At 70.2% G+C, this 113,220-nt stretch carries 115 protein-coding genes, 1 tRNA gene, 2 rRNA genes, 6 pseudogenes and 4 CRISPR repeat arrays (2 of these 128 only partly in view); of the genes and pseudogenes, 77 read left to right on the plus strand and 47 right to left on the minus strand.

Annotation, left to right across the window (positions count from 1 at the left end; genetic code table 11):
- From Actkin_RS10310 to Actkin_RS10370, 13 genes are all read left to right on the plus strand, one after another.
- A 23S ribosomal RNA gene (locus Actkin_RS10310) occupies positions 1–2,436 on the plus strand; it begins 678 nt to the left of the window's first position.
- Between the two features lie 105 nt (positions 2,437–2,541).
- Positions 2,542–2,658, plus strand: a 5S ribosomal RNA gene (rrf, locus tag Actkin_RS10315).
- A 142-nt stretch (positions 2,659–2,800) separates the two neighbouring features.
- Entirely contained in the window at positions 2,801–5,827 is a 3,027-nt protein-coding gene (locus Actkin_RS10320; protein WP_258906862.1) for a hypothetical protein, read from the plus strand.
- A gap of 4 nt (positions 5,828–5,831) precedes the next feature.
- Positions 5,832–6,821 carry an HAD-IIA family hydrolase gene (locus Actkin_RS10325; protein ID WP_258906863.1) on the plus strand — a complete coding sequence of 330 codons (990 nt, stop codon included), beginning with the start codon at positions 5,832–5,834 and terminating at the stop codon, positions 6,819–6,821.
- Between the two features lie 4 nt (positions 6,822–6,825).
- Positions 6,826–7,005, plus strand: coding sequence for a hypothetical protein (locus tag Actkin_RS10330; protein WP_189214315.1), 180 nt, complete (start codon positions 6,826–6,828; stop codon positions 7,003–7,005).
- Positions 7,006–7,007: 2 nt separating this feature from the next.
- Entirely contained in the window at positions 7,008–7,805 is a 798-nt protein-coding gene (locus tag Actkin_RS10335; protein ID WP_258906865.1) for a TlyA family RNA methyltransferase, read from the plus strand.
- Positions 7,802–8,698 carry an NAD kinase gene (locus Actkin_RS10340; RefSeq protein WP_189214218.1) on the plus strand — a complete coding sequence of 299 codons (897 nt, stop codon included), beginning with the start codon at positions 7,802–7,804 and terminating at the stop codon, positions 8,696–8,698. The genes Actkin_RS10335 and Actkin_RS10340 overlap by 4 nt, the downstream gene beginning before the upstream one ends.
- A gap of 42 nt (positions 8,699–8,740) precedes the next feature.
- Complete coding sequence (gene recN, locus Actkin_RS10345) at positions 8,741–10,540, plus strand: DNA repair protein RecN (protein ID WP_258906866.1); 1,800 nt, start codon at positions 8,741–8,743, stop codon at positions 10,538–10,540.
- A gap of 81 nt (positions 10,541–10,621) precedes the next feature.
- The gene (gene steA / locus Actkin_RS10350; RefSeq protein WP_189214219.1) at positions 10,622–11,806 is read left to right on the plus strand and encodes a putative cytokinetic ring protein SteA; all 1,185 of its coding nucleotides are present in this window, start codon (positions 10,622–10,624) and stop codon (positions 11,804–11,806) included.
- Entirely contained in the window at positions 11,803–12,744 is a 942-nt protein-coding gene (locus Actkin_RS10355) for a copper transporter (protein ID WP_258906867.1), read from the plus strand. Before steA ends, Actkin_RS10355 begins: the two co-directional genes overlap by 4 nt.
- Before the next feature lie 122 nt (positions 12,745–12,866).
- The gene (locus tag Actkin_RS10360; RefSeq protein WP_258906868.1) at positions 12,867–13,508 is read left to right on the plus strand and encodes a hypothetical protein; all 642 of its coding nucleotides are present in this window, start codon (positions 12,867–12,869) and stop codon (positions 13,506–13,508) included.
- A gap of 108 nt (positions 13,509–13,616) precedes the next feature.
- Complete coding sequence (locus Actkin_RS10365) at positions 13,617–15,320, plus strand: CTP synthase (protein ID WP_189214222.1); 1,704 nt, start codon at positions 13,617–13,619, stop codon at positions 15,318–15,320.
- The gene (locus tag Actkin_RS10370) at positions 15,317–15,946 is read left to right on the plus strand and encodes an NUDIX domain-containing protein (protein WP_258906869.1); all 630 of its coding nucleotides are present in this window, start codon (positions 15,317–15,319) and stop codon (positions 15,944–15,946) included. The genes Actkin_RS10365 and Actkin_RS10370 overlap by 4 nt, the downstream gene beginning before the upstream one ends.
- On the opposite strand, the gene Actkin_RS10375 is transcribed toward Actkin_RS10370, so the two are convergent.
- The gene (locus Actkin_RS10375) at positions 15,943–16,440 is read right to left on the minus strand and encodes a DUF1707 domain-containing protein (protein ID WP_189214223.1); all 498 of its coding nucleotides are present in this window, start codon (positions 16,438–16,440) and stop codon (positions 15,943–15,945) included. The two genes, Actkin_RS10370 and Actkin_RS10375, sit on opposite strands and share 4 nt — an antisense overlap.
- Before the next feature lie 82 nt (positions 16,441–16,522).
- On the opposite strand from Actkin_RS10375, the gene xerD reads away from it, so the two are divergent.
- The 9 genes and pseudogenes from xerD (at position 16,523) to Actkin_RS10420 (ending at position 23,725) form a co-directional block, all read left to right on the plus strand.
- A complete protein-coding gene (gene xerD / locus Actkin_RS10380; protein ID WP_258907900.1) occupies positions 16,523–17,425 on the plus strand; it encodes a site-specific tyrosine recombinase XerD in 903 nt (300 codons plus the stop codon).
- Positions 17,426–17,466: 41 nt separating this feature from the next.
- On the plus strand, positions 17,467–18,441 hold the full coding sequence (locus Actkin_RS10385; protein WP_189214224.1) for a Gfo/Idh/MocA family protein: 975 nt from the start codon (positions 17,467–17,469) through the stop codon (positions 18,439–18,441).
- 33 nt (positions 18,442–18,474) lie between these two features.
- Positions 18,475–18,783: an ArsR/SmtB family transcription factor gene (locus Actkin_RS10390; RefSeq protein ID WP_189214225.1), complete on the plus strand. Its 309-nt coding sequence runs from the start codon at positions 18,475–18,477 to the stop codon at positions 18,781–18,783.
- A gap of 100 nt (positions 18,784–18,883) precedes the next feature.
- Positions 18,884–19,825, plus strand: coding sequence for a ParA family protein (locus Actkin_RS10395; RefSeq protein WP_258906870.1), 942 nt, complete (start codon positions 18,884–18,886; stop codon positions 19,823–19,825).
- 26 nt (positions 19,826–19,851) lie between these two features.
- Positions 19,852–20,067, plus strand: a pseudogene (locus Actkin_RS10400) (hypothetical protein); the annotation flags it as partial.
- Positions 20,064–20,885, plus strand: coding sequence for a segregation and condensation protein A (locus Actkin_RS10405; RefSeq protein WP_258906871.1), 822 nt, complete (start codon positions 20,064–20,066; stop codon positions 20,883–20,885). The pseudogene Actkin_RS10400 and the gene Actkin_RS10405, both read left to right, overlap by 4 nt.
- A gap of 212 nt (positions 20,886–21,097) precedes the next feature.
- Complete coding sequence (scpB, locus tag Actkin_RS10410) at positions 21,098–21,901, plus strand: SMC-Scp complex subunit ScpB (RefSeq protein WP_258907901.1); 804 nt, start codon at positions 21,098–21,100, stop codon at positions 21,899–21,901.
- On the plus strand, positions 21,879–22,634 hold the full coding sequence (locus tag Actkin_RS10415; RefSeq protein ID WP_189214229.1) for a pseudouridine synthase: 756 nt from the start codon (positions 21,879–21,881) through the stop codon (positions 22,632–22,634). Before scpB ends, Actkin_RS10415 begins: the two co-directional genes overlap by 23 nt.
- 32 nt (positions 22,635–22,666) lie before the next feature.
- On the plus strand, positions 22,667–23,725 hold the full coding sequence (locus Actkin_RS10420; protein WP_258906872.1) for a DUF1015 family protein: 1,059 nt from the start codon (positions 22,667–22,669) through the stop codon (positions 23,723–23,725).
- Here Actkin_RS10420 and Actkin_RS10425 read toward each other — a convergent pair.
- The 11 genes from Actkin_RS10425 to Actkin_RS10475 all read right to left on the minus strand — a co-directional run bounded on the left by Actkin_RS10425 (position 23,722) and on the right by Actkin_RS10475 (position 34,100).
- Entirely contained in the window at positions 23,722–24,900 is a 1,179-nt protein-coding gene (locus Actkin_RS10425; RefSeq protein WP_189214230.1) for a cation:proton antiporter, read from the minus strand. The genes Actkin_RS10420 and Actkin_RS10425 overlap by 4 nt on opposite strands.
- Before the next feature lie 6 nt (positions 24,901–24,906).
- Positions 24,907–25,389 (minus strand): cation:proton antiporter regulatory subunit, encoded by a 483-nt coding sequence (locus tag Actkin_RS10430; RefSeq protein WP_189214231.1) that lies wholly within the window; start codon positions 25,387–25,389, stop codon positions 24,907–24,909.
- A complete protein-coding gene (locus tag Actkin_RS10435) occupies positions 25,386–25,916 on the minus strand; it encodes a DUF4240 domain-containing protein (protein WP_258906873.1) in 531 nt (176 codons plus the stop codon). The genes Actkin_RS10430 and Actkin_RS10435 overlap by 4 nt, the downstream gene beginning before the upstream one ends.
- A gap of 121 nt (positions 25,917–26,037) precedes the next feature.
- The gene (locus tag Actkin_RS10440) at positions 26,038–27,132 is read right to left on the minus strand and encodes an acyl-CoA dehydrogenase family protein (protein WP_258906874.1); all 1,095 of its coding nucleotides are present in this window, start codon (positions 27,130–27,132) and stop codon (positions 26,038–26,040) included.
- A complete protein-coding gene (locus tag Actkin_RS10445) occupies positions 27,129–27,527 on the minus strand; it encodes a RidA family protein (RefSeq protein WP_258906875.1) in 399 nt (132 codons plus the stop codon). The genes Actkin_RS10440 and Actkin_RS10445 overlap by 4 nt, the downstream gene beginning before the upstream one ends.
- Entirely contained in the window at positions 27,524–28,345 is an 822-nt protein-coding gene (locus tag Actkin_RS10450) for an enoyl-CoA hydratase family protein (protein WP_258906876.1), read from the minus strand. Before Actkin_RS10450 ends, Actkin_RS10445 begins: the two co-directional genes overlap by 4 nt.
- The gene (locus Actkin_RS10455) at positions 28,342–29,022 is read right to left on the minus strand and encodes an SDR family NAD(P)-dependent oxidoreductase (RefSeq protein WP_258906877.1); all 681 of its coding nucleotides are present in this window, start codon (positions 29,020–29,022) and stop codon (positions 28,342–28,344) included. The genes Actkin_RS10450 and Actkin_RS10455 overlap by 4 nt, the downstream gene beginning before the upstream one ends.
- Positions 29,019–30,518, minus strand: a complete 1,500-nt coding sequence (locus tag Actkin_RS10460; RefSeq protein ID WP_258906878.1) for a benzoate-CoA ligase family protein — start codon at positions 30,516–30,518, stop codon at positions 29,019–29,021. The genes Actkin_RS10455 and Actkin_RS10460 overlap by 4 nt, the downstream gene beginning before the upstream one ends.
- Positions 30,518–31,249: a creatininase family protein gene (locus Actkin_RS10465; protein WP_258906879.1), complete on the minus strand. Its 732-nt coding sequence runs from the start codon at positions 31,247–31,249 to the stop codon at positions 30,518–30,520. Before Actkin_RS10465 ends, Actkin_RS10460 begins: the two co-directional genes overlap by 1 nt.
- Positions 31,246–33,273: an FAD-dependent monooxygenase gene (locus Actkin_RS10470; RefSeq protein WP_258906880.1), complete on the minus strand. Its 2,028-nt coding sequence runs from the start codon at positions 33,271–33,273 to the stop codon at positions 31,246–31,248. Before Actkin_RS10470 ends, Actkin_RS10465 begins: the two co-directional genes overlap by 4 nt.
- A complete protein-coding gene (locus tag Actkin_RS10475) occupies positions 33,270–34,100 on the minus strand; it encodes an LLM class flavin-dependent oxidoreductase (protein ID WP_258906881.1) in 831 nt (276 codons plus the stop codon). The genes Actkin_RS10470 and Actkin_RS10475 overlap by 4 nt, the downstream gene beginning before the upstream one ends.
- 88 nt (positions 34,101–34,188) lie before the next feature.
- On the opposite strand from Actkin_RS10475, the gene Actkin_RS10480 reads away from it, so the two are divergent.
- The 8 genes from Actkin_RS10480 to der all read left to right on the plus strand — a co-directional run bounded on the left by Actkin_RS10480 (position 34,189) and on the right by der (position 40,726).
- Complete coding sequence (locus tag Actkin_RS10480; RefSeq protein WP_189214241.1) at positions 34,189–34,980, plus strand: PaaX family transcriptional regulator; 792 nt, start codon at positions 34,189–34,191, stop codon at positions 34,978–34,980.
- Positions 34,977–35,798 (plus strand): tryptophan 2,3-dioxygenase, encoded by an 822-nt coding sequence (locus Actkin_RS10485; RefSeq protein ID WP_189214242.1) that lies wholly within the window; start codon positions 34,977–34,979, stop codon positions 35,796–35,798. The genes Actkin_RS10480 and Actkin_RS10485 overlap by 4 nt, the downstream gene beginning before the upstream one ends.
- Positions 35,795–36,949: a kynureninase/PvdN C-terminal domain-containing protein gene (locus Actkin_RS10490; RefSeq protein WP_258906882.1), complete on the plus strand. Its 1,155-nt coding sequence runs from the start codon at positions 35,795–35,797 to the stop codon at positions 36,947–36,949. The genes Actkin_RS10485 and Actkin_RS10490 overlap by 4 nt, the downstream gene beginning before the upstream one ends.
- A gap of 79 nt (positions 36,950–37,028) precedes the next feature.
- Complete coding sequence (locus Actkin_RS10495) at positions 37,029–37,478, plus strand: SRPBCC family protein (RefSeq protein ID WP_189214244.1); 450 nt, start codon at positions 37,029–37,031, stop codon at positions 37,476–37,478.
- Positions 37,475–37,819 (plus strand): ArsR/SmtB family transcription factor, encoded by a 345-nt coding sequence (locus Actkin_RS10500; RefSeq protein WP_189214245.1) that lies wholly within the window; start codon positions 37,475–37,477, stop codon positions 37,817–37,819. The genes Actkin_RS10495 and Actkin_RS10500 overlap by 4 nt, the downstream gene beginning before the upstream one ends.
- A 158-nt stretch (positions 37,820–37,977) precedes the next feature.
- The gene (gene cmk, locus Actkin_RS10505; protein WP_229787809.1) at positions 37,978–38,667 is read left to right on the plus strand and encodes a (d)CMP kinase; all 690 of its coding nucleotides are present in this window, start codon (positions 37,978–37,980) and stop codon (positions 38,665–38,667) included.
- A complete protein-coding gene (locus Actkin_RS10510; RefSeq protein ID WP_258906883.1) occupies positions 38,664–39,320 on the plus strand; it encodes a lysophospholipid acyltransferase family protein in 657 nt (218 codons plus the stop codon). Before cmk ends, Actkin_RS10510 begins: the two co-directional genes overlap by 4 nt.
- Positions 39,317–40,726 carry a ribosome biogenesis GTPase Der gene (der, locus tag Actkin_RS10515; RefSeq protein WP_189214248.1) on the plus strand — a complete coding sequence of 470 codons (1,410 nt, stop codon included), beginning with the start codon at positions 39,317–39,319 and terminating at the stop codon, positions 40,724–40,726. The genes Actkin_RS10510 and der overlap by 4 nt, the downstream gene beginning before the upstream one ends.
- Here der and Actkin_RS10520 read toward each other — a convergent pair.
- Positions 40,723–41,511 carry an alpha/beta fold hydrolase gene (locus Actkin_RS10520; protein WP_258906884.1) on the minus strand — a complete coding sequence of 263 codons (789 nt, stop codon included), beginning with the start codon at positions 41,509–41,511 and terminating at the stop codon, positions 40,723–40,725. The genes der and Actkin_RS10520 overlap by 4 nt on opposite strands.
- Positions 41,512–41,578: 67 nt before the next feature.
- Here Actkin_RS10520 and Actkin_RS10525 point away from each other — a divergent pair, with 67 nt between their 5' ends.
- From Actkin_RS10525 to Actkin_RS10535, 3 genes are all read left to right on the plus strand, one after another.
- Complete coding sequence (locus Actkin_RS10525; protein ID WP_189214250.1) at positions 41,579–42,244, plus strand: response regulator; 666 nt, start codon at positions 41,579–41,581, stop codon at positions 42,242–42,244.
- Entirely contained in the window at positions 42,241–43,401 is a 1,161-nt protein-coding gene (locus Actkin_RS10530; protein ID WP_258906885.1) for a sensor histidine kinase, read from the plus strand. Before Actkin_RS10525 ends, Actkin_RS10530 begins: the two co-directional genes overlap by 4 nt.
- Before the next feature lie 147 nt (positions 43,402–43,548).
- Positions 43,549–43,625, plus strand: a tRNA-Pro gene (locus Actkin_RS10535).
- Positions 43,626–43,731: 106 nt separating this feature from the next.
- Here Actkin_RS10535 and Actkin_RS10540 read toward each other — a convergent pair.
- The 17 genes from Actkin_RS10540 to Actkin_RS10620 all read right to left on the minus strand — a co-directional run bounded on the left by Actkin_RS10540 (position 43,732) and on the right by Actkin_RS10620 (position 52,528).
- Entirely contained in the window at positions 43,732–44,835 is a 1,104-nt protein-coding gene (locus Actkin_RS10540; RefSeq protein ID WP_258906886.1) for a tyrosine-type recombinase/integrase, read from the minus strand.
- A gap of 104 nt (positions 44,836–44,939) precedes the next feature.
- Entirely contained in the window at positions 44,940–45,116 is a 177-nt protein-coding gene (locus Actkin_RS10545) for a helix-turn-helix transcriptional regulator (protein ID WP_258906887.1), read from the minus strand.
- Positions 45,113–46,447, minus strand: a complete 1,335-nt coding sequence (locus Actkin_RS10550) for a replication initiator (RefSeq protein ID WP_258906888.1) — start codon at positions 46,445–46,447, stop codon at positions 45,113–45,115. The genes Actkin_RS10545 and Actkin_RS10550 overlap by 4 nt, the downstream gene beginning before the upstream one ends.
- Before the next feature lie 82 nt (positions 46,448–46,529).
- Entirely contained in the window at positions 46,530–47,438 is a 909-nt protein-coding gene (locus Actkin_RS10555; RefSeq protein WP_258906889.1) for a hypothetical protein, read from the minus strand.
- A 41-nt stretch (positions 47,439–47,479) separates the two neighbouring features.
- A complete protein-coding gene (locus Actkin_RS10560) occupies positions 47,480–47,875 on the minus strand; it encodes a hypothetical protein (RefSeq protein WP_258906890.1) in 396 nt (131 codons plus the stop codon).
- Complete coding sequence (locus tag Actkin_RS10565) at positions 47,872–48,186, minus strand: hypothetical protein (protein ID WP_258906891.1); 315 nt, start codon at positions 48,184–48,186, stop codon at positions 47,872–47,874. Before Actkin_RS10565 ends, Actkin_RS10560 begins: the two co-directional genes overlap by 4 nt.
- On the minus strand, positions 48,183–48,407 hold the full coding sequence (locus Actkin_RS10570; RefSeq protein ID WP_258906892.1) for a hypothetical protein: 225 nt from the start codon (positions 48,405–48,407) through the stop codon (positions 48,183–48,185). Before Actkin_RS10570 ends, Actkin_RS10565 begins: the two co-directional genes overlap by 4 nt.
- 5 nt (positions 48,408–48,412) lie before the next feature.
- The gene (locus Actkin_RS10575; RefSeq protein ID WP_258906893.1) at positions 48,413–48,754 is read right to left on the minus strand and encodes a hypothetical protein; all 342 of its coding nucleotides are present in this window, start codon (positions 48,752–48,754) and stop codon (positions 48,413–48,415) included.
- Positions 48,751–49,095, minus strand: coding sequence for a hypothetical protein (locus Actkin_RS10580; protein WP_258906894.1), 345 nt, complete (start codon positions 49,093–49,095; stop codon positions 48,751–48,753). Before Actkin_RS10580 ends, Actkin_RS10575 begins: the two co-directional genes overlap by 4 nt.
- Entirely contained in the window at positions 49,095–49,346 is a 252-nt protein-coding gene (locus tag Actkin_RS10585; RefSeq protein WP_258906895.1) for a hypothetical protein, read from the minus strand. Before Actkin_RS10585 ends, Actkin_RS10580 begins: the two co-directional genes overlap by 1 nt.
- A 150-nt stretch (positions 49,347–49,496) precedes the next feature.
- Positions 49,497–49,658, minus strand: a complete 162-nt coding sequence (locus Actkin_RS10590; RefSeq protein WP_258906896.1) for a hypothetical protein — start codon at positions 49,656–49,658, stop codon at positions 49,497–49,499.
- A 2-nt stretch (positions 49,659–49,660) separates the two neighbouring features.
- Positions 49,661–51,058, minus strand: coding sequence for an FtsK/SpoIIIE domain-containing protein (locus Actkin_RS10595; RefSeq protein WP_258906897.1), 1,398 nt, complete (start codon positions 51,056–51,058; stop codon positions 49,661–49,663).
- 95 nt (positions 51,059–51,153) lie between these two features.
- Positions 51,154–51,339: a hypothetical protein gene (locus tag Actkin_RS10600; protein WP_258906898.1), complete on the minus strand. Its 186-nt coding sequence runs from the start codon at positions 51,337–51,339 to the stop codon at positions 51,154–51,156.
- On the minus strand, positions 51,339–51,596 hold the full coding sequence (locus tag Actkin_RS10605; protein ID WP_258906899.1) for a hypothetical protein: 258 nt from the start codon (positions 51,594–51,596) through the stop codon (positions 51,339–51,341). Before Actkin_RS10605 ends, Actkin_RS10600 begins: the two co-directional genes overlap by 1 nt.
- Before the next feature lie 15 nt (positions 51,597–51,611).
- Complete coding sequence (locus tag Actkin_RS10610) at positions 51,612–51,788, minus strand: hypothetical protein (protein WP_258906900.1); 177 nt, start codon at positions 51,786–51,788, stop codon at positions 51,612–51,614.
- Between the two features lie 2 nt (positions 51,789–51,790).
- Positions 51,791–51,955: a hypothetical protein gene (locus Actkin_RS10615; RefSeq protein WP_258906901.1), complete on the minus strand. Its 165-nt coding sequence runs from the start codon at positions 51,953–51,955 to the stop codon at positions 51,791–51,793.
- Positions 51,956–52,168: 213 nt separating this feature from the next.
- On the minus strand, positions 52,169–52,528 hold the full coding sequence (locus tag Actkin_RS10620) for a YdcP family protein (RefSeq protein ID WP_258906902.1): 360 nt from the start codon (positions 52,526–52,528) through the stop codon (positions 52,169–52,171).
- A gap of 118 nt (positions 52,529–52,646) precedes the next feature.
- Here Actkin_RS10620 and Actkin_RS10625 point away from each other — a divergent pair, with 118 nt between their 5' ends.
- Both Actkin_RS10625 and Actkin_RS10630 read left to right on the plus strand, forming a co-directional pair.
- Positions 52,647–53,468, plus strand: coding sequence for a GntR family transcriptional regulator (locus tag Actkin_RS10625; RefSeq protein WP_258906903.1), 822 nt, complete (start codon positions 52,647–52,649; stop codon positions 53,466–53,468).
- On the plus strand, positions 53,465–54,292 hold the full coding sequence (locus tag Actkin_RS10630) for a glycosyltransferase (protein ID WP_258906904.1): 828 nt from the start codon (positions 53,465–53,467) through the stop codon (positions 54,290–54,292). The genes Actkin_RS10625 and Actkin_RS10630 overlap by 4 nt, the downstream gene beginning before the upstream one ends.
- Before the next feature lie 42 nt (positions 54,293–54,334).
- On the opposite strand, the gene Actkin_RS10635 is transcribed toward Actkin_RS10630, so the two are convergent.
- The 3 genes and pseudogenes from Actkin_RS10635 to Actkin_RS10645 all read right to left on the minus strand — a co-directional run.
- Positions 54,335–54,535, minus strand: a complete 201-nt coding sequence (locus Actkin_RS10635) for a hypothetical protein (protein WP_258906905.1) — start codon at positions 54,533–54,535, stop codon at positions 54,335–54,337.
- 1,699 nt (positions 54,536–56,234) lie between these two features.
- On the minus strand, positions 56,235–56,399 hold the full coding sequence (locus Actkin_RS10640; protein WP_258906906.1) for a hypothetical protein: 165 nt from the start codon (positions 56,397–56,399) through the stop codon (positions 56,235–56,237).
- Between the two features lie 440 nt (positions 56,400–56,839).
- Positions 56,840–57,913: direct repeats of the CRISPR family, unit length 28 nt; unit sequence GGACCAACCCCGCAGGCGCGGGGACGAC.
- Positions 57,914–57,940: 27 nt separating this feature from the next.
- A CRISPR array of direct repeats spans positions 57,941–58,272; the repeat unit is 28 nt; unit sequence GTCGTCCCCGCGCCTGCGGGGTTGGTCC.
- A 69-nt stretch (positions 58,273–58,341) separates the two neighbouring features.
- Positions 58,342–61,423: a CRISPR direct-repeat array (repeat unit 28 nt; unit sequence GGACCAACCCCGCGGGCGCGGGGACGAC).
- Positions 61,424–61,514: 91 nt separating this feature from the next.
- Positions 61,515–61,985 (minus strand): annotated as a pseudogene (locus Actkin_RS10645) (UvrD-helicase domain-containing protein); the annotation flags it as partial.
- Positions 61,986–62,702: 717 nt separating this feature from the next.
- Here Actkin_RS10645 and cas3 point away from each other — a divergent pair.
- The 10 genes from cas3 to Actkin_RS10695 all read left to right on the plus strand — a co-directional run bounded on the left by cas3 (position 62,703) and on the right by Actkin_RS10695 (position 75,384).
- Positions 62,703–65,381, plus strand: a complete 2,679-nt coding sequence (cas3, locus tag Actkin_RS10650; protein ID WP_258906907.1) for a CRISPR-associated helicase Cas3' — start codon at positions 62,703–62,705, stop codon at positions 65,379–65,381.
- A complete protein-coding gene (gene casA / locus Actkin_RS10655) occupies positions 65,368–66,984 on the plus strand; it encodes a type I-E CRISPR-associated protein Cse1/CasA (RefSeq protein ID WP_258906908.1) in 1,617 nt (538 codons plus the stop codon). Before cas3 ends, casA begins: the two co-directional genes overlap by 14 nt.
- A complete protein-coding gene (gene casB / locus Actkin_RS10660; RefSeq protein WP_258906909.1) occupies positions 66,981–67,580 on the plus strand; it encodes a type I-E CRISPR-associated protein Cse2/CasB in 600 nt (199 codons plus the stop codon). The genes casA and casB overlap by 4 nt, the downstream gene beginning before the upstream one ends.
- Positions 67,577–68,701: a type I-E CRISPR-associated protein Cas7/Cse4/CasC gene (gene cas7e / locus Actkin_RS10665; protein ID WP_258906910.1), complete on the plus strand. Its 1,125-nt coding sequence runs from the start codon at positions 67,577–67,579 to the stop codon at positions 68,699–68,701. The genes casB and cas7e overlap by 4 nt, the downstream gene beginning before the upstream one ends.
- Positions 68,698–69,402, plus strand: coding sequence for a type I-E CRISPR-associated protein Cas5/CasD (gene cas5e, locus Actkin_RS10670; RefSeq protein WP_258906911.1), 705 nt, complete (start codon positions 68,698–68,700; stop codon positions 69,400–69,402). The genes cas7e and cas5e overlap by 4 nt, the downstream gene beginning before the upstream one ends.
- A complete protein-coding gene (gene cas6e, locus Actkin_RS10675; protein WP_258906912.1) occupies positions 69,402–70,055 on the plus strand; it encodes a type I-E CRISPR-associated protein Cas6/Cse3/CasE in 654 nt (217 codons plus the stop codon). Before cas5e ends, cas6e begins: the two co-directional genes overlap by 1 nt.
- Positions 70,055–70,999 carry a type I-E CRISPR-associated endonuclease Cas1e gene (cas1e, locus tag Actkin_RS10680; RefSeq protein ID WP_258906913.1) on the plus strand — a complete coding sequence of 315 codons (945 nt, stop codon included), beginning with the start codon at positions 70,055–70,057 and terminating at the stop codon, positions 70,997–70,999. Before cas6e ends, cas1e begins: the two co-directional genes overlap by 1 nt.
- A complete protein-coding gene (gene cas2e / locus Actkin_RS10685) occupies positions 70,996–71,340 on the plus strand; it encodes a type I-E CRISPR-associated endoribonuclease Cas2e (protein WP_258906914.1) in 345 nt (114 codons plus the stop codon). Before cas1e ends, cas2e begins: the two co-directional genes overlap by 4 nt.
- A gap of 1,770 nt (positions 71,341–73,110) precedes the next feature.
- A CRISPR array of direct repeats spans positions 73,111–74,620; the repeat unit is 28 nt; unit sequence GGACCAGCCCCGCGTGCGCGGGGACGAC.
- 54 nt (positions 74,621–74,674) lie between these two features.
- The gene (locus tag Actkin_RS10690) at positions 74,675–74,911 is read left to right on the plus strand and encodes a hypothetical protein (protein ID WP_258906915.1); all 237 of its coding nucleotides are present in this window, start codon (positions 74,675–74,677) and stop codon (positions 74,909–74,911) included.
- A 56-nt stretch (positions 74,912–74,967) separates the two neighbouring features.
- A complete protein-coding gene (locus tag Actkin_RS10695; RefSeq protein ID WP_258906916.1) occupies positions 74,968–75,384 on the plus strand; it encodes a hypothetical protein in 417 nt (138 codons plus the stop codon).
- Positions 75,385–75,460: 76 nt separating this feature from the next.
- Here the strand turns inward: Actkin_RS10695 and Actkin_RS10700 are convergent, their stop codons facing one another.
- Both Actkin_RS10700 and Actkin_RS10705 read right to left on the minus strand, forming a co-directional pair.
- Positions 75,461–75,601: a hypothetical protein gene (locus Actkin_RS10700; protein ID WP_258906917.1), complete on the minus strand. Its 141-nt coding sequence runs from the start codon at positions 75,599–75,601 to the stop codon at positions 75,461–75,463.
- A gap of 5 nt (positions 75,602–75,606) precedes the next feature.
- Positions 75,607–75,861: a hypothetical protein gene (locus tag Actkin_RS10705; protein WP_258906918.1), complete on the minus strand. Its 255-nt coding sequence runs from the start codon at positions 75,859–75,861 to the stop codon at positions 75,607–75,609.
- Positions 75,862–76,119: 258 nt separating this feature from the next.
- On the opposite strand from Actkin_RS10705, the gene Actkin_RS10710 reads away from it, so the two are divergent.
- Positions 76,120–76,470, plus strand: a complete 351-nt coding sequence (locus Actkin_RS10710; protein ID WP_258906919.1) for a hypothetical protein — start codon at positions 76,120–76,122, stop codon at positions 76,468–76,470.
- Positions 76,471–77,414: 944 nt separating this feature from the next.
- Here the strand turns inward: Actkin_RS10710 and Actkin_RS10715 are convergent.
- Complete coding sequence (locus Actkin_RS10715; RefSeq protein WP_258906920.1) at positions 77,415–78,497, minus strand: hypothetical protein; 1,083 nt, start codon at positions 78,495–78,497, stop codon at positions 77,415–77,417.
- A 601-nt stretch (positions 78,498–79,098) separates the two neighbouring features.
- Here Actkin_RS10715 and Actkin_RS10720 point away from each other — a divergent pair.
- From Actkin_RS10720 to Actkin_RS10730, 3 genes are all read left to right on the plus strand, one after another.
- Complete coding sequence (locus Actkin_RS10720; protein WP_258906921.1) at positions 79,099–80,565, plus strand: pentapeptide repeat-containing protein; 1,467 nt, start codon at positions 79,099–79,101, stop codon at positions 80,563–80,565.
- Between the two features lie 52 nt (positions 80,566–80,617).
- Positions 80,618–80,926 carry a hypothetical protein gene (locus Actkin_RS10725; RefSeq protein WP_258906922.1) on the plus strand — a complete coding sequence of 103 codons (309 nt, stop codon included), beginning with the start codon at positions 80,618–80,620 and terminating at the stop codon, positions 80,924–80,926.
- 88 nt (positions 80,927–81,014) lie between these two features.
- Entirely contained in the window at positions 81,015–81,395 is a 381-nt protein-coding gene (locus Actkin_RS10730) for a site-specific integrase (protein WP_258906923.1), read from the plus strand.
- A gap of 168 nt (positions 81,396–81,563) precedes the next feature.
- Here Actkin_RS10730 and Actkin_RS10735 read toward each other — a convergent pair whose 3' ends face one another.
- The 4 genes from Actkin_RS10735 to Actkin_RS10750 form a co-directional block, all read right to left on the minus strand.
- The gene (locus Actkin_RS10735; protein WP_258906924.1) at positions 81,564–82,685 is read right to left on the minus strand and encodes a hypothetical protein; all 1,122 of its coding nucleotides are present in this window, start codon (positions 82,683–82,685) and stop codon (positions 81,564–81,566) included.
- Complete coding sequence (locus Actkin_RS10740) at positions 82,682–83,032, minus strand: hypothetical protein (RefSeq protein ID WP_258906925.1); 351 nt, start codon at positions 83,030–83,032, stop codon at positions 82,682–82,684. The genes Actkin_RS10735 and Actkin_RS10740 overlap by 4 nt, the downstream gene beginning before the upstream one ends.
- The gene (locus Actkin_RS10745; RefSeq protein ID WP_258906926.1) at positions 83,029–83,310 is read right to left on the minus strand and encodes an SAV_915 family protein; all 282 of its coding nucleotides are present in this window, start codon (positions 83,308–83,310) and stop codon (positions 83,029–83,031) included. The genes Actkin_RS10740 and Actkin_RS10745 overlap by 4 nt, the downstream gene beginning before the upstream one ends.
- Positions 83,311–84,120: 810 nt before the next feature.
- Complete coding sequence (locus tag Actkin_RS10750) at positions 84,121–84,381, minus strand: DUF1883 domain-containing protein (protein ID WP_258906927.1); 261 nt, start codon at positions 84,379–84,381, stop codon at positions 84,121–84,123.
- A 116-nt stretch (positions 84,382–84,497) separates the two neighbouring features.
- On the opposite strand from Actkin_RS10750, the gene Actkin_RS10755 reads away from it, so the two are divergent.
- Positions 84,498–85,220 carry an NPCBM/NEW2 domain-containing protein gene (locus Actkin_RS10755; protein WP_258906928.1) on the plus strand — a complete coding sequence of 241 codons (723 nt, stop codon included), beginning with the start codon at positions 84,498–84,500 and terminating at the stop codon, positions 85,218–85,220.
- Between the two features lie 139 nt (positions 85,221–85,359).
- Complete coding sequence (locus Actkin_RS10760; RefSeq protein ID WP_258906929.1) at positions 85,360–86,634, plus strand: pentapeptide repeat-containing protein; 1,275 nt, start codon at positions 85,360–85,362, stop codon at positions 86,632–86,634.
- Positions 86,635–86,813: 179 nt separating this feature from the next.
- On the opposite strand, the gene Actkin_RS10765 is transcribed toward Actkin_RS10760, so the two are convergent.
- The 3 genes from Actkin_RS10765 to Actkin_RS10775 form a co-directional block, all read right to left on the minus strand.
- Positions 86,814–87,095 (minus strand): hypothetical protein, encoded by a 282-nt coding sequence (locus Actkin_RS10765; RefSeq protein WP_258906930.1) that lies wholly within the window; start codon positions 87,093–87,095, stop codon positions 86,814–86,816.
- A 905-nt stretch (positions 87,096–88,000) separates the two neighbouring features.
- Positions 88,001–88,495 carry a hypothetical protein gene (locus tag Actkin_RS10770; RefSeq protein WP_258906931.1) on the minus strand — a complete coding sequence of 165 codons (495 nt, stop codon included), beginning with the start codon at positions 88,493–88,495 and terminating at the stop codon, positions 88,001–88,003.
- 91 nt (positions 88,496–88,586) lie between these two features.
- Positions 88,587–89,012, minus strand: coding sequence for a hypothetical protein (locus Actkin_RS10775; protein ID WP_258906932.1), 426 nt, complete (start codon positions 89,010–89,012; stop codon positions 88,587–88,589).
- Positions 89,013–89,306: 294 nt separating this feature from the next.
- Between Actkin_RS10775 and Actkin_RS10780 the strand changes: the two genes are divergently transcribed.
- From Actkin_RS10780 to Actkin_RS10825, 11 genes and pseudogenes are all read left to right on the plus strand, one after another.
- Entirely contained in the window at positions 89,307–90,350 is a 1,044-nt protein-coding gene (locus tag Actkin_RS10780) for a DUF2726 domain-containing protein (protein ID WP_258906933.1), read from the plus strand.
- Between the two features lie 188 nt (positions 90,351–90,538).
- Positions 90,539–90,688, plus strand: coding sequence for a hypothetical protein (locus tag Actkin_RS10785; RefSeq protein WP_258906934.1), 150 nt, complete (start codon positions 90,539–90,541; stop codon positions 90,686–90,688).
- A 4-nt stretch (positions 90,689–90,692) separates the two neighbouring features.
- Positions 90,693–91,280, plus strand: coding sequence for a peptidase M10A (locus Actkin_RS10790; RefSeq protein WP_258906935.1), 588 nt, complete (start codon positions 90,693–90,695; stop codon positions 91,278–91,280).
- 11 nt (positions 91,281–91,291) lie between these two features.
- A complete protein-coding gene (locus Actkin_RS10795; protein WP_258906936.1) occupies positions 91,292–91,738 on the plus strand; it encodes an SdrD B-like domain-containing protein in 447 nt (148 codons plus the stop codon).
- Between the two features lie 14 nt (positions 91,739–91,752).
- Positions 91,753–91,797 (plus strand): annotated as a pseudogene (locus Actkin_RS32715) (hypothetical protein); the annotation flags it as partial.
- 27 nt (positions 91,798–91,824) lie between these two features.
- Entirely contained in the window at positions 91,825–92,019 is a 195-nt protein-coding gene (locus Actkin_RS10800; RefSeq protein ID WP_258906937.1) for a hypothetical protein, read from the plus strand.
- 4 nt (positions 92,020–92,023) lie between these two features.
- Positions 92,024–92,623, plus strand: coding sequence for a phospholipase D-like domain-containing protein (locus Actkin_RS10805; RefSeq protein ID WP_258906938.1), 600 nt, complete (start codon positions 92,024–92,026; stop codon positions 92,621–92,623).
- 510 nt (positions 92,624–93,133) lie between these two features.
- Complete coding sequence (locus tag Actkin_RS10810; RefSeq protein ID WP_258906939.1) at positions 93,134–95,389, plus strand: hypothetical protein; 2,256 nt, start codon at positions 93,134–93,136, stop codon at positions 95,387–95,389.
- A gap of 1,002 nt (positions 95,390–96,391) precedes the next feature.
- A complete protein-coding gene (locus Actkin_RS10815; protein WP_258906940.1) occupies positions 96,392–96,685 on the plus strand; it encodes a hypothetical protein in 294 nt (97 codons plus the stop codon).
- A gap of 1,412 nt (positions 96,686–98,097) precedes the next feature.
- Positions 98,098–98,514 (plus strand): histone-like nucleoid-structuring protein Lsr2, encoded by a 417-nt coding sequence (locus Actkin_RS10820; RefSeq protein WP_258906941.1) that lies wholly within the window; start codon positions 98,098–98,100, stop codon positions 98,512–98,514.
- A gap of 68 nt (positions 98,515–98,582) precedes the next feature.
- On the plus strand, positions 98,583–99,332 hold the full coding sequence (locus Actkin_RS10825; protein WP_258906942.1) for a DUF5131 family protein: 750 nt from the start codon (positions 98,583–98,585) through the stop codon (positions 99,330–99,332).
- Here Actkin_RS10825 and Actkin_RS10830 read toward each other — a convergent pair.
- Positions 99,324–99,779 carry a hypothetical protein gene (locus tag Actkin_RS10830; protein ID WP_258906943.1) on the minus strand — a complete coding sequence of 152 codons (456 nt, stop codon included), beginning with the start codon at positions 99,777–99,779 and terminating at the stop codon, positions 99,324–99,326. The two genes, Actkin_RS10825 and Actkin_RS10830, sit on opposite strands and share 9 nt — an antisense overlap.
- 364 nt (positions 99,780–100,143) lie before the next feature.
- Here Actkin_RS10830 and Actkin_RS10835 point away from each other — a divergent pair, with 364 nt between their 5' ends.
- The 10 genes and pseudogenes from Actkin_RS10835 to Actkin_RS10875 all read left to right on the plus strand — a co-directional run bounded on the left by Actkin_RS10835 (position 100,144) and on the right by Actkin_RS10875 (position 108,318).
- Positions 100,144–103,314 (plus strand): LamG-like jellyroll fold domain-containing protein, encoded by a 3,171-nt coding sequence (locus Actkin_RS10835; protein ID WP_258907902.1) that lies wholly within the window; start codon positions 100,144–100,146, stop codon positions 103,312–103,314.
- Positions 103,272–103,472, plus strand: a pseudogene (locus tag Actkin_RS10840) (glyoxalase); the annotation flags it as partial. The gene Actkin_RS10835 and the pseudogene Actkin_RS10840, both read left to right, overlap by 43 nt.
- Before the next feature lie 224 nt (positions 103,473–103,696).
- Positions 103,697–103,840: a hypothetical protein gene (locus Actkin_RS10845; protein ID WP_258906944.1), complete on the plus strand. Its 144-nt coding sequence runs from the start codon at positions 103,697–103,699 to the stop codon at positions 103,838–103,840.
- Positions 103,841–103,948: 108 nt separating this feature from the next.
- Positions 103,949–104,056: pseudogene (locus Actkin_RS10850) on the plus strand (pentapeptide repeat-containing protein); the annotation flags it as partial.
- Positions 104,057–104,177: 121 nt separating this feature from the next.
- On the plus strand, positions 104,178–105,020 hold the full coding sequence (locus Actkin_RS10855; RefSeq protein WP_258906945.1) for an RHS repeat domain-containing protein: 843 nt from the start codon (positions 104,178–104,180) through the stop codon (positions 105,018–105,020).
- Between the two features lie 170 nt (positions 105,021–105,190).
- Positions 105,191–105,382 (plus strand): annotated as a pseudogene (locus Actkin_RS10860) (RHS repeat-associated core domain-containing protein); the annotation flags it as partial.
- 84 nt (positions 105,383–105,466) lie between these two features.
- Positions 105,467–106,534 carry a hypothetical protein gene (locus Actkin_RS10865; RefSeq protein WP_258906946.1) on the plus strand — a complete coding sequence of 356 codons (1,068 nt, stop codon included), beginning with the start codon at positions 105,467–105,469 and terminating at the stop codon, positions 106,532–106,534.
- On the plus strand, positions 106,527–106,814 hold the full coding sequence (locus tag Actkin_RS10870) for a hypothetical protein (protein ID WP_258906947.1): 288 nt from the start codon (positions 106,527–106,529) through the stop codon (positions 106,812–106,814). The genes Actkin_RS10865 and Actkin_RS10870 overlap by 8 nt, the downstream gene beginning before the upstream one ends.
- A gap of 762 nt (positions 106,815–107,576) precedes the next feature.
- Positions 107,577–107,873 (plus strand): tetratricopeptide repeat protein, encoded by a 297-nt coding sequence (locus Actkin_RS32720; RefSeq protein WP_396122955.1) that lies wholly within the window; start codon positions 107,577–107,579, stop codon positions 107,871–107,873.
- Entirely contained in the window at positions 107,860–108,318 is a 459-nt protein-coding gene (locus Actkin_RS10875; protein ID WP_258906948.1) for an ATP dependent DNA ligase, read from the plus strand. The genes Actkin_RS32720 and Actkin_RS10875 overlap by 14 nt, the downstream gene beginning before the upstream one ends.
- 74 nt (positions 108,319–108,392) lie before the next feature.
- Here Actkin_RS10875 and Actkin_RS10880 read toward each other — a convergent pair whose 3' ends face one another.
- Positions 108,393–108,722, minus strand: a complete 330-nt coding sequence (locus Actkin_RS10880) for a hypothetical protein (RefSeq protein WP_258906949.1) — start codon at positions 108,720–108,722, stop codon at positions 108,393–108,395.
- 476 nt (positions 108,723–109,198) lie between these two features.
- On the opposite strand from Actkin_RS10880, the gene Actkin_RS10885 reads away from it, so the two are divergent.
- On the plus strand, positions 109,199–109,564 hold the full coding sequence (locus tag Actkin_RS10885) for a DUF1330 domain-containing protein (protein ID WP_258906950.1): 366 nt from the start codon (positions 109,199–109,201) through the stop codon (positions 109,562–109,564).
- Between the two features lie 5 nt (positions 109,565–109,569).
- Here Actkin_RS10885 and Actkin_RS10890 read toward each other — a convergent pair whose 3' ends face one another.
- On the minus strand, positions 109,570–109,707 hold the full coding sequence (locus Actkin_RS10890; protein WP_258906951.1) for a hypothetical protein: 138 nt from the start codon (positions 109,705–109,707) through the stop codon (positions 109,570–109,572).
- A 101-nt stretch (positions 109,708–109,808) separates the two neighbouring features.
- A complete protein-coding gene (locus Actkin_RS10895) occupies positions 109,809–110,093 on the minus strand; it encodes a hypothetical protein (RefSeq protein WP_258906952.1) in 285 nt (94 codons plus the stop codon).
- A gap of 175 nt (positions 110,094–110,268) precedes the next feature.
- On the opposite strand from Actkin_RS10895, the gene Actkin_RS10900 reads away from it, so the two are divergent.
- The 4 genes in view from Actkin_RS10900 to Actkin_RS10915 are tightly spaced (at most 19 nt apart) and all read left to right on the plus strand, a layout consistent with a single transcriptional unit that may run on beyond the window.
- Entirely contained in the window at positions 110,269–110,871 is a 603-nt protein-coding gene (locus Actkin_RS10900; protein ID WP_258906953.1) for a TIR domain-containing protein, read from the plus strand.
- Positions 110,868–112,475: a tyrosine-protein kinase family protein gene (locus Actkin_RS10905; RefSeq protein ID WP_258906954.1), complete on the plus strand. Its 1,608-nt coding sequence runs from the start codon at positions 110,868–110,870 to the stop codon at positions 112,473–112,475. The genes Actkin_RS10900 and Actkin_RS10905 overlap by 4 nt, the downstream gene beginning before the upstream one ends.
- Positions 112,476–112,494: 19 nt before the next feature.
- The gene (locus tag Actkin_RS10910; protein ID WP_258906955.1) at positions 112,495–113,118 is read left to right on the plus strand and encodes a hypothetical protein; all 624 of its coding nucleotides are present in this window, start codon (positions 112,495–112,497) and stop codon (positions 113,116–113,118) included.
- Positions 113,115–113,220, plus strand: partial view of a helicase HerA domain-containing protein gene (locus Actkin_RS10915; protein WP_258906956.1) — the 5' portion only. 2,978 nt of this gene lie beyond the right edge of the window; the window shows 106 of its 3,084 coding nt (coding positions 1–106); it begins with the start codon at positions 113,115–113,117; its stop codon lies off the right edge, out of view. Before Actkin_RS10910 ends, Actkin_RS10915 begins: the two co-directional genes overlap by 4 nt.

The following is a 113,220-nucleotide window of genomic DNA, read 5'->3' on the forward strand; positions in this document are numbered from 1 at the left end:
TGCTGCGTGGCGAGGTTAACCCGTGTGGGGGAGCCGTAGCGAAAGCGAGTCCGAAGAGGGCGGTTGAGTCGCGTGGTCTGGACCCGAAGCGGGGTGATCTACCCATGGCCAGGGTGAAGCAGCAGTAAGATGTTGTGGAGGCCCGAACCCACCAGGGTTGAAAACCTGGGGGATGAGCTGTGGGTAGGGGTGAAAGGCCAATCAAACTCCGTGATAGCTGGTTCTCCCCGAAATGCATTTAGGTGCAGCGTCATGTGTTTCACGCCGGGGGTAGAGCACTGGATGGTCTAGGGGGCCTACAAGCTTACCGAAATCAGCCAAACTCCGAATACCGGTGTGTGAGAGCGTGGCAGTGAGACTGCGGGCGATAAGGTTCGTAGTCGAGAGGGAAACAGCCCAGAACACCAGCTAAGGCCCCTAAGTGTGCGCTAAGTGGGAAAGGATGTGGGGTCGCCCAGACAACCAGGAGGTTGGCTTAGAAGCAGCCATCCTTGAAAGAGTGCGTAATAGCTCACTGGTCAAGTGGTCCTGCGCCGACAATGTAGCGGGGCTGAAGCGCGCCGCCGAAGCTGTGTCATTCACACAATACATCCGCCCTGTCTCTTTGGGATGGGGTGCAGTGGTGTGGATGGGTAGGGGAGCGTCGTGTGGCCTTGGAAGCGGCAGCGTGAGCTAGCCGTGGAGGCCATGCGAGTGAGAATGCAGGCATGAGTAGCGAAAGCAGAGTGAGAATCTCTGCCGCCGGATGACCAAGGGTTCCTGGGGCAGGTTCGTCCGCCCAGGGTAAGTCGGGACCTAAGGCGAGGCCGACAGGCGTAGTCGATGGACAACGGGTTGATATTCCCGTACCCGTGTGGACGCGTCCCTGACGAGGCCGTTGATACTAACCGCCCAAAGCCGCCGCAGCTTTCGGGTTGTGGTGGTGGAGCGCGGGATCTGATTCGGTAGTAGTCAAGCGATGGGGTGACGCAGGAGGGTAGCTCCGCCAGCTGTTGGTGACTGGTGCAAGCGTGTGGCCCGCAGCATAGGCAAATCCGTGCTGCATCAAGGGTGAGGCGTGATGCGTAGCCGATTGAGGCGAAGTAGAGTGATCCCATGCTGCCGAGAAAAGCCTCTAGCGAGTGTCCGTGCGGCCCGTACCCCAAACCGACACAGGTGGTCAGGTAGAGAATACCGAGGCGTTCGGGTGAACTGTGGTCAAGGAACTCGGCAAAATGCCCCCGTAACTTCGGGAGAAGGGGGGCCGGTGTGCTTGAAGCCCTTTGCGGGCTAGGGTGTGCCGGCCGCAGAGACCAGCGAGAAGCGACTGTTTACTAAAAACACAGGTCCGTGCGAAGTCGTAAGACGATGTATACGGACTGACTCCTGCCCGGTGCTGGAACGTTAAGAGGACCGGTTAGCCCGTAAGGGCGAAGCTGAGAATTTAAGCGCCAGTAAACGGCGGTGGTAACTATAACCATCCTAAGGTAGCGAAATTCCTTGTCGGGTAAGTTCCGACCTGCACGAATGGAGTAACGACTTCTCGGCTGTCTCGACCACAGGCCCGGTGAAATTGCACTACGAGTAAAGATGCTCGTTACGCGCGGCAGGACGGAAAGACCCCGGGACCTTTACTATAGCTTGGTATTGGTGCTTGGTTCGGTTTGTGTAGGATAGGTGGGAGACTGGGAAGCGCTCACGCCAGTGGGTGTGGAGTCGTCGTTGAAATACCACTCTGATCGTACTGAGCATCTCAACCTCGGACCGTGATCCGGTTCAGGGACAGTGCCTGGTGGGTAGTTTAACTGGGGCGGTTGCCTCCCAAAGGGTAACGGAGGCGCCCAAAGGTTCCCTCAGCCTGGTTGGCAATCAGGTGTTGAGTGCAAGTGCACAAGGGGGCTTGACTGTGAGACTGACGGGTCGAGCAGGGACGAAAGTCGGGACTAGTGATCCGGCGCTGGCTGGTGGAAGCGGCGTCGCTCAACGGATAAAAGGTACCCCGGGGATAACAGGCTGATCTTGCCCAAGAGTCCATATCGACGGCATGGTTTGGCACCTCGATGTCGGCTCGTCGCATCCTGGGGCTGGAGTAGGTCCCAAGGGTTGGGCTGTTCGCCCATTAAAGCGGTACGCGAGCTGGGTTTAGAACGTCGTGAGACAGTTCGGTCCCTATCCGCCGCGCGCGTTGGAGACTTGAGGAAGGCTGTCCCTAGTACGAGAGGACCGGGACGGACGAACCTCTGGTGTGCCAGTTGTCCCGCCAGGGGCATGGCTGGTTGGCTACGTTCGGAAGGGATAACCGCTGAAGGCATCTAAGCGGGAAGCCTGTTCCAAGATGAGGTCTCCCACCCCTTTGAGGGTTAAGGTCCCCAGTAGACGACTGGGTTGATAGGCCGGAGATGGAAGCACTGTGAGGTGTGGAGTTGACCGGTACTAATAGGCCGAGGGCTTGCCACGAACATGTTACGCATCCACTGTGTGGTGTCTGAGACACCAACCACCCCCCAGCACCCGAGGTGAGACTCGGTGTGCGGGATGTGGGGGTTGTTTGTTTCATAGTGTTTCGGTGGTTTTAGCGGTGGGGAAACGCCCGGTCCCATTCCGAACCCGGAAGCTAAGCCCATCAGCGCCGATGGTACTGCACTCGTGAGGGTGTGGGAGAGTAGGACACCGCCGGACTTCTTTCGAGAAGGGGTTTGTGGGGGGACGCAGTAGCAACTGCGCCCCGCCCACAAGCCCCTTTTCTGTGTCTGTCATGGTTGTCTGTCAACGTTTGACGGGTGGGGTGGGCTGTCCCCGCCCGGGCTAGCAGGAGGATTCGGTGTCGGAGTTCGGGCGTCGCGACGACGGAGGCCGCGACCGCGGTGACCGCCGGTCGGACCAGGGCCGCGGCGACCGCGGCGACCGCAAACCCCGCCGTGACGCGGGTGACGGTCCCCGCCGTCCCCGCTCCGACGACGACCGCCGCGGCGGTGACTTCCGCCCCCGTGGCGACACCCCCGACCGCGGCCGCAACCGCGACCGGGACTACGGCCGCCGCGACTTCCGCGACGGCGACCGCGGCTCCCGAGGCGGCGACCGCGATTTCCGCGGCGATCGCCCGTCGGACCGCTCTTTCAACAACTCCCGCGGCGACCGCTCGTACGGCGCCCCCCGCGGTGACCGCCCCCAGGGCGGCTTCCGGGGCAGCGACCGTTCCTTCGGCGGGTCCCGCGACGACCGCTCCTTCGGCCAGCGCGGCGACCGCTCGTTCGGTGGCCAGCGTGGCGAGCGCTCCTACGGCGGGTCCCGCGACGACCGTTCCTTCGGCGGTAGGCGCGATGACCGCTCGTTTGGGGGCAAGCGCGACGACCGTTCCTTCGGCGGCCCGCGCGGCGAGCGCTCGTACGGCGGCTCTCGTGACGACCGTTCCGGCGGGCAGCGTGGCGACCGGCCTTACGGCTCCCGCGATGACCGGTCCGGGCAGCGCGGCTCCTTCGATGGTTCGCGTGACGACCGTTCGTACGGTGGCAAGCGCGACGACCGCTCGTCGGGTGGCGACCGATCCTTCGGGCGTGGTGAGCGTTCCTTCGGCGGTTCGCGTGACGACCGCTCGTATGGCGGCAAGCGCGACGACCGCTTCGGTGGCGACCGCGGTTCCTACGGCGGATCGCGCGAGGGGCGCGCTGGTGACCGTTCGTTCCGCGATGACCGGGGCGGCCGCCCGTCGGGCGACCGTTCCTACGGCGACCGTGGACGCGGCTACGACAACCGCGGCGAGCGTTCCTACGGCGGCAAGCCCCAGGGCGACCGCCCGGGCGGCTTCCGCGACGACCGCGGCCAGCGCGGCGACCGGCCCTACGGCAAGCGGGACGACCGTGGCGACCGTTCATACGGCGACCGCGCCCCCCGCTCCTACGGCGACCGCACCGACCGCGCGCCCCGTGGCGACCGCTCCTACGGCGACCGGGACAACCGGGGACCGCGTACCGACCGCCCCTATGGCGACCGCGACGACCGCGGCCCCCGCGGCGACCGCAAGTTCGGCGACCGGGACAACCGGGGACCCGGTGGTGACCGCAAGTTCGGCGACCGGAACGACCGAGGACCGGGCGGGGACCGCAAGTTCGGGAACCGGAACGACCGCGGTCCTGGTGGCGACCGGAAGTTCGGGAACCGGGACGAGCGCGGTTCCGGTGGCGACCGCAAGTTCGGTGATCGGGACGACCGGGGGCCTCGTGGGTCCTACGGTGACCGCTCCGACCGTGGCCCCCGTGGTGACCGGGACGATCGCGGTCCGCGCGCGGACCGGAAGTTCGGGGACCGGGGGCGTGAGGACCGGGGGCAGCGGAGTGACCGTCCCTACGGCAAGCGGGACGACCGCGGGCCGCGTGGGGAGTCGGGCGCGCCGGAGGTGGACCGCGAGGAGCGGGACGTCGCCGTCGGCCCGGTGGGCGACCAGGTCGAGCAGGCCGGCGGTCCGCGCGACGAGCAGGTCGACGACCAGCGGCGTGAGCGGGAGCCCGTCGTGCCGGAGGGCGCCGACTACACCGCGCTCGACGTCGAGGTGCGGGCCGGGCTGCGGAGCCTGCCCAAGACGCTCGCCGAGCGGGTCGGCAAGCACCTGGCGGCCGCCGGGCTGCTGATCGACGAGGAGCCCGAGCGGGCCCTCGAGCACGCCCGCTACGCCCGGGCCAGGGCATCGCGCGTCGCCGTGGTGCGAGAGGCCACCGGGCTGACCGCGTACCACGCGGGCGAGTGGGCCGAAGCTCTCGCCGAGCTGCGCGCCGCGCGGCGGATGAGCGGCGGCGACGAGCACATCGCCGTGATGGCCGACTGCGAGCGCGCCCTGGGCCGCCCGGAGCGGGCGCTGGAACTGGCCCGCGAGGCCGGTCCGGACCTGCCCCCGGACGTCGCCGTCGAGCTGCGCATCGTCGTGGCGGGCGCGCGTCGTGACATGGGGCAGCTGGAGGCGGCCGTCGTCGGCCTGCAGGGCCCCGACCTCGACCCCAAGCGCCGCGACCCGTGGAGCGCCCGCCTGTTCTACGCCTACGCGGACAACCTCGCCGCGGCCGACCGCGCCGACGAGGCCATCCGCTGGTTCCTCGCCGCCGCCCAGGCCGACGACGACGGCGAGACCGACGCCGCCGAGCGCGCCTTCGAACTCGGCGCCGACGAGTCCGACGTCGCCGCCGTCCGCTCGGAGACGATCGTCGAGCTCATGGAGGACCCCCAGACCCGCGCCAAGCGCGAGCGCGCCGCCGCCGAGGCCCGAGCCGCCGCTCCCCAGCCCGACGCCACGGCACCCGAGGCTGAGGACAAGGCCGAGGACGACGACGAGGACGGCGCCGACAGCCCCGCCGCCGCAGACTCGGCCGACAGCGCCGGTTCCCCGGACGATGACGACTCGGCTGACAGTGCCGACGATGTGGACTCGGCCTACAGCCCGGGCTCCTCGGGCTCGGCGGACAGCGCGGGCTCCGTGGACAGTGCTGACAGCGCGGACTCCGGCGACTCCGAGGACAGCGCCGACGAGTCCGAAGAGGACGGCGCCGCCGCCGACGAGTCCGACCCCGCCGACGACGCCGCCCGCATCTCCACCGCCGACCCGGTCGACCGGCCCGCCGACGAGGCGGACGGCACGACCGACCAGGCAACCGCCCCCGCTGACAAGGCGGACGGCACGACCGACCAGGCAGCCGACCCCGCCGACCAAGCGGACAGCACGACCGACCAGGCAACCGCCCCCGCTGACAAGGCGGACGGCACGACCGACCAGGCAGCCGACCCCGCCGACCAAGCGGACGGCGCTGGCCAGTCCGCCGACCCCGCCGACCAGACGGGCGGCGCGCCGGGCAAGGCCGAGTAAGGCGATGACCGGACGGCTGCTCGACACCTGCGACGCCCTGCTGCTCGACCTCGACGGCACGGTCTACCGGGGTGGCCAGGCCATCCCGGGGGTCCCCGCCGCGATCGACGCGGTCAGGGCCGAGGGGGTGGCCGTCCGGTTCGTCACCAACAACGCTTCCCGGGCGCCCCGGGAGGTCGCCGAGCACCTCACCGCCATGGGGATCGACGCCGAGCCGGACGAGATCAGCACCAGCGCGCAGGCCGGTGCGCTCGTCCTCGCCGAGCGGCTCGACCCCGGTCGCGAGGTGCTGATCGTCGGCTCCCCGGCGCTCGCGGACGAGGTGCGCGCCGTCGGGCTCACCCCGACCGACCACGCCGGGCCGGACACGGCGGCCGTCGTCCAGGGGCTCGCCCAGGACATCGCCTACCCGCTCCTCGCCGAGGCGGCCGTCGCGCTGCGGGCCGGGGCGCTCTGGGTCGCGTGCAACGTCGACAAGACCATCCCCACCGAGCGCGGTCTGCTCCCCGGGAACGGCGCGCTGGTCGCGGCGCTGCGCGCGGCCACCGACCTCGAACCCGTCGTCGCGGGCAAGCCCGCAGCGCCCCTGATGGAGGCCGCCGTCAAGGCGGCGGGCGCGCAGTCCCCGCTCGTCGTCGGCGACCGGCTGGACACCGACATCGAGGGGGCTCTCGCCGTCGGCGTGCCCGCGCTGTTCGTCATGACCGGTGTCGACACGCCCGCCTCGCTGCTGGCCGCCGAGCCGCACCGCAGGCCGACGCACATCGCGCGGAACGTCGCCGGCGTGTTCCGCCCCGCGGCCGAGCTCGCCGTCGGCCCCAAGGACACCTGGGCCGTGCGCGACGGCCGCGTCAGCGGCGACGGCGACCCGCTGGACCTGCTGCGCGCGCTCTGCGCCGCCGTCTGGTCCGGCGCCACGCGCATCACCGCGGCGGACGACGCCGCCGACCGAGCCCTGACGGCGTTGGGCATCACCGGCCGCGAGATCGGATAGTTTGGTGGACGTGCACCCAGACACCCCACGACCCGGGCCGCCGCCGACGCACGACGACGCGATCGACGCCGCGCTCGCGGGACTGACCGGGCTCGACGCGATCCCGGTCGCCGAGCACGTGGACCGGTTCGACGCCGTGCACGTCGCGCTGACGGCGGCGCTGGCCGGCATCGACAAGGTCTGACCGTGCCCAGGAGGGCGCGGCTCGACGCCGAACTCGTCCGCAGGGGGCTGGCCCGCTCCCGCGACCACGCGGGCACGCTGATCGCCGCGGGCCGGGTCACCGTGCGCGGCGCCGTCGCCGCCAAGGCCGCCACCGCCGTGGAGGCCGACGCGCCCATCGTCGTACGCGAGGACACCGCCGACGAGAACTGGGCCTCCCGCGGCGCGCACAAGCTCATCGGCGCGCTCGACGCCTTCGCCGTCCCCGTCGACGGCAAGCGCTGCCTGGACGCCGGGGCGTCGACCGGCGGCTTCACCGACGTGCTGCTGCGCCGGGGCGCGAAGCACGTTGTGGCCGCCGACGTCGGCCGCGGCCTGCTGGTCTGGCGGCTGCAGACCGACGACCGCGTCACCGTGCTGGACCGCACCAACGTCCGCGCCCTGGAGCCCGCGCAGGTGGGCGAGCCGGTGGACCTGGTCGTCGCCGACCTGTCCTTCATCTCCCTCGGCCTGGTGCTGCCCGCGCTGCTGGCCTGCGCGGGGCCCGACGCCGACCTGCTCCCGATGGTCAAGCCGCAGTTCGAGGTCGGCAAGGAACGGCTCGGCTCCGGCGGCGTCGTGCGCGACCCGGAACTGCGCGCCGACGCCGTGCGGGGCGTGCTGGAGCAGGCCGCCCGGCTCGGGCTCCGCGCCCACGGCGTCGTCGCGAGCCCGCTGCCCGGCCCGTCGGGCAACGTCGAGTACTTCGTCTGGCTGCGCCGGGGCGAGCCGGTCGACGCCGAGGAGATGGTCGCGACCGCTGTCCGGGAAGGACCCGCATGAGCGAGGCGCAGGGCAGGGAGATCCTGCTGGTCGTCCACACCGGACGCGAGGAGAACCGGCGCACCGCCGAGAAGGTGGCCGCCCGCTTCGCGGGCGCGGGGGTCCGGCTGCGCGCGCTCGACGACGAGGCCGCCGACCTGGACAACTCCTGCTACGGCAGCGTCGTCCCGTTCGGCGAGGACGCCGCCAAGGGCGTCGAGCTCGTCTTCGTCCTCGGCGGCGACGGCACCCTGCTGCGCGCGGCGGAGGCCGCCCGGCCCGCTGGCGTGCCGGTGCTGGGCGTCAACCTCGGCCGGGTCGGGTTCCTCGCCGAGGCCGAGTCCGCCGCCCTCGACGACGCCGTGGCCCGCGTGGTCGACGGGACGTACCTGGTCGAGGACCGGATGACCGTCGACGTCACCGCCTACCTCGGCGACGAGGTGCTGGCCCGCACGTGGGCGCTCAACGAGGCCAGCCTGGAGAAGTCCAGCCGCGAGCGGATCCTGGACGTGCGCATCGAGGTCGACGGCAGGCCGGTGTCCTCCTTCGGCTGCGACGGCGTGCTGTGCGCGACACCGACCGGCTCCACCGCCTACGCCTACTCCGCGGGCGGCCCGATCGTCTGGCCCGACGTCAACGCCATGCTGGTCGTGCCCAGCAACGCCCACGCCATGTTCTCCCGGCCGATGGTCGTCTCCCAGCGCTCGGTCGTCGCCGTGGAGGTCGACCCGGACGGGCACCCCGCCGTGCTCTGCTGTGACGGCCGCCGCACCTACGAGATCCCGCCCGGCGCCCGCATCGAGGTCGTCGGCGGCGCGCTGCCGCTGCGGCTGGCCCGTCTGCGCGACGATCCGTTCACCGACCGTCTGGTCGACAAGTTCGATCTGCCCGTGCAGGGCTGGCGGGCGAGGTGACGCCATCCCCACGCGTCGGTCGGAACCGCTAGGGTTCGCCGTGTGCTAGCCGAGATGCGCATCCAGGACCTCGGCGTCATCGACGAGGCCACGCTGGACCTGCACCCGGGGTTCACCGTGGTCACCGGTGAGACCGGGGCGGGCAAGACGATGGTCGTCACCGGCCTCCACCTGCTCTCCGGCGGCCGGGCCGAGGCGTCGCGGGTCCGCAGCGGCAAGTCCAAGGCCGTGGTCGAGGGCCGCTTCGAGAACCTGACCGGAAGCCGGGCCGCCGCCCTGGCGACCGAGGCGGGCGCCGAACCCGACGAGGACGGCGCCCTGATCACCATGCGCAGCGTCGCCGCAGACGGCCGCTCCCGCGCGCACGTCGGCGGGCGCTCCGCGCCGGTCGGCCTGCTCTCCGACCTCGCCGAGCACCTGATCGCCGTGCACGGGCAGAACGACCAGCTGCGCCTGCTGCGCTCCGCCGAGCAGCGCGCCGTGCTCGACCGGTACGCGGGCGAGGACATCGCCGACGTGCTCGACGAGTACCGCAGGGTCCGCGAGGAGTGGGTGGCCGTCGCCGCCGAGCTGGTCGACCGCACCGCCCGCGCCCGGGAGCTGGCCCGCGAGGCCGACCTGCTGCGCCTGGGCGTGCAGGAGATCACCGCGGTCGACCCGCAGCCCGGCGAGGACGACGAGCTGGTCGTGCGCGCCCGCAGGCTCGCCGACGCCGAGCAGCTGCGCGAGGCCGCCACCGGCGCCGCCTACGCGGTGTCGGGCTCGCCCGACGGCGACCCCGACGCGCCCGGCGCGCTGGGCCTGCTGGGCGAGGCGCAGCGCAGGCTCGCGGGCAGCGACGACCCCCGGCTGCGCGAGCTGGAGCCGCGGCTGGCCGAGGCCGCCGTGCTGATCGGCGACATCGGCGCCGAGCTGACCTCGTACCTGGAGAGCCTGGACGCCGACCCGGCCGCGCTGGAGCAGGTGCTCGCCCGGCAGGCCGAGCTGAAGGCGCTGACCCGCAAGTACGCCGCCGACATCGACGGCGTGCTCGCCTGGGCCGCCACGGCCGCCGAGCGCCTCGCGGGCCTGGACACCTCCGAGGAGGCGCTGGCCGAGCTCGCCGCCCGCCGCGACGCGCTCGCCACGCGCCTGGCGGGCATCGCCGCCGAGCTGAGCGCGGCGCGCCGGGTCGCTGCCGAGGCGCTGGGCAAGGCCGTCACCGACGAGCTGAGCGGCCTGGCCATGGGGCAGGCGAGCCTGCAGATCACCGTGCGCCCGCGCCCTGCCGACGCGGGCGACCCACACGGCCTGGACGTCGACGGGCAGCGGCTGCACGCGGGCCCGGACGGCGTCGACGAGGTCGAGCTGCTGCTCGTCGCCCACGACGGCGCCCAGCCGCTGCCCGTGCACAAGGGCGCGTCCGGCGGCGAGCTGTCCCGGGTGATGCTGGCGATCGAGGTCGTCCTCGCGCACTCCGACCCGGTGCCGACGCTGGTCTTCGACGAGGTCGACGCGGGCGTCGGCGGCCGCGCCGCGGTGGAGATCGGCCGCAGGCTGGCCCGGCTGGCCCGCAGCCACCAGGTCATCGTGGTGACGCACCTGGCGCAGGTGGCCGCGTTCGCCGACCGGCACCTCGTCGTCGACAAGAGCGCGGCGGGCGGCGTGACCCGCAGCGATGTGCGCACGCTGGACGAGAGCCAGCGGGTGATCGAGCTCGCCCGGATGCTGGCGGGCATGGAGTCCACCGAGACCGGCCGCGCGCACGCCGAGGAGCTGCTGGCCCTCGCCGACGGCGAGAAGCACGACCTGGCGCTGAGCGGCAGGCCGCGCCCGCAGAAGGCCAGGCGCGCCAAGAGCTGATCACCCGTTCGGCGGTGTGCCACTCGTCCGGACACGGCGTGGCACACCGACGAACGGCGGGGTCTTTGTCACCATCGGCGCATGAAGCTGCCCGGAGTGCTCAGCCGATCACACCAGACGCTGCCCGGGGTCACCGGTGTCGCCCGGGTGGACCGGCGCACCGGGGACCTGCTGAAACGCCTGTCGCCGGGGGACATCGCCGTCCTCGACCGCATCGACATCGACCGCCCGACGGCCGACGCCCTGGTCGCCGCCGAGGTGGTCGGCGTGGTCAACGCCGCGCCGTCGATCTCCGGCCGCTTCCCGAACCTCGGGCCCGAGGTGCTGATCGCCGCGGGCATCCCGCTGATCGACAACGTCGGCGCGGAGGCGGTGCGGGCGATCCGCGAGGGCAGCAGGCTGCGGCTGCACGAGGGCACGGTCTACCTCGGCGAGCGCGAGGTCGCCCAGGGCACCAGGCAGAACGCCAACACCGTCGCCGACCAGATGATCGAGGCGAAGGCGGGCATGTCCGCCCAGCTGGAGGCGTTCTCCGCCAACACCATCGAGTTCCTGCGCCGGGAGCGCTCGCTCATCCTCGACGGCGTCGGCGTGCCGGAGCTGGAGACGCCGGTGCGCGGGCGGCAGGTGCTCGTCGTCGCCCCCGGCCATGAGCACGCCGCCGACCTCAAACGGCTCAGGCGCTACATCGCCGAGCACCGGCCCGTCCTGGTCGGCGTCGACTCCGGCGCCGACACCCTGCGCGCGCTCAAGCACCGGCCGGACATCATCGTCGGCGACCCCGACGGCATCAGCACGAGCACGCTGCGCTGCGGGGCCGAGGTCGTCGTCCCGGCGTACGCCGACGGGCACGCCCCGGGGCTGACCCGCATCCAGGACCTCGGCGTCGGCGCGGTCACCTTCCCGTCGTCGGGCAACCCCGAGGACCTGGCCCTGCTGCTGGCCGACGCGCACGAGGCGAGCCTGATCGTCACCGTCGGGTTCCAGGCGACGCTGCGGGAGTTCCTCGACCGCGGCCGGTCGGGGTCCAACCCCTCCACCTTCCTCACCCGGCTGCGGCTCGGCGCCAAGCTCGTCGACGGCAAGGCAGTCGCCACCCTGCACCGCAACCGGGTCTCCGCGGGCGCGGTCCTGCTGCTGGTGATCGCCGCGATGGTCGCGCTCGGCGCGGCGCTGGCGGTCTCCGGCATCGGCGGCGCGCACCTGGACTGGGCGGCCGCGACCGCCGATTCGCTCATCGACTGGGTCAAGGGGCTGTTCTCGTGATCTCGCTGCGCTACCACGTCGTCTCGACCGCCGCGGTGTTCCTGGCGCTGGCCGTCGGGGTGGTGCTGGGCTCCACCACGCTGAGCCGCACGCTGCTGTCCGGCCTGTCCGAGGAGAACAGCGACCTCGGCACCGAGGTCGCCCGGCTGGAGGCCGATCGGGTCGCCATGGACGGCAGGCTCGCCGACGCCGACGCCTTCGTCGCCACGATCGGCCCGATGGCCGTGCGCGGCGCGCTGGCCAAGCGGACCGTCGTGCTCATCAGCACCCCGGACGCGCGCCCGGAGGACCGCGACGCCGTCACCGAGCTGGTCAAGGCGGCGGGCGGCATCGTCACCGGCGAGGTCACGTTGAGCGACGCGTTCGCCGATCACTCCCGCTCCGCTGAGCTCAAGCAGATCGCCACCCGGCTGCTGCCCGCGGGCATGCAGCTGCCCACCGCCACCGACCCCGGCACGCTGGCGGGCGGCCTGCTCGGCCCGGTCCTGCTGATCTCCAAGGAGGACAACAAGCCGCAGGCGACCCCGGAGGAGAGCGCGGCGGCGCTGGCCGGGCTGGCCGACGGCGGCTTCCTCAAGACCACACCGGACCTCAAACCCGCCCAGCTGGCCGTGGTCCTGACCGGCGGGGCCAACACCGGCGACGCAGCAGGCGACCGGGCCGCGATCATCGCCCGCTTCGCGACCCAGGTGGACCGCTCGGGCGCGGGCGCGGTGCTCGCGGGCGCCACGGGCTCCGCGGACGGCACGGGCGCCGTCGGGGCCGTCCGGGTCGACACGGCGGCCACCTCGGTGTTGTCCACGGTGGACAACGTCGACACGCCCGCAGGCCGGGTCGTCACCGTGCTGGCGCTGGTCGAGCAGCTCGACGGCCAGTCCGGCCGCTACGGCACGGCGGGCACCGCGCAGGGGGTCGCGCCGGGCGCGCCGCAGGAGTGACGAGCGCCGACACGGATGGCTGAATCGGGTCCTCGAAAGTGTGCCCGGGCGTGTGGACCCGTCGGTAGCGCCGCCCGCGCGTCAATCATCGAGCAGTCCACGCTCCGACCAAGGGATTCGCCATGCTCAAGAGAATCGGCGCCTACACGGTCATCGCCATCGCGGCGACGGCGGCGCCCGCCCTCGCCGCCAACCCGGCGGGTGTCGCCGACACGGGTTCGGCCGCCTTCGGCAACGACGACATCCAGGTGTCCATCGCGCCCATCGCGCCGTGCTCGGTGGACGGCCAGACGACCGCCGACGCAGGCATGCGGGCCGCCTACGGGGTGAAGTTCACCAGCGGCACGTCCTCGTGCACCAGGACCGTCCTCGACGCCGACACCAGCACCACCGAGACCCTCGCCACCGCGGAGGGGACCGGCTTCGAGCTCTCGGCGCTGGTCCCGGCGGGCGGGCCGCGCATCCGCATCGACAAGTGGCGCGTCGCCTGCACCGGCACCCAGGTCGGCACGAACGTCACCTGGTCCTACGAGGGGATGTCCGGGCTGAGCGCGCTGCCGGACCCGGTGCCGAAGAACTACGTCCGCGAGATCCGCAAGGTCGACGAGACGCTGCTGGCCACGGCCACGTTCAACGCCGTGACCTACTCATCGCCCAACGACGGCAGCATCGCGATGTCCATGCTGCGGATCCGGTTCGAGCCCGGCTCCGGGATGACCGGAGAGGTCCTGCTCGGCAACACGGCGTGTTCGCCGACGCCGTGACGTAACGGGTCGTGCTGCGACGCGGCGACCAGGTGTTAGGGTGGACTTCCGTGGAACTGCGGCTGGCAAACCCGCCGCGGATGGACGCCGGACACCACGGGAGCCTCGTTGCAGCACGCTCGGACGACCAAGCACGTCTTCGTCACCGGAGGCGTCGCCTCCTCTCTGGGCAAAGGGCTCACCGCGTCCAGCCTCGGCCAGCTGCTCACCGCACGCGGCCTGCGGGTGACGATGCAGAAGCTCGACCCCTACCTCAACGTCGACCCCGGCACGATGAACCCGTTCCAGCACGGTGAGGTCTTCGTGACCGACGACGGGGCCGAGACCGACCTCGACATCGGCCACTACGAGCGGTTCCTCGACCGCAGCCTGGCGGGCAACGCCAACGTCACCACCGGGCAGGTCTACTCCGCGGTGATCGCCAAGGAGCGCCGCGGCGAGTACCTGGGCGACACCGTCCAGGTCATCCCGCACATCACCGACGAGATCAAGTCGCGCATCCTGGCGATGGCCGACCCCGACGACGCCGGCCGCACGCCCGACGTGGTCATCACCGAGGTCGGCGGCACGGTCGGCGACATCGAGTCGCTGCCGTTCCTGGAGGCCTGCCGCCAGGTCCGCCACGACGTCGGCCGGGACAACGTGTTCTTCCTGCACGTCTCCCTCGTGCCCTACCTCGCGCCCTCCGGCGAGCTGAAGACCAAGCCGACCCAGCACTCGGTGGCCGCGCTGCGCAACATCGGCATCCAGCCCGACGCGATCGTCTGCCGCGCCGACCGGGAGATCCCGGACGGGCTCAAGCGCAAGATCGCGCTCATGTGCGACGTCGACACCGACGCGGTCGTGGCCGCCCCCGACGCGCCGTCCATCTACGACATCCCGCGCGTGCTGCACCGCGAGGGCCTCGACGCCTACGTGGTGCGCAGGCTCGGCCTGCCCTTCCGCGACGTCGACTGGGCGGTGTGGGGCGACCTGCTCGACCGCGTCCACAAGCCCAAGGAGACCGTGCGGGTCGCGCTGGTCGGCAAGTACGTCGACCTGCCGGACGCCTACCTGTCGGTGACCGAGGCGCTGCGCGCGGGCGGCTTCGCCCACCGCGCGAAGGTCGAGATCAGCTGGGTGCCCTCCGACGACTGCCAGACCCCGGCTGGCGCGGCCGCCGCGCTGTCCGGTGTGGACGGCGTGCTGATCCCGGGCGGGTTCGGCGTGCGCGGCATCGAGGGCAAGATCGGGGCGATCACCTACGCCCGGACCAACGGCATCCCGCTGCTCGGGCTGTGCCTGGGCATGCAGTGCATGGTCATCGAGGCAGCGCGGTCGCTGGCGGGCATCGCTGACGCCGACTCCACCGAGTTCGACGACACCACCGGGAACCCGGTCATCTCCACGATGGCCGACCAGGAGGACGTCGTCGCGGGCGAGCGCGACATGGGCGGCACCATGCGCCTGGGCTCGTACCCGGCCGTGCTCGCCCCCGGCTCCGTCGTCGCCGAGGTCTACGGCGCCCGCGAGGTCACCGAGCGACACCGGCACCGCTACGAGGTCAACAACGCCTACCGCGACCGGCTCACCAAGGCGGGCATGGTGTTCTCCGGCACGTCGCCGGACGGCCGCCTGGTCGAGTTCGCCGAGCTGCCGCGCAAGACGCACCCGTTCTTCGTCGGCACCCAGGCCCACCCGGAGCTCAAGAGCCGCCCGACCCGCCCGCACCCGCTGTTCGCCGGGTTCATCAAGGCCGCCGTCGACCACCTGCGCGCCCAGCGCCTGCCGGTCGAGATGGACGAGCCGGTCGCGGAGACGGTGAACGCGTGAGCGCGGCGTCGGACGAGCGGCACGTGTTCGAGGTCGTGTCCACTCGCGACGTGCACGTCGGGCGGATCCTCGCCCTGCGCGTCGACGAGGTGCGCATGCCCGACGGCAGCGTGCACAGCCGCGAGGTCGTCGAGCACCTGGGCGCCGTCGCGGTCGCCGCGGTGGACGACGACGGCCAGGTCGTGCTGATCCACCAGTACCGGCACCCGCTGGGCAAGCGGCTCTGGGAGCTGCCCGCCGGGCTGATCGACCGGGCCGACGAGGACCCGCTGGCCACGGCCAAGCGCGAGCTGGTCGAGGAGGCCGGGGTCACCGCGGCGAACTGGTCGGTCCTGGTCGACGTCGCGCCCTCGCCCGGTTTCACCGACGAGGTGCTGCGCGTCTACCTGGCCACCGGGCTCAGCGACACCGCCCGCCAGCACATGGGCGAGGAGGAGGCGGACCTGGAGGTCCACCGGGTCCCGCTGGCCGAGGCCGTGCGGATGACGATGGCGGGCGAGGTGGTCAACGCCGCGGCCGTCTCCGGCATCCTCGCCGCGCACGCCGCGCTCTTCGGGGCCGCGCGGGCCAGGCCCGCCGACGCGCCGTGGCTCGACCGGCCGACGGCGTTCACCGACCGGCACTAGTCCTGCAGCCTGCGGCCCTCGGCGTCGGTCGACTCGGTGACGAGCAGGATGATGCCGTCGATCATCGACCAGATGCCGAGGCCGCCGCAGGTCAGCAGCTGGGCGATCGCGATGCCGTGGTGGCCGGTGTAGAACCGGCCGACGCCGAACGGCAGGCAGATCTGCAGCAGGCCCGCGACCAGCTTGGACTTCGGCGAGCGGTTCGGGTCGTACGCGGCGGGGGCGGGGTAGGTGTGCGGCGGGTACGCGGGCATCGGCCGCGGCGGGGGAGCGGCCCACAGCGGCGGGGCCATGAACGCCGGGTAGGGCGGCGGCAGGTCGGCGAAGAGCCCGCGCAGGTCGCCGCGCGTCACCGCGGTGGTGACCGCGTCGAGGCGCTGCTCGTATTCGCCCATCTGCAGCCTGCCCGCGGCGAAGTGCTCGCCGAGCAGGCGCATGGCGTCCTCGCGCTCGGCGGTGCCGATCCGCAGCGCGTCTCCCCCTGGCTCGTTCATCGTCCCCACGACTACTAGACGAACGGCGGGGTGCTGACGTTCCGTTACCCTCGCCCGGGTGGCGTCCACCCGTGTCGAGCACGTGATCCACGGCTACCTCGACCACTTGGCGGTCGAGCGCGGAACCGCGGCCAACACCCTCGACGGATACACCCGCGACCTGCGGCGCTACCGCGACCACCTGAGCGGGCACGGGGTCGACGATCTCGCCGACGTCACCGAGCGGCACGTGTCGGCGTTCCTGGCCGCGCTGCGGGAGGGGACCGAGGACCATCCGCCGCTGGCCGCGTCCTCGGCAGCGCGGGCGCTCGTCGCCGTCCGGGGCCTGCACCGGTTCGCGGTGCTCGACGGGCTGGTGCCGCACGACCCGGCGCGCGAGGTGAAGCCGCCGACCCCGCCGCGGCGGCTGCCCAAGGCGCTGCCGGTCGACGACGTGCTGCGCCTGCTCGACACCCCCGCCCCCGACGGGCCCGGCGGGCTGCGCGACCGCGCGCTGCTGGAACTGCTGTACTCCACCGGCGCGCGGATCTCCGAGGCCGTCGGGCTCGACCTCGACGACATCGACGCCACCGACCGCGCGGTCCGGCTGGACGGCAAGGGCGGCAAGCAGCGGATCGTGCCGATCGGCCGCCCCGCGCTGGCCGCGCTGGACGCCTACCTGGTGCGCGCCCGGCCCGCGCTGGCCTCGGGCGGGCGCGGCTCGCCCGCGGTGTTCCTGAACGTGCGCGGGGGACGGCTGTCCCGGCAGAGCGCGTGGACCGCGCTCAAGACCGCGGCGGACGCGGCGGGGATCAGCGCGTCGGTCTCCCCGCACACGCTGCGGCACTCGTTCGCCACCCACCTGCTGGAAGGCGGCGCGGACGTGCGGGTCGTCCAGGAACTGCTCGGGCACGCGTCGGTGACGACCACGCAGATCTACACGCTGGTGACCGTCACCACATTGCAGGAGGTATACGTCAGCGCTCACCCGCGCGCGCTGGGGTAGCCTTCTGAATCGTGCCCACCTCTGTGCCTTCCGACCGTCCAGTGCGATGGGGAATCCTCGGCGCCGGGTTGATCGCCGGTGCCGTCGGCGCCGACATCGCCGCGTCGCCGTCCAGCGAAGTGGCCGCCGTCGGGGCCCGCGACCTCGACCGCGCGCGCAAGCTCGCCGACCGCCTGGGCGCGCCCCGGGCCTACGGCTCCTACGCCGAACTCGTCGCCGACCCTGACCTCGACGTCGTCTACGTCGCCACGACCCACGCCCACCACCACGAGCACGCGCTCCTGGCCATCGAGGCCGGGAAGAACGTGCTGGTGGAGAAGGCGTTCACGCTCACCGCCATGCAGGCGCAGGAGGTCGTCGCCGCGGCGGCCGCGCGGGACGTGTTCTGCATGGAGGCCATGTGGATGCGGATGAACCCGCTGGTGCGGCGCGCGCTGGAGATGGCGCGGGGCGGGTCCATCGGCCGCGTGCTCAGCGTGACGGCCGACCACGGCCAGCGGTTCGCCTACGACCCCAAGCACCGGCTGTTCGACCTCGACGCGGGCGGCGGCGCCCTGCTCGACCTCGGCGTCTACCCGGCGACGTTCGCCTGGATGTTCCTGGGCGCGCCGACCGGGGTGGCCACGACCGGTCACCTCTCGCCGACGGGCTCGGACGCGACGCTGGCCATGCAGTGGTCCTACGACGACGACCGCCACGCGCACGTCGCCTGCACCACCGAGGCCCAGACGCCCTGCCAGGCCACCGTGATCGGCACCGAGGGCTGGCTGCGCGTCGGGACCCCGCTCTACCGGCCGTGCGAGCTGACCGTGCACACCCGGGGCGGCGGCACCGAGGTGCTCACCGAGCCGCTGCCCGGCAACGGCTACGGCCCGCAGGTGGCCGAGGTGGAGCGCTGCCTGCGCGCCGGTCTCGCCGAGAGCCCGCTCGTCCCGCTGTCCGAGACCGTGGCCATCATGGGCCTGATGGACCGCGCCCGCGCTGACCTGGGGGTGCGTTACCCGGCTGATGGCTGACACGGCCCCGGTCGCGGTCTACGCTGTCCGGCCATGAGCGGAGTCGACGAGCCGCGCGAGCTGAGCCTGCCCGCCGTGCTGGCCGCGCTCAGCGACCCGACCCGGCTGGCCGTCGTGGCCCAGCTGATGGCCGCGCGGGAGATGCCGTGCGGGGCGCTGACCGTGTCCGTGGCCAAGTCGACCCTCTCGCAGCACCTGCGGGTGCTGCGTGAGGCCGGGATCACCCACACCCGTCCGGACGGCACGCAGCGGATGCTGTCGGTGCGCAGGGACGACCTCGACCGGGCGTTTCCCGGGCTCCTCGACGCCGTCGTCGGCGCGCTGGCCGGGGTGAATCGGTAACCGCCGATCGTTTGCGCACGGCGAGCCGCGTTGGTGGGTCCACCGCGCGCACTTACGCTGCGGTGGAGACCGATCGCAGGCGACAAGGAGCTAGATCGCCATGTCGACACTTCCGCCTCCGGGCGTGCGGCACGGCGGCACGGTGGAGCTGTCCATCGCGCCCCGCGCCGCGTCCGACGCCGACGACGACCTGCTCGACGACGTCTCGTCCACCGGAACCGGGCCCACCGGCAGGCCGCGGCGGCACATCCCCGAGCCGCCGCTGCTCGACCGGCACGGCCCCGCCCGGGTCCTGGCCGTGTGCAACCAGAAGGGCGGGGTCGGCAAGACGACGTCGACGATCAACCTCGGCGCGGCGCTGACGGAGTTCGGCAGGCGGGTGCTGCTCGTCGACTTCGACCCGCAGGGAGCGCTGTCGGTCGGCCTCGGCATCCCGGCCCACCAGCTCGACCGCACCATCTACAACGCGCTCATGGGGCAGGGCGTCGAACTGCGCGACGTCGTCGTGGGCACGTGCGTGGAGAACATGGACCTGCTGCCGAGCAACATCGACCTGTCGGCGGCCGAGGTGCAGCTGGTGTCGGAGGTGGGGCGCGAGCACGCGCTGCTGCGCACGCTGCGGCCGATCGTCGCCGAGTACGACTTCGTGCTGGTGGACTGCCAGCCGTCGCTCGGCCTGCTGACGGTGAACGCGCTGGCCGCCGCCGACGGCGTGCTCATCCCGCTGGAGTGCGAGTTCTTCAGCCTGCGCGGGGTCGCGCTGCTGATCGACACCATCGACAAGGTGCGCGAACGGCTCAACCCCAAGCTGGACATCACCGGGATTCTCGCCACCATGTTCGACCCGCGTACGCTGCACTCCCGCGAAGTGATGGCGCGAGTTGTGGAGGCGTTCGGCGAGACCGTGTTCGACACCGTCATCAACCGCACCGTGCGGTTCCCCGAGACCACCGTGGCAGGCGAGCCGATCACCACCTGGGCCCCGCGTTCTGCGGGCGCCCGCGCGTACCGCCAGCTGGCGCGTGAGGTGATAGCCCGGTGACCGACCGCCGCCCCGGCGCAACGCCCCGGCAGAAGCACGACGCCAAAATCACCGTGTACGTCTCCGACGAGGAGTTATTGGCCCTGGAGCACGCCCGCCTCGCCCTGCGCGCCCACCACGGCGTCGCCGTGGACCGCGGCCGCGTGGTGCGCGAGGCGGTGGCCGTCGTGCTGGCCGACCTGGCCGACAACGGCGCGGACTCGGTGCTGGTCCGGCGGCTGCGCCAGGACAGCGGGCCGTGACCGCCGTGTCCGACCCGCCCGCCGATGGCCGGTTCACCGTCCGGCTGGCGAACTTCGAGGGGCCGTTCGACCTGCTGTTGCAGTTGATCTCCCAGCACCAGCTCGACGTCACCGAGGTGGCGCTGCACCGGGTGACCGACGACTTCATCGCCCACATCCGGGCGCTCGGCGCGCACTGGGACCTCGACGAGACCACGGAGTTCCTGGTCATCGCCGCGACCCTGCTCGACCTCAAGGCCGCCCGCCTGCTGCCCGCTGGCGACGTGGAGGACGAGGAGGACCTGGCCCTGCTGGAGGCCAAGGACCTGCTGTTCGCCCGTCTGCTGCAGTACCGGGCGTACAAGCAGGTGGCGGCCCTGTTCGGCGAGCTGGAGGCGGGCGCGCTGCGGCGCTACCCGCGGTCGGTGGCGCTGGAGGACCGGTTCCAGGAGCTGCTGCCCGAGGTCATGCTGGGCGTGGACCCGGCCAGGTTCGCCGAGATCGCCGCCGCCGTGTTCCGCCCGAAGCCGCCGCCGACGGTGTCGATCGACCACCTGCACATGGGGAAGGTGTCGGTCAGGGAGACCGCGGCCCTGCTGCGCGTCCGCCTCGCCGAACACGGCACGCTGACCTTCGCCCAGCTGACCGAGGACTGCGAGCACACCATGGAAGTGGTGGCCCGGTTCCTGGCGCTGCTGGAGCTGTACCGGGAGGCGACGGTCCTGTTCACCCAGGAGGACCCGCTGGGCGAGCTGCGGGTGGAGTGGACCGGTGGGTCGCTTGAGGACGCCAAGGCGGCCGCGGCGACGGTGACGGACGAGGAAGAGGAGTACGGGTGACCGAGGACAACGTGCCCGCCACGGACACCGCCCCGGTCGACCCCGCCCCCGGGACGGAAGGGACGGGACCGCAGACCACCGGCCGAACCGCCCGAGAGGTGGCTGGCCGCGAACAGCCCACTGCTGACAATGCGGACACCACCGAGCGACACGCCGAGGCCGAGCCGCCCGATGCGGACTCATCCGAGCCCGAGCCCGAGCCCGAGCCCGAGCTGGCGGCCGAGCCGAAGCCGGCGCCCGAGCCGGAGCCCGAGTCGGCGGCCGAAAGGCCGGACAATGCCGTCGAGCAGGCTGCGGACGAAGCGGAGATCGCCGGGGGCCATGCGGTGGCTGGAGCCGAGGCCGGGTCGTCGGGGTCTGGGCAGGGGGCAGCCGAGACGGAGGCGTCCGCTGCCGTTCCGGACGAGACCGGCGCCCTCCCTCCCGAAGCACCCGCCGATGACCTCGTCCCGGTCGGCGACGAGCCCCCGCTGGCGGACGACGACGTCTTCGACGCCGCGCTCGAGGCCGTGTTGCTGGTCGTTGACGCGCCCATCGACGATGGCGCCCTGGCCGGGGCGCTCGACCAGCCCGTCAAGCGGGTGCGGGAAGGGCTGCGCCGTCTCGCCGACGGGTACACCGCGCGGCGGGCCGGGATTGACCTGCGGCGGTCCGGGGAGGGGTGGCGGTTCTACACCCGCGACGTCTACGCCCCCTACGTCGAGAAGCTGCTGCTCGACGGCCAGCGGACCAAGCTCACCAGGGCCGCTTTGGAGACGTTGGCCGTCATCGCCTACCGTCAGCCGGTGACGCGCTCGCGGGTGGCCGCGGTGCGCGGGGTGAACGTCGACGGCGTGATGCGGACGCTGGTGGTGCGCGGGCTGGTCGAGGAGACCGGCACCGACCCGGAGACCGGCGGCCACCTGTACCGCACGACCGAGTTGTTCCTGGAGCGGTTGGGGCTGTCCTCCCTTGCGGACCTGCCCCCGATCGCCCCGTTGTTGCCAGAAGTGGATGCGATCGACGATGTCGTCTAACCCGTCAGCCGAGGGGATCCGGCTGCAGAAAGTGCTGTCCCAGGCAGGGGTGGCCTCGCGCCGCGCCGCCGAGGACCTGATCGATCAGGGGCGGGTGAGCGTCGACGGCGAGGTCGTGCGCGAGCAGGGCCGCAGGGTCGACCCGTTGACGGCGGTGATCCACGTCGACGGGGTCAGGGTGAACGTGCGCGACGACCGCGTCTACCTCGCCCTGAACAAGCCGCGCGGCGTGCACTCCACCATGGAGGACGACCAGGGCAGGCCCTGCGTCGGCGACTACCTCCGGGGGCGCACCGAGCGGCTGTTCCACGTCGGACGCCTCGACGCCGACACCGAGGGCCTGCTGCTGCTGACCAACGACGGCGAGCTGGCCCACCGCCTCATGCACCCCTCCTACGAGGTCAGGAAGACCTACCTCGCCGAGGTGCCCGCCCCGGTCGGCCGCGACGTCGGGCGGACCCTGCGCCAGGGGATCATGCTGGAGGACGGCCCGGTCAAGGTCGACTCCTTCAAGCTGGTCGACAACTACGGCCACCGCGCGCTCGTCGAGGTCGTCATCCACGAGGGCCGCAAGCACATCGTCCGCAGGATGCTGGCCGAGGTGGGCTACCCGGTGCAGAGCCTGGTGCGCACCCGCATCGCCGACGTCGCGCTCGGCAACCAGCGGCCCGGATCGATCCGCGCGCTCAACCGCGCCGAGGTCGGCTCCCTCTACGGCGCGGTCGGGCTCTGAGGGTGCTGCGCCCCATCGCCCGGGGATGGGTCGTGCGCGGCGAGGTCCCCGGCCCGGACGTCGACGAGTTCGCCGACGAGGTGAGCGTCACCACGGCGCTGGCCCGCGCGTCCGCCGGGTCGCTGCTCGCCGTGCAGCACCCGCACCGCACGCCCGCGGCCATCGCCGCCGGGCTGACCCTGGACGACGCGCTGCCGTCGGCCAGGGCGGCCCTGCGGGAGCTCACCCGCCAGGCCTACCGGCCGGTGACCGACGTGATCGCCCCGTACCAGGTCGACGGCCCGGACGGCTCCGCGATCGGCCTGCTCTGCATGGTCGACCCGGACCCGGAGTTCGTCCGCCACAGCGAGGACGTCTTCCCCGACGTCGTCGCCGAGCGGGCGCGCGTGCTGTCCGGCCTGGGCGCGCTGACCAGCGCAGCGCTCCTCGTCCCCGTGCACTCCGGCGACGAGCTGACCGCGGCCGTCGCCTCGGCGACGACCGGCCCGCCCGCCGTGTCGACTGTGGACACCTCGGGGCGCAGGCACCGGCTGTGGCTGGTCGACTCGCCGGAGCTGCTGGCGGTCGCGTCGGCCGCGCCGCTGATGGTGGCCGACGGCAACCACCGCGTCGCCGCCGCTGCCCAGGCGGGCGGCCTGCTCGCGTTCGTCACCGCGGGCCCGGACCTGCGCATCCGCGGCTTCCACCGCGTCCTGCGCGGCGTCGACCCCGCGGCGCTGCTCGACGCGTGGCGCGCGCTGGACATCCGGCGGGCGCCCGACGCGATGCCGCCGACGCGGCCGGGCACCCTCGTGGCCGACCTGCGCGGCGACCGCTACGTCATAACGCTGCCGCGCGAGGACGGCGTCATCGATCACGCCGTCCTGGAGTCCCTGCTGGCCGCCGCGGGCATCGACCCGGCCGGTCCGCAGGTCCGCACGTTCCCCGACGGCCGTGAACCGCCCGACGCCGACGTCCTGCTCTACCTGGCGCCGGTCCCGCTGCCGGACGTCCTGGCCGTCCACGCCGCGGGCGGGCGGATGCCGCGCAAGAGCACGTACTTCACCCCGAAGCCGCGCAGCGGCCTGCTGATCGCCGAACTGGGCGGCTAGGCCGTCGCCGGGCGCACCCGGCGCTGCACCGCCATGGCCACCGGCTCCACCACGCGCGCCGCGATGGGCCCGAGGATCGCCATCAGCAGGACGTACGCCGTCGCCAGCGGGGCGAGCTGGGGATCGACCGCCCCCGTGCCCACCGCCAACCCGGCGATGACGATGGAGAACTCGCCGCGGGCGACCAGCGCGGCGCCCGCCCTGGCCCGGCCCATGCGGCCGATGCCCTGGTGGCGGGCGGCGAACCAGCCGGTGGCCACCTTGGTCAGCGTCGTGATCACCGCCAGCGCCACCGCGAAGCCCAGCACCGGCGGGATCTCGCGCGGGTCGGTGTTCAGGCCGAACACCACGAAGAACATGGCGGCGAACAGGTCGCGCAGCGGCTCCAGCAGCTTGGTGGCGTTCTCCGCCGTGGACCCCGAGATCGCGATCCCCAGCAGGAACGCGCCCACGGCCGCGGACACCTGCAGCTGCGAGGCGATCCCGGCGACCAGCAGCGCGGCGCCCAGCACGCGCAGCAGGAACACCTCCGGCTCGGGGCTGTCGACGACCATCGACACGAACCGCCCGAACCGCAGCGCGATCACCAGGACCACGGTGATCGCGATGAGCGCGACGCCCACCGCCGTCAGGCCGCCGAGCAGTGTCGCGCCCGCGAGCAGCGCGGTCAGGATCGGCAGGTAAATGGCCATCGCCAGGTCCTCGAAGACCAGGATCGACAGCACCACCGGCGTCTCCCGGTTGCCCAGCCTGCCCAGGTCGCCGAGGACCTTGGCGATGATGCCGGACGAGGAGATGTAGGTGACGCCCGCCATCGCCAGCGCCCCGACCGGCCCCCAGCCCAACATCAGCGCGACCGCGACGCCGGGCAGCGTGTTGAGGACGATGTCGAGGATGCCCGCCAGCCACGAGCGGCGCAGGCCGGTCACCAGTTCGGCCGCCGAGTACTCCAGTCCGAGCAGCAGCAGGAGCAGCACGACGCCGATCTCGCCCGCGATCTCGGTGAACGGCTCGATGCCCTCCAGCGGGATCAGCCCGCCAGCGCCGAAGGCCAGGCCGCCGACGAGGTACAGCGGGATGGGGGAGATGCCGATCTTCCAGGCGAGCCTGCCGAGCACGCCGAGACCGAAGAAGACCGCACCGAGTTCTATCAGCGAGATCGCTGTGTGGTGCACGCGCGGTCAGCCGGTTTCGAGGACTTCGACGGCCTTGGACAGGCCCTCCGCCGTCCCGACCGTCACCAGCATGTCGCTGCCCGCCAGCCGGAAGTCCGGCCGGGGCGACGGGTGCACGGTACCGCCGCGCACGACCGCCACCACCGACACGGCGGTGCGGGTGCGCAGGGCGGTGTCACCCAGCGTGCGCCCGTCGTAGGGGGAGTTCGGGGCCAGCGGGAGCTGCCGGGTCGTGACGCCCGCCACGTCCCGGTTCTGCTCCTCCAGCTGCGCGACCAGGCTCGGCGCGCCGAGCAGGTTCGCCAGCGTGGCGGACTCCTCGACGGACAGCGGGATCGACGCGATGCACGAGTCCGGGTCCTCGCGCTTGGCCACGATCAGGTCGAAGTGGCCGTCCCGGTACGTGATCACCCCGATCCGCCTGCCGGATTTGGACACGAAGTCCTGGCGCGTGCCTATCCCGGGTAGCGGGGTCACCTCGACGTTCACCACACCACCGTAACAACCTCCGCGTCCGTTTCCTTCCGCACCGGGCGGATCGGGGTGTCGAAGAGCGCGGCGAGCCGGGGCAGCGGCGGCTCGGGCCCGTCGTCGGGGGCGGGGAAGCACTCGCAGTCGAGCCCGCAGACCTCCAGCACCGCCCGCGCCAGCGACGGCCACGCTGGCTGGTCGGCGACCGCCCAGCCGCCCGCCAACGCCCGCACCCTCGGCACGTCGGCGAGGCTGTCGGGGTCGGCGAGGGCCCGCTCGACCGCGGTCCGCCCGAGCGACAGCAACCACGGCTGGAAGTCCCAGTAGGCGTCATCCCCGAGCCGCCGCCCGAGCACGACCCGAGCCGCGGCCCGCAGCCCGGGCGTGTCCACCCGAGCGGCGACGAGGTGCCGGTGGAAGTCGACCGCGCTGGCCCTCGGCAACCGCCCCAACTCGGTCACCACGAACTCGGTCCGCTCCCGCTCGGTGGGCCGCTCGGCCGCCCGCCCCAGCAACTCCCAGAACGCCGCCGCCGTCATGGTCATCGGCCAGCCTCCCCGAGTCTCGACAGTCGGTCACCCGCGGCGCCCGGACGGCAGCCCACGCCGTCCGGCCTCCCTCGGCCCCGGGATACCGATCATGGTCGCAGGAGGGACTGACAGTCGGTCAGGCGAAGAGGCTTCGGGCGATGATCTCGCGTTGGATCTCCGACGTGCCCTCGTAGATGCGCGGCGCCCGGACCTCCCGGTACAGGTGCTCCAGCAGGTGACCCCGCTCCAGCGCCCGCGCCCCGTGGACCTGGACCGCCAGGTCGACGGCGACCTGCGCGGTCTCCGTGGCGAACAGCTTCGCCATCGCCGAGAGGTGGCCCGACGTGCCGGGGGCGGCGTCGTAGGCCGAGGCGGCGTCGTAGACCAGGAGGCGGGCCGCGCGGAGGCGGGTGGCGACGTCGGCCAGTTGGTGGGAGACGCCCTGGAAGGCCGAGAGTGCCTTGCCGAACGCGTGCCGCTGGGCGGCGTGGGCGACGGCGGCGTCCAGGGCGGCCTGGGCCATGCCCACGGCGAACGCGCCGACGCTCGGGCGGAACAGGTCCAGGGTGCGCATCGCCGCCGCCCAGCCGCCGCCGACGTCGCCGATCAGCTGGTCGCGCCACACCGGGACGCCGTCGAAGCGGAGGGTGCCGATGGCGTGGGGGGCCATCAGGTCGAGGTGGTCGCCGCGCAGGCCGGGGCTGTCGCGGGGCACGGCGAAGGCGGTGATGCCGCGCCTGCCGTCGCCGGTCCTGGCGAACACCGAGTACACCTCGGCCTCGGGCGCGTGCGAGATGTAGGTCTTCGTGCCGGTCAGCCGCCACCCGTCGCCCGCGGAGGTGGCGGTCAGGGCGAGGGCCGCGGCGTCGGAGCCCGCGTCGGGCTCGGTGAGCGCGAAGCCGACCGCCGCGCGTCCGGCCGCGATCTCCGGCAGCCAGCGGTCGGCGGCGGGACCGCCCGCCAGCAGCATCGGGTACGCGCCGAGGCCCTGCAGCGCGAACGCCGTCTCCGCCTCGGTGCAGTGCCGCGCCAGGCCCTCCCGGATCTCGCAGAGCTCCACCGCCGACGTCGGCAGGTACGACCCCTCCGACTGCCGGAAGATGTGCGCCAGCAGGCCGTGCTCGGCCAGCGCCGCCAGCAGCGCCCGGTTGATCCGCCCCGGCACGCCCTGCCGGGCCGCCTCGGACAGCGGCCCGGCCGCCAGCTCCTCGGCGCGTTCGCGCAGGCTCATACGACCGCCACCCCGACCAGCTCGATCATCGCCTCCCGGTCGAACAGCTCGACCACCCCGAACAGCGCCACCGCCGGGTAGTGCCGCCCGAAGTGCTTGCGCCACAACGGCCCCAGCTCGTCCAGCGCCGCCTTGTACGCCGCCACGTCCGTCACGTAGATCTGCACCGACACCAGGTCGCCCGGCTCGCCGCCCGCGGCCGCCAGCGCGGCGACCACGTTGCCCGCGGCGACGTCGAACTGCTCGGCCATCGTCGTGCCCACGATCGCGCCGGAGGCGTCCTGCGCGGTCTGCCCGCCCAGGTACACCGCCGACCCGGGCGCGGCGACGACGGCGTGCGCGAACCCGACCGGCGGGGCCAGCTCGGGCGCGGTGACCACGCGGTGCCTGCTCATCGTCCACTCCAGACCGGACGGCGGCCGCCGGACCAGGCCGCGTAGAACTCGGCGTGGTCCTCCGTGCGCATCATCAGCGCCTGCGCCACGGCCTCCAGCTCGATCGCGCTGGCCAGGTCCATGTCCTGTTCGCGGGTCAGCAGCACCTTCGTCGCCGAGTACGCCTGCGCGGGGCCGTCGGCCAGCCGCCGGGCCAGCGCCTGGGTCTCGGCGGGCAGGTCGTCGACCACCCGGGTGGCCAGGCCGATCCGCTCGGCGCGCTCGGCGTCCACGCTGTCGCCGAGCATCAGCAGCTCGGTGGCCCGGCCGAGCCCGACGATGCGCGGCAGCAGGTACGCCGAGCCCATGTCCGCGCCCGCCAGCCCGACACGGGTGAACAGGAACGCGAACTTCGCCTCGCGGGCCAGCAGCCGGAAGTCCGCGGCCAGCGCCAGCACCGACCCGGCGCCCGCGGCCACCCCGTTGACGGCGGCGATCACCGGCAGCGGGCACTCCCGCAGCGCGCGCACCACCGCGCCGGTCATCCTGGTGAACTCCAGCAGGCCGACGACGTCCAGCTTCCGCAGCTCGCCGATGATCTCCTCGACGTCGCCGCCGGAGCAGAAGCCCCGCCCCTCGCCGCGCAGCACCAGCACCCGCGCGTCGCCGCGGTGCGGCAGTTCGGCCAGCAGGTCGCGCAGGTCGGCGTAGGCGTCGAAGGTCAGGGCGTTCAGCTTCTCCGGCCGGTTGAGGGTGACCGTGGCGACGCCGTCGTCGACGGTGAAGCCGAAGTGCGCCCATTCCCGGGTGAACCCGGGCGAGGCCCGGTACGGGCTCATGTGACTCCTCCTCCATCCAGGACCAGCGCCTGGCCGTTCACCGCGGCCGCGTCGGCCAGGAACAGCACGGCGTCGGCGACCTCGTCGGGCTCCAGCAGCCTGCCCAGCGGCGACATCCCGGCGATGGACCGCTCGGCGTCGGCCTCGGACCGGCCGGTCAGGTGCGCGACCCTGCGCACCGACTCGGTGGTCATGTCGGTGCGCACGAACGTCGGGCAGACGGCGTTGCAGGTGACCCCGGTGCCCGCGACCTCGGCCGCGACCGCCCGCATCAGGCCGACCGCGGCGTGCTTGGCCGCGCTGTACGCCGAGGTGTAGCGCGCGCCCGCCAGACCGGCCGTCGACGCCACGGTGATGATCCGGCCGTGGTCGCGCTCGACCATGCCCGGCAGCGCGGCCCTGGTGCAGAGGAACGCGCCCAGCGCGTTGACGTCCATAGTGGACCGCCACTGCTCGACGGTCGTGCGGGCCAGCGGAGCGCTCGTGGCGATCCCGGCGTTGTTGACGAGCACGTCGACCGGCCCGACGCGCTCGAACAGCGCCGCCACCGCCGACTCGTCCGTCACGTCGCACTCGGCGCGCCCGACCGCCACCACCGCGTCGCCCAGCGCGCCGAAGCGGGCGGCGACGGCCGCGCCGATGCCCCGCGTGCCGCCGGTGACCAGCACCCGCCTCATGGCAGCGCCCTCCGGTCGAGCTTGCCGTTGGCGGTGCGGGGGAGTTCGGCGAGGAACACGACCTTCTCCGGGGTCTTGTGCGGGGACAGCCGCGCGCGGACGTACTCGCGCAGCTCCTCGCCCTCCACCCCGTCGCCGACCACGTAGGCCCACAGCCGCGTGAGGCCGTCGGTGTCGTGGCCCGCGACCGCGCACTCGACGACGGCCGGGTGGCCGATCAGGCAGTGCTCGATCTCGGCAGGCGCGACCCAGACGCCGCTGACCTTGAGCAGGTCGTCTGCCCGGCCGCGGTAGGTGAACGCGCCGTCCGGCCCCCGCGTGACCAGGTCGGCCGTGCGCACGGTCCCCGGCGCGGGGAACGTCAGCGCGGTCTTGTCGGGGTCGCCCTCGTAGCGCAGGGCGACGCTGTCGCCGGTGACCTCCAGCGCGCCGACCGTGCCGTCGGGCACCTCGGCGCCGTCGGGGTCGACCACCCGCGCTGTGTAGCCCGGGACGGGCACGCCGATGGTGCCCGGCCGCGGCGTGCCGGGCCGGTTGGACAGGAAGATGTGGTACGCCTCCGACGAGCCCATCCCGTCGACCACCTCGACGCCGAAGCGGTCCATCCACTTGCGGTGCAGCTCCCTCGGCAGCGCCTCGCCAGCCGACGTGCACAGCCGCAGGCAGCTCAGGTCCTGATCGGACGGATGGGCCACCATCGCGCTCATCATCGTCGGCACGTTGACCAGGATCGTCGGCCGGTGCTCCGCGATGAGGTCGAACACGCGCTCGGGCGTGGTCCGCTCGGGGAACACGACGCCCGCGCCGCCCGCGCCGAACGGGAACAGGGCGGCGAGGTCGCGGGCGTAGCCGAAGAACAGCTTGGGCACCGGGAGGACGACGTCGTCGCGGTCGAGCGCCAGCACGCCCTGGGCGTAGGCGAGGTTGCTGAACAGCGGGCTGCGGGCGGTGTGCACGCACGCCTTGGGCCTGCCCGTGCTGCCCGTGGTGAACTTCCAGAGCACCTCGTCGTCCAGCCCGACCGGCGCCGTCTCGGCCTCCGGGGTGGCGGCCTCGGCCAGCACGTCGAGGTCGAACTCGTTGTCCCGCAGGTCCCGGCCGCCCGCGTCCGCGACGAGCACGCGGCGGCCCCCGGTCCCGGCCTCGCGGACGCGGTCGATCGTCATCGAATCGACGATCACCACGGTGGCGTCGGTGTAGCCGATGAAGTAGGCGAGGTCCTTGGCGGGCAGGAAGGTGTAGACCTCGGCGGTGACCGCGCCCGCGCGCTGCGCGCCGAACCAGGCGGCGACGAAGTCCAGGCCGTCGGACAGGGCGAGCAGCACCCTGTCGCCCTGCCCCACGCCCAACGCGCGCAGCACCCCGGCCAAGCGGTTGGCCCGCTCGGTGAGCGCGGCGTAGGTGACCGGGCCGTCGGTGGTCAACAGCGCGGTGCGGGGGCCGTCGCCGCGATCGAGGGCGGCGTCGAGGAAGCGGGCGGCGATGTTGGCGTCCATCACTCCTCCGTGACCAGCTCGGCGATCGTCTCCAGCAGCAGTTCGGCCAGGGTGTCGAAAGTGGACTCGCCCTCGGCGGCGCTGGCCTCGGCGGGCGCGCCGCAGTAGGCGCGGTCCATGCCCATCGCCGGGAAGTCCTCGGCGCCCGCCCGCATCCGCGCGGGCATGTCGACGTGGTTCTCCGGCAGGCCTGCCATGGCCTCGGCGTCGACCAGGTCGGGCCGGTCGGCCAGGACCAGCGAGGTCTCGTAGCGGCCCGCGTGGCAGGAGCCGGTGCGGAACTCCTCGGTCAGCCGCTGGGCGACGGCCCGCCGGGTCAGGTCCAGGTGGCCGGTCCGCACGCCGCGCTCGGCCAGCGTCCGCACGGCCCTGCGGACCGCGGCGACCTGGCCGGGCTCGAAGTGGTTGTTGACGATCACCACGTGCGGGAACCCCTGTGCGGCGAGGGAAGCGCACACCTGGACGATCAGGTCGTGCAGCACGTCCTCCTCGACGCCGACCGCGCCCGGGAACGCCGCGCTCATGCGCGTCACGCCGTAGGGGATCGGCGGCAGCACGCGCACCGGGACCCGGGCGGCGACCCGCTCGCACACGCCGGTCGAGATCAGCAGGTCGGTGTTGAGCGGCGCGTGCGGGCCGTGCGGCTCGATCGCGCCGAGCGGCAGCAGCAGCACCGGCGGGTCGGCGGCGAGCGCGCCCACCGCGGGGGAGGTCAGGTCGGCGAAGTTCACCCCAGCTCCTCCAGCGGTGTCGGCCGAGGGCTCAGCGCGCACAGGTCGGCGCGGCCAGCGGCGAGGACGGTGTTGGCCTCGTCCGCGGTGGTGAGGTAGCCGCCGACCAGCGTGCGGACCCCGGCCTCCGCGCGCACGCGGTCCGACAGCGCCGTGAGGTGGCCGGGCCCGTAGTCGGGCCGGGACTCGGCGACGGTGTGCCCGGCCCGCACGTGCACCACGTCCGCGCCGCGCTCCCGCGCCTGGCGGGCGATGGCCACGCCGTCGTCGGCGGTCAGGCCGCCGGGGGCGAGGTCGTCGACGCAGAGCCGGACGATCAGCGGCCCGGCCCACGCCGCGCGCACGGCGTCGAGCACGGCCAGCGGGAACGCCCGGGTCTCCGGGCGGCGGTTGGTGAGCGGCGACAGGAAACCGGCCAGCAGGTGCCCGTCCGCGAGGTCCAACTCCAGCACGTCCGCGTCCCCAGCGTGCCCCGCCGCCGCAACGAACCGCGCGGTGAGGCCGTCGAGGTCCGTCAGCTCGGTCGGGACGGCGCTGAACGGGCCGTACGGGAGCGCGGACGCGGCCACCAGCGGCCACGCCTGGTCCGGCGGCAGCGGGATGTCCGCGCCCCACTCCGGCGACCGGGTGGCCCCGCGCGCCCCGGCGTGGGTCAGCCGGACGGCGAGCAGGCCGCCCGCGGCGTGGACGGCGTCGGCCAGCTTGGTCCACGGCTCCGGCGAGTCCAGCACCGGCGTCTCCGGGCAGACGCGCCCCTCCGGCGACACCGCCGCCGCGACCGCGACCAGGCCCGCGCCCGCGCGGACCGCGTCGACCGCCGACCCCGGCGACGCGTCGGCGACCATCCGGTTCGGCAGCCGCACAGCGCCGAGGTCGAGCGGGGTGAACACCGGCGGCGGTACCACGGCGCCCGGCGCCGCGCCCGCGAACGCGGCGTCGGCCACCCGCACCAGGTCCGGATCGCGGGCGGCGAGGTTGGCGTGCGAGACCCGGCCGCTGCGGGTGAGCAGGTTGACCGCGAACTGGATCGGCCGGTAGCCGGTGTAGCGGGCGGTGCGCAGGAAGTACGCCGCGCTGTCGCCCGCGGCCTTCTGGAACCGCTCGACGACGGGCTGGCGCTCGCCCTCGTACTCGGCCAGCGCGGCGGTCAGGTCGCCGTTGCGCTCCAGCGCCGCGGCGAGGGCGACCGCGTCCTCCATCGCCAGCTTCGTGCCCGAGCCGATGGAGAAGTGCGCGGTGTGCGCGGCGTCGCCGATGAGCACGAGGTTGCCGTCGTACCAGCGCTTGCAGCTCACCCGGGGGAAGTCGAGCCAGCGCGAGCGGTTGGACAGCAGCGCGTGCCCGGCCAGGTCCTCGGCGAAGACCCGCTCGCAGAAGGCGATGCTCTCCGCCTCGGTGACGCCGTCCAGCCCGGCACGCCGCCACACCGGCTCGGCGCACTCGACGATCCACGTGCCCCGGTGCTCGTCGAACGGGTAGGCGTGCGCCTGGAACAGGCCGTGCTCGGTCTCGCGGAAACTGAAGGTGAACGCGTCCAGCGGCAGGTCGGTGCCGAACCAGACGTACTTGCCGCCCTCGGGGCGCACGGCCGCGCCGAACCGCCGGGCGTCGCGGAAGCGGCTGTTGGCCCCGTCCGCGGCCACCACGAGGTCGGCGTCCGGCAGCGTGTCGACCTCCACGCCGAAGCGCAGGTCCGCGCCCAGGTCGCGGGCGCGCTCCTGCAGGATCGCCAGCAGCCGGGTGCGGGCGATCGCGGTGAAGTCGTTGCCGCCCGCGCGCACGAGCCTGCCGCCGAACCGGATGTCCACAGCGGACCAGCGGGCGAAGGAGTCGGTGATGGCCTGGTGCGTGGGCACGTCCGCGTCGCGCAGCGCGCCGAGCGTGCCCGCGGAGAACACCACGCCCCAGCCGAACGTGGCGTCGGGGGCGTTGCGCTCCAGCACCGTGACCGGGTGCCCGGCCTTGCGCAGCAGGATCGCCAGGTAGAGCCCGGCGGGCCCGCCGCCGATGACGACCGTCCTCACGCGACCACCTCGGCCAGCCGCTCCGCCTCCGCGGGGTCGGCGGTGGACGGGAACAGGATCAGCTCGTCGCAGCCCGCGTCGGCGTAGCCGCGGATGAAGTCGCGCACCTCGCGCGCGGTGGTCAGCGCCCCGGCCGCGATGCGCTCGGCGAACGGGCCGGTGAAGGCGTAGTAGTCGCGCAGGTAGTCCCGGCCTCGGTCGGCGTCGGTGAGCGCGATGTAGCCCTGGCCCCAGAGCCACGGGCTGCCCGGGCGGCCCAGGTCCTGCCAGGCTGCGCGCGCCTTCGCCGCGGCGGAGGCGAACGCCCGGGGCGGGCCGCCGCCGTGGGCGTAGCCGTCGCCGTAACGGGCCATCCTGGCCAGCGCGGCCCCGCTCGACCCGCCGACGAGCAGGCCGACGCCGGGTCCGCCGAAGCGCGGCACGGGGAACTCGGCGATCTCGCCGCGCAGGTAGGCCAGCTGGGTGGACAGCGCCCGGCCCCTGGTCCGGTGGTCGGCGCCCGCGGCCGCGTAGTCGTCGCGGCGGGCGCCGACGGCCAGGCCGAGGGTGAGCCTGCCGGGGGCGAGCGTGTCGATCGCGGCGGCCTGCTTGGCCAGCAGTGCGGGGGAGCGCAGCGGGCCGATGGCGATCATCGTGGCCAGCCCGATCCGGGTGGTCACCGCGGCGGCGGCCGACAGCGCGGCGAAGGGCTCGACGCTGTCGTAGCGGAGCCGGTCGAGGACGCCCAGGGTGCTGAACGGACCCGCGTCGGCCGCTCGCGCCCAGTCCAGCAGGCCGGTCCCGGTCACCCCGGGGACGGTCGTGGGCAATCCGATTCCGACCTGCACCAGCCACACCACCCTGTGCGCCGACGGTCCTGCGGACGATCAAAACGTTACGGTTGACTCGGGTGGGGTGTCAACTAAACTGCGACCCGTGTCCGACAGTGCTCCCCAGGACCTCGTCCTGACCATCCTCGGGGCGCACCTGCGGCCACGCGAGTCGGCCGCGGTGTGGTCCGGCGGGCTGGTGACCCTGCTCGGCGGCTTCGGCTACACGGCAGGGGCCAGCCGCGTCGCCCTCAACCGGCTGGTCGGCGGCGGACTGCTCGCGCGGGCCAGGGAGGGCAGGCTCGTGCACTACACGCTCACCCAGCGCGCGGTCGACGTCCTCGCCGAGGGCGACGAGCGCATCTTCGGCCTCGGCGCGGAGCGCCCCGGCCCGGTGGCCTGGACCGTGCTGTGGCACAGCATCCCCGAGGAGCGCCGCGACGCGCGGTCGCGGCTGGTGCGCAGGCTGCGCTTCCTCGGCTTCGGCCAGGTCCAGGACGGGGCCTGGCTCGCCGCGCACGACCGCGCCGCGCAGGTCACCCGGCTGTGCGCCGACCTCGGGGTGGAGCGCCACGCGGGCGTGCTGGTCGGCGCGCCGGTCCCCGGCTTCGCCGACTTCGCCCGCCGGGTGTGGGACCTCGACGCCCTGGCCGCCCGCTACCGCGCGTTCGTCACCGACTTCGCCGACATCCGCGCCGACTCCGACGCCGCGGCGTTCCACCTGCGGGTCCGGCTGGTGCACGCGTTCCGGCAGTTCGCGCTGCTGGACCCGGAACTGCCCGCCGACATCGTCGCGCCACCCCCCGACCGGGCCGCGGCCGTGCGGCTCTTCCATGACCGGTATCCCGCGCTGGAGGCCCCGGCGCGGCGGCACTTCGACGGAGTGATGACGCCGTGACGGATCAACCAGCGACCGACCAAGCAGCGACCGACCGTTCGGCCGCTCTGACCTACACCTCTTACCTCGCGCTCGACGAGGTCCTCGGCGCCCAGCGCCCCCGCTCCGACGAGCACGACGAGCCGCTGTTCATCGTCGTGCACCAGGTCTACGAGCTGTGGTTCAAGCAGATCCTGCACGAGCTGGCCCACCTGCAGGAGCGCCTGGCCGCGGGCGACACCGCGCACGCCGTGCGCACGCTGCGCCGCGTCCTGACCATCCTCAAGGTCGTCGTCGCCCAGATCGACGTGCTGGAGACGATGACCCCGCGCCAGTTCACCAGCTTCCGTGCCCGGCTGGACTCATCGAGCGGCTTCCAGTCGGCGCAGTTCCGCGAGCTGGAGGCCGTGCTCGGCCGCCGCGACCGCCGCGCGTTCGCCCACTACCCCGACGGCGGCGCCCAGCGCGCGTCGATCGAGGCCGCGATGAGCAGGCCGTCGCTGATGGACTCCTTCGTCGCCTACCTGGTCAAGCACGGCTACACCGTCCCCGACGCCGTCGTCTCGCGCGACGTGCGCGAGCCGTGGGCGGAGTGCCCCGAGTTCCAGCAGGTCCTGCTGCAGGTCTACACCGACGACGCCGGTCCCTCCACTGTGGCCGAACATCTCGTCGACCTCGACGAGGGCATGCAGGAGTGGCGCTACCGGCACGTCAAGATGGTCGAGCGGACCATCGGCGACAAGATGGGCTCGGGCGGCTCGGCGGGCGCGAAGTACCTGCGGGGCACCCTGTTCCAGCCGGTGTTCCCGGACCTGTGGGCCGTCCGGAGCGTGCTGTGAGCCTCGCCGAGCACTACACCCGCTTCCAGGTCTCCTCCCGGCTGCTGCTGACCGGCCACTCCCACCAGGCGTGGCCCGACGTGGCCAGGGACGCCCAGCTCGCCGCGTTCGACGCCGCGGCGTCCCTTGTGGACGGCAAGTGGGGCGAGGCGTTCGCCAAGGCCGACCGCGTGCGCGAGCACTTCCGCACGCTGCTGTCCGACCCCGGCGGCGACATCGCCCTGGGGCAGAACACCCACGAGCTGGTGATCCGCTTCCTGTCCGCGCTGGATCTGCGCGCGCGTCCCCGCCTGGTCACCACTGACGGCGAGTTCCACACGCTGCGCAGGCAGCTGTCCCGGCTCGCCGAGGCCGGGCTGGAGGTCGTGCGCGTGCCCGCCGCGCCCGCCGACACGCTCGCCGCCCGGCTGGCGTCCGAAGTGGACGACCGGACCGCCGCGGTCATGGTCTCCTCGGTGCTGTTCGAGACCTCGCGGATCGTCCCCGACCTCGGCGAGCTGATGGCAGCGTCGGCCAAGGTCGGCGCGGAGCTGCTGGTCGACGCCTATCACGCGCTCGGCGTGGTGCCGTTCCCGCTGGACAGGCAGGGCCTGGCGGACGCCTGGATCGTCGGCGGCGGCTACAAGTACCTGCAGCTGGGGGAGGGCAACTGCTTCCTGCGCCTGCCCGCCCACGCCCAGTCCCTCCGTCCCGTCCTGACCGGCTGGTTCGCCGAGTTCGACACCCTCGCCGCCGAGCGCGACCCGTCCCACGTCGACTACGCCCCCGGCGCGCACCGGTTCGCGGGCTCGACCTACGACCCCACCAGCCACTACCGCGCCGCCAGGGTCGCCGACTTCTTCGCCGAGCAGGGCCTCACCGACGCCGTGCTCCGCGAGATCTCCCTGCGCCAGACCACCCTGCTCGCGACCGAGTTCGACGCGCTCGACCTGCCGCCCGAGGTGATCACCCGCGATCGCGACCTGCCGAGGACGTCCTACGGCGGCTTCCTCGCCCTGCGCTCACCCAGGGCCGCCGAGCTGCAGAGCGCTCTGCGCGAGCGCGGCGTCCTCACCGACAACCGCGGCGAGCACCTGCGCTTCGGCCCCGCGCCGTACCTGACCGACGACCAGCTCCGCTCGGCGATGGCGGTGCTGAAGGAGGTCTGCTAGAACTCGCAACCAATGGTTGCGCATGCCGCGCCGGTCGAGTACCGTCGTTCGCAACCAAAGGTTGCAAATGGAGGTTCCCGTGGAATACGGCACGATCGAGCGGGAGATCCACGTCGACGCCTCGCCGGAGGTGGTCTTCGAGGTCGTCAGCCGCCCCGAGCACATCGCGCAGTGGTGGTCCGACGCCGCCGACTTCGACCCGACCCCGGGCGCGGTCGGCGAGCTCGTCTGGGGCGAGCGGGCGCAGGTCGCCCCGATCACCGTGGTCGACGCCCAGCCGCCCCGGCTGTTCTCGTTCCGCTGGTGCTACCCCGGCGACGACGTCAAGGCCGACACCGCGCTGCTGATCACCTTCGAGCTGACCCCGTCCGACGAGGGCACCACGGTCCGGATGACCGAGACGGGGTTCCGCGAGATGGGCTGGACGGAGGCCAAGCTGCTGGAGACCTACAACGACCACTGCTCGGGCTGGGACACCTTCATCCCCCGGCTCGCCGACTACATCGGGGGGCTGGTGTCGGCCCGGTGACCGCCGCCGTCGACGACGACCTGTGGTCGGCGGTGGGGGACCCGACCCGTCGGCGGATGCTCGACCTGCTCCTCGCCGACGGCGGCGGCACGGCCACCAGTCTCAGCGAGCGCCTGCCCGTGACGCGGCAGGCCGTCGCGAAGCACCTGGGCGTGCTCGACCGGGTGGGCCTGGTGCACGCCGCGCCCGCCGGTCGGGAGCGGCGCTACCGGGTCGACGAGGAGCAGCTCGCGCGCGCGGTCGCGCAGCTGTCCTCGGTCGGCGCGGCGTGGGACGCCCGCCTCCGCCGCATCAAGCTGATCGCCGAGGCCGTCCAGCGCGAGCGGGCCGACCAGGCCTGACGCGACCGGCGCGCCGCCTCCCGCACCCGAGCGCGCGGTCCCCGGTCATGGCCCAACCGGGGACCGCCCGGGGCGACCAGGCAGAATGTGGCGTCACGTGCGCACGGTTCGGGGAGGCAACAGCGGTGGGTCAGGGTGAGCTGCGCGGAGTCGTCGCGATGGACGGCCCCTCCGGCACCGGGAAGTCCACCGTGGCGAAGCGGCTGGCCGACAGGCTCGGCGCCGCCTACCTCGACACCGGGGCCATGTACCGGGCCGTCACGCTCGCCGTGCTGCGCGCGGGCGTCGACCCGGCCGACGGCGCCGCCGTCCTGCGCGTCGCCGAGAACACCGAGCTGGTCATCGGGGCCGAGGTGGGCGCCGGGGTGCGGCTGTCCGGCGAGGACGTCTCCGCCGAGATCCGCGGGCCCGAGGTGACCCTCGCGGTGTCCGCGGTCTCCGCCGTGCCCAAGGTGCGCGAGCGGCTCGTGGCGATGCAGCGGCGGATGATCAGCGAGGCCAAGGCCGTGCGCGGCGGCATCGTCGTCGAGGGGCGCGACATCGGCACCGTCGTGTCCCCCGACGCCGCGCTCAAGGTGTTCCTCACCGCCAGCGCCGACGCCCGCGCCGCGCGCCGGGCCAGGCAGGACAGCGCCGCGGGCCGCGAGGTGAGCGTCGACGCCACGCTCGCCGACGTCGAGCGCCGCGACCGGCTGGACTCCAGCCGCGCCGTCTCGCCCCTGCGCCCGGCCGCCGACGCCGTCGAGGTCGACACCACCGACCTGGACATCGACGGCGTGCTGGCCCGGCTGATCGAGCTGGTGGAGGAGCGTGGGCTGCGGGCCACCGCGGAGGCCAACGGCCGATGACCGGACGGGGGTCCCGGGCGCCCGACCTGCCCGAGGGCGCGGTGCCCCGGCTGGCCGACACGGCCCGCTGGATCGGCGCCTGGCTGCACCGGCCCGCCTTCCGCGTGCGGGTCAGCGGCCGGGAGCGCGTGCCGCGCACGGGCCCGGTCGTGCTCGTGGCCAACCACAGCTCGCTGCTGGAGCCGCAGCTCATCTACGGAATGCTGCCGCGCCGCTCGGTGTTCCTGGTCAAGGAGGAGTTGTTCCGCGGCGTCGCGGGGCGGCTGCTGCGCGGGATCGGCCAGCTGCCGATCCGCCGGGGCGAGGCCGACCGGGCGCCGCTGATGGCGGCGGTGCGGGTGCTGCGCGGCGGCGGGCTGGTCGGGGTGTTCCCCGAGGGCACCCGGGGCACCGGCGACGTCGCCGCGGCCGAGCAGGGCGCGGCATGGCTGGTGCGCACGTCCGGCGCCGTCGTGCTGCCGGTCGCCACCCGGGGAACGCGCAGGCCCGAGGGGTCGCGCAGGCGGTTCCGGCCGGTTGTCGACATGCTGGTCGGCGAACCGTTCGCGCTGGAGGTCGGGCGCGGCCGCACGGGCCTGGAAGAGGCCACCGAACAGATCCGGGTCCGCTTGGCGGGCCTGGTGCACGAACTAGACGAGAAGCGACGGGCATGACCGAACTGGATGGCACGTGGTCCGACGAGTCCGAATGGACCGCGGTCGCGGATATCGATGACGCCGATGGCGGGGACGCCGAGCCGCCGCAGCCGGTGCTGGCCATCGTCGGGCGGCCCAACGTGGGCAAGTCCACGCTGGTCAACCGGATCCTGGGCCGCCGGGAGGCGGTCGTGCAGGACGTCCCCGGGGTGACCAGGGACCGGGTGGCCTACGACGCGCAGTGGAGCGGGCGCAGGTTCACCGTGCTCGACACCGGCGGCTGGGAGCCCAAGGCCGAGGGCATGGCCGCCGCGGTCGCCGCGCAGGCCGAGTACGCGATGCGGCACGCCGACGCCGTGCTGGTCGTGGTCGACGCGACCGTGGGCGCCACGGCGACCGACGAGGCCGTCGCCCGCGTGCTGCGCCGCTCCAAGCGGCCCGTGCTGCTCGTGGCGAACAAGGTCGACGACGAGCGCCTGCTCGCCGACACCGCGTCGCTGTGGTCGCTGGGCCTGGGCGAGCCGTACCCGGTGAGCGCCCTGCACGGCCGCAACTCCGGCGACCTGCTCGACGCGATCCTGGCCGTGCTGCCGGAGACCCCGCGCGAGACCTACAGCGCCACCGTCGGCGGCCCGCGCCGGGTCGCGCTGGTCGGCAGGCCCAACGTGGGCAAGTCGAGTTTGCTCAACCGGCTGACCGGCGAGGACCGCGCCGTCGTCGACGCCGTCGCGGGCACCACCGTCGACCCGGTGGACTCCCTGGTGGAGCTGGACGACCAGGTGTGGCGGTTCGTCGACACCGCGGGTCTGCGCAAGCGCGTCAACTTCGCCAGCGGCGCGGAGTACTACGCCTCGCTGCGCACCAAGGGCGCGATCGAGTCCGCCGAGGTGGCGATCGTGCTGCTGGACGCCAGCGAGCCCATCTCCGAGCAGGACCTGCGGGTGCTGACGATGGTCGTCGAGGCGGGACGGGCGTGCGTGCTCGCGCTCAACAAGTGGGACCTCGTCGACGAGGACCGGCGCAACGAGCTGGAGCGGGAGCTGGAGCGCGGCCTGGTGCGGGTCACCTGGGCCGAGCGGGTCAACGTGTCCGCGCTGACCGGCCGCGCCGTGCGCAAGCTCGCCCCCGCCCTGCGCACCGCGCTGGACTCCTGGGACCAGCGCATCCCGACCGGACGGCTCAACGGCTGGCTCAACGACCTGGTGGCCGCCACCCCGCCGCCGGTGCGCGGCGGCAAGCAGCCCAAGATCCTCTTCGCCACCCAGGCCAGCACCCGCCCGCCGACGTTCGTGCTGTTCACGACCGGGTTCCTGGAGGCTGGCTACCGCCGCTTCGTGGAGCGCAGGCTGCGCGAGGAGTTCGGCTTCGCGGGCAGCCCCATCCGGATCTCGGTGCGGGTGCGGGAGAAGAAGCAGCGCCGCTAGCGGGCGTGCTCGCGCAGCAGCTTGGCGGTCAGCTCCGGGCGCTCCCACCAGAACAGGTGGCCCACGTCCGGCATGACCTCCAGGCGCGCGCCGGGGATCGCGCCCGCGACGTGGGCGGCGTTGGCGAAGGTGACCACCTCGTCGGCGGTGCCGTGCACGACCAGCGTCGGGACGTCGATCCCGGCGAGGTCGGCCACGGCGTCGTGCCGGAGCGCGGCCTGCTGCTGCATCATGATCACCTGCCCCGGCACCCGCTCGGCCAGCGCGGCGTCGGCGAACCGGGCGAACCAGGACTCGTCCACGCGCAGCGCGGGGGAGAGGTTGACCTCGTAGCTCGCGCGCATCGTCTCCCGGACGTCGCCGGTGGCACGGGCCCTGGCGATGCGGCTCAGCCCCGGACTGCCCAGCGTGCCGCCCTTGCCCGCGTACGTGCACCCGAGCGTCAGCGTGCGCACCCTCTCCGGGTGCCGGATGGCCACCTGCTGGGCGACCATCCCGCCGAGGCTGACGCCGAAGACGTTGGCGTCGCTCCAGCCGAGCGCGGCCATCAGCGCGGCGGCGTCGTCGGCGAGGTCGGTGATCTCGTACGGCGGCTCCGCCCGGCTGCTGTCGCCGATGCCGCGGTGGTTGAACGCGACGACGTCGAAGTCGCGCTCCAGATCGGACAGCAACGCCTCGCCCCACATCAGGTGGTGGCCCGCCATGCCCTGGATGAGCAGGAGCGGCAGACCCTCGCCGCGGCGCACGTAATGCAGTGAGCGGTCACCCAGATCGGCGATGGGCACGGCGGTTTCTCCTGTCGTCGGACGGGGTCAAGGTTAGGCTCAGAACCCCGGACGGGGGAGGACAGACGTGGCCGCTGACACACCCATCCGCGTCGTCCTCGCCGACGACGAGCCGCTGCTGCGGCACGGCCTGCGCGTGCTGCTGACCGCGGGCGGACGGGTCGAGGTCGTCGCCGAGGCGGGCGACGGAGCCGAGGCGATCGCCGCCGTCCGGCTGCACCGGCCGGACGTGCTGCTGCTGGACGTGCAGATGCCCAGGATGGACGGCCTGACCGCGCTGCGCGAACTCGCCGACGTGCCCGTCGCCACCGCCATCCTGACCACTTTCGACCTCGACGACTACGTGGCCCGCGCGCTGGACCTGGGCGCGGCGGGCTTCCTGCTCAAGGACGCCGAGCCCGACGTGCTCGTCCGCGCCGTGGTCGACCTCGCCGCGGGCGGCGCGGTGCTCGACCCCAGGATCACCGCGCGCCTGCTGCCCCGGCTCCGCGGCGCCGGGCTGTCCCTGCGCCGCGCCCAGGCGATCGACGCGCTGAGCGCGCGCGAGCGGCAGGTGCTGGAGCAGTTGGCCGACGGCCGCGCGAACGCGGCCATCGCCGAGACGCTGGGGCTGACGGAGGCGACGGTGAAGAGCTACGTGTCGCAGGTGCTGACCAAACTGGGCGTCCACAATCGCGTCCAGGCCGCGCTCCTGCTGCACGGCGTGGACGTGCTGGCCGAGGACCGGTTATGACCCGGTGGGCGCGGCTGTGCAGGCCGGGACCGGTCGGGAGGCGCGTCGGCCTCGAGGTCCTCGCGGTGGGGCTCCCGCTGCTGGCCGTGCTGATGTCGTACCCGCCGAGCCCGTGGGCGCTGCCGGTGGCGATCGCCGCCTGCCTGGCGCTGCCGCTGCGCCTGAAGTGGCCGTGGCTGGCGTTCGCGCTGTGCCTGCCCGCCCTCTACGGCGGTCTCGGCTGGCCGCCCGCGCTGGTGGCGCTGTTCCGCGTCGGCATGTGCGCGCCCACGGTCCGGCTGGTGGTCGCCGCCGTGGCTGCCGTCTTCCTGACGGTGCAGGTGGCGAACCAGTTCGGCATGGACGAGGTCCTGGCCAACCAGATCATGAGCGCGCTGTTCTCCGTGGTCGTCCCCGCAGGCCCGGCCGCCCTGGGCGTCCTGGTCCGCCTGCGCGCCGAACTCAGCGCCACCCTCGCCGAACGCGACCAGGCCCGCCGCGCGGAGCTGCATGCCCGCCTGGACAGCGCCAGAGCAGACGAACGCGCCCGCATAACCCGCGAGATCCACGACGCCGTCGGCCACAACACCACCCTGATCGCCGTCCAGGCGGCAGCCCTCTCGGCCACCACCACCGACCCCACGGCCCGGGAGACCGCCGACCACCTCCGCCGACTCGCCAAGCAGTCCCTCGCGGAGATGCGCGCCGCCCTGGGCCTGACCGGCACGGACAGCCCCCAGGGCCTGCCCGAGCTCCCAGCCCTGATCGCCCAAGCCCAAGCCGCGGGCGTGGACGTCGAATTCACCCCCGTCGCCGCCACCCCCAGCCCACTGATCAGCCGAGCCCTGTACCGGGTCGTCCAGGAGGCCCTCACCAACGCGGTCAAACACGCCCCCGGCGCCCCCATCACGGTCACCCTGACCCGGGACGCCGCCCACATCGTCGCCACCGTGGTCAACGGAACCCCCACCCGACCCCCGGCGGACCTGACTCCCGGCGGCACCGGCCTGGAGGGCCTGACCGAACGCGTCCGCACCGCAGGCGGCACCCTGACCACCACAAACCTCCCCGACGGCGGCTTCTCCCTCCGAGCCGCCCTCCCCGCCCACGATCCGTCGAAAGTAGCCCCCACACCCCCGACTTCCGGCGGTAGCCACCCCCTCCCCACTCGGCAATAGTCCGACATGCTCCCGTGGGCAAGTCGGGGACCACCGGAGCACATCGGGGGTGGTGAGGGACCTGTCGCCGGGGGACAGGCCCCTCACCCCACCCCGGTGCGACCCCCCACAACCCCCATGCGCTAGTCTTCACTCCGCAAGACAGACCGGGCTGTGGCGCAGCTTGGTAGCGCACTTGACTGGGGGTCAAGGGGTCGCAGGTTCAAATCCTGTCAGCCCGACCAGAGAGGCCGCGAAGACGCAGGTCAGAGCGGTTTCCCGCCGGTTCTGTCGTATGCAGGCCCCGGGGTATCCAGGATTTATCCAGGATGGCCCGGGGCTTTCGCACGTCTAGGCCGCTGCCAGTTCGGCAACCGCCGCCGCGCGGCCCACGTCCAGGGCGTCCGCCACGACGTCGAGCCGGTCGGGCCACAGGTGCCCGTACACGTCGAGCGTCATCGCGGCGTCTCGGTGCCCGAGCATCTGTTGCACGACCTTCACGTCCGCCCCGGCGGCGATGGCCAGCGAGGCCGCCGTGTGCCTCAGCTTGTGCGGGGTGAGGCCCTTCACCTTGAGCTTGGCCGCCGCCACCGCCGCGTTGAACTCCCGGACCCGCCAGTTATTGGCCCGCAGTGACAGTCCCCGCGCGGTGCGGAACACCAGCTCGTCATCGTCGCGACCGGCGATGAGCGCCCGCAGCTCGGGCACCAGCGAGGCCGGGATGGCGACCGTGCGCGCCTTGCCGGTCTTCGGCGGCCCCACGTGCTGGACCCCGCCGAGCTCGTAGAACGTCCTCACCACCCGGATGCGGCGGTTGGCGAGGTCGACATGCCGGACGAGCAGCGCGGCGGCCTCACCCCATCGCAGCCCGGTGTAGGCGAGCAGCAGGATCAGGACCCGGTTGACTGCGGCGCCCGCCGTCGGCCGGTTGTACTTGGTCCGCAGGGTGCCCGCCGCCGTGGCCAGCAGCTCCACCTGCCGGTACGTGAGGTAGACGTGTTCGGCATCGGGCGCGACGGGCACGGTCACGCCCTTGGCCGGGTTGCTGGGCAGCCGCGCGGGCACGCACCAGCCGAGGACCATACTCAGCACTCGGTAGGCGTGCCGCGCCTGGGACGGCCCGAGGCCGCTGCCGCCCTGGTCCTTCGACCTGACCAGCTTCGCAACCCAGACCGCGACGTCTTCCTTGGTGATGGCGTTCAGGGGCAGGTCACCCCAGCGAGGAAGAACGTGGTTGTCGAGCAGGCCCCGGTACTTCCACCAGGTCGAGGGCCGCAGTTCGTGCCGCGACTCCAGCCACTTCTCCGCGATCTCGCCGAGGCGCACCTTGCCCGCGGTCGGGTCGACATAGGTTCCCGTCGACAACGACTGTTCCAGCTCCCGCTGCCGGTTCTCCGCGAGAGTCTTGGTCGACATGCTCTCCGAGCGCTGCCGGTTGGTGCGGTCGAGGTACATCACCATCCAGCGGCCCGGAGGCTTGCGACCGGCCTCTTTCGCCTTCGCCGCAAGCTTTTTGTACGAAGCCGTTTTCGACCGGTCGTAAATCCACACGCGAGCCATCAGACGGCCCCCGGCTGACTGTCCACCCAGGCGTAAACGTCCTCGGGCCGGAACTTGACGTACTTGCCGATCCGGCGACCAGGCGGACCGTACCGCTTCGACCGCCACTGGTAGATCGTCTGGAGCGGGACCCCCAGGAACTCAGCGAGTTCCTTCGGCCCCCAGAGCTTGCTCATGACCGGTTCTCCTCTCGGTAGGCGCGTTGGCGGTGCGCTCGTTTGCTCTCTGCGATGGCGGCGGCGAGTTCGCGTTCGGCGTCGTTGTGGTGGCCGACTCCGGCGAAGTCCCATTCACCGATCACGACGACGGTTTCGGGGTCGAGGTCGGCGGCGGCGAGGAGTTCGGCGAGCCGGAACGCGCGGCGGTCGCCGCGGATCGCGCCGAAGGTGGTGGAGTAGGCGCGGCTCTTGGTGAGGAAGTGGCCGCGGAAGCCGAGCATGTGTGCCCAGCGCCGCAGGTTGAGCGTGGCGTAGTCGGCGTGTTCGCCGAGGTCCCAGCAGGTCTGGATCATGCGGCGGTGGTGGTCGGACACGCGCAGGAAGTCAATGTCGGCTTGTGAGCGGATCGGGCGGTCGGCCGCCTCAGACTTTCCGGTGCCCTTGGTGGCGTATTTGGCCACGTATCCGGCGAGGGCGTCCTCACCGATGCCGTCCTGGTCGTCGTCGCCCTGGTCGCGGGTGATGGTGCGGACGTTGACCTGCGCCCCGAAGGCGAGGGGGAGCGTGGTGCCGTCGGGGCGGACGGTCTCCACCGACACCGCCGCTGCGGCGGAGCGGACGGCCTGGTCGAGCACGTCGGCCGTGGCCCAGGCCGGGGGTGGTGTCTCATGCCCGCGCGGTCCGTCGAGGCGGATCACCGCGTGGAAGTGCACGAGGCCGCGTCGCTGGTATTCGGCGACCTTGCCGTAGGACAGGCGTAGGTGGTCGGCGAGTTCGCCGACGCGGAGCCCGCCGAGGTTGGCCAGCCTGCGTCGCAGGTAGGTGGTGAACCTGTTCCAGAGCGCGCCGCTGTGGGCTTGCCAGAGCACCGCGCCCACGTAGTCGTAGGCGTCGGGGTCCAGGGGTGCGCCGAGGCGCGGGTCGTGGTCGTGGTGGAACTCGCCACAGGCGCACGGGCGCCGCTTGCCCCCGGCGGTGGTGGGCTGGTTGTGCACGCGGCCGAATGAGGGCGGGGTGAGGGTGACGAACGCCCGAGGGTGCCCGGTGACGGTGGTGGGGACGCCCTTGTGTCCACCGGACAGGCCCGCACGCATCAGGTGGAACGCGTCGGCCGCGTAGCGGTCCGAGCAAGCCGGGCAGACGGCTTCGCGGCGGTTGCCGCAGGGCACCATCACGGTTCCGCTGTGGTGGTGGATCAGCCGCTCCGTGAGGGTGTCCACCAGCCCGTACTCGCCGGAAAGCCGGATCGGCTTCGCGCATCCGCCCGTGGCCTCGACCTTGGCGCGCCAGTCGTGGTAGTCGGCGCGGCGGATGCGGTCGGCGATCATGTCATCGAGTAGTGCGGTCATGCGGTCCTCCCTTCCGGGGACAGCAGCGGGCGGGCCGAGACGTGTGGTGTCCCAGCCCGCCCGCTGGCGGTGTGTTCGGTTGTCAGGCCACGGTGTGGCCGTTGGTGGTGTGGTCGGCGAGCACGCGCGCGGCGAGGGCGTCGGAGAGCCGCACCACGGCTTGCACGTCCGCCACGGTGGGTGTGCGGCCTTGCTCTCGGGCGGTGGTGATCGAGGCGGCGACCTTGGCTGCCAGGTCGTCCGGGAGCCGGACCCTGCCCGGTGCCGGTGCCGGTGCCGGTGCGTGTGCGGGTGCCGGTGTGGGAGCGGCGGGCGGGGCGCTGGGCGTAGTCGGCGCAAGCGCGGGTGCCGTCGCGGGCACCTCCGGCGCCGGTAGCGGGGCCGGTTCGGGTGTGGGGTTGGTGGTGTCGGTCATGGTGGTGGCCGTCTTGGCCGCCGTGCACATCTGTTGAACCACGGGCATGACTTCGGCCAGGTAGAACACGATCAGCGGGATCACCAGGTGGACGAAGAAGCTGCCGAGGTTGAACGTCACGCCGTCGAAGACCGGCAGGGTCGGGACCACGTTCATCACCAGCGTGGAGAACAACAGCAGCCGCTTCAGACGGCGCACCGCCGAGGCGGTGACGTCCAGACCACGGGCGAGCATCTCGGCTTCCCAGCGCAGCAGTGTCACGAGGATGCCCGCGAACGCCGGTTCGACCAGCCACGCCGCCCACCACATCGGGTCAGCGAGGGTGTAGCCGCGGGCAAGGAAGTCGTGCACCCCCGCAGTGGTGTAGCCCAGGCCGCAGGCCAGGAAGAACCACAACCAGCGGGTCACCGACACCCGTAGCCGTTCGGCCCGGACGGCGTTGAGACGAGGGTCTGCCAGCAGGGGCAGCATCTGCCGCGCTTCGGCCAGGGCGTCCCCGAGCTTGCGGACCGCTTTGGTTCGGCCATCGGCTGCGGCTTCCTCGGGCGGGTCCGGCGGGGTGTCCGGGGTGGACATGGTGTGTTCCTCCTTTCCGGACACCGCAACGGGTCCGAGGGTCAGGCGAGGGGGCGTAGCGCGGTCCAGCGCGCCAGGAGCTTGTGACCGGATTTGGTCAGGCGAAGCGGGGTGACCGGTTTGCGGACCGCGCCGTGCAGACAGGTCACGGTGTCGCGGGGCGGGCGGCGTTCCACGTAGCGCTGTTCCAGCAGGGACAGCGTGATGTCCTCATCGGTGGACAGCCGGACGCGGGTGTCGTCCTCGAACGCAACCACGCGGTCCGACGCGTCGAGCATGCCGAGGCCGCCGTGGTGGATCAGGTCGAGCACTTCGGCGACCAGTTCCGGGCGCTGCGGCCGGAGCTTGCGGCCCCGGCGAGGGCGCGGCACGTCCGGCGGGGCGGTCGGGGGAGCGGGGTCGGGTGTGGGGGCGAACAGGTCGATCTGGTCGCTCATGACGCCCCCTCGTGCCGTAGGGCGGTGAGGTAGTCGCGGCCACGGCCGGTGAGCCAGCAGTAGACCCGTCCCTCGTCGTGGCCGCGTCCGAGTTCGTCGCCGAGCAGGACCTCATCGCGTGCCCAGGTGGCTGCCTCCTGTTGCGCGGCGGGCAGCGGCGTGCACTCCGCCTCATCCGCCCTGCGCGGACCCTGCCAGGCCTCCCAGAACAACGTCTCGGCAGCGGCGTAGGCGAGCACCTGCTCCAGCGCGTGCAGGTCGATCCACGGCGGCACACTGCGGACGAGGCCCGACGCCCTCACGGCGTTCACCGTGGCCTCCCCGGCAGCCGTGCCCGGTCGCCCTCCCGAGCCGCCACGCCGGTCAGCGCCGAGCGTGCCCCGTAGAGCACCGCGCCCACGACCAGGGCGACGATCCAGAACAGCGCCGAGAAACCGGTGCCCATCCAGACCAGGGCGAGCAGCAGCAGCCCGCCGCCGCCGTACTTGAGGTACCGGCCCGCCGACCACAGACGGAACCCGATGCGCCACATTCGGATCAGCTCCCTTCCAGCAGGTTAAGCAGCGCGCGACCGCGCTGGGTCAGGTGCAGTGCGACCACGGCGACGGGTTCGCCGCCCTCGGTGGGCAGGCTGCGGGGCGGGCCGGACTCGCTCAGGAATCCGGCGTCGAGCAGACTCGTCGCGGCGGTCAGGGCGTGGCCGTCCAGTTGCTCCAGCCCAGGCCCGTCGCTGGACCACACGCGGGCGCGGCTTGCGTAGAGTTCTTCCGCGCCCGCCAGGACCAGCACCCCGTAGGCGGTGTCACGCTCGGTCGAGCCGAGACGGTCCAGCATGGCCCGGTACGAGCGAGTCGCCTCGTCATCGGTTCGCGTAGTCACGTCGGTTTCCCTTCCAGGAGTTCGAGCAGGCGACGGCCCTCGCCGGTGATGACCAGGCGTCCGGCGGTGACCTCCTCGCCGGTGTCGTCGGTCCAGGAGTGCGCGCGGGTGTCGGCCGGGTCCGGGACGGCCATGCCCGCCGCGCTGAGGTCGAACACCGCGATGCGCAGGTCCCTGGGCAGCTCCACGAGCACCCCGCGGCGGTGGCTTTCCTGCCACGCCTGCGACCACCCGATATGGACGCCCTCGGTCAGCACCAGGCGCAGCGCCGAGACCAGCTCGCGCGGCTGGCGGCGGCTGGTGAACAGGAACTCCTCGGCGCTCTGGGCGGTGTCGGCCATCACGGCACCTCCCCGGCACCGTCGCAGCCCCAGCACGCCGTCTCCGGGCCGTCCGGGGTGTGGCCGTGGCCGTCGCAGTCCCCGCACAGCCGGGTCAGACCCGCGCCCCGGCAGACCCCGCAGGTCTCGATGCCGAGGACGACGTGCGGGCGGGTGCGGTCGGTGACGGCGATGAGGCCGCCACCGTTGCAGGCGTTGCAGGTGTCGTAGGGCTCGGTGAGGTCGAGCACCGAGCCGAGCAGCATTGTCATGCCAGTTTCCTTTCCAGGATGGGAAGAACGCGCGTGGACAGCCCCCGCAAGCGGCGGGGGCGAGGCGCTAGAGACAGCGCGTACTCATGGTGGCCGGTTCGTCCGCGCCACCAGGGAACGCGCGGGGGTGGAAAGATCAGGCCCGGTTGCTCAGGCGTGGCGGCGCCGGAACAGCGACGCGGAGAAGGTCACGACGAGGATGAGCGCGCTGTAGAGCAGGAACGCGCCGAGGTGTTCGGGCAGCTCCAGCGAGCGGGCAGTGGGGATGATCAGCGCCGCCGCGATCAGCAGACGCACAACGTTCGAAAGCATGGCTAGGCCACCACCTTCAGGTAAGAGTCATTGTTTCCGGACAGGACGAACGCGACCAGCTCGGTGATCTCGTGGTCGTCGGTGAACGCCGCGCGGATGCGCTGTGGGGCGCGGGTGCGGGGGCGGATGACGAACCCGATACCGGCGGTCTCCGGCAGGTTGGGGATTTCGTCGGCCAGCGCGCCACGGGCGCGGGCGTCCTCACCGAGCACCATGTCCACGTGTGCGGCCGAGGTGACGCGCAGGCAGACGCGGCAGGTGAACAGGTCCCGGATCGGCACCACGTCCTTGGACGGTTCCTGGACCAGGCCCCACATGCGGTGCCCGGTCGCCCGCCCCTGGGTGGCGATCACGGCCAGGTCCTTACGCAGCAGCCGCGCGATGTCGGAGTAGGCGGTGATCGCGCCGATCTCGTCCAGGATCAGCAGGTTCAGCGGCGTCTCCCGCGACACCGTGATCTTGCGATCCTTCACGGCCTTGAGATGGCGCTGGGTTGCCGCCATGTCCGCGCGGAACTCGCGCACCAGGTCCGCGATCGTGTACGGGTCGTCGCCGTCCTCGTCGTCGGGCTCGGTGATGGCGGAGTACCGGTAGGCGATGGGGGCCAACGCCGCGAACTCGCTCTGCTTGGGGTCGGCCAGCCACAGGCGGACCAGGCCCGCGCGGATCATCGGGGCCAGCGCCCGCAGCGCGGCCAGGATGACACTGTTCTTGCCCGCCCCGGTCGCCCCCGCCACGAAGACGTGCTCGCGGTCGACGCCGATGCGAAACTCGGTGGCGAACTCCGTCTCGCCGATGTAGACGCTGCCCAGGTCCACCGAGCCCACGTCCTGCGGCATCTCCGGTGCCGGGATCACCTCGGTGAACGGTTCTGCCCGTTGGATGATCAGTGAGATCACCCGCGGCTTGACCTTCTCCACCCCGACCCGTTCGGCCTTGAGACAGTCCGCCAGTTCCGGCAGCTTGTCCTGCCACGTGGCCGCCGACTGGCCCGGGGCGAGCTTGACCCGAAGCACGTCGATGGTCGGTGACCAGCAGCGCACCGCGAGGATGCGCGGGAACCGCTCCTCACCGCTGCGCCGGTTCGCGGTCGTCAACCCGCAGTCCAGCACGGCGTTGCGCCACCGCCAGCCCATGTAGGTCACCCAGCGGCGCCGCCACGCCCGCAGCACCGGCAACGCGTAGCGGTCGAAGGTGTCCGGGTGCGCCCGATACCAGCCACACAACCCCACCGCCGCCGCACCGGCCGACCAGGAGCCCACCTCCAACGCCGCATCCGCGCCCAGCGCCCCCACCGCCACACTCGGCGCACCCGGCAGCAGCAGCGAGCCCGGGTGCTGCACCACCCACCGAGCCACCCGGAACTCCGCGCCCGTCCGGCGCTTACTCGTCTCGCCCATCACCCGCGCTCCCTTCCTGTCTTGACACGAAATCGGCCCGCACAACCCCGGCTAGGGACTGTGCGGGCCGATCCCGACGTACGTATTGGTTGTGGTCAGTCGTCGCCGAAGCACCCGGCGTGGTCGGCGATCTCCACCGTCAGCGCCGCGACCGCAGTCGTCAGACGCTTGTGCGTGATGCCGAAGAACTCACGGCGAATCTTGATCTCGTCCACCGCCTTCTTCAGCTTGTTCATCGCCTGATCCACCTCGTGCAACGTGTTCTCGACCCGCATGCTCATCAGGGCCTCCACTCCCGCGCCACCATGTCGCGCTCGTAGTGCTTCGCGGTCTCCCGCAGGTCATCCAGCTTGTCCTGTGCCTTGACCCGCAAGGCGTGCATCTCCCGCTTGTCCTTCACCCGCCAGCTCAACCCGGTCGGGTTGAACCTGCGCAGCAAGGACTTCGTCTCATCCAGTGCTTCCTGGACCTCGTCCAACGCCGAGATCAGCGCCAGGTAACGCTCCTGCGCTTCCTCAACCTTCGTCGTCGTCGCCACCGGGGGGACCCCTTCCTACTCGCAGTCGTTGTCAGCGACCCAGTTCAGCCGGGTCAGGTTCGCGATCGTTATCGCGATCTCGCGCTTGGCCCGGCGCACCGTGACGTGCTCCCCGACGTCATCACCGTCGGCCGTCAACGCCCCGCCCGCCTGGTCCAGCACCCGAATCAGGTCCTCGATCTGCTTCACCACGCTCACCCCTTCCTGATCATCTGCCGTGCCACGCGAAGCCCTTCGGCATAGCCCGCCTTGAACTCCGTCGAGCGCACATCCACCCACGACGGCACATCCCGTCCCTGCCGGTCGACCAACGCCACCAACCGGTGCCGCACCCGACCCTCACGCACCCTGCGCGTCATGCCCGCCTCCCTTCCTCGGACACCAAGACCCCCGGAACACCCGCAGGCGGCCGGGGGTCAACGTCTCCGCCCGGCACCCGCAGGCACCGGGAGAAGGCATGGATCGGCCCACTGTGGAATTGACAAAGAACAAACAGCCCACGAAAACGGCTTAAGAAAACGAATCCCCAGAAAGGTCACGGGCGATCAGTCACGCCCGGATGAAGCTGCGGACTATGCCGCCGCGCGCACCGCCGTCGCCGGGGTGACGCCCGAGGCGCGCCAGGCCAGACCGGATCGGCCCTCGTTCTCCCAGAACGTGATGCGCGGGTTGATCAGCTCCACGCGCATCCCCTCGACGATCTCGTCACCCGGGTCCGTCTCCAACGTCACCTTGATCTCCTCGCCCTTGCCCGCACGGCCCGTCTCCGGGTCCGGCAGCGGCTTGGCGAACAGCGCCACCACGAACAGGGTCGCGCCGGTCTGCTTGTCCACGGCGACGCTCTGGCGGCCGTCCTTCTCCGTCATCTTCGTCGTCGGAGCCTCCACCACCTGGAACTTGAAGTTCTCCAGAAGCACCGGGATGTTCCGCATGTCTCCTCCTAGGTTTGCGTGTTTGCGCTCAAACCCGCATACCTACAAGCTACGGCAGTGATGGCGGTCGCGCAAGGGGTTTGCGCGCAAACTGGCAAACATGCAGTAAGATGGGGGTATGGAGCCCCAGAGGACGGCCACGGCGCAGCCCATCGCGCTGACCATCGCGGACGATCTGCGCATTGCGATCGAGACGGGTGCGTTGAAGGCGGGTGAGTCTCTGCCCACCCTGCAGGACCTCATCCTCAGGTACAGGTGTTCGACCACTACGGCTCGCACGGCGATCTCGCTGCTCAAGCAGCAGGGGCTTATCGAGGGGGGCCGCGGTAAGCCCCCGGTCGTGCGGCCACGGCCGCGACGCGTCGAGCGCAGCTCCACACGGCACCAGATCGAGAAGAACCTGGCGCGGGAGTCCGAGGAGGTGCGACGGGGAAGCGGTGTCGCCGAGGACGACCTGGCCGGTTCCTTCGACGACTTCGATCTGGATGCGCGGTACCGCGCCGTCGCGGCCGACCAAGACCTAGCCGACGCGTTCCGGGTGCCCGAGGGAACCGCGCTGCTTCGCAGGGACTACGCCCACTACGACAAGCGCACCGGCGCCCTAGCCGCGTCGTCGGTGTCCTGGCTTCCGCAGGACCTGGTTGACCGAAACCCCGCTATCGCCGACCCCGCCCGGGCCGCGTGGCCTGGTGGCACCATGCACCAGCTCTACACCGTCGGCGTCGAGGTCGATCGGGTGGTCGACTATGTGACCGCGGCTATGCCCACCACAGTCCAGGCGCAGGCGTGGAACCTCACCGACGGGGTGCCGCTGATCCTGGTGCGTCGCATCTCGATTGACGTTGACGATCGCGTTGTCGAGGTCACGGACGCGCAGTACCCGGCTGATCGAACTATGCTTACTTTTGAGACTCAGCTCACCCGATGGGATTCCGAATGACTCGCCTGATCTCAGTGATTACCCCCGCTTACGCGCCGTTGGCGGAATACTTTTCACAAACCATCGATAGTGTGTTGAGTCAGCGCCTACCGGAGGGCTGGGACATAGAGTGGCTTGTCCAAGAAGACGGCGAGACTCCCCGGCTGGAGGCTCAACTCGCCGGCAAGCGACGAGTTAGGTACTCAGCCAACCGGGCGCACACCGGGATCGCCGCCACGAGGAACCTTGCCCTTACGCGAGCACGCGGGGAGTTCGTCCAGATTCTTGACCACGACGACGTTCTACTACCCGACGCATTCACGAAGGTGTTGACCGCGTTCGAAGACGACACAGTCGGGTGGGCAGTCGGTCAAGCAGACGATCTCTTGCCGGACGGTACCCGACGTCAGTACGAGTCCGCACTGCCCTTCGGTAAGGTCCGGGCCGGAGTCGTGAACGACTGGGCAATCGAACACGGCGGAAACTGGCCGATCCATTGCGCAGGTCTACTTATGCGGACCCAGCTCGTGCGCGCCTTCGGCGGATGGGGCGGCAGTCCCGTCGATGACGACATCATCATGTTCAGCGCCATTTCAGAATGCGTCGACGGCGTCAACTTTCCGGAAACGACGTGGCTGTACCGGGTACACGACCGTCAGACTCACAAGAGCGCTCAATGGCGCGAACGTAGCCGAGACGGCCGTCAGATCGCCCTACAGCGGGTCGAAGCGATCCGCGCGGTCGGCATCTCTGTCGCCGGAAGCCTATCCGCCGTACCGGCCGAATCTGTCACTGTCGGCCCAGCCGCCAAGGACGACGCAGACGGGGCCGCCTGGTGGAAGTAAAGGAGTGGGGCAGGTCTATAGCGCCTGCCCCACTTCGAAGCGCTAGCCCTCAGGATTCGGGCGCACCGCTCGAATGATCACGTCCAACTTCGCATCCATATCGGACAGTCGACCGCCGATTTCATCCAGCCGGTTTCCGTGCCTGGTCTGAGTCGCGGCGATCTGCCCTAGCATCTCGTAAATCGACTGAACGTCATTGTCGAGCTGGCGGACCTTTCGGCCAATCTCAGCCGGACTTGACATGCTTCCTCCCTCAGCGTCGACCAGTCGAGCCTACACCAGCAGACCTACCGCCCGCGCCTGGTGATCGGTCCTGACCGGCGTGTTCAAAGTTTCTTTTCTTGTTCAAGGCGGGCGGCCTACCGGCCGCCCGCGGGCACCCATGCCCATCCCGGTCGGCGAACACCGCGCGGGGCGTGCGGCCTGCGGCCGGTCCCCGCGCGGCACGCCGACCGAACAGGCGTGCCCACGAGAACCAGGTAGGCGCCCGCCAGAGCAGAAGGACAAGAGCATGCGCTCGCCGCGCGGCAGGCCAACAGGATGGCGGGCAGGGCGCTCGGGCTGCGGTTCGTCGGTGGCTGCCTGCCATCCCGACGACCTCCCAGAGGGCTACCACGGTGCCCACCAGGCGCGCGGAGCTTGGCACCGGCTCAGACCCGCCCGAGGTCCCCGGGGGACCCGCTCAGGCCCCGGTCACGTCGTGTGCGGGGACCTCGGGCAGCTCAGCGCCCACGCTGCGGTAGCGTCGAGGGCCGCACGCCTGGCGACCACCGTGGTAGGGCTACGCCAGGTCGACGGGATGGCAGGAAGCCCCCGCCTAGTGTGTGTCCAGAGAGGACCCACCGATCCAGGATTTATCCAGAACCAGGTCCGCAGAGGCCGAGAAACGACAACAACCCACCACGCCTATCTAGGCAGGTCAGACCCTGGTTTGGGCGCATCCGCGCAGGTCGGGGGAGAGGCGAAGAAGAACAAGGGGTCGCAGGTTCAAATCCTGTCAGCCCGACGGTCTGAAGAACGCCCGCTGACTCGGTGGAAACACCAGGTCAGCGGGCGTTTTGATCTTTCGGGGATGATCTCTAGTTGATCGTCGTTTGTGGACGGAAAGATCGTTGTACTGGCGGGTAAGGAGCGAAACAGGAGAAGTACGCTCCAGAACCCCTGTTGATCTCGTTATGGGGTCGTCGTTGATCTTCCCGATCGGGTGAACTTCGCCAACTGCTTTCAATGGGCCGCATCTGCCCTGGTCAGACCCATAGCGAATCTGCTTTGGGTCGGTTGATGCGCGGTGAGGATGGTTCGTCGCGGGCGGCGATGGTTGATGCCGGATGCCCCGCGCTTCCCCCGGTTGCGGTTGGTTCGCGTCATCGGCATCCGTCCCGGTGCCGCGGTCAACGGCAGCGGACCATCCGTCTTTGACCCTCACACTGCCAGAACGGACCGTCTAACGCCCTGACCAGGCAAAATGGAGAATGCGCAGTTCACAGGATGGCAACCGAGACCGTTGGCTGAGGTTCACTGCTGTTGATCCCCGTTCAGCTCGCACGCGTGCTCCACATTTGCTCCACCTACCCCAGTGTGAACCGGACATGCGCTGATGTCACCCCTGCGCAGGTTTGAGCTCTGTGCAGGGACACCACGCAGACCATCAACCGTGCGGCCCCGGATCGGCGGTCGACGGGATGTCAGGGAATATTCTCTGTGGACGACCGGAGTCAGGACTGAGCCGAAGATGTCCAAGGCCAGTAGGGGCATGCGGGTCTCGGGTCTTCGGCACCCAGTCCGTCGCCGTTGCCGCGGCCGACCTCGCCGCCACCACGCACACGCCCGCGCTCGCCGTCCTCGCGGCCGTGTGCTGGGGCATCGGACTGCTGCTTGTGCCCGCTCGTCGTCGCCCTCGTGCTCGCCCGACTCCTGCTGCACCCGACCGACATCACCCGCCCTACTGGGCCTTCATGGGCGCCGCCGCCATCTCGGTACTCGCGGGTGCGAAGCTGCTCATCCAGCGGCAGCCCGCCCAGCTGCTGCCCGCCGCGTCCGTCACCACCGCGTGCACGTTGCTGTGGTCGTTCTGCTCCTGGCTGGTACCACTCCTGGCCGCCCTCACCGCCTGGCGGCACCTGCGCCCGGGTGCATCGGTGCGGTACCGGACAAACCTCTGGAGCAGGGTGTCCCCGTCGGCATGCACGCCGTCGCCACAACCCAACTCGGCCACGCCACCGACGTCCCCTGGTTGGTCGCCTTCGGCCACACCGAGACCTGGGTGGCCGCAACCCTATGGCTGACCGTTGTCCTCGCCATGATCCATTCAATCGCAGGCATAGGACATCAAGACCGAACCCCACGCGGACAGCAGACCCAGCGGAGCTGATGACACCAGCAGCCCGGCCACCGCCTACGTCAAGGCGGAAGACACCGCTGGACAGGGGCCGTGCCTCCAGGCACACGACGAGGTCGCTGCCTAGTCGGTCTCGGGCTACCACTGGCGCTCGGGCCAACCATGCCGATCACGGTGGGAACACAAGAAACCAACGAACGCGCTCCCGAGGACCCGCCCCGCATGCGGGGTGAGCGCTCGGGCTGCCGGGCATGGTCGAATCCGAAATCGAGGACCAGCCCCGCCTGCGCGCGGAGCTCGAACGCCGCGCAGTCCACCAGATCACCGCGGAGGGACCAACCCCGCCCGCGCGGAGAGCACGATCTGCCCGAGTTCGACTCGCTGGAGCGTCTTGAGTGCGAGGGACCAGCCCCGATGGCGCGGGGACGACCGCGATGGGAGTGGATCGGTGGACGATTAGCGGGGACCAGCCCCGCAGGCGTGGGGACGACCTCATGAACGGCGAGATCGGGCGCACCGCCAACGGACCAACCCCGCAGGCGCGGGGACGACTCCCCGGCGACGTCGGGCACGGCCTTGCCGAGCGGACCAACCCCGCAGGCGCGGGACCGACGCCAACGGGGTCGTCAACCTGGAGACGGGCGAGGGACCAACCCCGCAGGCGCGGGGACGACGTGGCAACGACAACGTTGTAGGTGTTCCCGTTGGGACTAACCCCGCAGGCGCGGGGACGACGACGACCTGAACGAGGACGACTACCCGATGGACGGACCAACCCCGCAGGCGCGGGGACGACGGCCACGAATCCCACTTCGAGGTGTCGCGCAAGGGGCAACCCCGCAGGCGCGGGGACGACCACGTCTTCCAACCCGCAGGCCGGATCGAACAGGGACCAACCCCGCAGGCGCGGGGACGACCCGCGGGCGTAATCGGTCCCGGTGCCGGGGCGGGGACCAACCCCGCAGGCGTGGGGACGACTCCGATTCCGAGTGCCCCCACGAACGAACGCCGGGACCAACCCCGCAGGCGCGGGGACGACCCCACTCAAGACTTCGACCGGACGGCGGGCGTCGGACCAACCCCGCAGGCGCGGGGACGACCGCGGGAGCCGAGCTGCTCGCCGCCTGCGCTGCGGACCAACCCCGCAGGCGCGGGGACGACCGGGGATCACGGCTTCCGCACCAGCGCGATCCGGGACCAACCCCGCAGGCGCGGGGACGACGCTGCCTCGGCGGATCCGACCAGCGGTGTGAGGGGACCAACCCCGCAGGCGCGGGGACGACCCGGTGTGGGTGCTGGTGGAGACGTTGGCTCGGGGACCAACCCCGGGGTTGGTCCCCACACCCTCGACACCAGCCTCGCCGCCCACAAAGTCGTCCCCGCGCCTGCGGGGTTGGTCCGCAGATCAGGGACGTCGGCGACCCGGAGATGTTGTCGTCCCCGCGCCTGCGGGGTTGGTCCGTGGGCGGTGTCGTCGGTGCGGCGGAACAGCACGTCGTCCCCGCGCCTGCGGGGTTGGTCCCCTTCGCCGACAGGGGCGTGCCGTAGCGAGAGTCGTCCCCGCGCCTGCGGGGTTGGTCCCAGTCCCAACCGGTCCACGCCGCCGGGGCTGACGTCGTCCCCGCGCCTGCGGGGTTGGTCCGATCGCCCGCGATAACGACGACTGAGGGGGGACGACTGCCCCTGCTGGCTCATCCACTTCTGGGTGAGCGGACCAACCCCGCAGGCGCGGGGACGACGGACTGCGGAAGTTGCTGGAGGCCACGGACTGCGGACCAACCCCGCAGGCGCGGGGACGACGCGGCGATCGCGGCGGCGGAGACGCGCGGCGACGGACCAACCCCGCAGGCGCGGGGACGACGTCACGGTCACCAAGAACCTCGTGGCGGTGACCGGACCAACCCCGCAGGCGCGGGGACGACCGCCTGGGCAGGGTGTTCCCCCTCATCGACAGCGGACCAACCCCGCAGGCGCGGGGACGACCCAGCAGGACGGTTGCCGGATATGTGCGGTCTGGGACCAACCCCGCAGGCGCGGGGACGACGCCGACCTCGTGGGCGTCGCCCTGGACCGCTCGGGACCAACCCCGCAGGCGCGGGGACGACGACCGGGAAGTTCATCGGCTACGTCGACAGCCGGGACCAACCCCGCAGGCGCGGGGACGACTCGTCGCCGATACCGGCCACGTTGGACGCCATGGGACCAACCCCGCAGGCGCGGGGACGACCTCCTCCCACATGCGGGCCGCGTCACGGTCCCCGGACCAACCCCGCAGGCGCGGGGACGACGCCGCGAACGCGCTCGACGCGCTGATCAAGGCGGGACCAACCCCGCAGGCGCGGGGACGACCCAGCAGGAGACACCATGACCGACTGGCGGGAGGGGACCAACCCCGCAGGCGCGGGGACGACTCGACCGACGGGAACCTGCTGGCGTGGGGCGGGACCAACCCGCAGGCGCGGGGACGACGCGGTCGCCTCCTCCGACGACATGCCGAACGACGGACCAACCCCGCAGGCGCGGGGACGACAACGTGGGGGCGCGCACCGCGCAGGTCGACTACGGACCAACCCCGCAGGCGCGGGGACGACTCCACCTACGCAATGTTCGGGAACACCCGGAGGGGACCAACCCCGCAGGCGCGGGGACGACATGGCGGGGGAGGGGAGTTCGGTCTCGATCTCGGGACCAACCCCGCAGGCGCGGGGACGACGGACAACGTGAGGTAGGAGGCGACGCTGCGCCGGGACCAACCCCGCAGGCGCGGGGACGACTCGACCAGTCGCGCCACCGGGTCGGCCGTGGCGGGACCAACCCCGCAGGCGCGGGGACGACCGACCGGAGCCCGGCACCGGCACCGTGCGGCCGGGACCAACCCCGCAGGCGCGGGGACGACGAGGCCTCGGTGCGCGCGTCCACGCTGGCGGCCGGACCAACCCCGCAGGCGCGGGGACGACGGCCCGGCAGGACCAGGGTCGTCACCAACGCGAGGACCAACCCCGCAGGCGCGGGGACGACACAGCGAAATTGGTGGCGTAAATCCCAGGTGGAGGACCAACCCCGCAGGCGCGGGGACGACCAGCCCGTCGACCACCAGCAGTGCCACCTGGAGGGACCAACCCCGCAGGCGCGGGGACGACGTCGCCCAGCTCGTCGACGCGGCGGCCGTGGCCGGACCAACCCCGCAGGCGCGGGGACGACGACGTGCGGGCGCTGGCAGGCCTGCCCGGCGGGGGACCAACCCCGCAGGCGCGGGGACGACTCCACCTGCACACCGACGTGGTTGGTCATCGTGGGACCAACCCCGCGGGCGCGGGGACGACTCCTGCAGCAGGGCGACCGAGCGTGCCGACCGGGGACCAACCCCGCGGGCGCGGGGACGACCACGGGGCAACCGATAGAGCGGCCCCGTCGGGGAGACCAACCCCGCGGGCGCGGGGACGACACCCCGCCGCCGTAGGCGATCACCGACAGCCGCGGACCAACCCCGCGGGCGCGGGGACGACCACCGCGCAGACCAGGGCGAAGATCGCGGCGAGGGACCAACCCCGCGGGCGCGGGGACGACTCGGCGTCGTGGTCGTAGCAGTGGTAGTGGCCGGGACCAACCCCGCGGGCGCGGGGACGACACCGCGGACGGCTACCGCCTGGGTCTGCCGGTGGGACCAACCCCGCGGGCGCGGGGACGACCGGGTGTCTTGATACCTCGTATACGAAGTCTGCGGACCAACCCCGCGGGCGCGGGGACGACCCGTTTGAGTAGAGCTTCGTCACGGCATCAGCCGGACCAACCCCGCGGGCGCGGGGACGACACCCTCCTGATCAACCAGGAGAAGTCGTTCGACGGACCAACCCCGCGGGCGCGGGGACGACGACGACATGGGCGGCATCACCAGCCTCGTGCGAGGACCAACCCCGCGGGCGCGGGGACGACAAGATGCCCAGCGACGCGACGACCTTGGCGTACGGACCAACCCCGCGGGCGCGGGGACGACTTCAAGGTCGTCGCCTGGAAATGGCACGCGGAGGGACCAACCCCGCGGGCGCGGGGACGACTGCCGCCACCGCCGTCGCGTCGGCCCTGCTGCTGGACCAACCCCGCGGGCGCGGGGACGACTCCCGGCCGCCTGCGGCCAGCGCGTCGCGGTAGGGACCAACCCCGCGGGCGCGGGGACGACGCCGGGAACTGTCAGGCACCAAGGGCTGGCCGGACCAACCCCGCGGGCGCGGGGACGACTAGACGATGTCGAGGTCGAGTTCGGCGAACCAGGGACCAACCCCGCGGGCGCGGGGACGACCTGCAGAACATCAACGTGATGTCGCTGGCGGCGGGACCAACCCCGCGGGCGCGGGGACGACGCATTCAGGAGCCCACAAAGGACATCTTCAAGGGGACCAACCCCGCGGGCGCGGGGACGACTGACGCTCCAGTCCTGTGACAGCTCCTGCGCGCGGACCAACCCCGCGGGCGCGGGGACGACGTGAGCATGCAGCTCGGGCACGAGCTGGACGACGGACCAACCCCGCGGGCGCGGGGACGACCTTGTCGGTGAGCGTCAAGGACGCCCAGCGGGCGGACCAACCCCGCGGGCGCGGGGACGACTCAGGCTGCAGGCCGCGAAACGGCTCGTCGACGTCGGCGCAGGACCAACCCCGCGGGCGTGGGGACGACTCCGTGCACGAGACCTTGGCACTCGGCTCGATGGGACCAACCCCGCGGGCGCGGGGACGACGGACGGCCGCCAGGCCCCCGCTTCGGCACGCCCGGACCAACCCCGCGGGCGCGGGGACGACATTTGCTGACCTGGGACTATAGACGGCGCCAGGCTCGTTTTCATTCACTTCGGTTTGGTCGGTCAGCAGTAGCTACGGTTGGTGTCCGCACCGATTGTGGTCTCGCGTTGATGCGGAACAGCACCGCGATCTCGCGCAGCGGCGTGCCCGCCTCGGCCAGCTCCTTGACCCGCGCGACCACCGCGGCGGCCTCGGCGGGCTCGTCGTCGAACTCGGCGATCACCGGCTGCGGCCCCGACGGCCGCTGCCCGACCAGCCGCAGCCGCGACCCGGCAGGCCGGTCGCGCGCGGCCGAGATGACCCGGTTGGCCAGCGACACGACCTCCGGCGTCGAGCGGTAGTCCCGCTCCAACCGCACCACCACCGCGTCCGGGTAGCGCCTGCTGAAATCCAGCAACGGCCGCGGCGAGGCGCCCGCGAACGAGTAGATGGTCTGGTTGGCGTCCCCGACCACCGTGATGTCGTCGCGCTTGCCCAGCCACGCGTCCAGCACCCGCTGCTGCAGCGGGGTCACGTCCTGGTACTCGTCCACCACGAAGCACCGGTACCGGTCGCGGAACTCCACAACCGCAAAGATCCGCGCTCGTTATGCGGCCCTTCTGGTGACGAGCGGGGGTGGTTCAGATCCAGGCAAACCGTCACCGACCATCCTCATGCTTGAGTTGCACCTACTTGCGCTCCGCAGCCGATGAGGCTAAGTTGATCATGCCTGCGAAGCGGAGGTGTGGGCGACGAGCTTCCCTGTCCCAGGGCTGGTCCTCGCCATCGCCCGTCCTTGGCTTGTGTTGCGCAGTAGTCCCTGCGCACGCGGGGTGTAGTGCCAAGGCAGCCGGTGGGCGGCTGCCTTGGCTTTAGGTCCCCATTTGATCTCAAGGAGACACTAGTGAGTTTACTGCACGACGACGGCGGTCAGCAGGGAGATGGGATGCTGTCTCGTCGCTCCCTTCAGCTCATGGCGCTCGTGCACGTCGTGAGCATCCACGCGGCGTCAGTTGCTGGTCTGAGTGCTTGGCTCGTTCTGGGTGACGCTGTCGCCGATCCGGTCGGGCGTACATGTTTGTCATTCGGTGCGGCGGCGTTCGCTGGCATGGTCACGTTCTATCGCCTGGGACTCCGACTCAGCCGGCTCCAGCGCTAATCGTCAGCGCCCACTGGTCCACGGCTCGTCGGGACCAGTGGGCGCTGCTCCATTCGGGCGATCTCGTGGCATCCGGGGTAACAGGACCGTAGGGGCTCCGATGGTGTGGGCGTACGTGCTGCCTGAGATTGAACGTGGTGAATGGGGCTCGAGTTCTCGTGGTTCTCGGTGTGGGCCAAGTCGTGGCCGTATCCGCCGCAGGAGGTGGAGCAGTGGTTGCCGTTGCACCAGCATCTTGATGACTCGCAAGGGGTTGCGGCCTTGTTGGCCGAACATTGGGTTCCCGTGCCGGTCTTGCGGCGGATCGGTGAGGATGTTGGTGGGGAGGGGGCGGCTCGTGGGTTGGTGACGTGGTTGGCCGCGGTGCACGATGTGGGCAAGGCCAGTCCTGCGTTCGCTGTCCAAGTGGGCAAGTTGTGTGCGGCGATGGGTGACTGTGGTTTGCGGGTGGATCCGCGGATAGCCGAGGGGGACTTGCGGTCCAGGGTCAACCACGCCCTGGTGGGTCATCTGGCCCTTGTGGACTGGTTGTTGGACCGCGGCCTCGACCATGAGACGGCGACGCAGTTGGCGTCGGTGGTCGGGTCCCACCACGGTATGACGCCGGACTGGGGTCGGCTCGCGGAGGCGGAGGAGCAGGTCGACTACTCCGGCGGGGAGGAGTGGGCGCGGGCCCGGAGGGCAATCCTCGATCGCGCCGACGAGCGCTGTCGGCCCGATCTCGGAGCGCTGAGGCTGTCGACGCCGAGTCTGGTCCTGTTGACGGCTCTCGTCATCGTCGCGGATTGGATCGCGTCGAACGCTGAGTACTTTCCCTTGTGGGATCTCGGGACGACCGGCGGGCCGGACGAGCAGCGGAGCATTGACCGGCTGCGAGAAGGGTGGTCCGGTCTGACCCTTCCCGAGCGGTGGATCGCGCCTGCGCCGGAGGAGGTCGGCGCGACCTTCGCGCGCCGGTTCGACCGGCCCGCCGAGTCGATCAGGGACATCCAGGCGGGTGCGGTGCAGGCCGCGAGCGCCATGCCCGAACCGGGGTTGCTGATCATCGAAGCGCCGATGGGGCAGGGCAAGACGGAGGCCGCGCTGTTGTCGGCGGAGGTCCTTGCCCACCGATTCGGTGCGAACGGCTGTTTCGTCGCGTTGCCCACACAGGCCACGACGGACGCCATGTTCACCCGGGTGCGGGACTGGCTCGACCGCATGCCCGGCGGCGCCACCCTGACCCTCGCCCACGGCAAGGCGCACCTGAACGACTCCTACGCGGGGCTTCTCCGCAGGGACCGGTTCGTGACCGATTGCGGAGCGGTGGCGCACGACTGGTTGCGCGGGCGGAAGAAGGCCGGGCTCGCCAGCTTCTTGGTGGGCACGATCGACCAGGTCCTCTTCGCCGGGCTCAAGTCCCGTCACGTCATGCTGCGGCACCTCGCCTTGGCGGGCAAGGTCGTCATCATCGACGAGGTCCACGCCTACGACGTCTACATGTCCCGCTATCTCAACCGGGTTCTGCACTGGCTCAGCGCCTACCGCGTCCCCGTGATCCTCCTATCGGCCACGCTCCCCGACGCCCGCAGGGCCGAGCTGCTGAGCGCCTACGACAGCGCCGCCACCGTGCCGCAACGCCACCCGGGCTATCCCGTCATCACCGGCACCACGACGCCACCCACCACCTTCTCCCTGCCCGAAGGCGCCTCCGTCGCCCTCGACCACATCGACGACGACCTCGACACCCTGACCGCCTACCTGCGCGAGCACCTCAAGGACGGTGGCTGCGCCGTCGTGGTGCGCAACACCGTGACCCGCGTCCAGGAGACCGCCGAGCGACTGGCGTCCGAGTTCGACGTGACGATCAACCACGCCCGTTTCCTCGCCTGCGACCGAGCCGCCAACGACCGGGACCTGCTGCGCAGGTTCGGCCCACCCGGAGAGCGCACGGAGCGCCCGCACAAGCACGTCGTCGTCGCCTCGCAGGTCGTCGAGCAGTCACTCGACATCGACTTCGACCTGATGGTCACCGACCTCGCGCCGATCGACCTCGTCCTGCAGCGCATGGGCAGGCTGCACCGCCACCACCGCCCGGAAAGGACCGCTCGCCCTCGCTGCGCGATCACCGGCGCCGACTGGGCCACCACACCGCCGACTCCGGTCCCGGGTTCCAGGAAGGTCTACGAGCCCTACCACCTGCTCCGCGCCGCCGCGCTGCTCAACCGTGACGTCGTCTCCCTTCCCGGCGACATCGCGGGCTTCGTCCAGGACGCCTATGGAGACGGCCCGCTCGGACCGCCGGACTGGCAGGCCGCGATGGCCGAGGCGAAGACCAAAGCCGAGGAACGGTCACGGAAACGGCGAGACGCCGCGCAGACCTACCTGCTACCCGAAGCCAGCGGCGGCGATCTGGTCGAATGGCTGCACGCGCACGCGGGCGAGGTGAACGACGACAGTCCACAGGGCATGGCGCAGGTCCGTGACGGCGCCGAGTCGCTGGAAGTGGTTGTCGTGCAGCGCGACGAGGACGGCGGACTCCGCACCCCGGAGTGGATTAAGGGCGGCGGTCAGCAGATCCCGCTGATGGGCGAACTGCCCTGGCCGTTGGTGAGGGTGATCTCCGCGTGCTCGCTGCGCCTGCCCTACGCTCTGTGCCACGAAGGCGTGATCGACACGGTGATCGACGAGCTCGAGAAGACCAGGGTTTCCAGTTTCCAGGAAACCCGTGCGCTTCGCGGCCATCTTGTGCTTGCCTTCGACGACAGTCGTCGCGCCATCCTGCACGGCTACCGGCTGACCTACGACCCCACGCGAGGCCTGCTGCATGAACGCATGTGACCGCTTCGATCTCACTCAGCGGCCATGGTTGACCGTTCGCCTGACCGACGGCACGGTGCAGGACATGTCCCTTGTGGACGTGTTCGCCAACGCGCATCGCGTCCTCGGCATCCTCGGCGACGTCCCCACGCAGGTGTTCGCGCTGACCCGGATGCTGCTGGCGATCCTGCACCGCGCGACCGACGGCCCCGCCGGCCTGGCGCAGTGGCGATCGCTCTGGCAGGCCGACACGCTGCCGACCGAGAGCATCGACGCCTACCTGGCCAAGCATGCCCACCGCTTCGACCTGGGGGACCCGGACGTTCCCTTCTTCCAGGTCGCGCGGCTGCGGACGAACGACGACAAGTTCTCCGACCTGAGCAAGCTGATAGCCGACGTGCCGAACGGCCAGCCCTTCTTCACCACGCGCATCGGCGCGCCGCTGCGGCTCTCGCTCGCCGAGGCGGCCCGCTGGTTGGTGCACTGCCAGGCCTTCGACCCCTCCGGGATCAAGTCCGGTGACCCCAGCGACCCGCGCACGAAGAACGGCAAGGGATACCCCATCGGCGTCGGCTGGTCCGGCGCCATCGGCGGCGTGCTCGTCGGCGGACGGAACCTGCGCGAGACCCTGCTGCTCAACCTCGTGCCCCGGGACGTCTTCGACCTGCCCGAGGCCGCCGACCTGCCGCCCTGGGAGCGCGAGCACCTCGGCGTGACCGAGGAACTCGACGGCCGTGTCCCCACCGGACCTGTCGACCTGTTCACCTGGCAGTCACGCCGAATCCGGCTGGTCGGCCAGGACGGTGTCGTCACCGCGGTGTTGATCGCCAACGGCGACCGCCGTACGCCGCAGAACATGCACCCGTACGAGCCTCACACCGCGTGGCGTCGTAGTCAGGCGCAGGAGAAGAAGCTCCGCTCGACCGTCCCGGTCTACATGCCCCTCGAACACGATCCCGAACGGATGATCTGGCGGGGCCTGCAGGCCATGCTCCCGGAGGCGGACATCGCAGCAGGCGCCGAGCGGCTGCCCCCGACGGTCCTGCGGTGGATCGGCCGACTCACCTCGACGCGCGTGCTCCCCCGTGGCTACCCGATGTCCCTGCGCACCATCGGGATGACCTACGGCAGCCAGAGCTCGACCGTCGCCGAGATCGTCGACGACGCCCTCAGCCTCCGCGCGATCCTGTTCGCCCAGGACGCGGGCGAGCTCGTCCGCTCGGCGAAGCAGGCGGTGGCGGCCAGCGAGGCCGGGGCCAACGCCATCGGACGGCTGGGGGAGAACCTCGCCGTGGCCGCCGGTTCCCGCGAGCCTGCCGGGGCACGCAGTCGGGCCGTCGAGCACGCCTACGGAGCCCTCGATCCGCTGTTCCGCACGTGGCTGGCGGGCCTCGGCCCGGACAGCGTCCCGCTGGACGCGCTGACCGAGTGGCACGTGACGGCCGACCAGGCTCTCCGCGGCCTCGCCGACGACCTCGTCGCCAGCGCGTCGCCCACCGCCTGGGTCGGCAGACCGGACCGCAAAGGCAAGCTCATCACCTCCAACCACGCACGCAAGTGGTGCGGCGACGCCCTGCGCGACGCCTTCGCCCACGCCTACCAACCTGTCGGGAGCACGTCGTGACCAGCGAGATCGCGACCATCGTCGGAGACCGCGTCGGCAGACTCCAACGCGGATACCTGCGTGACCACTCCGAGGCCGTGGCCGCCCTCGCCAGGCTGCGGCGCGGTGCGGGCAAACCCGCGGGCAGCGTGCTGGACATCGTCGACCACACCCACGCCGAGGAGTTCGTCCGCGAATGGCGTGACGACGCGCCCAGCTACGCCGAGAACGCCTCCCACGTCGCGATGACCCTGTACGCGCTGCACCAGCAGTCCCAGCGCCAGGGCATGCACCAGTCCGGCAGGCGGTTCGGGTCCGCGGTCCGCGGACTCGCACCCGAACTCCGCGCCGACGGGCCGGTCACGCGCCGGTTCGCCGCCGTCGGCACCGCCGACAGCTTCACCGAGCTGAGCCACCACCTGCGCGGCCTGGTCCAGCTCATGCGCTCGGCACAGGTCAAGCTCGACTACGGCCTGCTGGCCCACGACCTGTGGCTGTGGCAGCTACCGGGCCGCGCCGACGCGGTCCGGCTCCGGTGGGGCCGTGACTTCCACTTCCCCCAGAAAGACACCCAGTCCGCCCAGGACACCGAGCCGCAGAAGGACGCAGCGCAGTGAGCCGAACCATCGTCGACATCCACGTCATCCAGACCGTGCCGCCGAGCAACATCAACCGTGACGACACCGGCAGCCCCAAGAGCGCGGTGTACGGCGGGGTGCGGCGGGCCCGGGTGTCGAGCCAGGCGTGGAAGCGGGCGACCCGGGATGCCTTCGAGGAGCTGCTGGACCGCTCGGAGCTGGGCGTGCGCACCAAGCAGGTCGTCGAGCTGCTCGCCGAGCGGATCGGCACGCGCGCGCCGGAGCTGGCCGAGCGGGGCGTCGAACTGGCCACGGCCGTGCTCAAGGCCGCGGGCGTGACGCTGAAGGCGCCGCGGAACAAGGAGGCACTGGAGGAGTCGGAGTTCCTGCTGTTCCTGTCCAACCACCAGATCGACGGGCTCGCCGAACTCGCCGTCGAGGCCGCCGCGGCGGGGGACAAGCCGCAGATCGACAAGACCGCGGCGAAGGCCCGAGCGGACCAGGACCACTCGGTCGACGTGGCGCTGTTCGGGCGGATGGTGGCCAACCTGCCCGACCTCAACGTCGAGGCCGCCGCCCAGGTGGCGCACGCGATCAGCGTGCACTCGGTGGCCAACGAGTACGACTACTTCACCGCCGTCGACGACCACAAGGCCGCCGACGAGAACGAGGACGCCGGCGCCGGGATGATCGGCACGGTGGAGTTCAACTCCTCCACCCTCTACCGCTACGCCAACGTCGACGTCGACCGGCTGCGCTCCACGCTCGGCGACACCGAGGCGACCCGCCGCGCGGTCGAGGCGTTCGTCCGCGCCTTCGTCACCAGCATGCCCTCGGGCAAGCAGAACACCTTCGCCAACCGCACCCTGCCCGACGCCGTGCTCGTCGTGGTCCGCGAGACCCAGCCCATCAACCTCGTCGGCGCCTACGAGGAGGCCATCGGCGAGACCGAGAAGGGCGGCCGCATCTCCGGGGCCGTCGCCCGGCTGGCCAAGCACACCGACGAACTGCACACCGCCTACGACGAGACCCCGGTGGCCGCGTGGGCGGTCGGCGTGGGGGAGCGGGGCGACCTGCTGGCCGACGTCGCCACCCGGGTGTCCCTCGACGGCCTCGTGAGCGGGGTCGGGGAGCTCGTCGCGCAGCGGTCGACGCCGTGACCGCGCTGGTGCTGCGCCTGGCGGCGCCACTGCAGTCCTGGGGCACCGACAGCCGGTTCGTACGCCGTGGCACCGACCGCGCCCCCAGCCGCAGCGGCGTCATCGGCATGCTCGCCGCGGCCAAGGGGCTGCGCCGGACCGACCCGCTTGAGGACCTCCTGCAGCTGCGGATCGGCGTGCGCACCGAGCAGCCCGGGCGGATCGAACGGGACTTCCAGACCGCGCGCTCCCGCGACGGCTCGGTCTCCATGCCGTTGTCGTACCGGTTCTACCTGGCCGACGCGGTGTTCGCCGTGGCGATCGAGGGGCCCGAGCAACTGCTGCTGGGACTGCGCGAGGCGCTGCGCCGGCCTGTGTTCCCCGTCTACCTGGGCAGGCGCTCCTGCCCACCGGCCGGGGTGCTCGACCACGGCCTGCACGACGGCGACATCGCTCGCGTCCTGGAATCGCTGCCCTGGCTGGCCTCACCCGCAGTCCAACGCGCGGCCGCGGCCACCGTCCAGCTGACGATCAGCCGCGACTGCGCCCCGGACACCCCGGGCAGCGAGGTCGTCCGTGACGACCCCATCTCCTTCGACCCCGCCCACCGCCAGTGGGGCTGGCGCTCGGTGACCCGCTACCCGGTGACCGTTCCCAACCCTTCGGCCCAGCGGGTCATCGACTCGCATGATCCGATGGACCTGCTCGGAGAGCCCGTCTGATGTACCTGACCCAGTTCGAGATCAACGCCGCCCGCCGCGGTGCCCGCAGCCTGCTCTCCTCACCCCAACGCATGCACGCGGCCGTGCTGTCCTCCTTCACCGCCACCGAACGCGAACCCACCCCGACCGGCCGCATCCTCTGGCGAGTGGACCAACGCGGCAACCAGACCCTGCTCTACCTGGCCAGCCCGCACCGGCCCGACCTGACCAACCTCGTCGAACAGGCAGGCTGGCCCAGCAAGCAGACCTGGCGCATCGGCGACTACCGGCGTCTGCTCGACCAACTCGCGGCAGGCGACGACTGGGCGTTCCGGCTCACCGCCAACCCCGTCCGCAGCGGACGCAAGAGCGACGGCGCGCGAAGCCAGCGCTTCGGGCACGTCACCGCGGCGCAGCAGGAGACGTGGCTGATCAGCCGCGCCGAACGACACGGGTTCACCATCACCATCGGCGAGCACAAGGAACCCGACCTCATCGTGCGCGACCGCCTCATCAAGCGGTTCACCCGCGAAGGGCGCTCGGTCACCCTCGCCACCGCGACCTTCGAAGGCCGCCTCACCGTCACCGACCCCGACGCCCTCCGCACCACCCTCACCGCCGGGATCGGCCCGGCCAAGGGATACGGCTGCGGCCTGCTCACCCTGGCCCGCTGATGCCCGAGATCCCCGGCGCCAAGCCGGTACCCCTGCCCCAGCTGACCCGCGCCGCGGACCGCCTGACATTCGTCTACCTCGAACACTGCGTCGTGCACCGCGACGCCAACGCCATCACCGCCCGCGACGCCCGCGGAACCGTCCACATCCCCGCGGCCACCCTCGGCGCGCTGCTGCTCGGACCCGGTACGAGTGTGAGTCAGCAGGCGATGGTCCTGCTCGCCGAAAGCGGCTCCACCGCGGTCTGGGTCGGCGAACACGGCGTGCGCTACTACGCCCACGGCCGCACCCTGACCCAGTCATCCCGACTGCTGGAACGCCAGGCCGAACTGGTCACCAACCGCAACTCCCGCCTCCGCGTCGCCAGACAGATGTACGCCATGCGCTTCCCCGGCGAGGACGTCAGCGGCCTGACCATGCAACAACTGCGAGGCCGCGAAGGAGCCCGCGTCCGCCGCCTCTACCGCTCCCACGCCGAACGCACCGGCGTCGAATGGGACCGCCGCGACTACGACACCACCGACTTCGAGGGCGGCAGCCCCGTCAACCAAGCCCTCTCCGCGGCCAACACCAGCCTCTACGGCGTCGTCCACGCCGTCATCGTCGCCCTCGGCTGCGCCCCAGGACTCGGATTCGTCCACACCGGCCACATCCGCTCATTCGTCTACGACATCGCCGACCTCTACAAAGCCGACATCACCCTGCCCATCGCCTTCGACATCGCCGCCCGCGGCGCCTCCGACATCGGCGCCGAAACCCGCCGAGCCGTACGCGACGCCATGAAGGACGGCAAGTTCCTCGAAACCTGCGTCCGGGACATCCAGACGCTGCTGACCCCGGACGAGGACATCGAGGAGTACGGCCCCGAGTCGTTCGAGGACGTCGTCATGCTGTGGGACTACAACGGACGCAACGTCGCGGGCGGGGTGTCCTACGAAGAATGACCGTCATCGTCGTCACCGCCTGCCCCGTAGGCCTCCGCGGCCACCTCACCCGATGGCTCATGGAGATCTCCCCCGGAGTCTTCATCGGCAAGATCACCGCCAGAGTCCGCGCACTCGTCTGGGCCCGAGTCACCGACATGGCCAAGACCGGCCGAGCCATCATGGTCTACGCCGCCGACAACGAACAAGGCCTCGACTTCGCAGTCCACGGCCACGACTGGATCCCCGTCGACTTCGAAGGCCTCCACCTCATGCTCCGCCCCAACCCCGAACACGAGCGCAGGGAACAAAAGACAGGCTGGAGCAACGCCGCCAAACGCCGCCGTTACGGCAGATCGTGACCATAGGCCCGAACTGGCAGATGAACAGACTACTGGTCTCGAGTGGTCGAGTTCACCGAGTGCCGCGGCGAGCGTGAGGAGCCTCAGACATATGTGGGTTTCTTTCGTAGTCGCTGGTATGGGGTGTCGGCCGACTTTGTCGCTCCTTAATGCCTCTGCGCGTGATGGCGGGACCGTGCAGCATTGATCGCGTTGCCGCTGTTCAAGGGCGTATCGAGACAAGTTCATCCGCTTGGCCAGCCGGATCCGATAGATCCTCAGCGGACGTTAGATCGCGCGGGGCTGAGGCCGACGGGAGTTGAGTGCAGATAGTCTGGGCATTGTCACTGCCGCAGAACCATCGATTCGGAGTGCCCACGCCGTTGCGGGCACCGTTAGCCTCTGATCGCCCGATTCGGCGGACCGGACTGGACACCCCTTCGTCCTCGCCGCGTCGTCCGAATCGCCTACCTCAATGCTGGCCAGCGGCCTTGGGGCATGGCGAGACCTGAGGATGGGCGGAGGTGGCGGGGTTGCAGTGTCCGCCAGACGTTGGAGGGTCAAAGGCGCCACAAGGGCTCCAGGACACGCCTGAGGGTGTGGGTTCGACCGTCCCTTCAGGCGGTGCAGATCTTCGTGCCTGTTGATACAGAGCTAGCGGGGTGGGCGGGGGCGGGTCTTGCACCCGGGGTCGGATGCTGTAGCGACCCGAAGTAGGAGCCAGGTTCAAGTGAGCATGAATCATATTCAGGCTGACCCCGCTACTCGCACTTTCTCCATGGACGCTCACTTCTAGTCGCCCGGCAGACGGACACCCTTCGCGGTCGAAGTGAATACTGCGTTGGTATGCCCGAACACTGCGTTGGAAAGTGCTGCTTGTCCAGCGTCTGACGAAGGGAGGAGAACTGCGGCATGATCACCATCATGAGTCAGCGGAGCCGACTTCGGTGCGGATGTCTGCGAGTTAGGCGCTCCCACTACGCAGTGGGCTGGTCCGACTGCATTGGCTGGTGCAGCTGAGCCGTGCTCCTCGCATATGCGGGGCTCCGAGCTTCGCTGGTTCCCTGATGAAGAATGCGGGCAGCTCGCCTGTACGAGAGCTGCCCGCCCGGCCTCCGCATGAGAACTGTCCGGTTGCGTTCGAACTGATCACAGAAGGGCTGCCAATGAGCACAGTAACACCCAACTGTCCGAGAGATGGCCACCGTACTCATGCGATGCGTCTCGTTGTCGCCACTCTGACCGCCACGAGTGCGGCGGTAGGCGCCTCTTTGATGTCCTGGTACGGCCTCTTGTCAGGCGCTCCACGGCTGATCGCGATGGTGGCCTGCTTCGCTGTTGGCCTTACAGCTTGGTCGACCTCCTTCTGGGCAACATGCGCTGCTGTCCGGCGCGCATTGCAGTAAGTTGACCCGCGCCAGGTCTGAGGTGTGCACCAGGATTGCGCTCCTTCGCCGGTCGATGTCCGCGCAAGGTGGTGCGATCGGCGGGACTACTCAGCGAGACGGTGCGCCTCCCGGGACTCACTCCATGTGGCGCGATCTGCCCGGAACCACATCAGTGCGGCCGTCAGAGCCGAGGCCGGCGTGTTCCCCACAGCGGGCGGTTGGCAACGGGCTGTGCGCCTGCCAGATGAGCAGCCCGGCCTCCAGCGCTAGAACCGGTTCGCAGAGGGCATGCCTTGGTGTCTGCACCCGAGCCGGGCGAGGATGTGTTGCTCAGCGCTACGACGCTGAACAACACATCCTGGGCTGGCCAGTAACACCCTGACCAGGCGGGCTGCGTTCGGCAGGTCCAACCCCGCGTGCGCGGGCACGACACGCCACCGCACCCGCTCATCCCGCCGGTGACGGGACCAGCCCCGCGTGCGCGGAGACGACCAGCGCCATTTGCTCGCTGCTCAGCCCTGTGGGGGACCAGCCCCGCGTGCGCGGGGACGACCGCAGCAGGCGGATGTCCTGCCAGTCCAGCGGGGGGCCAGCCCCGCGTGCGCGGGGACGACGCGCAGGGTCCGTCGTCGAACCCCAGGCGGTACGGACCAGCCCCGCGTGCGCGGGGACGACAGCGCGGCCAGGTTCTGGGGCGCCCGCTGCACGGGACCAGCCCCGCGTGCGCGGGGACGACGCCACCCGTCGCGGGTCGCGGGCGGACGAACTCCACGTGCTCCTCGGGACCGGCCCCGCGTGCGCGGGGACGACGAGTTCCTGTGTCGGCCGCACGCCGCGTCCCACGGACCAGCCCCGCGTGCGCGGGGACGACACCTTCGAGCCCGACTCGATCCCCGGTCGCCGCGGACCAGCCCCGCGTGCGCGGGGACGACCCGACGCGCAGCACCGCCAGGACCGGCAGGTTGTGACCAGCCCCGCGTGCGCGGGGACGACGGCCGGTCCGGTGGGGCCGACCGGTGCGCCGGGGGACCAGCCCCGCGTGCGCGGGGACGACACGACTTCCACCTCCGTCTGCTTCCCATCGGTAGGTACGGACCTGCCCCGCGTGCGCGGGGACGACACCAAGCGGATGATTCCCTTGCGCACCAGCAGGGGACCAGCCCCGCGTGCGCGGGGACGACCGCGGTTCCAATAGCGGCCGATGACGGTCCCTGGGACCAGCCCCGCGTGCGCGGGGACGACGCCGCGTTCACCCCGCTCATCGAGTCCGGTGTGGGACCAGCCCCGCGTGCGCGGGGACGACCTGTTGATGTTGCGGATTCCGGGCACGTAGCCCGGACCAGCCCCGCGTGCGCGGGGACGACTTGGTTGGTGGGGCGTCGGCGGGCTGCGTTGCCGGACCAGCCCCGCGTGCGCGGGGACGACAACCCGCTGGACCGCATCCTCGGCCCCAAGCGCGGACCAGCCCCGCGTGCGCGGGGACGACCCAACTTGTTTGGCCTACCCGTTCGTGAAACACGGACCAGCCCCGCGTGCGCGGGGACGACTCCGAGGCTTTCGAGCGGAGCGGGAATGCCTCGGGACCAGCCCCGCGTGCGCGGGGACGACACGCGTTGAGCAGGGTGAGCGCGGTCCAGCCGTGGACCAGCCCCGCGTGCGCGGGGACGACGCCGAGGACCTCGGCCCCGTGCTGCGGGAGCTGGGACCAGCCCCGCGTGCGCGGGGACGACAGGCCGGTCCCCACGCGCCCGGCGGGGTGGCGCGGACCAGCCCCGCGTGCGCGGGGACGACGAGATCGGCCGGCGGCAGACCAGCGCCAAGACCGGACCAGCCCCGCGTGCGCGGGGACGACTCGCCGAAGTTGGCGACCGAGTCGGTGACCTTGGGACCAGCCCCGCGTGCGCGGGGACGACCTACTCGTCGCCAGCGAATCCGACTCTGGGATCGACCTCGCAGGACCCGTCGCGGTGGCCGTGCTGGTCGATCCGCCCGCGAGGCGACTGCTCCTATGGATCGGACCCTTCCCCGACACCACCGCAGCACAGTCCTGGCTGGAGCAGGCCAGCACCGTCAGCGGCGGCACCTACCGCGCGACCATGGGCGTACACCCACTACACGCCACCGACGTCGCCGAGCCGGAAGCGGAAACCGGCCCGACAACGACCGGAACCGTTACCTGGCCATGCCCGTTCGTGAACTCGTAGCCAACATGGATCAGGCGGCCACAGGGCCGTCGCGTCTGGTAAAGGGGTGTTACGTCATGACGCACCTCAACTTCCCGGACCCTGACTTTGTGTGGGGCGCTCAAGCGGGCATTGGTCTCGGCTACACCTTGGAAGCCGCCGCCGTCCGGCTCGCGAACGACATCGCCGCACTCCGCCAGGACGGAGGCATTCCCACGCAGGTGCGTACCGTCATCGCCGTGCTGCCGCACCAGCGCGTCCTGGAAATCCGCGTGGAGGGGCTCACGGTCGAAGCCGACCCCGACCGCACCACCGTCCGGGAGGTCGCCAACACGCTCTTCGAACTGGCCAGCGACCACAACATCATCACCCTCGATGACAAACCACCGCTGTTCACTCAACGCATCCTCTTCCTCGGCACCGACGGCCGACCGTTCACAGCCATGGTGGGAGCAGGTGTCGGCGACGTCGAAACACGCCCTGTGTCCTCGTGATGTTGAACGTTGGACACTTTCGCCGACGCCATTCTCAACCACAGCGACTGCCACGGTCGACATCCGGGCACCGCGGTCAACCGCCGCCGTCGGTGTCCGCGTCGGGATTGGTCTCCGGATCGTTGGCGTGGGCGAGGGTGGCCAGCAGTTCCTCGGCCGCGGCCAGCAGGGCGGGCACGGCCTCGTCCTCGGGGATCAGCACCCACACGTTGCCCACGCCGGTCACCGCTCGCCGCTGGTGTCGACGGCCGAGAGCGGCGCGGCCGCGGTGACCTCGGGCTGGGGCTCGGTGTGGGGCTCGGTGTCCTCGCGGCGGCGCAGGCGGGCGCCGATGCGCTTGCGCACGTCGTTGATGTGGTCGTCGTCGTAGGCGGTGCGCACCCCGGAGACCGACATGCCCGCGGCCTGGGCCAGGACGTCGAGGGTGTAGGGGCGCGGCTCGACGAACTCCCGGCCGTAGGCCAGCAGCAGCCGCATCCGCTCCTCGGCCGCGGCGCGCCTGGGCCAGCTCCCGCAGCCGGTCAGAACCGTCGGTCAGCCGCTGTCGCTGCCGGTGGTCGCGCTCGGCACGGGCTCGCGGATGCACACCGACAGTCGAACACACGTGCGAGCGTGATCGCCAGGCGTGAGCGAGACAGGGGCAGGGAAGCGCGGGATCGGCCGCGACAGCCCGTCGTCAGACTCTGAACGGCTGCGCCGTCAGTGTATCGCCGGAGTCGGCCCGCTCGGGTGGGCGTGGGCGATGGCAACTACCTCGCGGGCGGGATCATCTACTCGGTCTACGGCACCGAGTACTCGCTGTTCATGGACAACCGCTTCATCTACTACTTCCGCATCTTCTACATCGCCCTCGACCACAACCTGCTCTTCGCCGTCGACTCGGACTCGCCCATCTGCCTGACCAGCGGGAACGCCGCCCCTAGGTGTCTGCGCAGGCCTTTCCGACCCGCCCAGCCACACCGCGATGGACGAGCGTGTTCGTCCTCCGCAACAGGCCAGCGGAAGCTCTGCGGCGCTCTGACCTGCGCCGGAGGTCTTCGTCGCGCGCTGCTTCCGGGGATGTGTGGGCCTGTTCCGCCGCTGTGAGTCGGCGAGGCTGTCAGGGGGTCCGCACTACCCTGTGATCCGCACGGGCGGTTGTTCGGCAACGGCCCTCCTCGCGTTCGCGGCCCCCGGTACCGGGGCCGCGGTCGCTGAACCCCGGCCGGGGTTCCCGCGCGTTCCGGATGTGGGATGCGAGGAGGTGGGGCTCGATGGCCGAGCCCGTGAAGGGCAGGTCCCTGGACCCCGGCGAGCCGGGACCAGGGCGACCGAGGCGGCGGCTTGAGGCGCTGGCGCCCTGCGTGGCGGATTGGGTGTTTCAGCTCGTGATGAGCGACAGCCCGGCCCCCGCGTGGGCGAGAGCCGGGCTGCTGCTTGTCCTGGTACTGCTCCTGGGCTGCCACCCGATGGGGCAGTAGCGGTCACGGCGGCCGTGGACCCGGAGAACCACGCCCGGTCGGTGCAGCCACACCGGCAGGGCATCGGGTTCGCGGCCGTTCGCCGTGTCCGGTGCGATTGTCCTGCACCGCAACACCGCCCCCGCAGGGTAGCCGCGCCGTTCCAAGCATCTCAAGCACAGGCCAGAACCGCGACGCCGCAGCAGAACCGACGACCGCCCGACCTGACACGAGTCGGTCAAGACCGGCTTTCCGTGGGGACGCGCTTTCGCGGTGCATGTGCGGCCCGGAACAGGTTCGCCGGGACGCGCGTGGCGGGCGAGGATGGTGCAGCGCTTGTCGGCGTCATCGACGCGGGGGCGTCCGCCGGCGCGACCCCGACCCGCCGCGCAGCGACACCTCGAAACACGTGCCGCCGGGCTGAAACCCCAGATCCCAGAACAAGCAGTCCATGCCGCCCAGTAGTAGCGGGCGCCCGCGGCCCGGTGGCGACCGCATCCGGCTTTCTCCCCGATCACTCTGCGGGCCCGCGTGCTGGGTCTGTCGACCCGCGCCGTGCCAGCAGGGCTCTGGGTGGTCGAAGGGGTGCGGTCAGGTGATCAGGATCAGGAGTGTGATGCAGGCGGTCAGGAGCAGGCCGAGCACCAGCACGGTGGGCAGGGGTGACTCGCGCTGGGGTGTCGGTCGGGGCCGGTAGTGGGTTGGCGGGGTGTCCGAGAGGAGGTGGTCGGGGCCGGGTCGGTGGTCGCTGAAGGAGGGGCCGCGCAGGTCGAGTCCGTTCTCGCGGGCGCTGGCGCGGATGCGGCTGCGGGCTCCGGCCAGGACGGGTTCGAGGGCGGCGGCCTGGGCCAGCAGTGCCTGCAGCGCGGTGTCGAACTCGGTGTCGAGGTCGCCGGTGAGGATCTCGGCGTTGAGGCGGGTGTTCTCCGCGCGCACCGCGGCCAGCCTGCTTTCCAGGCGTTCCAGCTCGATGCGTTGCTGATCGACCTGGGTCTGCAGGCGCTCCAGTTCGATATCGCGGGCGATCAGCTCGAGCTGTTGGCGTTCGACGGTGGCCTGCAGCGCGGCGATCTGCTCATAGGCGGCGGCCAGTTCCTCGCGGTGGTGCTCATCGCGTGCGCGCAGGATCCGCTCTGCTTGTTGTGCCCGGTGGCGTTGGGCGCTCACCTCTTGTTCGCGTGCGGAGAGTTCGGCCTGGGACGAGCGCACGGCGGCGTGCAGGTCGGTTGCCAGGCGCCGGGACCTGGCCTGCTCGCGGTGCAGGGCGGCGCGGAACTCCGTCACCCTGTCGCGCAGCCGCTCGACCGGTCCCTCGGGCCGCCCGTCCTTGCCGACGACGCGCTTGTCCTTGATCTTCTCGGCGGCCGCGGCCGCGGGCCGGTAGAGGGTGTTGACCCGACGTCGGGTCTGCGCCGGATCGGCACCGGTGGCCTCGGCATGCAGCACGATGATCCGCTCCACCAGGTCCGGATCGGGTGGGCTGCACTTGTCCCGTGGGGAGAGCTGATCGGAGATCCGCTGAAGATTGGGCCGCCACCCGCCCTGCCCGTCCGGAACGTGATACGGCGGGCGCTGCCCGGGCGGGCTGTCCGCGGCCATACGGGCCGCCACCTCCTGGCGGCTGAACCCGCCCGCCACGCACAACAGGTTCAACTCCGCCACCAGCGCCGCCAACTCCGGCGTCCACCCGCGCTCCCGACGCAGCCGCTCGGCGTCAACCTCCAGCGGCCGGCCAGCCGGACGCCGCTCCTCGCCGCGGCTCCACCCCCCGGCGCTGTAGGACACCCAACCCCCTTCTACCCCGTCCTGCCCGACACCCGGATGCCCTGATCACGGGCATTGTCCGCTGCCACGGTGGCCGGACAACCCCCCTGCCCTGACCCTGATGATCACACCCAGCGGCAGCTGGGACCAGCACCCAACCGGGCGCCCCTCCGACACCGCCAGGAGCCACGATGACGACCAACCCACAACCCCACGCGTGGACAGGTGACCCACCGCCCGGCCCGCCACAGACGTTGTCCGGTGTCATCGGGCACGCACTCAGCTCCTGGGGCATGACCACCCGCCTGGTGGTGGTCCTCGTCGTCTGCAGCGCCCTCGTCGTCGGCGGCCTGTGGCTGCTCGACGCCACCCTGACCGCAGGACCCGTCCAGATCACCCCCCGCCGCTAGGCCCAGGAACTTCGGCTCATCAACGGGGACAGGTCAAGCGGGGACGGCGCACCGGGCGAGACCGCCGGAACAGGTTCGCTGGCACGCGCGATGATCAACGGGTGACGAGTTCCCCGGTTCCGCAGCCCGAGCGCCCGCCCGCGCCGATGAAACCGCCCTCCACGCGGGCGGTCGCCGCCACGGTGGGCGGGGTCGTGGTGGTGATCGGCGGGCTGCTGACCCTGCTGTGGTCGCTGGTCGACGGCGGCTCCCCGCAGGCACCCACCCAGCTGGAGCTGGTGCGCATCGGGCTGACCGTCCTGCTGGGCACCGGCGGCCTGTTCGGCCTCTACCTGGCGTGGCGGCGGCAACGCTCCACCGAGATCGGCCTGGCGCAGAAGCAGCAGGACCAGGCCGACGTCGCCCGCGCCTACGAGCTGCAGCGCGAGAGCTTCGAGACCACCCGCCTGCACCAGGAACGGGTCGCCGCGGCCACCGAACGCGATGCCGAGGCCCGCCGGATCACCGACCTCTACACCAAGGCCGCCGACCAACTCGGCTCCGACAAAGCCCCGGTCCGCCTGGCCGGGGTCTACGCCCTCGAGCGCCTCGCCCAGGACCACTCCGAGCAGCGGCAGACCATCGTCAACGTCCTGTGCGCCTACCTGCGCATGCCCTACACCATCCCCACTGACCCACCCGAGAACGCCGACACCGAACAGCGCGCAGAACACCGCGAACTGGTGCAAGAACGCGAAGTGCGCCTCGCCGCCCAACGCATCCTCGCCCACCACCTCCGCCCAGGCCCCGGCCCAGACAACCCCGCCACCACCTTCTGGGCCGACACCGACCTCGACCTCACCGGCGCCACCCTCGTCAACCTCGACCTCACCGACTGCACCATCGGCACCGCTCGATTCCGCGGGGCCACCTTCACCGGCGCCGCCTTGTTCGACGGGGCCACCTTCACCGGAAACGCCTCGTTCCACGAGGCCGCCTTCACCGGCGACGCCTTGTTCGACGGGGCCACCTTCACCGGAAACGCCTTGTTCGACAGGGCCACCTTCACCGGCGCCGCCTGGTTCGACGGGGCCACCTTCACCGGCGCCGCCTTCTTCGACGGGGCCACCTTCACCGGAAACGCCTCGTTCCACGAGGCCGCCTTCACCGGCGCCGCCTTCTTCGACGGGGCCACCTTCACCGGCGCCGCCTGGTTCGACGGAGCCGCCTTCACCGGCGACGCCTTGTTCCACGAGGCCGCCTTCACCGGCAACGCCTCGTTCCGCAAGGCCGCCTTCACCGGCAACGCCTCGTTCCGCAAGGCCGCCTTCACCGGCGCCGCCTGGTTCGACGGGGCTACCTTCACCGGCAACGCCTCGTTCCACGAGGCCGCCTTCACCGGCCACGCAGTGTTCGACAAGGCCGGGTTGCCGGAGACCCGCTACGTGGATGACGAGACGCCATCGCCGTGGACGGACTTCTCCGGTGCGCGGTTCGAGAAGCGTGTGCCGCCGGAGGTGGAGCAGTTCGTGTCCCCGTCGTCGGCCGGGCCGGAGTCGTCTGGCGAGCGCGAGGGCGGGACCGGGTGATAATCCGCTGTATCACCCGGTTCTGTCGGTGTCCCCCGCTAGCGTCACGATCATGACGGCGGACGCTGGCACCAACACCCCTGAGTCCTTCGATGAACACCGCGCGCTGAGCAAGTTGTGGTTCGACGAGGTCATGGCGATCTACGACGTGGCAGAGGCACCCGCCGCCGAGGACTCCCCGTCCCGACCGGCCGAAATCGCTTCAGCGCAGCTGGCAGCGTTGCGCGCGCTGTATCACGAGATGCGGTGCGGACACGAGCTGCTGGCCGCGCAGTTGGCCGCGGTGGACAAGCAGACGAAGGCATTGCGGGAGGTCGCTTTCCAACTGGAGAAGGTGGCCTCGCATCTGGGCGACCGATGAGTACCGGCGCGGTCATCACCCTGGCGCAGGCTCCAGACCTGTTGGCCGGGTCGGCGGGGTCGCGCGCGAGTTGGTCGACCGAGCGGTGGTGGAGTTCCCCTCGGTGGTGGAGTTGCCGGAGCGCGAGCGGTTGCTGGTGTCGGCGTGGTTGTCGAGTCTGCGGTCGGCGCGGACGCGGCGTTCGTATCTGCAGGACGTGCGGGCATGGCTGGCCTGGTGCCAGGGGCGGGGCGTGGACGTGCTGACAGTAAGCCGCGTGCACGTCGACTTGTGGGTGTCGGGGTTGGCCGACGCCGGGGCGGAGGCGGCGACGATCTGCCGGCGGTTGTCCGGGGTCAGCTCGCTGTACCGCTACCTGGCCCGCCACGACCTCGTCCCCGGCAACCCCACGGTCGGGGTGGAGCGTCCGACGGTGGACCCGGATCACACCGCCACCGTGGGCCTGGACCGGGAGAGGCCCGCGCGCTGATCGCCCAGGCCGACGCGAGGAGTTAGGGGACGGGAGTACAGGGCGAACCCGGCCGCAGCGGCCCACACGACGAGCAGGCCGCCGACCGGCAGTCCACGCGACGGCGCACCGCCCCGGGGCGCGCCTGGGAGTGTTTCGCAGGTGCCCCGGGGCGGGTGAGGTGCGTGGTCAGAAGAGGTTCTTGATGTCGTTGATGCGGTCGGAGCCCCAGTCCTCGATGGAGTCCCAGTGGTGATCGACGATCCATCCGACACCGGCGGACACGACAAGGCCGGCTCCGAGGGCGATCCAGCCCGGCGGGCCGCTGACGCCGAGGGCAGCGACGATGGCGCCGTGCGTGATGGCCCCGGCGGCCCAGCTTGCGGTGCCGGTGGCGATGGCCCGGTCGGGTTCGGCGCCTTGGGCGATGGCGATGGTGGTGCCCGCGATGCTGAGCGCGCCGCCGGAGGCGCTGAACCCGGTCGCGAAGCGTCCCTTGGCGGTCGTGGTGCCGAGTTTGAGGGCGTCGCTGAGGTCGTAGGCGAGGGGGCGGCGGAGCTGCTGAATGTAGTGGTCGATGACGACGCCGGGCAGGCCTTTGCGGATGGTGTCGGTCAGGGCCTGCTGGGCGACGCCGTCGGCGGAGGTCACCATCGCGGCCGCGCTAGCGACGGTGTTGCGCAGCTTCGTGGCATTTGCCGCGTGCTCGCGGGTGGCGGTGGTGAACGTTCCGCGGAGCAGGCCCACGATCCGGTTGGGCATGGTCTTGAAGAAGAAGTCGAGAAAGGTCAGGTGCGGGTGGGCCACCCGGGCGAACTCGGCGTGGGCGTGGCGTTCGCGCTGCCGGGCGGTGGTGACCGCGGTGACGATGCCTGCGCTTGGGCCGCTCGCGGCGGGGTTGACCAGGGGCATCGGGAACTCGATGGTGTTGGAGGTGGTCACGTACCCGGCGGCGCGGGCGTCCTGGCGGGCTTGGTCGATTGTCGCGCGCACCGCCGCGATCTCCCTGGCGAGCACGCGCAGCGCGGCCCCGATGGTGCTCGCGGCGGTGTAGAGGTGCTCGGCCTGGTCGCCGTGGCCGCGCAGCTTCTCGCGGTAGCCGTCACCTGCGTCGCCCGGCCACACCGTTTCGGTCTTGGCGCGCTGGGCATGCATCGTGTCGCCGACGCGGTCGGCGCACTCGGCGAGCCGGATCAGCCAGTCCGCGCGGGAGTGCATCCCCTCGACTTGTCCGGAGACGACGGTGCCCAGGCTGTGCGAGGCCGGGGTGATTCCGGTCGGCGGAGCGAGCCCCGGAAGCGGTGCTTTCATCGGCACATCCCCCCGTTCCACTGAGCTCCCAGGTAGTTGGGTTGGGGGGTGCGAGGCCCGATGTCGGTTATCGCGCACAGCGACTCGATGTTGCGCTGCTCGGTGGTCGCGTAGTCCTCGGCGCAGACGCGCACCGTGCACTGCGTGCTGTCCAACTCCTCCAGCAGCGCGGTCGTGCCGATCACGATGTGGCCGAAGACGGTGTTGAGGATCGACGTGGAGGCACCCGCGTCGACGGTGTCGGTGGTGACCGTGTCGAGCCGCTCGCGCAGTTCCTCGCCCGCGGCGTCGACTGCATCGGCGATCACGCCCAGCTCCTGCAGATTGACCTTCGTCTGCCCACTCACGCGTCATCACCGCCCACTTGGCGCAGACTGGCCGGGAAGTGCGCGTTCCACGCCACCACGTCCGCGCCCACATCCACCTGCACGTCCTCCGCGCGCACCCCGACTTTCAGCTCCAACCACGGCTGATGCTTACCGCACCCGTCCACCAGGCGCTGCAGCGAGGAGTAGGCGAACATCGTCCGCAACCCGTCGACCTCGCGCACTTCCACGACCAGACCGTCCGCGCCAGGACGCACACGACGGCCCAGCACGAACACCGTGCCCTCGGTCAGCACCACCGACGACTCCTCCGCGCCCAACTTCCGCGGGTCGATCGGCTCCCACGTCGACCCCAACTCGCCTCCCGGCTTCGGTCCCGTCATCCCGCTCCTGCCTCTCGTCCCACCAATCCGATCGCCCCCGCGCTGACAGGCCCATCATGACCCGCGCCACCTCCGAGCAAACGCCACAGAAGGAACACCGAAGGAAGACTTAGGGTTACCGAAGGGTCACTAGGTATCACCGCTGCGCCTGCACGTCGAGCATCACTACCCACCGCAGTCAGAGCTTCTGACGCATCCCGTCGCATCGACACACCACAACCCCATAACCGCGACGACCCTTCACTATTCGCGACAGTGACCTGTCCGCACAACTTGCACACACAGTTACCAACGGCGTGAACTCGCCGCAGAGCGTGCGCGACCGAGGAATGGCCAAGAGTCACCCCGGGCTCCTTTTCCCTCTCTCCGGATCACCCGCGTGATCAGGCAACGCGTGCACCGGGTGGTGGTTCGCCGACCAAGAGGAGGATGGGCGGCGAAGCGGTGGCCATCGAGTCCAGGGACGTCGCCGAGGTCGTCCTGTTGTTGTTGCTGCTTGTCCGGGCGGGCTTGTGGAGTGCCCGGGTCGGTCGTGATCGTTGTCGGCGCTGCCTCGTCCTGGGACCGGTGTCGGAAGGGGGTTGGCGGGTGGGTTGGTGGTGGCGTCGGCGCAGCAAGGAGTTTGTCGACCCGCGTGTGGGTGGGGCGGGCGATCACGCGGTCCTGCCTGTACGTCTGCCGCGAGACCGACCTGTGCGGCCTCGGACACGAGCCGGTCGGGGTGCGTCAGGTGATCTCCTCGAAGGACACCGTGACCCGGCGTTCGTTGCCGTCGACCACCAGGAACCAGTCGTAGTCGTAGGGCACCTGCAGCGTCAGCGGGGTGAAGTCGTAGAAGCCGCCGTGGTACTCGTACTCCTCGTCCGCCTGGTAGGCGGCGAACTCCTCCGCGTCGACCAGGAAGACGTTCGCCGCCGACCCGCGCAGCGACACCTCGAAACACGTGCCGCCGGGCTGAAACCCCAGATCCCAGAACAAGCAGTCCATGCCACCCAGTAGTAGCGCACGCACGCTACCCGACGACGGCCAACCCAGGGTGGATCGGCAGGCCGTCGTCGGACCCCGCTCGCGGGCCGATCACGTGCATGCCTGATCATTCTCTGATGACAGACACTGAGGGTGACAGTACGAAGAAGAAGATCCCTCTTTGGGGCAAGCTGACCGCAGTGGTCGGAGCACTGGGTGTGGCCATAGCGGTAGTAGCCAACATCGACGGCGCCCTAAGCTTTGTCGAGCGGGTCCTCGGTTCGCAGAATCAGGCCACCACTACGGCGACCGCACCGGGTACGACGACGTTCCGGACGGTGGCGACCACCACCGTCGCCACCGAGGTCACGTCGTCGACTGTAACCACGAGCACGACGATCTCGTCCAGCACGGCTGCTTCGTCCACGCTTCCTTCCGTGTCCACAGGTCCCATCTCGCTGATCAACCTCGAGACCACCGAGGAACGCAGTGTCGACAGCACCGACGCCGTCACAATGAACGGGACGCTGCGCACGGACGCGATCTCGTTCAAGCTCGGCTGCTACGAGCCGCCTCAGGAGCACACCTACACACTGAGCCGCAAGTACCGCACGTTCACGGTGATCGTGGGGCAAGCAGACGACTCCAACGAGGAGGATCAGCTCGAGTTTGAGGTGCTGGTCGACGGCGAACGCGCAGCCTTGGCCGTCATCACCAAGGTGGGGGAGGAAAAGCAGCTGACCGCAGATCTTGCCGCTGGCCGCGACCGCGGCTTCCGCCTCACCATCCGAGCTAAGGGCTATGTCAACTGTGGCGCGAAGCAACGAGCGGTCTGGGCATCACCCACGCTCATACCATGACCATGACCATGACGCGGAGCAGGGGCAGGGCGGTCAGACGGGTCAGCAGGTCGTGGGGGCCGTTCACAGCGACCATGGGTCGTGGACGCGCACCGATCGGAGCCACAGGACAGCGCTGGGGATGCGCCATGATCAGTGGGTGACGAGTTCCCCGGTCCCGCAGCCCGAGCGCCCGCCCGCGCCGATGAGGCCGCCCTCCAAGCGGGCGGTCGCCGCCGCGGTGGGCGGGGTCGTGGTGGTGGTCGGTGGGCTGCTGGCCCTGTTGTGGTCGTTGGTCGAGGGCGGCTCGCCGCAGGCGCCCACCCAGTTGGAGTTGGTGCGGATCGGGTTGACCGTGCTGTTGGGCACCGGCGGGCTGTTCGGCCTGTACCTGGCGTGGCGGCGGCAACGCTCCACCGAGATCGCCCTGGCGCAGAAACAGCAGGACCAGGCCGACGTCGCCCGCGCCTACGAACTGCAGCGCGAGACCGCCGAGACCACCCGACACGACGCCGAGGCGCGCCGGATCACTGAGCTCTACACAAAGGCTGTCGAGCAGCTCGGTTCCGATAAGGCGCCGGTGCGGTTGGGCGGGCTCTACGCACTGGAGCGCCTGGCCCAGGACCACGGCGAGCAGCGGCAGACCATCGTCAACGTGCTGTGCGCCTACCTGCGCATGCCCTACACCCCACCCGACAACCCGCCCGTCCTCGACGACATCACAGACCCCGCTGTCCGCAAAGAGCTGATCGCGGAGCACCGCGAGCAGGTCCAGGAGCGCGAGGTTCGTCTCGCCGCTCAACGCATCCTCGCCCGCCACCTACACCCCGGCGACAATCCCGACAACCCCGTCGAGACGTTCTGGACCGGCATCGACGTCGACCTGACCAACGCCACCCTCACCGACCTCGACCTCAGCGGGTGCATCGTCCACACCACCTCCTTCCGGGGAGCTACCTTCATCGACGAGGCCTGGTTCAGCGGGGTGACCTTCACCGGCAACGTCATCTCCGCCGGGGCGATCTTCACCGGCTCCGCCATCTTCACCGAGGCGACCTTCGGCGGCGCCGCCTCGTTCCGCCAGGCGACCTTCACCGATGTCGCGGACTTCGACCGGGCAACCTTCACGCGGCAGGCGAACTTCGCCGGGGTGGCCTTCACCGACGTCTACTTCAGCGGGGCGACCTTCACCGGCAACGCCGTCTTCGGCGGGGCGACCTTCACCGGCAGGGTCGGCTTCGTCCGGGCGACCTTCACCCGCGGCGCTGTGTTCCGTGGGGCGACATTGCCGAGCACCCGCTACGCGGGCCGCAACACGCCGTCGCCGTGGACGAGACTCGAGGGGGCGCGGTTCGCGGGAGGTGTGCCTGCGGAGTTGGCGGAGTTCATGTCAGCGCCGGAGGAGGAGGCGGTGAAGGGCACCGTGGCCGGGTGATGATCCGTGGCCGCGCGCAGGCTGATCGGCTCGACCGAGCACGCGACGGCCGCCAACCTGCCGGTGCGGTCAACCTCGGCATGCCGATCATGAGTGACAGCAACACCTGGTCGGAGTGGCTGAGCCGGACATCTCCGGCTCAGCCGCTCCGGGTTCGATGAGCAAGCAGCGCTGCGACGCTACGACAGCACGTAGCTGAGCAACGCCAGGCAGAGCAGCACGGTTGCAGCGAACGTGCTGGCAGCGGCCACGATGGCCAGGCGCAGCCCCTGGGTGGGCTTCGTCAGGACCGCCGCTACCACCGCCATCGCCAAGCCCAGCAGGCATGCGATGAAGGCGGTGAACACCTTTATGATCACCGGGTGGGCCAACACCTCCGGCGCGTTCGTCCTGTCGGTCAAGACCGCAGGTTCCGCGAGCCGGAGGGTGACGTCGATCAGTAGGTTCAGATAGGCGCTCATCGCCTGGTCCTTCCGATGGCTCGAAGACCAGGGGTGACCGTGCCCTTGCAGCGCCCTCGTCGGCGGCGCACAGCTCAACCCCGCTCCCTGTCAACAACGGTTGACGAGGGCGGGCCGGCCTACGCCTGCAGAACGCAGGGACTGACGATCAGAGGATCGTCCGGGAACCCGAGACGACGCAACCGGCGCCTACCGACGGAAGTGCCCGCGCCCGATCGAGGCGACTCCGGCAGAACGAGCAACGAGAGCAACAACGAGAGCAACGCGGGGAAGCTGCCGATCGACCAGCTCCACAGACGAGCAGGCTGCCCATCCACACGACAGCGACACCACGTAGGTCGTCGCCGCTCGTCGTTCACAGCTCGATCTTATCCAGCCGTAGTCCAGTAGAGGAACCTGCGGGACCACGCGGTGATCCCCGAGCCGTGCGGGCGGGGGCGCACGGGCGAGTCGGCCGCGATCACCGCTCCCGACCCATCCGCGCCGAGCACCGCCACCACGACGTCGCCCCGCTCGCCCCCGCCCCGTCGAGGGCACCCGCCTGCTCAAAGCCACCGGCCGCGCCCCTCAGCGACCGTCTCCCTGTGCTCGCCAACGTCATCCGGTGACGACGGGCAGGCGACGGAGGCCGAGGGCGGCCGTCCCACTGGGGGCCGGGTGAGCCCGCGGGCGGAAGGCAGGTCAGGTGCCCACGTCCGCCCAGTTCTTGGCGGACGTGCGCGGCGACGGCGCGGTGGTAGGAGGCCGGTAAGTCGTGCGAGGGCGGGGCCGTCGGCGTCGACCCGGGGGACCGCCAGCACGGGCCGGTCCTCGGACGGGTGCCCGGCGAGCACATCGGCGAGGTCCCGAAGGTCAGGGTCGCCGTCGAGGTCGTCGGTCACGCGGCGAACGGCGGGGTGACATCGTTAGCCATTAGGTGTTCGAGCAGGGTAGGGCCGACGGCACAGACACCCAGCGACGCGACCTCGCCCCCGACAAGTACCGGGGTCTGCGCTGGTCGCATGCGTTTTCGCTGTCCAGATCCGGCGCGTCACGTCCTGCAACGCCTTCTGCACCAACGGGTTGGTGTGTTCCAGCCGACCGATCGCCAACTGGTCTGCGGTGGCTTCCAGCACGCAGGCGGGGTCGCCCTTGGCGCACAGTCCTTCCCACACCACGATCCGTGCACCGGTCATGCCCAGTCGGTCGACGGTCTCGGCCAGCAACGGCAGCACGCGCCCCAGTTCCTCCGGCGCTGCTTCGGCGGCGTCCTGCCAAATGCCGGGCATCTCCTTCGTACCGACGTGCTCGGCGCAGCCGTCGTACTCGTCGCCGGCGATCTTGGCGGTGATCGGCACCCAGCGTTCGCGGTTTGACAGCCGCAGCTCGAACCGCCAGGTCAGATCCTCAGTGGTCGACACGAAAACACCTCATCGCAATGGTCCACCAGTGTACTGATCCACCAGTGACTCTGAGCGGATGGGGCGGGCCGACCGCGAACCCCTTCTCCGGTTACGTGCCTGTTGTGTGAGAGACGTTTTGGGTTTGGGTGGCCACCAGTCGCTTCCGAACGTCGCGGGCAGTGAGTCGGGGGATGCCGGAGCGGGTGGTAGTGGGGGTGGTGAACGCCTCTTCCAGCACGAGTCGGTCGAGTAGGGCATAGACGCTGAGCGGTTCGGCTGGCTGGTCGGTGAGGTGATCGCGCACGGGTGTGGGGACGGCGGAGGTGGGCGGAATAGAGGGCGTCACGGCGAAGAGGGCGTTGCGGCCGCGGCGTTCGATGTGGGCGCCGCGCAGCAGGGTGGGCAGGTAGTCGCCGGTAGCGGGCCAGCAGCGCCGGAGGATGTGGCCGGTGGCGGTGCTGGGCAGCGTGCCGGTGCGGACGAAGCCGCTGATCTCGCAGGCGTGCTCGGACTGATCGGCGCCTCCATGGGGCATGCACCGGTCCGGACACAGGAGGCTCCCGATGGCGACCGACCGGACAGCTTCGACACAGGACCTGCGTGGACAACGAGGACGAGTGGCTGCCCGCCGAATCGGACGTGTGACCAAACCGCTGGATAAGCCGGACGGTGGCCTGGGAACTCCCTCGTAGACGTGGGGCTGAGCCTACCCGGGCGGGGCCTTCGGCGACCGGCTTGACACGCTTGTCGGCATCCCAACGAGATCGGCGAACAGCCTGCAAGCGGATGGGTGCGCGGCCCGATCTGAGCGCCATGGGAGACTCGGTCCGTGTCGTTCAGCAGCCCGCCGGAGATTCGAACACTGCGTGAACTCAAGTTCGTTCTGGCACCGCTGGGCTATGACGTATCGCAGAAAGTTCGTCTGCTGGATTGTGTCATGGCAGCGGCGCAGAACCCGGCCGCCACAGTGCCGGTAGGGACAATGCTCGGTGATGTACTGGTTCCGGCCTTGCGTCAACTGGCAGGGCCGTTCGCGAGGGACCACCCATGGCTTCGGCCCGGGGACTGGCCGTATGCGTTTAGCGCACACCTCGATTTCGTCGTCCACGACCGCTTGGATGGCGAGAATCCGACACATCCCCTGTTCGCCGTCGAGTTCGACGGACGAACAACGCACTCAAGCGCGGAGGCTACGGTACGGGATCTGCGGAAGAACCGGCTGTGTGCCGCCTCAGGCCTCCCCTTGATACGTATCGGGGAAGAGTTCCTACACAAGCGCGAACACCTCTCGACGATCGCCTGGCTAGTACAGCTCTGGGCTGCCCATCGAGAAGAAATGCCGCAGCTCATTGCCGACCGTGACGCCGATGTAGCTCAGATGGCTCCGGCAGAGCGCGACAACCCATTCCTGTTGGGCGAACACCCAGAACTGGACGTAAACCTCGTCTTCGCGGCTCAGCACCGATTCCCGGCTGTCACTCGTCTTGCTCACCGCCTCGCAGCCGAGCACGGGTTGGCCTGGCCCTGGGTGGGCGCGCACCCCACCCACCCCCGCGAGACACCGTGGACTGCGGCGTGGTTCTCTCTCCCGGTGCCAGCCCTAAACTCCGGCATGATCGAAACGTGGACGTGCGAGGTTATGCTGCACGGCCCGCGCGGTTACGCGAAGTCGTTCATCGGGCGGGCCTACGTTCGCACTGGCTACCCCCTCGACGAGGGCGAGCCCGACGACAGCTGGGACCAGATCATGCGAGCTCGACTGCCCTGGCTTCCAGCCGGGCCCTGGACCACGGCACCTTCACTTCTAGGTGCAGCTCTCAGTACCCATAACGCCCTTGTAGAGGTCGGCTACGCGATCAAACGGCACAGATAGCGACCTCCACCCTCCCGACCACCGGCGCCCCAGCCAGGCGTCCGTCACCCATCGCCGCTCCGGTGCTGCAATCAACCGTTGGCGATGCTTCTAACACCCGATAGGGCTGCGGTGCTGTGCGCGTCGTTACCGGTTCTCAGCCGTTCGTGCTGGTAGGGCTCACCCTGCAGGCCAGGTAGTTCGAGAGCATGGACAGAAAGAGGACGGGCAAGATCCGCCGCCTCGTCCTGGTCGCGGTGTTGGCGGCGGCGGTGCTGGTCGGGATGGGTCACGCGTGCAGGTTTACGTCGTCGGTCATGCAATCCTGGCCGGACCGGCTGCGCAGGCAGTCACCGTGAACGCTTGTGTGGACCGCTCGTACGCCCTGCGGAACTAGCGGGTGGTCACTCACACACCTGGTACTACAACGGCGCGGGCGCCCCGGCCGCCGTGGCGGGCACCGCGCTCAACGCCATCACCAGCGCGTCGAACACCGTCGCGAAGGGGCTCAACCGCTGCGGTCTGCCCGCGGATCTCCCGACGGTCTACCAGTACGCGGGCGCGACCACCGCCAAGGCGCAGATCTCCGCGGAGGCGACGTGCACCGGCAACGACGGACGCAGCGTCACCAGTTGGGGCGCGCTGCCGCCGAAGTACCTCGGGTACGCCTGCACCTACTTCCGGTCCAACGGCACGGTCCTGGCCGCCGACGTGCTCCTCGACAACGTCGCCAACGCCTGGTTCACCACGCTGCCCGCCAACTGCCGCCTGGCCTACGACCTGGAGACCACCGTCGCCCACGAGCGCCTGCACACCGCCGGGCTCGCCCACGTGGACCAGGCCACCAGCGCAACCCAGACGATGGCCCCGTCGAGCAGGCCGTGCGACACCTCGCGCAGGCTGCTCGGCGCGGGCGACCACGCGGGCCTCAAAGCGCTCGCCGCCCGATGAAGGAGGCACCCATGCTCGCCGCACCGCTGGCCGCCGTGATCGCACTGCTCCCGGTGGCCCCGCCTGCCGCGCCCGCGTCGGTCGCGGGCGCGGTGTACGCCGACGACAACAACAACGGCACGCGGGACGCGGGTGAGCCGGGCATCCCCGACGTGCCCCTCACCCTGTCCGGCATCGGCGCGGACGGCGCCCCGGTCGATGTGATCACCGCCAGCGGGCCCGACGGCTCCTTCGCCTTCCCCGGCCTCGGCCCGGGCACCTACGCCGTCGTCGAGACCCAGCCCTCGACTACCTCGACGGCCGGGACCGGGCGGGCACGGCGGGCGGCATCGCCGTCCCGTTCGACTCGATCACCGACATCCCGCTGCCCGCGGGCGCGTCCGCCACCGGCTACACCTTCGGCGAACTCGTCCCCGCGGCCCTGTCCGGCCGCGTCGCCGACGACCGCGGCAGGCTGATCCCCGCGGCCACCCTGACCCTCACCGAGCCGGACAGCACCACCCGGACCGCCACCACCGACCGGCTGGGCCGGTTCACCTTCACCATGCTGCGGCCCGGCAGCCACCACCTGGCGCAAACCCAGCCCACCGGATACGGCGACGGCCCCGACACGCCCGGCTCGGCGGGCGGCGCCGCCGCCGGGGACACGATCAGCGGCATCGCCATCACCCCGGGTGCCAGGGCCGACGGCTACCTGTTCACCGAGACACGCGTCATCCTTCAAACAATCCCTCGATGAGCAAATGTCACCTCGAATCTGGCGCCACTCGATGGTCCGCGGCCTGCAGCGGCGCGCCGACACACCACCGCCAGCCCCCGAGCCCGGTACCACCGCTGCTGACGACGACAGCGCCACCGCCCGCGCCGAGCTGGCCGCCCTCACCGTCCCCTCCTTCGAGCACCCCGAGCACCTTGCCACCGCCCTGGCAGACGCGCGCCGCCACTTCCTCCTTGTCACCCCGCACCTGCGCACCGCCGTCATCACCGACGTCCTGATCGGACGGCTGAAAAACCTGCTTCGCCGCCGCGACATGACCGCCCGCATCGCTTTCGGACTCGGCCGCTCCGACCACGATCCTGAGGCGCTCAACCGCCTCCAGCGCCTGGCCGACACCCACCACAACCTCACCCTCGTGCGCGTCGACGAACCCCTCCCGCACGACCTGATCTACGACGACACCTGGGTCAACACCAGCTTCGATTGGCTGTCCTACCGCGGCGGCCCCGCCCGGGTGTACCGCCGAGAGGAAGGAACCCTCATCCGCGCAGCCGCCGCGGTCGACGACCGACACGCCACGTGCGCCGCGATCATCGACGCAGCGATCACCACCCACCATCCGTAGCTCACACCGCGGGCGACGGGCGCCCGTTCCCCTGCGCGCCCGCCGCCGGCCTGATGGTGGCTGACCTGTTCGTGAGCTAGAGGCCACGTGTCGTCTGGAATCCACCGGGCGGCTGGTGCCGTTACTGCTGGCGCTGCTCTTCCTCGTCGGCGAGCACGTCCTGCGCCCACCGCCGCGATGAGCGGATCATCCGGGCGACCTCGGTCAGCCCGTGGCCTGCGATTGCCTCGGCGCGTTACCTCGGAACCTCAAGCGTCCTAGGCACCGTCGGTGTCTCGCGGCTCGCGGGCCAATGTGGCACCGGAGCAGGCAACGCAGCGGTCATTCGCGGTGATGGCGCTCCTGGTGCTGCCACGGGTGGTGCGGGCGGCATGATGCCCATGCCGATGGGCGGCGGAATGGGGCGGCGCCGCCTGGGCAGCAGCAGAACGGCTACGACACCGATCTGCCCCACCGCACGCGGTACGGCCCGATAAGATCATCGGCCTGAACCGGCGACCAGGACGTGGGATGCCCGAACGCAGACTCGCAGAGCAGCTTGCCAAGGACGTGGGACGCATCCTCGACCGGTTGGTCGATCGGGAGGAGTTCGCTGCCGAGATCGAACGGATGGGTCTGCATCCCGGGTCAGTCGTCAACGAGGTGGCACGCGACCCAGCGGTACTCGCCCGAGCGCAGGTCGAGTACGAGCCGGTCAACCACCTCTGGGACAGAATGACCGCACATCGGCAGGCGCGACCCAAGGCATGGCCTGCGGACTGGCAACCGACGGTGGAGGATGTGCGCCTGCTCTACGGAGCAGCGATCACCTTCTTCGTGGCAGCGTTGCTCGACTTGTTCGTCAGCGACCTGCTGTTGTCTCGGCTCGTCGAGTTTGCGGTTCTCATCCTCACCGGCGCGGCGATAGCGATGCTGCTGTTCGGCTTGCCGCCGTCCGTGCGCACGTGGCTGCGCTGGGCCGTAGACCATGTCAGGCTGGCGGCTGGCTTGCCCACCCGTTGGTGGGAGATCCAGCGCGAGCTGCGGGACGAGGTACTGATCCCCGAGTTGCGAGGCTGGCTCGGGGGACAGGCAAATCCGCAGTTCAGCACCATGCTGAGATTGCGCGATGCCAGCGGCTTGATGATTCCTGCGGGCCAGGGGCCCCTTGTGCCGACCGCGGCGGTGCGCGCCTGCGTCCGCGAGATCAACAGGGGGACGTCCGCCGCTGTGGGCGTCGCGGGTAGCCGGGGTGCTGGCAAGACGACGATCGTCGACCGCGCCGTGCGCAACGAGTTCACCGATCCCGAACGCGCGCGGGTGCTCGGCGTGCTCACGACCGCACCTGTCCGATACGACGCGCGAGACTTCGTCCTGCACGTGCACGCCAGCGTCTGCCGTGCCGTCCTCGATGAACTCTCGTCCCCGGACGGGCCACGCAGGTCGGACAGCAGGCGGCATTGGACCCGTCGTCATCGGCTCTACCAGCTTCGGTCGACCGCTTGGACGTGGTTGCGCGGCCTGATCCAGTGCGCAGCGATCCTCGTCGCCGCCTTCTGCGTCATCCATCTCGGCTGGAGGCGTGATGGAGACGCGGTCATGGATCCCCTTGCTCGAGTCGTTCCGTTCGCTGAGTCGTTCGAGAAGCAGCCGCGCGAAGTCATCTCGACGGCGCCGCTGCAGGGCCTCGCGTTGGTGGCGCTGGTGTTCCTCGCCGCTGTCACCGTATGGATCGCCGTGCGCAGTTTCGCGATACCGTTGTTCAACGGCCTCACCTCAGCGGTCTCTGCCTTCGTCGACTCTCGCCTGAAACGCAAGCGCACTCCGGCGGAAGCCGCGTTGTGCGCTGTTGCACGCCAGCAGCTACGGCGCATCAGGTTCCTTCAGACGCGCACGAGCGGGTGGTCCGGCAAGATCTCAGGTATGGGCGGTATCGAACCGGTGCCGACCAGGAGCACCGCCAATGCCGAACAACCGCTGACCTATCCCGAGGTGGTCGAGCGTCTCCGCGACTTCCTGGAGTTGGTCGGCGACGTGCTGATCACCACCAGGCTCAGCGCGATCGTCATCGCCATCGACGAGTTGGACAAGATCGCAGACCCCGACGAAGCCCACAGCTTCCTCAACGACATCAAAGGCATCTTCGGCGTTCGGCACTGCGTCTACCTGGTCTCGGTCTCCGAAGACGCCCTGACCGCATTCGAGCGTCGAGGGATGCCTGCCCGTGACGCCTTCGACAGCGCCTTCACCTCCATGATCCGCGTCGACCCGTTCACGCTCGGCGAATCGCAGCGCTGGCTCGCGTACCGAGCGATCGGCATACCCAAACCGTTCATCTGGCTCTGCCATTGCTTGTCCGGCGGTCTGCCGCGGGACCTGGCCCGGGTCGCCATCGCGGTGCACGATCTCGGCGAGACCCACCGTTCGCTCGGTGAGTTCGCCCAAGCCGTCGTCAGCGCCGACATCACCGACAAATGCCACGCGTACGTGCACGCCGCACGCCAGCTCGCCGACCAGGACGACGGCATCCCGGCCGTGATCGAGTTTCTGATCGGCATGTCCAACGAGATCCATGAGCGCGGGCATGGCGACATCACGTGGAAGACCGTGAGCGCAGGCGCTAGCCCAGGCGGAATCCGCCTGCGCAGCGAGATCGACTGCTACCTGACCTTCTGCAGACCTTACTCGAAGTCTTCACCGACGATGTCAGCGAGCACCTCGACTGCCCGGACGCCGCGTACGACGGGCGGTCAGCCGTCGAACTTCTGGCCGAGGTCCGCCGCATGATGTCGGTCAACGCACCGGTGGCGGCACGGGCGCTGTCTGACTTCCGGGCCCGCACCACGCGAACAAGTCGTTCTGAAGCAACCCCGTAAGGAACGCTTGAATGCCACGGTGGCGCCTCGCTGCGCGTGTTGACCAAGCGCTCAAGCGTCCGACCAGACAGCATGGTGGTCGGCAGCATGCGATCGGTCACCGGATGCAGCCGGTCCGCGTCGGCGACACGTTCGGTGAGCGCGCAGGTGTAGACCGACGCCAGCTTCGGGTGCATCCCTACCCGTGTGCCGCCGCGTCCGGGACCGGTGACCGCTAGTCCTGCTCCAGCTTTATGACAGCGCTGCGCGACATCGACAAGGTGTCAGGCAGTTTTGTCGACCTGCTCGACCACTTCGGGCGGGACTACCTGGCGTCTCTGATACGAGAACATCTTCTCGACGGACCTTGTCAGAGCCGTCGGCGGACCTTAAGCAGGTTTAGTTGGGCGGACGAGGAAGATCGCCCGGAAACTAAACGTGGTTTCGCGTCCGGGCGCGTCGATCCTTGTGAGATCCAACAGGCTCATGTCGTTCGACCTGACCCTGGCGGTGGAATTAAGCCTTGGCTCTCTCATGTCGCCGATCAAACTCCGGTAGAGCGTCAACTTCCTGTCGCTAGCGCGTCAATGTGGGCACCGCTGCCCTTGAAGTTGTCCAACATTCAGAGACTGCTTTCTCGAGCTAATGGTCGTCTGAACTTCCGTGATCTTGTGCGCGGTTTTCTGGCTGAGTTCGCACGGTTGCAACGTAGCGCCGGCCTCATCTTTTGCGCTTTAAGAGTTGCGAGTTTGGCTGGCAGTCGGGTATGGGGAAGCGTCGGGCAAGCACGGTCGCCTGGACGCCTGATAACTGCTTCCTGCCATCTTACCCGCGGCCCTAGCGCGAGGCGGATGACCTCATCCCCGGTTGTCCGCGGTAGCCACGTGTCTGCGTAACTCGCTCCTTGGCTCCGCCTAGTGCGTAGGAGCCATCAGTGGAGTTGGAAGTATTAAAGGCGTTCTTCTCGACAGGTTCTGTCGGCGCACTAGCGCTGACGACGCTGTTTATTCTGCTCAAGTTCGGTCCGAATGCTTTAAGTACCGTCCTCCGAGAGTGCACCAGGCGATCGCTCGTCCGTCGAGCCCTCAACGGAAAGACGGCGAAGGAGCGTGAGCGTGCGTTGAATCTTCTGATACAACTGGAAGCAGTTCAGAGCCGTGATCCGCAAGCCGATGGGAAAGACGACGGCTCGCCGCCTTTAATCGAACCCGAAGGGGGCGCACCCTAGCGCAGAGGAGTGGCAGCGTGCACACGGCTATGGGCGGACCGGCCGCGCCGCCGTCGAGGACGGCGGCAGCGGCTTCGTACGCACCGAGGGCGAGCAGATCGTCCGGGTGATGCCACCGCTAAGGATGGCGGCCAGCTCGCTCGGGCGTCTGCCCGGGCGGGTCGGAAGGCTAAACGCGACCGGGCGTTAGCTAGTACTACGGCGCGCAGGTCTGGTGACAACTGCTTGAGGTGCTGATGCGCCTAGGTAAACGAGACGTTCATGCCGCGGGCCGTGGCCAGCATGTCAGCGAAATCATGCCAGAGCTGAACATTGCCTTCGTCGACGACAACCGAAACGGGACGACGCTCGCTCGTGGGCGTTTGACGCTGAATGGCTTCGCGGAGTTGCGACAGCAGCAGGCTGCCATAAGCACGATGCGCGCCTCGTCGAAGAGATCGTCGAGGTGTGGCCCTGGCGTGGCCTGGCCGAGCAGTTGGCGGATCGGACCGGGACGGTCAGCGCCCGGGTCTTATTGAGGATTGGCATGACCACGTAGGCCTGCTCCAGTTCGGATAGCTGTCGAACCAGGCCAACCACGGGCCGATGGTCGAAAGGTTGCTCGTCTTCTCAGCCACGCGTCGCCGGAAGCCGCTGTCGCTCAGCAGCACCGGGACGTCGGGCAGCATGGCCATCGTCGAGGCACGCGGCCATGATCAGGGTCTGGGACGAGGCAGTCAGACGAGCGAGGACCGATGGCGGCGCCAAACAGCTCGCGGAACAGCCCGAGGAGCGAATCGGCCCGGCGCACGGCGTCCTCCCGCGCTCCGGCAAGTGGATTGAAGCCGGGTACCGGACCGGGCAGCCCTGGCTCGATAAGCCGTACCCGGCTTTGCTTGTTCGCGGGAAGGCGGGCCAGGGCGTCGGGGACAAATTTCCTTCGGCTCGACCAGGAGGACGCTGCGGTCGGCGTTGATGTCCTGGAGCAGCGATCCCGGAGGCAGTGTCGCCTAGGGTGTGGGCGGTGAGGCGGTGGTCCCGGGTGGTCACCAGTGTCGTCCACGATCGCGAGCTGGTCGTCCGGCGGTGCTTCACCGGGGCCAGAGCGTGCAGCGGACCGACGGTAGATGTCTGGCGCGTTACGTCACAGCCCTTAGCTTGAGGCGGGGCATACGCACCGAACGGGAGGCGCGGGTACGGCTCCCTGTCCAGCTCGGCAAGCAACATGCCCGACAGCTCATCAAGCTCGTCTAACGCACCACGGGTTCCATTGGTCGATCCTCCTGGGTCGAGAAGGCGAGCTGGCCTGTTACAACCGTGCAAGCCGCGGGGAGCAGCTGTCGCGCGCTCGCCTAGATCGCGGTTCTGGTTTAGGGTGGTTTCGAGTTTGTAATCATGCACGGTAATTCGGATTCGCTGAGAAGGAACCTCCCATGGCGCGTAAGACCATTGTGCAGCTCTTCGACGACCTCGACGGTTCTGCCGGTGAGGATATTTCGACCGTCAGCTTCGCCCTCGACGGCATCAGCTACGACATCGACCTGAGCACGTCCAACGCGACCAGGCTTCGGACTGAGCTGGGGGAGTTCATCTCGGCGGCCAGGCGGACCGGCGGCCGGGTCAAGCGGGGAGGCGGCACGCAGACGACGAGTGGAGGTAGCGGTGAGAGCCGCTCGAAGGAGGAGACCAAGGCGATCCGCGAGTGGGCGCGGCAGAACGGCCACGACATCTCCGAGCGCGGGCGCATCCCCGGGTCCGTGATCGAAGCCTACGAGAGCGCTCAGGCTGCTCCGGCTGGAGGAGGCAAGCCGAAGGGCGGGAAGCCCAAGCTGGCGGCCTTCTCGGGTTGAGGGGTTGTAGCTTGATCGGGTAGTCGGTGGTCGTGGGTAGCATGCGTGCGCCCCACGTCTGGAGAGCAATGGCTGACAACAGTGCGATCGAGTGGACCGAAGCCACCTGGAACCCGACGACGGGGTGCGACCAGGTGTCCAGTGGCTGCGACCACTGCTACGCCTTGACGTTGGCGAGGCGTCTGAAGGCGATGGGTGCGTCGAAGTACCAGGTTGATGGTGACCCTCGGACGTCTGGACCTGGCTTCGGCGTCACTGTGCACCGGTCGGCCCTGCAGTTGCCGTACAAGTGGAGCCGCCCGCGGTTGGTGTTCGTCAACTCGATGTCGGACCTGTTCCATGCCAAGGTGCCGATCGGGTTCGTGCGTGAGGTGTTCGAGGTCATCGCAGACACTCCGCAGCACACCTATCAGTTGCTGACCAAGCGCTCGACTCGCCTGCGCCGCTTCGCTGATCGCTTGGAGTGGCCCTCGAACCTGTGGATGGGTGTGTCCGTCGAAACGGCGGCGGAGCTCGGCCGGATTGACGATTTGCGGGTTGTTCCCGCTGCCGTGCGCTTCGTTTCGGCGGAGCCGTTGCTCGGACCGCTTGATGACCTTGATCTGAGCGGGATCCACTGGGTGATCACGGGCGGTGAGTCGGGGCCGGGCGCTCGGGCCTGCGAGCCAGCGTGGGTGCGTGGTATCCGGGACAGGTGCGCGGAGACGCAGGTGGCGTTCTTCCATAAGCAGTGGGGTGGACGTCATGCGAAGGCGCTCGGCCGCGAACTCGACGGCATCGTTCATGACGCGATGCCGGTGGTAGCCGCCTCAAGCTGATGCCGGGGGGACGCGAACGAAGCTGCTCGACTGCAGCCGCCCCTTGGCGGGATTGACCTGGATTCTGCCGCACTCGCGAAGGGGGAGGAGTGAGGTGATGACGTGCTGAGGCCGGAAGACGGTCTCGTGGAGGGCGAACTGCTGCAGGGTGCGCACGCGTACGCCGTCGGCGCCTGCTGCGGCAATCTGGGGCAGCAACAAGCGACCCAGCGGCGCCAGGTCAGGTTCGTTTACATCGAACAGGGTTTCATGCTGCTCGTCTCGAGGGTCACGGAAGCCGACCCCGTTGACGGGGTCAACGTCCCACAGCGCCGCCTTCATCTTGTCGACGCCCAAGGGGTGGTTGGTGCCGAACACCAGGTAGAGGGCCTCGCCGCGGCGGTCGATCAGCTCGAAGTACCTGGACGGCGTCGCGGTTGGATCCCAGGCCGGATCGCTGATCAACATCGACCATCACAACTTCCTCGCGCGCGGTTACCTGACCAGCCGCGCCTGGCCCGCCGAACCGACCGACGTCAACGGCTACTTCAACGGACACCTTGCCGAAGTGGCGTTCTACGACCACCCCCTCGGAGCCAGCACGGTCGCCGAGCACTACGCCGCCCGTGACGGAGCCGACCGGCTGACCAAGATCATCCGCCCGGGCGGGGCGACCAGCGTGCAACTCGCCTACGACGGTCGCGCCGACCGCGTCTCCCAGTACACCGACGAGCACGGCGGCACCTACACCGTCGACACCCCGACGGTGGAAGGCGACGGGTTCCGCTACGGCACCAGCGTCACGGCATCGAACCCGGCGGGTCACTGGCGCATGGACGAGACCTCCGGCGACCGCGCGGACGGTCAACCCCAACTGCGCCGGGGGACCTACCATCATTTCGCGGGCAACGCGCAGGTCCCAGGGCCGTTCCCGGGCACATCGGCCCGACACTTCGACGGCGAGACCAGCTACGTCCGGCTTCCCGACGACACGGTCAAGCTCTCCCGCGAGATGTCGATCGAACTATGGTTCAAGACGACCTCCACGGCGGGCGGCGTGCTGTTCTCGATCGCCGACCACACCCCCGAAGTGGCCACGGCCGGCAACTCGTCCCCCATCCTCAATGTCGGTACCGACGGCAAGCTCTACGGCCACTTCTGGCAAGCGAGCGTCAACGGGATCGTCTCCGCGGCACCGGTCAACGACGGCGCATGGCATCACGTCGTACTCTCCGGCAGCACCAACACCCAAGCCCTCTACCTCGACGGTGTCGAGGTAGGCACGCTGGCCGGAAGCATCGGCAACTGGCGCACCCACACGTTCCTCGGCGCAGGCTGGGTTCGCAACCTGCCCTGGCCCGCGGCGCCGACCGACGACTGGGGACACTTCGCAGGCGAGATCGGGCACGTCGCGCACTACCAGCACGCGCTCAGCGCCGCTGACGCAGCCGCCCATTACAACGCCCGCGGTGACCACAACAGCTACCTGTCCGCACTCCGCGCGTCCGCGTCACACACCTTGTGGCGCCTTGACGACGACGCCAGCAGCCCCTACGCGGCCGTGGACACGACCATGGCCCACAGCACGTACCACGACGTCACCCTCGCGGCGCCGTCACCGATGCGGGGAGCTGGAGCCGTCACGTTCAACGGAACGTCCAGCTATCTCCGCCTTCCCCCGGACCAGATCCGAGGCCGGACCCGGCTCTCGGTCGAGCTGTGGTTCCAGACTTCCAGCGCCGACGGTGGCGTGCTGTTCTCCATCGCCGACAAACTTCCCGGTCAAACCGCCACGGGTTCCACTCCGGTGCTCTACGTCGGGACCGACGGCAAGCTGTATGGGCACTTCTGGCAGGGCAGTGTCCAGGGCATCGTCACCGACCAGGCCGTCAACGACGGCAAGTGGCACCACGTGGCCCTTTCCGGCGACACCGACTACCAATGGCTCTACCTCGACGGCAACCTCGTCGGCACGCTCAAGGGAAGTATCGGCAACTTCCGCTCCGAAACACTCGTCGGCGCGGGCTGGCTGCGCAACCTGGACTGGCCTGCCGCGCCCGCCGACGACTGGGGACACTTCGACGGCAGCATCGGCGAGGTCGCCGTCTACCACCGCCCCTTGGACCTCGCGAGCATCGCCTCGCACTACTCCGCCAGGACCGTGGGCACCGTAGTGCACAAGACCGCGCCGGGCGGACACGTCACCACCTACACCTACGACCCGACGCGCGGTGGCCGGTTCGTCTCGGCCACCAACGCCGAGGGCGCCACGACCGTCTACACCTATGACGTGGGCGGCTTCCTCCACAAGGTGACAGACGAGAACGGCAACGTCACCACCTACGTCAACGACAAGCGCGGCAACCCCATCTCCCACACGAAATGCCGCGACACCGACACCGGTGTCTGCCACACCAGCTACACCTCCTACCACCTCAACCCCGACGATGCGCTCGATCCGCTGAACGACCGCGTCATCGGCTTCAGGGATGCCCGGTCGTCCGGGCCGGGCGACCCCCGCTACGTCACCACGTTCAGCTACACCCCTACAGGCCAGCTGACAGATACCAGCGTGTTCGGGAGGACGGGCTCGGAAGTCCGCACCACCACGCATACGTACACAGCAGGGACCGAGGCCGCGCCCGGCGGTGGCCTCCAGCCCCCGGGACTGCTCGCGACCTCCGAGGATCCCAATGGCGGGATCACCACGTTCAGCTACACCAGCGCAGGTGACCTGGCCAGCAGCACCGACGCCGCGGGCCTCCGCACCGCCTACACCTATGACGCCCTCGGTCGTGTGGTGACCCACACCGAAACGGCGAGCACCGCACCCGACGGCGCGACCACGACCTACACCTACGACCAAGCCTCCCGGGTCATCCAGATCGTCGAACCCGCGACGACCAACGCCGTCACCGGTGCCGAACATCAACGGCGCACCATCACCGTCTTCAATCCCGACGGCACCATCGCCTCGACCTCTGTGAGTGACGCGCAGGGCAACGACCCGCACCGGTTCACGGCGTTCACCTACGACAACCACGGCCGGATCGCCACCGTCACCGATCCCGAAGGTGGTGTCACCACCACCGAGCACGATGTGTACGGCAAGGTGATCCGCACGGTCGACGCCGCGGGCACCGAACTCATCTCGACCTACACCAACGCCAGGCGCCAGTTGGCCGCCGTCACCGTCAAGGGCTTCACCGGTGACGGCCAGGCCGCCCGCGACGTAGTGCTCGAATCACGCGCGTACGACCCTGCCGGACGGCTGGCCAGCGTCACCGACGCGATGGGCCGCACGATCAAGTACACCTACTACGACGACAACCTCCTGGCGGCCGAGCACCTCGCCGACTACCAGGACCCAGCGGGCACCACCCGCGATCTGCAGTTGACCGCGTACACCTACACCGGCAACGGAAAGATCGCGACCTCGTACCGCGGCGATGGCCGCTACAGCACGACCTACGAATATGACCTCGGCGGCCGGCTGTTCCGAGCCACCGATCGCGACGGCGACACGGTGCTGCGCACGACCAACACCGGCTACGACCACAACGACAACCCCACGAGCGTCCGGGTCGAGGATGCCGCAGGGAACCAGGTCAGCTCGGTCGAGGCGCAGTACGACGCGATGGGCCGCGTCCTCACTCGCACGACCCGTCTGGGCGCAAGTGACTGGCTCACCAGCCGCTTCACCCGAGATGAGCGCGGCCTGGTCCTCGCCGAGGTCGACCCTCGCGGCACCGCGACCGGTGCCACCGCCGCGGACTACACCACCAAGTACGGCTACGACGTCCTGGGGCGTCGGATCAGCACGACCGCCGCACCGGTCTCCGTGGAGTCCCACGGGCAGACAGCGACGACCGCGACCCCGGTCTCCAAGACCGGCTACAACACCTACGGCGAGCCAGTCGACAGCCGCGACCCGCTGGGCAACATCACCCACACCGCATTGGCCGCATGTACGTGGAGTTCGACGCGGGGACGAGCCCGGTGAAACTGGCGCTGTACCGACGCCGCGCCCTCGCCAAGGACGCAGGCGTCTCTCCCGAGGGCACCGGATCGCACCGACTCACGATCGGCGGCGACGCCGGGTCCTTCATCGACCCCGACGGGTTCGCCTGGCAGGCCGAATCACCTGCGCACACATCCTGAACCGGAGGAAACATGACAGGCCCGCCGCCGCGTGGACTTGCCGAGAGACTGCGCGACACTCGCGTGAAACCGGCCTCCGATGTCGATGTCCGGGTCGCGACCTCGGACTCCACCGGCGGCGGCACCCACCTCGCCCCTCTCTCCTACCTCTGGGACAGCACCGCATTCCTCAATCGACACCGAGAACCTCGATCACCACCCACACCCTGCTGGCAGATGCCCGAGTGCGGCTCAGCCTCGGACCGACCCGCGATGTCGTCATCGTCGATGGCACCGCCGAGCCGGTGGACCCCACACCGGAGACCAGCGACGCCATCGCGATCAGGACCGGGTTCGACCCGCGCCAGCTCACCGAGCCCTACCACTGAGGAGTTCCCGGATGGGGATTTCCTGGCTGATCTGTCGTCGGCTCCGGTGGACGACGGTGTGGTGAGTACGCGGTTACGGGATTTCCTGCTTGCTGGGTTATCCGGCGTCGGACCCCGGCCCGGCTGGGTGGGCTCTACGCCCTGGAACGCCTGGCCCAGGACCACGTCGAGCAGCGGCAGACCATCGTCAACGTGCTGTGCGCCTATCAACGCCTGGGGCCTTCCGGAGTTCACACAGGAGCCGGCTACCGCCCAGACCCCCAACGCCGCTGATCGGACCTACACCGCGGCCTACACCGCACGCGGACAACTCCACAAGATCACCAAGCCGGGCGGCGTGGTCATCACCAACACCTACGACCCCCACGGCAACCTCACCTACCAGAACGCCACCGGCGGTGACACCACCACACCCGGCAGGCTCTTCGACTACAACCTCGTCGGAAACCTCACCGGCGCATCCGCCCCGGGCGGGCACAACAACTACACCTACGACGACCGCGGCAACCTGCTCACCGCCACCGGCCCCTCCGGCGACTCCTCCTTCGCCTACGACGGCGACAACAACCTCACCAGCACGACCACCCCCGCCGGAACGGCCAGCTACACCTACAACCCGCGCGGGCTGCTCGCCACCGCGGCCGACCCCCTCACCGGCGTCACCAGCACCTACGACTACGACGACGCAGGCCGCCTCACCGCCGTCCAGTACGGAGCAGGGGCCAACCGCTCCTACACCTACGACGCGCTCAACCGCCTCACCCTCGACAAGATCACCGCACCCGGCGGAACCACCACCGCCTCCATCGCCTACGGCTACGACACCGAGGACCGGCTGACCAGCAAGACCACCACCGGCGTCGCCGGAGCCTCGGCCAACACCTACGGCTACGACCAGGCCGGTCGCCTGACCTCGTGGAACAACGGCACCGACACCATCACCTACGAGTGGGACCCAGCAGGCAACCTCACCCGCGACGGCCCCGACACCGCCACCTACAACGAACGCAACCAACTGCTCACAAGGGCGACACCAGCTACACCTACACACCCCGCGGCACCCAAGCCACCCGCACCACCGGCGGCACCACCACCAACCTCACCTTCAACGCCTTCGACGAACTCGTCGCCGACGGGGCCGTCACCTACTCGTACGACGCCCTCGGCCCCTCACCAATAACGGCTCTACCAACCTGACCTACCTCGCCAGGGCATCACCATCACAGGTGACGGAACCGCGAACTACACCCACACCAACACCGGCGCCCTTCTCGGCCACTCCACAGGGGAAGCACCGGTATCCCCCTCACCGACCTCTACGCCCTCGCCGACCCCACCACCGGCAACCTGATCGGGTCCCGCACTTACACACCCTTCGGCGAAACCACGGCCACCAACGGCACACAACCCGCGCTCGGCTACCAGCACCAGTACACCGACCCCACGACCGGCAACGTCAACACGGGGGTTCGCTCGTACGACCCCGGCGCAAGCCAGTTCACCTCGCGGGACACCACCCCTCTCGACCCCCGGGACAACACCAGCGTCAACCGGTACGGGTACGCGGCAGCCAACCCCCTGACAAACGCTGACCCGAGCGGACGTGTGCCCCTTCCGCTCATCCCCTTGGTCATCCCATGGGGACAGATCGCCGCTGGAGCTGCTGCCGCGGCGGTAGCGGCCGCTGGCACCGCCGTCGCGCAGGCGGGCGCTGGAACAAGCATCGGCATCGCCCGAGGTGCCTACAAAATCGGCCGGTTCATCGATCCCGATACCTCTTGGAAAGGCAACAACCCCCTCAAGAACGCCGCAAACCGCGCCAAGGTAGGGCAAGCGGTCAGCATGCTGCGGTTGCTGGTCAACGCATTGGCCCTGATCTGCGGAGGTGGATCGAACGTACCCTTGCCAGGACAACCTCCACAGCCCCCGCCTGGCGGCGGAGACCGTCCGGGCGGCGAAGGTCCTCCGGACGGCGCCAGTGTTCCTGAACTCATCAAACAGATAGATCAGGCCGTTCGCGCAGTTCAAGATCTGCGACAGGCCGAGGTCCTTGCCCGCGCGCTCACTGCAGCAGCCCGCCCGGACAGTGCTCCCACAATCGCTGGGAACATCGCCCAACTCGCTGAAGCGAGTAACAACGCGTCTCCAGTCGGCCTCGGTGTCCTGATCCCGGCACCGGTGTTCGCAGGCGACAAGCAGGACATCGATCAGTCCACCGGGCTGTCCGGGTCCGCGCCACTTCCCCCCGCGACGGCAGAACTCGAGGGGGCTTGCGCTCAAGGAGGGATGTACACGGGCAGCGGAGAACGAAGTGGCCGAATCTGGACCAACTCGAACTGTGGAACCTACGCCAACACATACGATGGTGATGGCGGAGGGATCGCCGATTTGAACGACGGTGTTCTGTCCTTCGCGATCGAAAAGGGCGAGGAACGCCGCGCGGCTCGGAGATGTTTGCCGAAGTTGTCGACCGCTTCGGGCTGGATGATATCAGCGCTATCCAAGCAAAATGGGTCCCCCGCGGTGCCGGGTAATCTAGACCCCTTTAACAGCCTGGTTTCGCAGGGCATGACACCTGAGCAGGCCGCAGCCCGGACTTTCACTGGTAAAATGGGTGGCTCGTTATGGATTTACCTCGGTGGCTGTCACTGCCAAATGTCGAAGTCATGTTCCGGAGGTGACATGTATGGATAAACTCTACGATGCGGTTCGTAAGATGCTGGTCGGTGGCGTCCCCCTGAATGATGATGTGGTGGAACGGCTCGGTCTCGATCCAGACTTTCGTATGACCGCATTCAATCTGCTTCATGTTCTCAAATCGGCCACAGGTATGTCGCTGCCCGATGGCTATCGAATCTTGGCCTGCTTCGATCGTGACATGAAACTAGCAGTGTCTCCGGACGATTTGAACGACGTGGGGCGTTCTGTCCTCGCTGGACTTTTTGCAGCTCGTCCCGATGGCGGTAAATCCTGACCTTCAGATCGTCGGCCATAAAGGATGTGCAGATCGGGCAGTTTACGTGGTGGGCTCGAGATCACTCGTCGCTTTGGTGAGAATGCGACGGCGTCGGATGGGAAGGAACTCCTGATAGAGATCGGTCGTTGTCGAGACGCCGTTCCACCAAGAGTTCCGTTCTCGCGCGATCGTGCTGCCGTGCGCAGTGGGGCAGGCACGGTTGCCAGTTCAAGGGGCGCATGGTCGCGGGAAGCCCGTTCGGATGGCAGTTGTTCCCTCGCATCCACTGCCGGAACCCCGCGTCGACTTCGCTGGTGTCGACTGGAACCTCGCCCCCTTTCACTGTTTCGTTGCAATCTCTCTGACGCAGTAGTGGCCGCTGAGGAACTCGCCGACCCTTCACCTTCGTAGCGCGGCATACCGTGTGCACTGTGCTGCCCTGAGTCGGCTTGGACGGTATTCTGAGGCTGTGATGCGGCACCGACAAGCTCTCTTGAGATTGCGACCAAGCGCGGGACTACGGGCAGCAGGCTAGCGCGCATCGGGTACTCACATTCGTGTGGCAACAAGAAAATGAAGGACAACGAGCGCTATATCACGCCAATCAAGGCCTGCGTCTCTTTCGAAAACTCGACAACAAGGTCGGCATAGCCATCATGCTCATCCACCTTGCGCGGTGTCACGCTCGGCTGGATAACTTCGATCTAGGTCGAAAAATCTGGACGGGAAGCCCTTCTTGCGAACCATTGGCTCGATAACCATGCCGGCACAGTTGACACATTGGAGATCCTCGCCTCTATCGATCATCGCGCCGGTCGGCATCTACAGGCCATCGACCAATACCGACAGGCTCTTGAGCTACGGAAAACCATTGGCGACACCTACCTTGAGGCTGACACACTTGAAAAACTTGGCTGCTCGTACTTTGCCCTCGGTGATTACGGCCAAGCGCGACGCATATGGCAGCTGGCGCTACAGTTTTACCGGCAGCAGGGACGTGAAGAGGATGTCGCTCGGGCTTGGCAATACCTCCCCAGAGTGAACTCTGCCCGAGCCATCTTGGATGAGTCTCCTTAGCACGCACTTCCTGGATCAAGACCGCGCTGCGCCTCACTCAGGAGGTCGTCATCGGAGGCTGGACCCCGGCGAAGGCCGCCGCACCGCGAGGCCTGGCGGGCTGCTGCTCGGCGTGCACGACCAGGCCGACGGGCGGCTGCGCTACGTCGGCAACGTCAGCACTGGCTTCACCCAACACACGCTCGACGACCTGCAGAACTTCCTGCACGAGCTGCCCGCGACTCCAGCCCGTTCGACGACCTCGTGCCCACCCTCTACGCACGCCGGGCCCGCTGGGTCCAGCCCCGGCTGGTCGGTGAGGTGGAGCATCATGTCCACTCCCGCGAGGGCATCCACATGCCAAGCCTCCGGTCAGCCGTCATCAACCTCGTCCAGCAGCAGATCCACGGCACCCAACGCCTTACGAAAACCCCGAAGGAGTACCAGCCGCATCCCGCTGGTTTAGCTCCGTTCCATAACGAGGCCCGCACGATGTCACCATCGTGCGGGCCTGTCATGATACGGCGATCGAACGCTGGCTTATTCGATTTTGGTCGCCTGACTCTGCAGTTCTGCGGCCACGCTATCCCAGTCCGGGCCGAAGCACAGCAGGTCGTTGGCCGCTTCCCGCAGCAAAGCCGCATCGCCCGGACGCTGCAAACACGCGAGCCGGTAAGCCAGGTTGCGAGCCCAGGCCGGAAGGGCCATCCAGTCCTCCGCCAAGACCGCCCGCAATGCCGCGAGAATGTCCTCCGAGTCGGCGAAGGTGATCAGCCCGACAAAGGTTCGAGTGGATTCGTTGATGGAACCCTGCGCAGGTTCACCGCGCGACACCATCAGCGCGCGCATCGCTTGGTCAAGGCTGGACATGATCAACCCTAGCTGTTGAGCCAGTAGGTGGAAACTCGGTACACGTTATCAGGAGTCTGGACCATCCGATAGCCGAGGTCGAAATCCCCGACCTGGACTCGACGCTCGAGCGGACCGGAGAATCCTTGGGTGCCGCTATGGGCATGATCCCACCGTTCGCCATGTGGCTGTAAGCGTCAGCGGCAATGCTCTTCTCGATCTCATCCGGCGTCAGACCGGTTCACACTGGGGTAGGTGGAGCAAATCTGGAGCACGCGCTCGTGCTGGACATGCGCTCATGCCACCTGCGCAGGTTCGAGCCCTAAGTGGGATCGACAAAGGTTGTGCACAGAGCTGCCAGGGGATTCATGATGGCTGCTTAATCATCGAGTCTTTCTATGGCGGTCCACCAGCTAAGAGCTGAGCGGCAGGCAGGCAGCGGGCACCGGTGATTTCGCCGATGCGGGGCGGGGGGCCGGGCTGTGAGGATGTGCGCCATGGCGATCGACCCTGATGGTGCCCGGCTTGCCCTACTCCAGGATGAGGACCCTGGTGGGCCGGTGGTGATGCTCAATCTGCTGCGGTTCGCCGAGGGCGGGTTTCAGTCCTACCAGGAGTACGCGCGGCAGGTGAGCGAGAAGTTCCTGCCGCGCTACGGGGCCAAGGTGCTCTACGCGGGCAGCGGGTCCACCGTGCTGGTCGCCGAGGACGGGCAGAGCTGGGACGCGGTGGTCATCGTCCGCTATCCCGATCGGGCGGCGTTTCAGAAGATGATCTCCGATCCGGAGTACCAGGGCGTGACGCACCTGCGCACCCAGGCGTTGACCGAAGCGGTGCTGCAGGCCACCACGCCCTGGACCTGAGTCGGTCAGCGCCAGAACGGCTGCCGGACGCGGAGCAGGCAGCCGGACCCGTCGGACTCGACCCGGTCGAACCACACCAACTCATCGACGACGTGCTGCTTGACGATCGACGTGTCGCGATGGGCACCGAGAACGGCGAGCACGGTGTCTCGGGCGCCGGTGCCCAGCAGGACGACCAGACGCAGGCCTTGCTCGCGGGCGGTCCACGCGTGCGTGCCCGTCGAGTGCCGGACGATCTTGGCAGTCAGCCTGGGGAACTGGTCAGCACCGTCGCCACCTGCCGGTGGCCGAGCGCGACGAGCACCTCGCGATAGCTGCCGAGGTCGGCGCCGAACGACCGGTCGGGGCCCGAACTGGCGCGATCGAACCGGTTTTCGATCACACCGAGCAACACCTCACTGAGCTGGCGTGTGTGCTCGATCGCGTCGGTCCCCGTCAGGTGCGGCGGGGTGTGGGTGAACGCCGCGGATCGCTGCAGACCGTCGCGGTGCCGCTGCCCGATTACGCACGTTCGCAGCGCGGCCACCATGCCCTGCAGGGCGAAGCGAGAAGCGCGACGAGATCCTCTCCTCGCCGACCCTGGCGGAGCGACCAAAGGGCGGCTGTCCGGCTTTTGTCACGTTTCTGGCTCACGATTACCCCTGTCCGGAGCCAAGCCGTCGCACCTACCATCGGTCGCGGTTCGGTAACGGATCGAAGGGGCGATGGCACTCGTGGCTGCTTATGAGTACGACGTGTTCATCAGCTACCGGCAGACCGGGTCACTTCCGGATTGGTTGTTCAACCACTTCTACCCGAATTTGCTCAACCTGCTGAACGACAACCTCGACTATCCGGTCAGCGTGTTCGTCGACAAGAACGTCCGCGGCGGGGTCGAATGGCCGCTGGAACTGGAATCGGCGTTGCTCAGGACCCGGATCCTGGTGCCGGTCTGCTCGGCCCAGTACTTCCAGTCGCGGTGGTGCCTCGCCGAGTGGGAGTCGATGGCCAGGCGGGAGGAGCTGCTGGGGCTGCGGTCGGCGGAACAGCCGCAGGGGTTGATCTACCCGGTGCTCTTCGCCGACTCGGAGACCTTCCCCGATTTCGCGCGGAACCGGCAGATGCGCAATCTCAAGCGGTGGAACTGCCCACATCCCTCCTTCCAGCAAACCGTGCGGTACGTGGAGTTCCACGACGAGTTGGCGAAGATCGCTATCGAGTTGACGGAGCTGATCCGCCGCGCACCCGAATGGCGGCCGGGCTGGCCGGTGGACCGGCCCGTGCCTGCACTGCTCCCGCCTACCCAGTTGCCGAGGTTGGGACGATGACCGGGACCGTCGTGACGTTCTACTCGTACAAGGGCGGGGTCGGACGCAGCTTCGCCCTGGCGAACGTGGCCGTGCTGCTGGCCCGGTGGGGGCACAGCGTGCTGTGCGTCGACTGGGACCTCGAAGCACCCGGTCTGCATGACTACTTCCGATCGTTCACCGCAGGTGAGCCCGAGACTGGTGTGCTGGACCTCGTCGACGATTTCCACGCTCGGACCACCAGGCCGCTCGACCGGATGGTCACTCCCACCACAATCGCGGGGAGGCTGGACATCCTGGCCGCGGGCAAGCAGGACTACGACTACGTGCGCAGGGTCCAGGAACTGGACTGGGAGCGGCTCTACGCGGCGGGGTTCGCCGACTACCTTGAGGACCGCCGGGCCGAGTGGACCGCCGGGTACGACTTCGTCCTGCTGGACAGCCGGACCGGGGTCTCCGACGTCGGCGGCATCTGCACCGCTCACCTGCCGGACCGGCTGGTGGTGCTCTACACGGCGAACGACCAGAGCGTGCGGGGCGCGGTGGATGTCGCCCGGCGCGCGGACGCCGCCCGCGACCGAATGCCCTACGACCGCCCGCAGCTCCCAGTACTCCCGGTCCTGTCCAGGTTCGACGGCCGCGAGGAGTACCAACGCGCCGAGGAGTGGCGGCGGACCTGTCTCGCCGAGACCAAGGAGCTGTTCGAGAACTGGCTGCATCAGTCCGTACCGCTGGAGACCATGGCCAGGCACCTCACCATCCCTTACGTCTCCTACTGGAGCTTCGGCGAGCAGCTGCCGGTGCGCGTCGAAGCCGAACCCGCCCCGGACCAGGTCAGCTATGCCCTGGAGACGCTCGCCGCGGTCGTCGCCCACGGCTACGACCGGACCGACCTTCTAGTCGAGGAGCGCGATGCCTACGTCATGGCCGCCGCGGAACCCCAGCGGGAGTTCAGCGTCGACGTGCGGGTGAGCACACCGCGTTCGGCGTTGCGCACCGCCAACGCGCTGCTCTCTGAGCTGCGCGGCTTGGGATTGCGCGCTGAGTTGTCGCTGTCCGGCGACCCGTCGCAGCTGTCGCGCGCCCACGATGACGCGCGGCACCTCTGCCTGGTGGTCGACGGTGAGGTAAGCCGCTGGCAATCGGCCGAGGTCGAGCTGTTTCTGCGGCGCACCCTGGGCACCGACCGCAGGCTGATCCCGGTGTTGACCGACGCGGCGAACCATAAGGCGCTGCCCGGTTACATCCGCAACCTCCGGCACCTGCGCCTCAGCCCGGCGGGGCCCGCGGTCGTCGCCCGGCGGCTGGCGGCCCAGCTTGACGACGCCGAAGCGTCCGAGATCGGCGAAACGCACCTCCGCGACCTGCTCTGGCAGCTCCGCAAGGCCAGGCTCCGGAACTTCCTGTGGCCCTTGGTCGACGACGACCTCCGCGCCCTCACCCACGCGATCATCCACCGCGACACCGGGCTGACCCACGCGCTGGCCGCGGATCTGGAGCTGACGATCACGCCGCGCGGGTCCGCGATCGCGCCGCAACGCTACGTCGAGATGCCAGTGGAGGTGCGGGCGACGGTCGACCGGGTCGACGCCCTCCTCGACGACCTGCCGAACCCCGTGGAATAGCCGCTCGAAGGGACGCCGAATGTCAGAACGTCTGGGACACAAGCACATCGCGTCGATACTGGCGCTGATGGTGCTCGGCCGGGAGGTCGCGAACCCGGAACTGCGGGACATCGTCGGTTTCCCCCTCGTCGGCGAGGAGCGCAGGACCCTGAACGACCTACAGCTGGTCACCAGCCGCAAGAGCGGGCGGGCGTACGCGCATGAGCTGACCGACCGCGGCTGGGCTTGGTGCGCCGAGGAACTGGACGCGCCCCCGCCCCCGCAGCCCCGCTCGCTCGGCGTCGCGCTCTACCTCGTCCTCGGCGCCCTCGGCCGGTATCTGCGCCGCGAGAAGCTGGCGCTGAGCGACGTGTTCACCCATGACGTCGACCTCACCCCGGAGGAGATCGAGATCAGGGTGCGGGCCGCGTACCGGAAGCTCGCCGCCGCGCCTCGGGACTGGGTCCGGCTCGTCGACCTCCGGTCGGAGCTCGACGGCGCGCCGCGAACCGCGGTGGACGACGTGTTGAAGGAGTTGAGCCGGACCCGGCAGGCGCACCTGGTGCCGGAGGCCAACCGCAAGGCGTTGGGGCCGGTGGACCACGAGGCGGCGCTGCGCGTTGGTGGCGAGGACAACCACATGATCGCGATCGAGGCGTCATGATCGAGCAAATGGCCGCGCTGGCGACGTTGCGCTTCGACTGGGCGGACACCCCCGACCACGTCTGGGTGGACTCGCCATACCACGTGGACGGCTTGCACGTGG

It is taken from the genome of Actinokineospora sp. UTMC 2448, from assembly GCF_024760565.1.
GTDB classification, from domain to species: Bacteria; Actinomycetota; Actinomycetes; order Mycobacteriales; family Pseudonocardiaceae; genus Actinokineospora; species Actinokineospora fastidiosa.

What these genes read in the sequence shown, in the direction of transcription:
- Actkin_RS10340 (WP_189214218.1), top strand. Translation starts at nt 7,802, where the DNA reads ATGAGCGAGGCGCAGGGCAGGGAGATCCTGCTGGTCGTCCACACCGGA.
- Actkin_RS10755 (WP_258906928.1), top strand. Translation starts at nt 84,498, where the DNA reads ATGACAGACACTGAGGGTGACAGTACGAAGAAGAAGATCCCTCTTTGG.
- steA (WP_189214219.1), top strand. Translation starts at nt 10,622, where the DNA reads ATGAAGCTGCCCGGAGTGCTCAGCCGATCACACCAGACGCTGCCCGGG.
- Actkin_RS10795 (WP_258906936.1), top strand. Translation starts at nt 91,292, where the DNA reads ATGCTCGCCGCACCGCTGGCCGCCGTGATCGCACTGCTCCCGGTGGCC.
- Actkin_RS10415 (WP_189214229.1), top strand. Translation starts at nt 21,879, where the DNA reads ATGCGATCGACGATGTCGTCTAACCCGTCAGCCGAGGGGATCCGGCTG.
- Actkin_RS10875 (WP_258906948.1), top strand. Translation starts at nt 107,860, where the DNA reads ATGAGTCTCCTTAGCACGCACTTCCTGGATCAAGACCGCGCTGCGCCT.
- der (WP_189214248.1), top strand. Translation starts at nt 39,317, where the DNA reads ATGACCGAACTGGATGGCACGTGGTCCGACGAGTCCGAATGGACCGCG.
- Actkin_RS10870 (WP_258906947.1), top strand. Translation starts at nt 106,527, where the DNA reads ATGGATAAACTCTACGATGCGGTTCGTAAGATGCTGGTCGGTGGCGTC.
- Actkin_RS10735 (WP_258906924.1), bottom strand. Translation starts at nt 82,685, where the DNA reads ATGAAAGCACCGCTTCCGGGGCTCGCTCCGCCGACCGGAATCACCCCG.
- cas6e (WP_258906912.1), top strand. Translation starts at nt 69,402, where the DNA reads ATGTACCTGACCCAGTTCGAGATCAACGCCGCCCGCCGCGGTGCCCGC.
- cas1e (WP_258906913.1), top strand. Translation starts at nt 70,055, where the DNA reads ATGCCCGAGATCCCCGGCGCCAAGCCGGTACCCCTGCCCCAGCTGACC.
- Actkin_RS10785 (WP_258906934.1), top strand. Translation starts at nt 90,539, where the DNA reads ATGGACAGAAAGAGGACGGGCAAGATCCGCCGCCTCGTCCTGGTCGCG.
- Actkin_RS10910 (WP_258906955.1), top strand. Translation starts at nt 112,495, where the DNA reads ATGTCAGAACGTCTGGGACACAAGCACATCGCGTCGATACTGGCGCTG.
- Actkin_RS10445 (WP_258906875.1), bottom strand. Translation starts at nt 27,527, where the DNA reads ATGAGCAGGCACCGCGTGGTCACCGCGCCCGAGCTGGCCCCGCCGGTC.
- Actkin_RS10560 (WP_258906890.1), bottom strand. Translation starts at nt 47,875, where the DNA reads ATGAGCGACCAGATCGACCTGTTCGCCCCCACACCCGACCCCGCTCCC.
- Actkin_RS10555 (WP_258906889.1), bottom strand. Translation starts at nt 47,438, where the DNA reads ATGTCCACCCCGGACACCCCGCCGGACCCGCCCGAGGAAGCCGCAGCC.
- Actkin_RS10450 (WP_258906876.1), bottom strand. Translation starts at nt 28,345, where the DNA reads ATGAGCCCGTACCGGGCCTCGCCCGGGTTCACCCGGGAATGGGCGCAC.
- Actkin_RS10900 (WP_258906953.1), top strand. Translation starts at nt 110,269, where the DNA reads ATGGCACTCGTGGCTGCTTATGAGTACGACGTGTTCATCAGCTACCGG.
- Actkin_RS10530 (WP_258906885.1), top strand. Translation starts at nt 42,241, where the DNA reads ATGACCCGGTGGGCGCGGCTGTGCAGGCCGGGACCGGTCGGGAGGCGC.
- casA (WP_258906908.1), top strand. Translation starts at nt 65,368, where the DNA reads ATGAACGCATGTGACCGCTTCGATCTCACTCAGCGGCCATGGTTGACC.
- Actkin_RS10775 (WP_258906932.1), bottom strand. Translation starts at nt 89,012, where the DNA reads ATGCCCCATGGAGGCGCCGATCAGTCCGAGCACGCCTGCGAGATCAGC.
- Actkin_RS10765 (WP_258906930.1), bottom strand. Translation starts at nt 87,095, where the DNA reads ATGAGCGCCTATCTGAACCTACTGATCGACGTCACCCTCCGGCTCGCG.
- Actkin_RS10810 (WP_258906939.1), top strand. Translation starts at nt 93,134, where the DNA reads ATGCCCGAACGCAGACTCGCAGAGCAGCTTGCCAAGGACGTGGGACGC.
- Actkin_RS10805 (WP_258906938.1), top strand. Translation starts at nt 92,024, where the DNA reads ATGTCACCTCGAATCTGGCGCCACTCGATGGTCCGCGGCCTGCAGCGG.
- Actkin_RS10460 (WP_258906878.1), bottom strand. Translation starts at nt 30,518, where the DNA reads ATGGACGCCAACATCGCCGCCCGCTTCCTCGACGCCGCCCTCGATCGC.
- Actkin_RS10800 (WP_258906937.1), top strand. Translation starts at nt 91,825, where the DNA reads ATGCTGCGGCCCGGCAGCCACCACCTGGCGCAAACCCAGCCCACCGGA.
- Actkin_RS10375 (WP_189214223.1), bottom strand. Translation starts at nt 16,440, where the DNA reads ATGAACGAGCCAGGGGGAGACGCGCTGCGGATCGGCACCGCCGAGCGC.
- Actkin_RS10390 (WP_189214225.1), top strand. Translation starts at nt 18,475, where the DNA reads ATGAGCGGAGTCGACGAGCCGCGCGAGCTGAGCCTGCCCGCCGTGCTG.
- cmk (WP_229787809.1), top strand. Translation starts at nt 37,978, where the DNA reads ATGGACGGCCCCTCCGGCACCGGGAAGTCCACCGTGGCGAAGCGGCTG.
- Actkin_RS10830 (WP_258906943.1), bottom strand. Translation starts at nt 99,779, where the DNA reads ATGTTGATCAGCGATCCGGCCTGGGATCCAACCGCGACGCCGTCCAGG.
- Actkin_RS10395 (WP_258906870.1), top strand. Translation starts at nt 18,884, where the DNA reads ATGTCGACACTTCCGCCTCCGGGCGTGCGGCACGGCGGCACGGTGGAG.
- Actkin_RS10885 (WP_258906950.1), top strand. Translation starts at nt 109,199, where the DNA reads ATGGCGATCGACCCTGATGGTGCCCGGCTTGCCCTACTCCAGGATGAG.
- Actkin_RS10510 (WP_258906883.1), top strand. Translation starts at nt 38,664, where the DNA reads ATGACCGGACGGGGGTCCCGGGCGCCCGACCTGCCCGAGGGCGCGGTG.
- Actkin_RS10595 (WP_258906897.1), bottom strand. Translation starts at nt 51,058, where the DNA reads ATGGGCGAGACGAGTAAGCGCCGGACGGGCGCGGAGTTCCGGGTGGCT.
- Actkin_RS10455 (WP_258906877.1), bottom strand. Translation starts at nt 29,022, where the DNA reads ATGAGGCGGGTGCTGGTCACCGGCGGCACGCGGGGCATCGGCGCGGCC.
- Actkin_RS10725 (WP_258906922.1), top strand. Translation starts at nt 80,618, where the DNA reads ATGACGGCGGACGCTGGCACCAACACCCCTGAGTCCTTCGATGAACAC.
- Actkin_RS10600 (WP_258906898.1), bottom strand. Translation starts at nt 51,339, where the DNA reads ATGAGCATGCGGGTCGAGAACACGTTGCACGAGGTGGATCAGGCGATG.
- Actkin_RS10705 (WP_258906918.1), bottom strand. Translation starts at nt 75,861, where the DNA reads ATGCGGCTGCTGCTGGCCTACGGCCGGGAGTTCGTCGAGCCGCGCCCC.
- Actkin_RS10360 (WP_258906868.1), top strand. Translation starts at nt 12,867, where the DNA reads ATGCTCAAGAGAATCGGCGCCTACACGGTCATCGCCATCGCGGCGACG.
- Actkin_RS10615 (WP_258906901.1), bottom strand. Translation starts at nt 51,955, where the DNA reads ATGACGCGCAGGGTGCGTGAGGGTCGGGTGCGGCACCGGTTGGTGGCG.
- Actkin_RS10545 (WP_258906887.1), bottom strand. Translation starts at nt 45,116, where the DNA reads ATGAGCAAGCTCTGGGGGCCGAAGGAACTCGCTGAGTTCCTGGGGGTC.
- Actkin_RS10440 (WP_258906874.1), bottom strand. Translation starts at nt 27,132, where the DNA reads ATGAGCCTGCGCGAACGCGCCGAGGAGCTGGCGGCCGGGCCGCTGTCC.
- Actkin_RS10570 (WP_258906892.1), bottom strand. Translation starts at nt 48,407, where the DNA reads ATGTGGCGCATCGGGTTCCGTCTGTGGTCGGCGGGCCGGTACCTCAAG.
- Actkin_RS10695 (WP_258906916.1), top strand. Translation starts at nt 74,968, where the DNA reads ATGACGCACCTCAACTTCCCGGACCCTGACTTTGTGTGGGGCGCTCAA.
- Actkin_RS10905 (WP_258906954.1), top strand. Translation starts at nt 110,868, where the DNA reads ATGACCGGGACCGTCGTGACGTTCTACTCGTACAAGGGCGGGGTCGGA.
- Actkin_RS10895 (WP_258906952.1), bottom strand. Translation starts at nt 110,093, where the DNA reads ATGGTGGCCGCGCTGCGAACGTGCGTAATCGGGCAGCGGCACCGCGAC.
- Actkin_RS10630 (WP_258906904.1), top strand. Translation starts at nt 53,465, where the DNA reads ATGACTCGCCTGATCTCAGTGATTACCCCCGCTTACGCGCCGTTGGCG.
- Actkin_RS10835 (WP_258907902.1), top strand. Translation starts at nt 100,144, where the DNA reads ATGGACGAGACCTCCGGCGACCGCGCGGACGGTCAACCCCAACTGCGC.
- Actkin_RS10750 (WP_258906927.1), bottom strand. Translation starts at nt 84,381, where the DNA reads ATGGACTGCTTGTTCTGGGATCTGGGGTTTCAGCCCGGCGGCACGTGT.
- Actkin_RS10550 (WP_258906888.1), bottom strand. Translation starts at nt 46,447, where the DNA reads ATGACCGCACTACTCGATGACATGATCGCCGACCGCATCCGCCGCGCC.
- Actkin_RS10435 (WP_258906873.1), bottom strand. Translation starts at nt 25,916, where the DNA reads ATGACCATGACGGCGGCGGCGTTCTGGGAGTTGCTGGGGCGGGCGGCC.
- Actkin_RS10580 (WP_258906894.1), bottom strand. Translation starts at nt 49,095, where the DNA reads ATGGCCGACACCGCCCAGAGCGCCGAGGAGTTCCTGTTCACCAGCCGC.
- Actkin_RS10325 (WP_258906863.1), top strand. Translation starts at nt 5,832, where the DNA reads ATGACCGGACGGCTGCTCGACACCTGCGACGCCCTGCTGCTCGACCTC.
- Actkin_RS10880 (WP_258906949.1), bottom strand. Translation starts at nt 108,722, where the DNA reads ATGTCCAGCCTTGACCAAGCGATGCGCGCGCTGATGGTGTCGCGCGGT.
- Actkin_RS10585 (WP_258906895.1), bottom strand. Translation starts at nt 49,346, where the DNA reads ATGACAATGCTGCTCGGCTCGGTGCTCGACCTCACCGAGCCCTACGAC.
- Actkin_RS10820 (WP_258906941.1), top strand. Translation starts at nt 98,098, where the DNA reads ATGGCGCGTAAGACCATTGTGCAGCTCTTCGACGACCTCGACGGTTCT.
- Actkin_RS10635 (WP_258906905.1), bottom strand. Translation starts at nt 54,535, where the DNA reads ATGTCAAGTCCGGCTGAGATTGGCCGAAAGGTCCGCCAGCTCGACAAT.
- Actkin_RS10620 (WP_258906902.1), bottom strand. Translation starts at nt 52,528, where the DNA reads ATGCGGAACATCCCGGTGCTTCTGGAGAACTTCAAGTTCCAGGTGGTG.
- Actkin_RS10625 (WP_258906903.1), top strand. Translation starts at nt 52,647, where the DNA reads ATGGAGCCCCAGAGGACGGCCACGGCGCAGCCCATCGCGCTGACCATC.
- Actkin_RS10825 (WP_258906942.1), top strand. Translation starts at nt 98,583, where the DNA reads ATGGCTGACAACAGTGCGATCGAGTGGACCGAAGCCACCTGGAACCCG.
- cas3 (WP_258906907.1), top strand. Translation starts at nt 62,703, where the DNA reads ATGGGGCTCGAGTTCTCGTGGTTCTCGGTGTGGGCCAAGTCGTGGCCG.
- Actkin_RS10540 (WP_258906886.1), bottom strand. Translation starts at nt 44,835, where the DNA reads ATGTACCTCGACCGCACCAACCGGCAGCGCTCGGAGAGCATGTCGACC.
- cas2e (WP_258906914.1), top strand. Translation starts at nt 70,996, where the DNA reads ATGACCGTCATCGTCGTCACCGCCTGCCCCGTAGGCCTCCGCGGCCAC.
- Actkin_RS10590 (WP_258906896.1), bottom strand. Translation starts at nt 49,658, where the DNA reads ATGCTTTCGAACGTTGTGCGTCTGCTGATCGCGGCGGCGCTGATCATC.